Genomic DNA, 114,170 nt, shown 5'->3' with positions numbered 1-114,170 from the left:
TCGCGCAACCGTTCCGCGCCCACCGCGGCGGCGATATCCATCGAACGCACGACGTCGGCGAACAGCACGGTCACTTGCTTGTACTCCGCAGAGGCCGGAGTGGCCGTAATCTGCGATCCGCACTCGTCACAGAACTTCGCGGTGGCGCGCAATTCCTCACCGCATGACGGGCACGCCACATTCGACGTCGTCATGGCGCACCACCCATCCAGGTCGTACCACCCCAGTCGTTAAGAATAGGTGGCTGCCGGGGCGAAGCGCGAGTACTGGCGCTTTGCTGGACGGGCCCGCGATCGCGGGGAGTTAGGGCTCTGGCACCGGATGGTGGGGGTGACCGGTGTGCCGGATGGCCGTCCCGAAGAACGGCGCTCGCACGGTCGCGGCCAGGTGGCGGCGGTAGCGGATCAGCGCGACGACGGCCACCGCGGTGTAGACGGCGCAGAGCAACAGCCGGCCATGCGTCGAGGCGATGGGGAACTGCACGACGAACAGGCCCAGCAGGGTGCACGCCGCGGCGCGCTGGAAGCGCAGCGCCAACAACAGCGCCACTCCCATCATGGTTTGGGTTGCCGTGAGCAGCACTTCCTCGACCTGACGCGGGTCGAGTTGCAGCGAGAACCCGCCGCCGCCCAGCAGGTGGGCGATCGGCAGCGACCCGATCAGCAGCGTCCACTGGTTGACCTTGGAGGAGATCAGGGTGGCGATGGCCGCGGTGCCCTTGCCGCGGGCGGCGAAGATGGTCGCCACGATGAACTCCGGGGCCTCCGAGGCGAGGGGGGCGAGCCACTGGACCAGCAGGAACCGGTCGATACCCAGTTCGGTGCCGGCGGCGACCAAGTTGTCGGCGAACGGCTTGGCGCACAGCAGGATCACCGCGCCGGACGCCAGGAAGAGGCTCACGACCACGACGCGGCGACGGCGATCGGGCAGCTCCCCGAGGGCGGCGGCGGTTCCGATCAGGTCGGGCTCCTCGACGTCGCCGTGGCTGACCTTGTAGAGGTAGAAGCCGAACCAGGCCAGCAGCGCCAGCCCGAGCCCGAAGTGGATCTGGCCGCTCGCCGGTATCGCGAACGCGATGACACCGGCGATGAGAAGGAACCCGAGCTCGAGACGGTTGGCCGGTTGCAGCGCCAAGCCGGTGGCCTTCGCGGAACCGGCCTTGCGCGCCACCACGATGCTGACCAACACCACGACGGGCCAACCGAGGCCCATCAGCAGCCGGTTGGACCCGGTCATGTTGGCGGCGGCGTATTGCGTGTACTCCGCGTTGTGGCCGGAGACGTAGGCGTAATACAGGTCGACGGCGTACTCGGGCAGCACCGCGATCAGCGCCAGTATCGCCGTCGCCAGCCCGCCGGAGACGTCGATCTGCGCGGTTTCGGCGGCCCAGGCCAGCAGGAAGCTGGCCGACACCACCGCGGCCCCGAAGATCAGCAGCGCGATGACCGGGTCGGGGTGCAGGCCGGCGAGTCGGGTCACCACCGCCGGGACGACGAATGCCGTGGTGATCAACGCCGAACGGGCCAGGGTGCGACGCCGCAAGCGTTCTGGCGTCGAGACCGCGGTCGCGGGCCTGTCTGTGGCGAGCATCGTCATCCTTCGATACGGAGGGGTGGCGACTGAGGCGGCCACTCCGGATGGCGTAGCCGTGCCGAACGATTACCCAAGTTACTCGCGAAGCTCGTCGCCAGCAACGTCGCTCATTGCCGGAGCGGCCTCGTGCCCAGACGCATCTTTGCTGGCTAACTGGGGCACGGTGCGAAAGTTAGGGTGTCCTGATCCCGAAGTTTGGCAAACCTTTCAGTTCGCCAATCGCCCCCTACGCAGTACGACGCGCCGCGAGAGGCAGAGGTTCCACCTAATTATCCGGACCCATGGCCGCTGCCACGGCTTGGGCGAACAGTTCGACGGCCTGGTTGCGGGTTAGCGACGCGAGCATTCGTTCGGCGGCACCTCGTCGAGGGAACCGATCTGACCGCGGCTGTGCTCGAGTTGTCGCAACGCGGGCGTATCGGTCTTGCCCGATCACGATGGCGACCTCACCCGGCTGCATCCCTGCCGACCGAACGTAGAACTCACCGACGGTGAACGCGTCGGTCAATGCGACGGCATCACCGGAAACGTCGCCCGGGACCGGCTTGGCCGCGACCTCCGAAACCACCAGCAGCTCAGCGAAACTGCCCTGCGCCTCGGGATGCTGGCCGATGATCCGCATCCCGCCGGCGCCGCCGTCGACAAGGCGCACCGGCATGGCCGTCACGTGCGCACCGACCGCGAACTGATCGGTGCAGCCGGGTCCGTGGCCGACGACCTCGCCGACGAACTCGTGACCGAGCACGATGTCGCGGTCGATGTCGTACAGCGAGCAACCGGTCGGATCGTCGACGGCGAGCTCCGGATGGTCCATGAAATGCACGTCGGACTCGCAGATCGCGGTGCTCAGCGTGCGCAGCAACAGCTCACCCGGTCCCGTTTCGGGGTCCGGCGTCTCGCGGACCTGGAGCCGGCCGTCCCTCGGCACCATAGCGCGCAATGCGTTACCTTCTCGAATAATCGATATAGGATCTCGAAAATGTTCGTCTCACCCTAAATCGTGTGGCAGAGGAGTCAAGCCATTCGCGGATCGACGTCTGCGCCGACCGCCCGGGTGCTCGACGTCGTCGAGCTCCTGGCCCGGTCCGGTAATGCGCGGCTGCGGTTCTCCGACATCGTTCGCGAGCTCGACCTCACGCAGGCGACGGCACACGCGATTCTGAAGACGCTATGCGACCGGGGGTGGGCCAGCCGCGATCCGGTCGCCAAAACCTTCACTCTCGGCCCCGCGTTGGCCGTCGTGGCGGCGCGAACGGACACCGCCCGGCCGCTCGCGCACGCGGCCCGTTCCGCGGCGCTGCGGTTGTCCCGTGAGGTCGGCTATGCCTGCTCCGTGGTCGAACGTTTCGGAGATTCGTTGGTGGTAACCGCTTTTGAGGGCGAGCCTGCCACCCAGCCGTCCGGCATTCCGGGCGATCGCATTCCTTACGCCCCGCCCTTCGGGGTGGCGCTGGCCGCGTGGGACGACGAGGAGGAACGACGCGCTTGGATCCGCCGCGGTGCGGGCAACAATCCCGATCGCAACCGGCGGCTCGAACAGGTGCTGGAGCACACGCGCGAGCGCGGCTTCGACGTCGACTGGACGACGCCCGCGCTGGCCCAGGCGGTGCAGGTGGTCGGCACGCTGGACAGCGACGAGATGCCAACGCCGGTGCGGCACATCATGGATCAGTTGCTCGTCGAATTCACCACCATCGGCTTCCTCTCCGACGACAGCCCGGGGCGGCGTAAGCAACCGGTGGTGACCATCGCCGCACCGGTTTTCGAGGACGGACGCGTAAACCTGATGGTGGCCATGCATCCGCTGTGCCCGCTGTCGGCGCGGCAGATCCGGGTCATCGGTAAACGACTGACCGACGAAACGACGGCGATCAGCCTGCCCCCGCCGCGCCCGGGTGCGGCCGATCGCGCCGTCTAGGCTCGGCGTATGGAACTGCGGCAGTTGCGCTACTTCGTGGCCGTCGCAGAGGAGTTGCACTTCGGCCGCGCCGCGCGACGCGTCCACATCTCCGGACCGGCCCTGTCGCAACAGATCATCTCGCTGGAGCGCGAGCTGGGCGCCGACCTGTTCGTCCGGGATCGGCGGAGCGTTCGGCTGACCGAGGCCGGACGCACCTTCCTTCCGGACGCGCGCCGAATCCTGTCTCTGGCCGACGATGCCAAGCACCGGCTGCGGCAGGCCGCCGCGCGCGGCACGCCGGTGCGCCTGGGTTACGTCAGCTGGCTGCCGGAGGACCTCACCGCGATGGTGGGGTCCACCGCGGATGTGCGCCTCGACGAATGGGTGCTGCCGTCGCACGCGCAGGCCGACCGCGTGGCCGAGGGAACCCTCGACGTCGCGCTGGCGTGGGTCACCGCCGGCCAGGTCGAGGAGCGCGGCCTGACGGCGCACCTGCTGCGAACCGAGCCGCTGCACGCGGTTGTTCCCGGTATCGGTTCCACGGAACCCATTGCCGCACAACGGGTCAGCGTGCTCATCGACGCGGACGAGTCGGCATGGTCGTCGTGGAACCGGTACGCCAAGGAGTTCGCCGCTTACGTCGGCGCCCGCGTCGTGCAAATCGACGACGGCGGCATCACCGGCGACGCGTTCTACGCGCACGTGCGCAGGGTGGGTGCGGCGGTGCTCGCGTCACCCAAGCGCCACACCGCGGCGCTCCCGCCCAGCTTGGGTCAGCGTCCGGTCGCCGAACCGGTGCCGCTGTGGACGTGGTCGCTGCTGCACCGCCGCGACGACGACCGCGCCAGCGTGCGCGCCGCCGTGGAAGCGCTGCTGGCGGTGGCGCGCAGCCGCGATTGGCCGACCCCTCCCGACGGTCCGTGGTGGGCCCCGGCCGACGACCCCCACCTGCGGTGAGAAGTCTCATCGAGCACTGGTAAGAGAACGGTCCTGGACGGCAAGCCGGCGCTGCGCTTCAGTGAATACAAGCTGGGCGGAAGGCGAAAAGGCATGGCAGAGAACTACGTTGTGGACGAACTGGCCGACTTCGTCGTCGACGCGCAGTGGGCCGACCTGACCGGACGTCCGCTCGCGCTGATGAAACGCAATGTGCTGGACAGCATCGCCTGCGCCGTCGGTTCCCTGGACGGTCAGCTCGTCGCACCGATTCGCGAACACACCGCCCAGTTCAGCGGTGCGCCCACCGCGACACTGGTGGGCGGCGGACGGGCGTCGGTCGACCAGGCCGCGTTCTTCAACGCGGTGCTGGTGCGTTACCCCGATCTGCTGGACACCTACCTGGCGGTCGGAGGGCTGTGTCATCCCGCCGACAACTTCGGCGCCGTCTTGGCCGTTGCCGAGCACACGGGCGCCAGCGGGGCCGACTTCCTGCTGGCGCTGGCCGTCGCCTACGAGGTGCAATGCCGGTTCAGCGCGCAGGTGCCTGTCATGGCGCGCGGACTCAATCACGCGCTGCAGCTGTCGATGTCGGTGGCGGCAGGCACCGCGAAGCTGCTCGGGCTCGGCGTCGAACAGACCGCGAACGCCATCGCCGCCGCCGCGACCGACAACGTATCGCTGGCGACGGTGCACGCCGAGCCGGTCTCGAACTGGAAGGGCATCTCACCGGCCAGCACCGGCATGCGCGGCGTGTACGCGACCATGCTGGCCGCCCGCGGCGTCACCGGGCCCAGGTCGTTGTTCGAGGGCCCGCACGGTCTGGTGCAGCTCTTCGATCAGCCGATCGACCTCACGACCACCGACCGCGGGCTGACCTGCATCGAACAGACCTATCTGAAGCAGTACTGCGCGCTCATCCACGGGCAGGTCGTGATCGATGCGATCTTGGCCCTGCGCACCGAGAACGACTTGCGCGGGGACGACGTCGCACGGGCGACCCTCGAGGTATTTCAGGGCGCGTATGACTTCGCCGGCGGGGGAGCGTACGGCGCAAAGGACGATCCGCGCACCAAGGAGCAGGCCGACTACAACCTCAAATATCTGAGCGCGGTGGCGCTGCTCGACGGCGGGGTGGGTCCCGAACAACTGGAAACCAAACGGGTTCTGCGCGCCGACGTGCAGGACCTCTTGACGCGCGTCGACGTCAAGCCGGCCGCCGACTTGACAGCTGGCTATCCCCAGCGCACGGCGGCGCGGGTGCACCTGGTGACCCGGGACGGGCGGGAATTCGACCGCGAGCAGGCCGATTACGAGGGATCACCGACCCGGCCCATGTCATGGGAACGCGTCGCGGAGAAGTTTCATTGGCTGGCCGAAGCCTTCTGTGACGAAGGTCTGCGCGCGGAGATCGTCGCGGCCGTCGACCACCTCGACGCGATTCCCGTCGCCGAACTCACCGGCCTGTTGGGCGCGGCGAGCCCCACCGCCCGACGGCCGCGCACCAAGCCCCGGTTCTGACGCGCGCCGTCGCCCCCTTGCGTGGCCCGCTGCCCGCGGTCGATGATCGGCCATGCGCAAAGATCAGGGCGGCAACCGGTGGGAGTTGGTCACCTGTGCAATCGCGGGACACGCCACCTACGCGCCCGACGAGGAGGAACTAGCAGCCCGGTTGAGCGGCAGCACCGGCCTCGGTGAAGCGTGGCGCTGCCTGCGCTGCGGTGAATTCACCGTCGGCGAGCCGCACGGGCGAGGGCGCGCCGAAGACGCGCCGATGATCATGCGCGGCAAGGCTTTACGCCAGGCCATCATCATCCGGACGCTCGCCGTGGAGCGCCTGTTCCGGGCCGTGGTGATCGCGCTCGCCGCGTATGCGGTGTGGAAGTTTCGCGGTGCGCGCGGTGCCATCCAGGCGACCCTCGAGCGCGACCTGCCCGTCTTTCGCGCCGCGGGATTCAAGGTCGATCAGATGACCATCGTGCACGAGCTGGAAAAGGCGTTGGCCGCCAAGCCATCCACCCTGGCCTTGCTGACCTTGATGCTGGCGGCCTATGCGCTGGTGGAGGTCGTCGAAGGCGTCGGCCTGTGGCTGCTGAAACGCTGGGGCGAGTACTTCGCGGTGATAGCCACCTCGGTGTTCTTGCCCCTGGAGATTCACGACCTGGCCAAGGGCATCACGATGACCCGGCTGGTCACCTTCGCCATCAACGTGGCCGCCGTGATCTATCTGCTGTTCTCGAAACGTCTGTTCGGGTTGCGCGGCGGCCGCGAAGCCTACGACGAGGAACGGCGCGGCGAGCAGCTGCTCGATGTCGAGAAGGCCGCCGCCAAGGCCTGACTTCAGGCCGGCGACTGCCTGGGGTGGATGAAAATGCCTTCCGCTTCGACCGTGACGCCGTCCTCATCGGCCAGGTGACCAACGGCGAACGTCTTGACGCCCTCGGTGCGCTCGACATGCGCCTGCACGCGCAGCGGCCGCTCCAGTGCGGTTCGGCGCCGGTAGCGCAGGGTGAGGGTGCCGGTGTAGGCGGGCCGGCCGGGCCGGTGCGCCGTCGCGCCGAGCACATGGTCGAGCACCAGCGCGCAGATTCCGCCGTGCACGTGGCCCGGCGGTCCTTCGTAGGCCGCACCCAGGGTGAACTCCGACCACACCACGCCATCGGGCTCGTGGTGGACCACCAACGGCGGTGCCACCGGGTTCCGCACACCGACCACCGCGTTGCCCCACGCGACGGTCTGGCCGTCGGGCAGGTAGTGCACGCCGACGGGCCCCGGCGGCGCCGCCTCGCTCAATTCCGCTGCGGCCGCGTCGATCTTGGCCTGCGCCGCCGCCACCGCCGCCGGTTCCGCTTCGGTCCGGATGCTGATGTCGATGAGCCGGCGGATCGAGTCGGCCAGCGGCGCGTAGACGGATTCGAGCCGGCTGAGGTCGATGCAGGGCGTTTGGTCAGGCATCCCGGCAACCTAACAGGACGGCGACTGGTAAGAACGGAGCGATGGGCACTTATGCGGTCACCGGATCGGCTTCGGGAATGGGCCACGAGACCGCGCAGCGGCTCAAGGCCGACGGGCACACCGTGATCGGCGTTGACATCAAAGACGCCGATATCGTCGCCGACCTGTCTACGCCGCACGGACGCAAAGAGGCCGCCGACCGAGTGCTCACGGCCGCGGGCGGCACACTCGACGGTGCGGTGCTGGCCGCGGGCCTCGGGCCCAGCCCCGGTCGCGATCGGCTGCGCCAGATCGGCCAGGTCAACTATTTCGGCGTCATCGAACCGCTCGTCGCCTGGCGGCCGGCGCTGGCCGCGGCCGAAAGCGCGAAAGTGGTCGTCGTGGGGAGCAACTCGTCGACGACCGTGCCGCTCGTCCCGCGCCGGACGGTGAAGGCACTGCTTGCCCATGACGCCGACAAGGCGTTGCGGTCGGTGCGCCCGTTCGGTCCGGCCGCGTCGACGATGATGTATGCGGCGTCGAAGATCGCCGTCAGTCGTTGGGTGCGCCGGCACGCGGTGCTGCCGGAATGGGCGGGCTCGGGTGTGCGCATGAATGTTCTGGCGCCGGGGGCCATCATGACGCCGTTGCTGCAGGAACAGCTGGCGACGCCGCGGCAGGCCAAGGCCGTCCGGTCTTTCCCGGTACCGCTCGGTGGCTTCGGTCAGGCGCGGCACATGGCCGACTGGATGTGCTTCATGCTGTCGGAGTCGGCCGAATTTCTCTGCGGCAGCGTCATCTTCGTCGATGGCGGGACCGACGCCTATTTCCGGGCCGACGATTGGCCGAAAGCGCCGCCGGCGCACGGGTTGCCGGGCTACCTGCGACGGTTCAGGGGTTCGGGCAGAGCGTGACGGATGACCGGCACTCCGGCGGGTGTGCGTCGCACCACAATGCGGCTTTTCGTGGCGTTCACCCCGGCGCGGCGCATCCGTAAAGCGGCCGCGGTCGAATTCAATGAGTCGGCGCACAGGCCGAACAGACGAAGGATCTCAACCGTGGCAACACTGCCGTCCTGGATCAGCCAGAGCCCTACCAGCCTCGATGTGGTGACCCCGCTCAAGACGCGCGCCTGTGACGCGTGGCAGGCCGTGCTGAGAAGCGCACCACGCCGGGCGCACACCAACGTGACGCTCATGCAAAGGGGCGTCGAGCGCTGCTGACGGCGCGGCGAGGCGTTCTATTACCGTTACCGGCTACCGTGGCGCAACCGTTGAGCCGCCCGCGCGCTCACGTTCGCGTCGTCGAGCCCGGGAAGCGCGCAGGTTGGCGGCGTTACCGCACGTCTTGACGTCATGCCACACCCCACTGTTGTTCTTGGAGCGGTCGTAGAACGTGGACCCGCAGCGGTGGTTATGGCACTGCTTGATGCGTCGCCAGGTATCGGCATGCTGGCTGAGCAGAATCTCGGCCCACAGCGCCGAGGCTAGCCAGCGCCAGCCGGTGCCGCTGGGCTCCAGTCGCACCTCACCGGCGTCGGTCACCACGAGAGCTGCGGGGACGGCACTTCCTCCACCGGGCGCCTCGCCGGCCACGAGCGAATCGATCCTGGCGCGCAAGGCGCGCAGCTTGGCCAGGTCCGCGTCATCGAGCGCCGGCGCCCGCACATCCATGCCTCGGGCGGCCGACCAGGCGCGCACCGCGTCCGCGACCCACTCGCCCGCGAGCGCGGTGTCGGCGAGCAGGTCCGGGCCGTAGTCGCCGATTCCCCTGGTGTTCAGGAAGTCCTGGACCAAGCCCAGGCCTCCCGGTGCCGAAGTGATGCCGTACCGCTGTGACGCAGACCATGCAGAGGACATAGCTAAAAGCTACTTGACTATGTCTCTGGGGTCAATTATCGTGACAGAACCAAACTCTTAATACCTACGTCAGAAAGTACGGGTCATGGTCAACATCAAGGGATCGACGGTCGTGGTCACCGGCGGGCAGCGCGGGCTCGGCAAGACCATCGTGGACGAGTTGTTGCGCCGCGGCGCGGCCAAGGTCTACGCCACGGCGCGGACGCCCAAGCCTAGCGCGGATCCCCGGGTGGTCAGTGTCGAGTTGGACGTCACCAAGCCGGAGTCGGTTGCGGCGCTGACTGTTTCGGCTCCGGACGCAGACATCGTGATCAACAACGCGGGTGTCCTGGGCGCGCGGAAGCTGCTCGAGAGCGACATCGAGGAAGTGCGCGCGGTGTTCGAGACGAACTACTTCGGTGCGCTCCGGGTCGCCAAGGAGTTCGCGCCCATCCTGGCGGCCAACGGCGGTGGAGCCCTGGTCGACATCGCCTCGATCTTGTCCTGGATGCCCGGCTCCGGCGGGTACGGAGATTCCAAGGCGGCGTTGTGGTCGATGACGAATTCGCTGCGGATCGAACTCGAGAAGCAGGGCACCCGGGCCGTCACCGCGCACCTCAGCTTCACCGACACCGAGATGACGTCCGGCTTCGACGCCCCCAAAAACGATCCGCGCCAGGTGGCGCGCGCGATCGTCGACGGCATCGAACGCGACGACACCGAGGTGTTGGCCGACGACGACACCCGATACGTCAAGGCGGCGCTGTCGGGACCGGTCGAGGCGCTGCCAACGATGCCGTGAGCATAAGGGTCTGCCCGAAGGCAGATCCCCGTCTTAAGACGGTGGGTCAATCAGGCCCTTGCGGATGGCCTCGCCCAAAAATGGGCTTGCTGCACTTCGGGCAGACCACCGGGGTGTCCCGGCATCCACCACGGTCGCACCCACGGGCCGCCGCTTCGACGGTCGAAGGTCCCCAATGCGTCGGCCGAAGGTCCCATCAGCAACGAGGCGAGGCCGGCGGGGCGACGTGTTTGGATAGCGACATGCCCGACATGCAAATCGAAGGCGTCGTGAGCGCCACGCGCGTCATCGCGGCCAACGCCGCGCGGATCTTCGAACTGATCGCCGATCCTGCCCGCCAGCCGAGCTGGGATGGCAACAACAATCTCGCATCGGCCGCTCCCGGTCAGCGGGTCCGTGCGGTCGGCGACGTGTTCAAGACGACACTGACCAGCGGTGCCGTGCGGGAGAACCACGTCGTGGAATTCGTCGAAGGCAGCAAAATCGCCTGGTGCCCAGCCGAACCCAGGAAGCAGCCGCCCGGCCACCTCTGGCGCTGGGAGCTCAGCCCGGTCAACGCCGAGCTCACCACGGTGACCCACACCTACGACTGGACGGCGCTGGCCGACCCCACCCGGCTCGAGCGCGCGCGTGCGACGACGCCGGACATGTTGCGCGAGTCTATGGACCGGCTAGCCGTGGTCGCGCAAAACCCCGACGCGTGAGGGCAAGGCATTGCAGCGGGCCTGACTCAGCCGTTCTTGCCGCGCACCCACTGAACCGTGCCGAGGTTTTTCACCCGCACGCTGACGAAGCCGTGGTCTTCCAGGATGTCGGCGATCTCGTCGTCGTCGAAGACGTGCGCCCCCACGTTCGGCAGCCTCTGGAAGAGCCGGGCGGCCGGACCGACGGTGGGCACCATGACGGCGAGCCTGCCGCCCGGTCGCAGCACTCGCGCCATCTCGCCGAGGGCCGCCGCCGGGTTCGGAACCAGTTGCAGCACGGCCGTCGAGACGACGACGTCGACCGTGTCGTCGCGCAGCGGAAGTCGTTGCGCGTCAGCCTTGATGAAGCCCACCTGCGGCCCCGCTTCGTTGCGGACGGCGCGGGCCAGCATGGGCTCGGAGATGTCGATCCCCAGGGCCAGCCCGTCCGGGCCGGCCGCGCGGGCGAGGGAGGCGGTGACATTGCCCGGGCCGGAGCCGACATCCAGCGCGATGCCGCCCGGCGGGATGTTCAACCACTCGAGGGGTGTCTGCCACGCGGCGATCAGCCGCCGCGACAGGGCCTGGGCGTTGTCGTAGAGCATCGAACCGATCGGTGACGCCCACGCGGCCTGGATCGGCCCGGTGTTTTTAGCGACGCCGTCGCCCTCGGCGGATTCGCTGCCGAGCAGATCGAGATAACCCTTGGTCACGTCGGGATTCGCCGGCGGATCGGCGAGCAGATCGAGCGCTCGCCGCAGCGCGGGGGGCAGCGAGACGTGCACGTCGGTCATGCGTACTCCTTCGGGAAAAGCCAACCGCTGCGCCGGAACTCGAAGACCGGGCCGGGCGAATGGGGCTCCCCTGAAGCCTACGCCGAGCCGCGCCTGCTCACCGCCGGACGATCGCGTGCTCGCGCACCAGGGAGTACAGCCGCCACTGGCCCGGCACCCCCTTGAGCGCGGTCTCGCCGCGGTCGCCGAAGCGGTGTCGCGACCCCGTGACGATGTCGCGCAGCGTCGAGGACACCAACACTTCGCTGGGTCCGGCGAGTGCCGCCACCCGTGCTCCGATGTGTACGGCCATGCCGGCGACGTCTTTACCGCGCACCTCCACTTCGCCCGCGTGAATGCCCACCCGCACCTCGATGCCCAGCACGCGGACCGCGTCGACGATGGCGTCGGCGCAGGCGATCGCGGCGCTCGGGCTGCTGAACGTGGCGACGAATCCGTCGCCGGCCGTGTTGACTTCGCGCCCGGCGAACCGCTGCAGCTCGTGGCGCACCAGGGTGTCGTGGTTGTCCAGGAGGTCGCGCCAGCGGTGATCGCCGAGCAGGGCGGCGCGCTCGGTGGAGCCGACGATGTCGGTGAAGACGATCGTGGTGAGCAGGCGTTCGGCGTCGGAGCCGCCGCGCACGCCGGTGATGAACTCCTCGATCTCGTCGAGGATCGGGCCGGTGTCGCCGACCCAGTACAGGGCTTCGTCACCGGGCAGCTCGACGAGGCGCGACCCGGGGATGTGCTCGGCGAGATAGTGCGCGTGCTCGACGGGGCTGAAGGCGGGGTTGTCGCGATGCAGGATCAGCGTCGGCACGGCTACGCGAGGTAGCCGGTCGCGGACGTCACCTTCCCTGACCTTGTTGATGAACGCGCGAGCCATGCTGGGGGACGCGGCCCGATTGCCGGCCATGTCCCACCACGAGCGGAATGCGGCGTCGCCCGCCACCGAGGGCGCGATGATGCCGAGCATGTCGAAACCCTGCTCGACGGCGTCCGGCTCCATCCCGACCGACGTGAATCGATCGGCCTCGTCGAGTTCGGCGCCGATGGGGTAGTCGGGACTCCGCAGCTTGCGCGCGGCGCCGTTGGCAATGACCAGGCTGTTGATTCGGTCGGAATGGTCGGTAGCGAGGACGACGCCGGCCAGCGATGTGAAACCTGGGGCGAAGACCGTTGCACGCTCGCACCCCACCGCGTTCATGACCGCGATCGCGTCCTGCGCCCAGGATTCCGGGCCGAGCATGTCCAGCGAGGGCACCCGCGAGGACAGGCCGATGCCGCGCTGGTCGAACCGGATCACCCGGCAGAACGATGCGAGCCGGCGATGAAAGCGGTACATCGACGGCTCGAGGTCGACGCAGTCGATGGGGATTAACGGGCCCGGCAGCACGAGCAGGTCGATCGGGCCATCGCCGAAGACCTGGTAGGCGATGTCGATCTCGCCGCAACTGGCGTACCGGGTCCGCGGAGCCGCAGAACTCCCAGCCACGCATTCAGGCTAGTGCAGGTCACCGACAAGCCGGAACGGTCAACTGCGCATGATCGGCACCAGGTAGCGGGCGGCGTACTCGCGGACGGCCGTGGGGTCCGACGTGTCGAGCCGGTCGGTGGGAAAGACGATGATGCCCAGGGCGACGCGGAGCAGGATGTCGGCGATGTTGGTCAAGTCGCGTTCGGGAACGTCGGCCCCGCACCGGCGCAGCGTGTGCGCGATCCCGTTGGCGAACTGACCGATGGGGAAGGCATGCGAGCGGGAGAACATCCCCAGCAGCTCGGGCTCGCTGTCCGCGATCCGGGAGTACAGCGGGAAATCGTGGACCAGGCGCACCCCGAGCGCGAACGCCTCGATCACGGCCTGCTGCGGGTCGCAACCCGTCGTGGCCCGGTCCAGCGTGGCGAAGAACGATTCGGCCTCACGGCGGACCACATGCCCGAAGAGGTCGTCCTTGGTGGGGAAGCGCCGGTAGATCGTGCTGCGGCTGACCCCGGCGCGCGCGGCGATGTCCTCGATGTTGGCCCGGCGAACGCCGTAGGTCTCGAACACGGCGCGCGCGGTGTCCAGGATGGTGCGGTCTAGGTCGGTGAGCGAATCCGCTGGGGCGCTGACGGGCCTCGTGGCTGTCCGCATTGTCTCGACTCCTCGACTTGGCCCCCAAGGGCGCCGGTCCGGGTGTGCGCATCCGCCGACCGGTTGTTAGGCTGTTGACACAAAGATACGGTTTTGTGTCATTGATTCGCAAGGACGGCCGCTGCGGGGAGGGGAGCATGACGGCCCACAACGACGAACTGGGCGCCGTGACTGCGGGAGCCCGCTTCGACACCGGTGTGCGGGAGGCGTTGCCCATGCCGGTCGACGGACCGGCCGGGGAAGCCGGCGACTCCACGCGGCTGGGACCCCAGTCATTGATCTGGAAGTTCTACGGGGACAACCGCACCCAGTTCTTCGGGTTCCAGCGCACGGCCGGGGTGGAGAACTGCATCGAGCAGCTCGCCCAGGGCGTGCTCGACCACTCGGTGGTCTTCAGCGACACGTTGGGGCGGGCCAAGCGGACCGCGCCGCCGCTGATGAAGACCGTTTACTCCGACCAACCCCGGGAGTGGGGCCGCAAGGTCCGGGACTTCCACAAGACGATCAAGGGCACCATCAGCGACGGCTCGAGGTATCACGCGCTGAATCCGGAGCTGTTCTACTGGGCGCACGCCAGCTTCGTCGACCAGGTCATCTACAACACCGACACGTTCATCCGCCGGCTCTCCCATGCGGAGAAGGAGCAGATCTTCAACGAGGGCAAGGTGTGGTACAGCCTCTACGGGGTCAGCGACCGCGGCCAGCCGCAGACCTACGACGAGTTCCTCGCCTACTGGGACGAGATGCTCGAGCGGTTCGTCCCGCACAAGACCGTCTTGTACGGCACCGGCTACATCAGGAAGGGGATTCCGGGGCCGCGCTGGATTCCCGAGCCGGTCTGGCGGGCGGTGTCCGCACCGCTCAACGCCTACACCCGCCTGGTCTTGGTCGGGACCATGCCGCCGCAGATGCGGGAGGTCTGCCAGTTGGAGTGGAACGCGAAGAAGGAGAAGCGTTTTCAGCGCTTCGCCGCCGCGATGCGCGCGCTTAACCCGCTGATCAACCGGTTGCCCATTGGGGCGATCTACACTCCCTGGGCGGCCAGGGCGTGGCGGCGCTCGGGCGTCGACCCGCGCCGGCTGCACAACGCCGCCGCCTGACGCCGTTGGCCTTACGAAGGTGAACACCGGGTACACGGAGTCGAAACTCCCTGCGAAGTAGGCGATTACGGAGGGCTCTGACGCTCAGGTGCTTGGCGAGCGGCTAGGGATGGGCCAGGATCTCTTGATATGGCCGCTGTCGACTTCTCGTTGTTGGACGTTCCGAGATCGGAACCGGTCGTCGATCCGGAGGCCTTCCTGCGCGCGGCGATCGCCTGGCATTTCGGCGAAGACACCGGTTCGCCGTTCTGGTTGCGGACCGCGGCGACGTTGGACTTCGACCCGGTGACCGACGTCAACAGTTTCGCCGATCTGCGGCTGTTTCCCAACCTCGTCAACGAATTGCGCGGTGTGCCGGTGGAGGATCTCATCCCGCGCGGCTACGGAACGCCGCCGGTGCCCCAGATATTCGAGTCCGGCGGCACCACCGGCGCCCCGAAACGAACTGTGCAGCTACCGGACTGGGTCGCGCAGGTGGTCGAGTGGCAGACCGAGGACTTCGCCGGCGGCGGGTTTCGCCGCGGCCAGGGCTTCCTGTGCCTGATGCCGAGCGGGCCGCACGGGGTGGGCTACTTCTCGCGGCTGGTCTCCGAGCGGCTCGGCGCGGTCTTTCACGCGATCGACATCGATCCGCGCTGGGTAAAGAAGATCGCCGCCCGCGGCGCCGCTGCCGAAGTCGCCGCCTACGTCGACCATGTCGTCGAGCAGGCCGCGTTCGTGCTGGGGACGCAGAACGTCGCGAACCTGCACACCACCCCGCCGCTGCTTGAGGCGATGGCCCGGGACGACCGGCTGGTCGATCTGCTGAACGAGAAGATCCGCTACCTCTTGCTCAGCGGCGCGCACGTGGACGCCGACACCCTCGACCTGCTCCGCGGCATCTTCCCGGACACGACGATCACCATGGCCTTCGGCAGCACGATGGTGTTATCCCAGGCGGTCACCCGAACCGCCGACGGCGACGCGTTCGTGTTCGACCCGCGGGCACCGTACGTGGTGTTCTGGGTGATCGATCCCGACACCGGGGAACGGGTGCCCTACGGGCAGACCGGCCAGGTCGTGATGAACCACATCAGCAAGGGCATGTTCATTCCGAACAACCTGGAGCGCGATCTGGCGGTCCGGATGCCCGGTCCGGCGGGCGAGCTCAGCGACTCGGTCAGCGAGGTGCGGCCGGTAGCCACCTTCGAGGGCGAAGCCGTCATCGAAGGCGTGTACTGAGCATGACGAGCGAACGGGTCGGCACCGCAACAGATTTGACGCTGATCGATGCGCTCGGCCCCGACGGGGAGTACCGGACCCGCCGCCGCGAGGTCGTCTTCGGCACCGCCGGGGGCGCGGTCGCCGAGTTGAGCATCGTGCCCCCGCTCTATGTTTCGCGCACGCTGGCCGCGCAGCGCAAAGTGGCCCAGCTGCCGGTCGAGCAGCGGGCGGCGGCGCTGTCGCATGCCGCCGGCGTCTTCGCGGATGGGATCGTCGCCGGCTTGGACTTCGAGGCGTACGTCCGGCTGGCCAGCCGGATTTCGGGGCTGCCCATCGCGGTGACCCGCCTCGGGGCGCGCAGCGTCGCGGACGCCGTCAGCGGCGCGTTCGACGCGGTCCGGCCGGCGCGCCCGGTGGGCGCGGCGCTCGATTGGCGCGAGGAACGCGCCCGCCGGGGCGGTGCGGTGTGGGTGCGGCGTGGGGAGGTCTTCGCGGTGCACGCGGCCGGGAACGGTCCGGGCGTGCACGGCCTGTGGCCGCAGGCACTGGCGCTCGGTTATCGGGTCGCGGTGCGCCCGTCCCGCCGGGAGCCGCTGACCGCGCACCGGCTGGTACACGCCTTGCGCCAGGCGGGTTTTCGACCCGAGGACGCGGTCTACCTGCCCACCGATCATGCCGGCGCCGACGAGATCATCCGAGCGGCCGACCTCGCCATGGTGTACGGCGGCCAGGAGGTCGTCGACAAGTACGCGGACGACCCTTCGGTGATCGTGAACGGCCCGGGGCGCAGCAAGATCCTCATCACCGCCGACCAGGATTGGCGCGACCACGTCGACGTGATCGTCGACTCGGTCGCCAACCTCGGGGGCATGGCCTGCGTCAACACCACCGCCGTGCTCTACGAGGGTGACGCGGCTCCGCTGGCGCGCGCCATCGCGGGGCGGCTGGCGGCGATCGAGCCGCTGCCCAGCGACGACGAGCGTGCGATACTGCCCACCCAGCCCTTCGATCACGCCCGGGCGTTGGCGGACTACCTGGCGGCGAAGGCCGCCGGATCGACGCCGCTGCTGGGCGCCGATCAGGTGGTGGCCGACCTCGGCGACGGCTACGCGGCGCTGCGCCCCGCCGTGCACCTGCTGCCCGCGCCCGCCGCGGACACGCTCAACGTCGAGCTGCCCTTTCCCTGCGTGTGGGTGTCACCATGGTCGCGCGAAGCGGGTCTGGAACCGCTGCGGCATTCGTTGGTCATCACCGCGGTCACCGATGACGAGCGGCTGATCGACGATCTACTCGCCGAACCGACGATCGCCAACGTGTATGCCGGGCCGCACCCGACGTGGCACGCGGCGCCCGACATCCCGCACGACGGGTTCCTGGCGGACGCCCTGATGCGCAACAAGGGCTTCATCCGCGGCGGCGGCTGACGCGGCCAGTCGCGCGTCGAGCGACGAACTCAACAAAGTGACCGCTCAGCTCCCGAAGCCACCCCTGCCGCTCGCGACCGACGAGGCTCCGGCGGTACCCGCGTCGAGGTGGCTGGAGGCGAAGGCGACGCCCTTGTCGATCATGGCGCCGTCGTCGGCGTAGGTGTTGTGGGCGGAGAAGTTCATGCCGTCCGAGCAGACCGGGTCTTCGGTGGCGCACACCTTGATGGTCTTGTCGGCGAAGGTGGGGCCGATGACCACGGGGGGCTCATTAAGGAAGTTCATGGCGCGCACGTTGGGCATGCCGAAGAGCACGACCGAGGAGACGTGTTGGGCCACCGAGGGGTCCAGGGGCTTGGGCACGGTGTTGGGGTCGATGCCGTCGGGGACCGAGGGTGAGGTGACGAAGCCCATCACGGCCGCGCCCTGGGAGTAGCCGCCGAGCACCATCTTGGTGTTGGGGCAGTCGTGGGCCATCGAAACCACGTGTGCGCCCGCGTCTCTGACTCCGTCGATGCCGGTGTCCCATTGGTCGCTGGCGGGGTAGTTGACGGGGTAGACGTCGAAGGACTTTGCGCCCACGCGGGAGCGCAGGGCGTCGACGAAGGCCTGCCCGGTGGGACCGACGCCGGGCGCTTCACCGGTGCCGCGGGCGAACACCACCTGCACGTCCGGACACTGGGCGGCGGCGGAGGGGAGGGCGGAGCCGGTAATGGCCGATGCGGTGAGGCCGGACGCTGCAACTACTGCTGGACCGAGAAAACGGGCTATTTGACGTGCGATCATGCCGCAATTGTGCCCAGTCGACCCCCCGGCTAAACAGGTGAATGCATGGAAATAACTGCGAATTCACATAACCCCGTTCACCTCCTGGTGTGCGGGCCGAGATTGCTTGCGCGCGCGGCTCATCCACCGCTGCGGCGGCCGGTGATCCGGCGCCGGGCTCGACCGGAGTGATAAAGCCGAGCCGGGGCTCGGGCCCGGATCGGGATGTGGTCTGCTATCTATGACACGTCGAGTGCACGGTGAAGCCATCCGCCGAATGCTCGACAAGCGGCCCGAGTGAATGCGGCGGCAATGTTGAACGTATTAGTGCAGGCCCTCAACAAGGCCACGGACCACGTGGCCAATCCGGCGCGAGTGTCGGATCCCGACAAGCTGCGCCGCGCCGTCACCGGCAAGACTGTGCTGGTGACCGGCGCCTCGTACGGAATCGGCGAGGCGACCGCGCGCAGGTTGGCCGCCTCCGGGGCCACCGTGCTGGTGGTCGCCCGGTCGGAGGAGCGGCTCGGCGACCTGGCGGCGTCGATCAACGCCGCCGGCGGCCGCGCCATCGCATATCCGACCGACCTCACCGACGAGGCCGCCGTCAGCGCGCTGACCAAGGAGATCACCGAGGAGCACGGAGCGATCGACATCCTGGTCAGCAACGCCGGAAAGTCGTTGCGCCGCTCGCTGCATCACCAATACGACCGGCCACACGACTTTGAGCGCACCATCGACATCAATTATCTCGGGCCAATCCGGCTGCTGCTGGGGCTCCTGCCGGCCATGCGCGAAAACGGTCGCGGGCACATCGTGAACGTCTCCAGTGTCGGCGTGCGCGTGGTGCCGGGGCCGCAGTGGGGCGCGTACCAGGCGTCGAAGGGGGCCTTCGACCGCTGGCTGCGCAGCGTGGCGCCGGAACTGCACGCCGACGGTGTGGAGGTCACCACCGTCTACTTCGCGCTCGTCCGGACCCGGATGATCGAACCCACGCCCATCCTGGGCCGGCTCCCCGGCTTGTCGGCCGACCAGGCCGCCGACGCGATCGCCAAAGCGATCATCGAGCGGCCCCGCAGCAACGAACCGCCGTGGGTGTTGCCGGCCGAGTTGGCCTCGGTCCTCTTGGCCGGGCCGGCCGAACGCGCGGCCCGGCTGTGGTACCGGCGATTCTTCTCGGATTCCGGCGACGGCGAGGCCCGGCGATGAGCCACGAAGGCGTGGTCGGCACCGCGGCCCGGGCGCTGCTGCGGTCGCGATTGCTCACGCCACCTTCGCCGCTCGGAGTCCTGCGGCTGATCCGGGAGGCGCGCCGGGGCGGCACCAACCCGTACACCCTGCTGGCGGTGACCGCGACTCGATGGCCGAACCGGGCCGCGATCGTCGACGACGATGGCGTCTGGGACTATCGGCAGCTGCAGTCGGCGACCGAAGCGCTGGCGCGCCGGCTGTCCCGGGACGGTGTGGGACCCGGCGACGCGGTGGGCATCATGTGCCGCAACGGGCGCGGTTTCATCACCGGCGTCTTCGGCGCCGCCCTGGTGGGCGCCGACGTGGTCCTCGTCAATACGGATTTCCGCAGCGACGCCCTGGCCTCCGCGATGAGCGGCCACCGGATCCCCACGATGGTCGCCGACGCCGAATTCAGCGAGCGCGTCCTGGCCGCCGACGGATCGGTCGTCGTGATCGACCCGGCGACTGTGACGGCCGAGGAGCGCGAGCCGCGGCCCGACGTGGCCACGCCGGGCCGAATCATTCTGCTCACGTCGGGCACCACCGGCACACCCAAAGGGGTGGCGCGCTCACCGCAGCTGCGTTCCGCGGTGGGCGTGTGGGTGACGATCCTCGACCGCACCGGCCTGCGCACCGGGTCGCGAATCTCGGTGGCGATGCCGATGTTTCACGGGCTGGGGCTGGGCATGCTGATGCTCACCGTGGCCCTGGGCGGCACGGTGCTCACCAACCGCCACTTCGACGCCGAAGCCGCTCTGGCGCAGGCGTCGCTGCATCGCGCCGACGCGTTCACGGCGGTGCCGGTCGTGCTCGCACGCATCCTCGCCCTGCCCGATCGCGTGCGCGCCCGCAACCCGGTGCCCTACCTGCGGGTGGTGATGTCGAGCGGGGACCGGCTCGACCCCGCCCTCGGCCAGCGGTTCATGGACGCCTACGGCGACATCCTCTACAACGGCTACGGCTCCACCGAGGTCGGAATCGGCGCGCTGGCCACCCCGGCGGAGCTTCGCGAAGCGCCCGAGACCGTCGGTAAACCGGTCGCCGGCTGCCCGGTGCGCATCCTCGACAAGAACGGCAGGCCCGTCGGTGCGCGGGTCACCGGCCGGATCTTTGTCGGCGGCGAGCTGGCGAGCGAGGGCTATACCGGCGGTGGCGACCAGCCCGCCGCGAAGGCCGTCATCGAGGGCATGACCAGTACCGGCGACATGGGCTACCTGGACAACGCGGGCCGGTTGTACATCGTCGGCCGCGAAGACGACATGATCATCTCCGGCGGCGAGAACGTCTATCCGCGCGCGGTCGAAAACGCGCTCGCCCAGCACCCCGCCGTCGCCGACAACGCGGTCATCGGGGTGCCCGACGAAAAGTTCGGTCATCGGCTGGCGGCATTCGTGGTCCTACAGCCGGACAGTGACACCGATGAGGCGGCGTTGCGGGAGTACCTCAAGGGCAGAGTCTCGCGATTCGAGCAGCCCCGAGACATCAACGTCGTCACCAGCATCCCGCGCAATCCGGCGGGCAAGGTCCTGCGCAGGGAGCTGTCCGGCTAGGCGGGGCGGCGAAAGCCTCACTCCTGCTTGGGTTCCAGGGTGGCGACATGCTTGGCCAGCCAATTGGGCGCCAGCACCGAGACGACGGTGGCGCCCGCGGTGGCGCTGATGACTCCGCTCCAGGCGACCGGGCCCAGCGGCGTGCAACCGAAGAAGTGGCTGACGCCGGGGGTTTGGACGATGGCGACCAGCACACCCGCGCTGCCCAGCGCCGTGCCCAGCACCAGTGGGCTGTGGCGGCGCGTCAGCAGGGTCTGCGCGAGCTGCGTGGTCACCAGCGCGGTGAGTCCCATTGTCGACGTGCGACGTTCGGTGCCCGGTGTCCAGCGGCCGATGGCCCACGCCGCCGTCGCACCCGCGGCCGTGATGGCGCCCCGGGTGACGATCTGCCGCATCAGCGGCGCGTCGAGCGAGGGCGAGGGCCCGGACAGCGTCGCCAACTGGAAGGCGCGGTGCAATTCCTCGGCGTCGCGGTCGACGCCGTCCTCGTCCGCCTCCGGCTCGGAGAACTGCGGCGTGACGGCGACCGCGAGCGCGGGGAACATGTCGGTGAGCAGGTTCACCAGCAGCAGCTGGCGGGTGCCCACCGGTGCCCGGCCGGTGCCCAGGGCGGTGCCGATGACGGTGAACAACACCTCGCCGACGTTGCCGCCGACCAGGATGCCCACCGCGTCTCGTACGCCACCCCACATCCCGCGCCCCTCGACCAGCGCATCGAGCAGAACGCCCAGGTCGTTGTCGGTCAGCACGATGTCGGCGGCACCGCGCGCGGCGGACGAGCCGCGACCGCTCACACCGATGCCCACGTCGGCCATCCGGATCGCGGCGGCATCGTTGGCCCCGTCGCCGACCATCGCGACCGCCTGTCCGCTGTCCTGCAGCGCCGCGACGATCTGCACCTTCTGCTCCGGACTGACGCGGGCGAAGACCTGGACGTCGGCGGCGACCTTGGCGCGATCCTCCTCGCCGAACCCGACGAGTTCGGCGCCCGTCATCTCGCGCGCGTCCGCCGGCAGGCCCAGTTGCCGGGCGATCGCCCGCGCGGTCACCGGGTGGTCCCCGGTGATCAGCACCACCCGTCGGCCGGCTTCCACCAGCGCCTCGATCAGTGGCCGCGCCGACGCCCGCGCGGTGTCGGCCAAACCGACGTAGCCGATCAACTCGAGGTCGTGGGCGGCCGCATCGACAGTGTCGGCGTCGGTGTCCTCCTCGCCGGTCCCGTGTTCCCAACGGCGCTGCGCCACCGCCAGTACCCGCAGGCCCTGTTCGGCCAGGCGCAACACCAACGCCTCCGCACGGTCGAGGTCGGCGTCGGCATCGGCGCGGCGGCAGCGCGGCAACACTTCTTCCGGCGCGCCTTTGACCATGAGCATCGGCCCGCCGTTCCCGCTTGCCGTGCCGATCGCGGCGGAGTAACCACGACTGGACTCGAACGGTACATCCGCGAGCACGGTCCAGTCCGACGCCCATTGGCTGTCAATGGAATTCGCTGCCGTCAGGATCGCCTCGTCGGTCGCGTGCGCGTGCCCGCCCCCATTGTGGGGCTGCGTGCTGCTGCGCGCGGCGGCCCGCACCACCGCGGCGGCCGCCGGGTCGGTCAAGTCGGGGAACGGAGTGTCCGCGCCGGCCCCGTGCGGGACGCCGCGGACGACGCGCAGGCGGTTTTCGGTGAGCGTGCCGGTCTTGTCGAAACACACCGTCTGCACCCGGCCCAGCGCCTCGACCGCCCGCGGCGTGCGGACCAGGACCCCGCGCCGCGACAACCGCTGGGCGGCGGCCAGCTGGGCCAGGGTGGCCACCAGCGGCAGGCCCTCGGGGACGGCGGCCACGGCGATGGCCACCCCGTCGGCGACCGCCTGGCGCAACGTTCCCTGATGCAGCAGAGCCAACGCGGTCACCGTCGCGCCGCCGGCCAGGGTCAGCGGCAGGACCTTGCTGGTCAACTCGCGCAACCGGGCCTGCACCCCGGCCGCCGACTCGACGTCGGCGATCGCCGAGATCGCGCGCTGGGCGGCGGTGCCCGCACCCGTCGCCACCACGATCGCGCGGGCGCGCCCCGCGACGATCGTGCTGCCCTCGAAAAGCATGCTGGCGCGGTCGGAGTCGGCGACGGCCACGGGCTCGACCTGCTTGTCCACCGGCAGCGACTCGCCGGTGAGGAAGGACTCGTCGACTTCGAGGTCCTCGGCCACCAGCAGGCGGGCATCCGCCGGGACCACCTCCGGGGCGGCCAGGTCGATGATGTCGCCGGGGCGCAGCGACTTCGCGTTCACCGAGACCGTCCGCTCGACTGTGCGGGCCGCCTCCAGCCTGCGGCGTGCGGTGGCCACCGCGGGGAGAACCACGCGGCGCGCGTACTGATCCTGCTCGGCGAACAGCTCGGCGACCGCGGCCTCGGCCCGCAACCGTTGCACCCCGCCGGCGACCGCGTTGGCGGTCATCACGCCCGCCACCAGCAGCGCGTCGACGCTGCTGCCGACGATCGCCGAGGCCGCCGCCCCCACGGCCAGGATGGGCGTCAGGGGATCGGAGAGCTCGGCCCGCGTCGCGGTCAGCAGCCGCCCCACCCGGGCGGCCGGCCCGCGCAGTGGCGCGACCAGTGGGTTGTAGGACAGGTCGTCGAGGAGTTGTCGCCACGGCGCGGCACCCGGTTCGACGGTCAGGGGCCGGGTGCGGCTGGCCAACCGGGAATACACGATCTCCGGGTCGAGGGCGTGCCAGGCGGTCAGGGGCTGCGGTGTCGGGTCGGGCAGCCGAAGCACCCGGGAGGCCGCGAAGCTGCCCTGCATCAGTGCGGCCGCCGCGGCGGCGTTGACCGGGTTGAGCCATCGCTGCACGGCGAAGGGGCTAAGGGTGCGCGGGTCGCCGGTGACCAGCAGCAGCCCCGCCAGCGTGCTGCCGCCCTTCGCCAGGCGCACCGCCGACTCGGTCGCCGCCCGGGCCACCGGCAGCGCCGACAAGATCCGCACCGCCGCGGCGAGGTCCGTGCCGGTGATGATGTCCGCCGTCCACGGCGTCGCCGCCTGCGGGTCGTCCAGCGCCACCGCGACGTCGGCGATGGCCAGCGCGGCCAGCGTGTCGGTGGAGGCGAAGTCGCGGTGCAGCGCGGTGATGAGCAACACGGGCCCGCGATCCGTGCGCAGGTCGCGCACCAACTGCAGCAGCGGGGTACCCGGCGGGTGGCTCACAGCGACGCTGGCGGTCAGGTCCTCGGTGCCCGCGACGTGGCGCAGCACCACCCGGGCGCCGGTCCGGTGCGCGATCTGCAGCAGCGGGATGGCGAACGGGTCGACCTCCCAGCCGACGTCGACGCTGCCCACCCGCTCGCCGTCGACCACGAGGTCGGCATGCTCGAGACCCTGCGCCGGCGTCGCCGACGACCCCTGCGCCCGGGCCCACCGCAGCCGGGCGCCGGTGGCGGGCAACTCATCGGGGTCCGGTTCGGGGGCTTCCTCGCCGTGCAGCAGCGCGTCGGCGACCTCGTAGACGCGGTCCTCGTCCCACCCGGGTACGTCGCCCCGCGCCTGCAGCACGGCGCGGTTGTCGCCACGCAGTGCGGCGCCGTCGACGACGACCACCTTGACCCGGTCCAGCCGCCGCAAGGCGCCCGGATCTAAAAACAGCTGCCCGGCGTTGGCCAGGCCGCGGCCCAGTACGGCCGCGAACGCCTGTCGGCCCGTGTAGGCGGCCCGGGGCACGCCGGCCAGCAGCGCGCCGGCCGCGTCCTCGGTGCCGCCGCCGGCCAGCAGCGCGCCCGCCGCGGCGACCAGCGACGCGTTGGCGGCCTGGTCCGCGTACTCCTCCACAGGCCCGGCCATCGATCCTTTCGCGGTGTCGATGGCGGCGTCGATGGCCCCGCCCACCACGACGTGGGAAACCTCTCCCGCGGCGGCGGCGGCCCAATTATGCCGGGGCGCTTGCGATTTCGGGCCGGCCGAGGAGATGATCGGCACCACCGGGGCCTGTGGCCGGCCGGGCGAGGCCAGCTCCGGTTCGCGGTCCCGCCATCGCTGGCGGTGCGCCGCGGCCTCGGAGACCTGCAAGCTTCGTTGTGCCAGGTCCAGCAGCGGTGTGCCGACTGCCTGGGTCAGCCCGTTGGCCAGCGCGGTCGACGCGCTGAGGGCGATGTCGGTGCCGACGCGGCCCAGCCGCGACTCCAGCACGCCGACCACCCGCGGCTGATGATTGAGCAGCGCGGCGGCGGCGCGGGCGCTGCGCGGCGCGACGGGGAGCCGGCCCAACCAGCCGGTCACCGCGGCGCCGATCGCAGCCACGTCCATCGCCGCGGCGCTGAACGGGACCAGGATCGCCAACGGATTCCCGGGGTCGGCGAACGGCGCGGTCCGGGTTGCCTCCTTGGGGGCGACGAGGGTCAGGTCCGCCGCGACACGGCAGATGGTTTCGCGAACCCGCTCCAGCACGGCATCGTCATCGGTTTCCTTCTCGAATTCGACCACCAGCCGGCCAAGGGCGCCCTCGACGTGGGCCGAGGCCACTCCCGGAATCCGGCGGACCGGCTCCTCGACCGTCGGCGCGTGCTCGTGCCAGCCCGGGAACGGCAGCAACGGGTCCAGGTCCAGGTGCACGCGCCGCCCGCTCTGCCACCGGACCGGCGGGGTGACGCCGGGCCCGGAACCGTTGGCGGCACCGGTCAATCCGATCGCCCGGCCCGTCGTCTGGGCCATCGATTGCACAACCGGGACAGCCAGTTCGGCGACCGGGCTGGCCAACGTCTGCAGAGCGTCCGCGGCCCCGGCCGCGGTGGACACCCCTGCGCGCACCACCTGCGCGGCTCCGTCGGTCATGCCCGCGACGACGCTGGCAACGCCCGGAATCCTCACTCGGTCACCCTTCGACTACCTCTACCGCGCCTATGATCCTGGGGGCTCGGGGGGCCTGTCCACATTTGGAACGGTGGACGTGCGACGACAGCGATGACGCCGGCGGATCGTGCCTTCCTTCGGTGACCGGTGGTGCGGCCGCGTCCCCTGCGGACAGGTTACCGGCTCGCCGGAAAACCAAACTTGCTGAACAGGCCGGGATCCAGGAAGACGGTGATGGTGGCGATCCCGGCGGCGCCCGCGGTGAGGACGTGGATGGAATGGGCACCCATCGTCCCGTCGGTGCCGCGGCGGTACTCGGCGACCGCGGGCTGCGCGTTCGCGGCCGTCGGGATCATCGCGACATCACCGGCGTTGGCGAAGGCTCGCGCGGCGAGGAACCGCAGCACCGGGTCGCGACCGGCGAACCACACAGGGAGAGGCGGCATTTCGAGTTTTACGTCCGCTTGCAGCAGCGCGGTCAGGGCGGCCATGTCCGCGTTTTCGAATGCCGCGCAGTAGCGGTCGAGCAGTTCGCGGCGCTCGGCGTCGTCGGGTTCGGACAGGCCTTCCTCGGCGGGGGAGAGCTCGGCGAGGCGGGCGCGCGCCCGCTGGAGCGAGCTGTTGACCGCGGCCGGTGTCGTTTCGAGCAGCTCGGCAACCTCGGCCGCGCTGAACTGGACGACGTCACGCAGGATGAGCACCGCCCGCTGGCGGGCGGGAAGCTCCTGCAGGGCCGTCATCACGGCCAGCCGCAGGCTTTGCCGGGCGGTGACGTTGTCCTCCGGTGTCGGGAACATCAGCGTGTCCGGGATGGGCTCCAGCCACTCGTGCGCGCCGGCCGGCACGTCGAGCGCGGCGTCCGGGTCGATCGACCCGTCGCCCAGCCCGGCCGGCAGTACCCGGCGGGCGCGGTTCTGTAGGGCCCTCAGGCAGGCGGTCGTGGCGATCCGGTACAGCCACGTTCGCAGCGCCGCGCGTTCCTCGAAGGCCTGGTAGCCCCGCCAACCGTTGAGATAGGTCTCCTGGACGAGGTCCTCCGCGTCGTGCACCGAACCGAGCATGCGGTAACAGTGGGCGATCAGCTCGGCACGAAACGGCGCCGCCTGCGCGATGAAGTCCTCTTTCGCCGGCATGGCATCTCCTGTCTCGGCTGCGACCGAACGCTACTCCAGTACAGAGACCGCGGGCCGGGGAAATTCATCGGTGCGTGGGCGATGAATCTCGGTGCGGCGACGTCTCTCAACTAGTGGACGCACATCCCATGAGAGCGAGGACGAACATGAACGAGCCACTGACAACCGATGGGCTGGCCGGCACGACGGCGATCGTGACCGGTGCGAGCCGCGGGTTCGGCCGTGCCATCGCCGGCGCCCTGGCGGTGGCAGGCGCCGAGGTGGTCGGCGTTGCGCGTAACGGGTCCGGTCTGTACGAGGTGAGCGAGGAGCTGGGCGGTGTATTCCTCCCGGTGGTGGCCGACGCCGCCGACCCGGCGACGGCGCAACGGCTCATCGACGAGTACCGGCCGCACACAGTGGTCCTGTGCGCCGGGGCGGCGCCCCAGATGAGCCCACTACAGGACCAGAGCTGGCACAGCTTCAGTCAGAACTGGAATGTCGATGTCGCGCAAGCGTTTCACTGGACCCGCTGTGCGCTGCGACGGCCGCTGGCGCCGGGCAGTTCGGTGATCGCCGTGTCCAGCGGCGCCGCCGTGGTCGGGTCACCGCTGAGCGGGGGTTACGCGGGCGCGAAGGCCACGGTCAGGTTCATCGCCAGCTACGCGGCCGCCGAATCGGAGCGGTCCGGCCTGGGGATCCGCTTCGTGTCCGTCCTGCCGCGGTTGACGCCGGCCACCGACCTCGGCGCCCAAGCCGTCGCGGCTTACGCCGAACGGCAAGGGGTCGATGTCGAGTCGTTCGTGCGGGCCGGTGGGCCCCCGCTCAGCGCGCGGCAGGTGGGCGAATCCGTCCTGGCGATCGCGACCGCGGGTCGTGGCAGCGGGGACGCGTACCTGCTCACCTCGACCGGCCTGTCGGCAGTGGCCTGAGCCCCTCGAAACCCAAGGAGGACAACGCAATGAACACACCCCCCATCGTGTCGGCCAGCGACTGGGCGGCCGCACGTGAACAGCTGCTGGTGAAAGAGAAGGAAGTGCTGCGAGCCCACGACGCCCTGGCGGCGGCGCGGCGGCGAATGCCCTGGGCGGCCGTCGACAAGGACTACGGGTTCGAGGGGCCCGAGGGCAGGGTCAGCCTGCTTGGGCTTTTCGGGGGGCGGCGTCAGCTGATCGTGTACCGCGCCTTCTTCGAGCCGGGCGTGGACGGCTGGCCCGACCATGCCTGCCGCGGCTGCTCGATGATCGCCGACCACGTCGGGCACCTCGCCCATCTGAATGCCCGTGACACCACCCTGGTGTTCGCTTCACGGGCACCCCAGGTCGACATCGCGCGGCTGAAGGCGCGGATGGATTGGCACATGCCGTGGTACACGCTCACCGACGATTTCGATGCCGACTTCGGCGTTGACCAGTGGCACGGCACCAACGCGTTCATCCATGACGGTGACCGCGTGTTCCGGACCTACTTCATCAACAACCGGGGCGACGAGGTGCTGGGCAACACCTGGAGCTACCTCGACATGACCGCGCTCGGGCGCCAGGAGAACTGGGAGGACTCGCCGGACGGTTACCCGCAAACCGCGCCGTACGAGTGGTGGGAATGGCACGACGCGTACGGCGAGCGCGCGCCATCGCGGTGGTTCGGCGATCCCGATCCGGACAATCCCAACGACCCGCGGCCGGCGCGCGGCGGCTAAATGCGCAGCGCTATTTGCCGTTTCGGGGCCGAATAACACGAATGCGCGGTAGCCGTCCAGCGGCTACTCGCGCAATATTCGGCTGAGTAAATTCGGGCTAAAGAATTCGGTGGTTCGCCCTGTTCACGTGGTAGCCGGCCGGGAAAGACTTCTCGATGACCTGCAGCTGGTGGTCGACCCTGGACTCGAGCTCGAGGACCACGCAGCTGTCGCCGACGGCCTTCGATTCGAGGACTATGTATCGCTGACCGCAATCCATGATGGGATCGCCTGAGTGCAATGTTTCGACGGGCACCAATTCCGGGCTTCCGTTTGATTCCACCCATCACACGCTAGGTGAAATTCGCGAGCGAGGGAATACTTTCCCGCCACCTGGGACGATTCACTGCCCTCCGGGCTGCTTGAAGAACACGCTGACGCGGGAGATCAGCCCGTCGTCGGTCCGCTCGAACAGGATGCATTCCGGCCACCGCTTGGTGTCGCCGTCGATCTCGAACGCCTCGGTCAGCTCGACGTAGGACAGGCGGTCGTCCACATGCGAAACCCGCTGCACGTCCAGCCGATGACCGGCCAAATTGGTGAGCACCTTGCGCAGGTAGGCGACGTAGTGCTGCTTGCCCTCGACGACGTCGCAGAACGGGCCCTCGCGGGTCAAGCCTTCGTCGGCGATCGTCGCCGCAAGACCGTCCCAGTCGTGTGCGGCCAGGCACGCCAGGTAGCGCTCGACCACTCCGGTGGTCACGTCGACTCCACGCACAACACAGTAGGCGAGCAGGGCAGGGTCAGAAAGCAGGTTTGCCCAAGCGCTGCGCCGGACGCGGCGATCCGGGGAAGAATGGTGCGATGAGCGCACCCAGCGCACCGGATTCGCCGCCCACGGCTCCGAGTTGCTATCGGCATCCGGACCGCCCGACGTACGTGCGCTGCAACCGTTGTGACCGCTACATCTGCGGGGACTGCATGCGGAGCGCCGCCGTCGGCCAGCAGTGTGTGGAGTGCGTCCGGGCGGGCGCCCGGACCATTCGGCAGCCCCGGACACGCTTCGGTGGACGGCAGCGGTCGGCGACGCCGGTGCTCACGTACGCCCTGATCGCGGTCAATGTGGCGGCGTTCGTGCTGCAGATGGCGTCGGGGCAGTTGGAAGCGGAGCTCGCGCTGTGGCCGCCGGCCGTCGCCGACGGCGAGTTCTACCGCCTGATGACGTCGGCGTTCTTGCACTATGGGGCGACGCACCTGCTGTTCAACATGTGGGCGCTGTACGTAGTGGGGCCGCCGCTCGAAATGTGGTTGGGCCGGCTGCGTTTCGGCACGCTGTACGCCGTCGCCGGGTTGGGCGGCTCGGTGTTGGTCTACCTGGTCTCACCGCTCGACACGTCCACGGCGGGCGCCTCGGGGGCGATCTTCGGTCTTTTCGGTGCCACCTTCGTGGTGGGCAAGCGGCTGGCCGTCGACGTGCGTTGGGTCGTGGTGGTCATCGCGATCAACCTGGTCTTCACTTTCGTTGTCCCGCTGATCAGTTCGCAGCGCATCAGCTGGCAGGCGCACGTGGGCGGGCTGGTCACGGGCGGGCTTATCGCCGCGGCCTACGTTTACCCGCCGCGGGAGCGGCGGAACGCGGTTCAGGCCGCGGTTACGATCGTCGTGCTGGCGGCGTTCGCCGTGCTGATCTGGTGGCGCACGGCGCAGTTGCTCGCGGAGTTCTCCGCATGAGTTGGTGGGTCGCCCACGCCGAGCGCACCCTGAGCGAGGACGTGCCCGCACCCGCGGGCGCGGTTCGTGACTTCTACGTGGACCTGGACAACATCAAGCTCGTCCACCCGCTGATCGTGTCCGTGGAGACGTTGTCGCGCACCGAAACCGCGGACGGCGTCGTCCACAGCTATCGGGTGCGGGACCGGATTCCGTTGGGGCCGTTCACCATGACCATCAACTACCGGGCGCGGCTGCGGGTTCCGGCGGAGGGCGACGTGCTGACCGAGGCCGACCAGTCCCCCGGGGTTCACCTGCGCGGGACGGTGAGCTTCGAGCCGATCGCGGCGGGCACCCGTGTCACCGAGCGAATCCGGATAGCGGCGCCCCGGCTGCTGGCCCCGGTGACCACGCGCGAGGCCGTCAAGGCGCACAACGAGATGCTGGCCGGCATCCGCCGCCACTTCGAGACCGGATGATCAACGGCTGGTCTTGAGGGTGGCGACCCGCTTCGCCCGGCTACGCCGCGCTCGCGATCGCCACTGGTCTTGATGGTGGCGACCCGCTTCGCCCGGCTACGCCGCGCTCGCGATCGCCACTGGTCTTGATGGTGGCGACCCGCTTCGCCCGGCTACGCCGCGCTCGCGATCGCCACTACCGGTCGGCGAACTCGATGATCCCGCGAATGTTCCGGCCCTCGCGCAAGTCCGTGAACGCCTCGTTGATCTCACCGAGCCGGTAGTGCCGGGTGACCAACTCGTCGAGTTTCAACTCGCCGGCCTGATACAGCGACAACAACATCGGCACGCTCGTGCGCGGATTCATCCCGCCGTAGAGCGCTCCCCGCAGCTGTTTGGCCGACAGCGTCATCTCCTGCAACACCAACGGAACCGGCGGCTCGGTGAACGGGGTGATGCCGGTGAGCACGCATATGCCACCCTTGCGAAGCATCGCCATCGCCAACGGGATCAGGTCCACGTGCACAACGCCGGGACTGACGACGACTCGGTCGGCCATGACGCCCGCGGTGATGTCTTTGACCAACGGTATCGCTTCCTCGGCGGAGGCCGCGGTATGCGTGGCACCGAAAAACTTGGCCGAATCTCGCTTTGACTCAACCAGATCCACTGCGACGACATATTTCGCGCCGACGGCGCGCGCACCCTGCAGAGCGTTCATCCCGACGCCGCCGGTGCCGATGACCACCACGGTGTCGCCCGGCTCGGTGCCCGCCGACACCGTGGCGGAGCCCCATCCGGTGCTGACACCGCACGACACGAGGGAGGCGGCATGGAACGGGATGGCGTCGCCGATCTTGATGACGGACCTTTCCGACAGCACCGCATATTCGGCGAATGTGCCGAGTTGCCCATAAGCCAACAGATTCTCGTCGCCGAGATGCCTGCGGCAGGTACCGTCGGTGGGCATCTCCCGCACGAACAGGCTCGCGCCGATATCGCAGATGTAGCTCTGCCCGTTCACACAAAACCGGCAGTTGCCGCATGCCGGGATGAACGAGAGCGCCACCCGATCGCCCGGCCGCACCGTCGTCACGTTCGGCCCGACTTCCTCGACGACACCGGCACCCTCGTGACCGCCGAGCAATGGGAACCAGTCCGGCGCGGGCTGACCGCTTGCCGCCAGCGCCTCCGGAGTCGGTACCACATCGCCGGTGAACAAGTGGTCGTCGGAGTGGCAGATTCCGGCGACGGCCATCCGCACCAGGACTTCACCGCTGCGGGGCGGGTCGAGTTCGATCTCGCGGATCTCCCAGTCCCTGCCGACCCCGCGGATCACAGCGGCCTGACACTTCATTGCGACCTCCTCGATAGCTTCACCGCGCGATCCATTCGGACGTCAACGCGAACTCCGAGAGATACTTCGTTGAACTCCAGCCGCCGTCGACGACGATCGTCTGCCCATTGATGAAACTGCCGGCCGGCGAACACAGGAAGGCGACGGTGCCGGCAATGTCATCGACGGTGCCCAAGCGCTGATGCGGCGTCATCTCGGTGTTGATCTTGCGGAATCGCTCGTCCTGCAAGCGTTTCTCGACCATCGGCGTCATCGTCACACCGGGCGCGACGGCGTTGCAGCGGATGCCGGACGCCCCGTACTGGCAGGCGATGTGTGTGGTCAGCGCGGTCAGCCCGCCCTTGGCCGCGGAGTAGGCGCCGCCACGCAGTCCGCCGATGACCGCGAACGTCGATGTGATGTTGATGATCGCCGATCCGGGTCGCATGTGGGGCAGGACGTCACGCGCAAGCCGAAACGGTGCCCGCAGCATCAAATCCAAAAAGTGGTCCAGCGTTTCGTCGTCCGTCTCGTGTAGCGGCTTGGGGCTGCCCACCCCGGCATTGTTGATCAGGAAGTCGATGCGACCCCACCGAGAGACCGCGAGGTCCACGATGCGTCGCGGTGCGTCGTCTTGGGTCAGGTCGACGGCGAGGGTCGCGACGCGATCGGGATCATCGACCGCCCCTTCCAGTTCGGCGAGTCGGTCATTGTCGCGGCCCGCGCCGACGACCGCCATGCCCATCTCGGCGAGTTTTGTTGCACACCCCAAGCCGATGCCGCTGCTTGCTCCGGTGACGATCGCGACCTGCATTTCACCCATCCTTGGTTCGCGCGCGGCCACCCGTCGCGCCCGGCTCCGCCGCGCCTGCGATCGCGGCGGAAGTCAGCGCCGCTCGGATCCGATGTTTGAGTATCTTGCCCGCGTCGTTCTTCGGCAGCGCATCCCAGACGACCACCTGTTCGGGCGCCTTGAATTTCGCGACGCCTTTGCTCTCCAGGAGCGCCAGCATGCCGGCGACGTCGGGCCTAGCCGCACCCGCGGGCACGATCACCGCGCATGCCCGTTCCCCGGTTCGCTCGTCGGGAAGCCCGACGACCGCGATTTCGGCGATGCCCGGGTGATCGGCGAGGAGGTCCTCGACCTCCTTGGCCGAGATGTTCTCGCCGTTGCGGATGATGACGTCCTTGGCCCGACCCGTCACGAGCAGGTATTGGTCATCAACCCAGCGTCCCAGATCGCCTGTGTGGAAAAACCCTTCGTCATCCAGGGATTCGACGTTGTCTTCGGGATGACGGTAACCCAAGAGCATCTGGGGACCGCGCACGCAGATTTCGCCGTCACCGGCGGGGGCCGTTTCGTGTGCGACGAGTTTGATCTGCGCGATTCCGGGCCTCCCGTCGGTGTCCGCGGCGCGATCGGCTTCGTCATGTCGTGGTGCGCCGACGGTCGCCACGGGGACCTCCGTGCAGCCGTAGACCCGGGTGACCACCGCCCGGTCGAAATAGCCGGCGGCGCGGCGGATGAGTGAGGGCGACACCGAGGCGCCGCCGCAGATGAACACCTTCAGGTCGGGCAGGCGGGTTTGGGCGCGTTCGGCGGCGGCCAGCAGCTGCTGAAGGAACGGTGTCGCACCGGCCAGATGGGTACACCGCTCGTCGTTCATGAGCGCCACGGCCCGCGCCGGATCCCACCGGTCCATCAGCACCGCGGTGGTGCCCAACAACAGCGGACATTCGAACGCGTAGATCGAACCGCCGATGTGGGCGATCGGCGACGGGACCAGGAAGGTGTCCCCCGGATCGATGAGCCAGTGATCGCGGAGCTGGCTTATCAGGGCGTGTATCGAATTGCTGCTGTGCAGAACGCCTTTCGCGCGCCCCATAGTGCCGGAGGTGTAGAGCACCATCCGGACCGCGTCCGGATCCAGAGGAAGCCGCCCCGGCGGGTCCGACCCGTCGAACAGGGCCGGATACGACGTATGCGAGCCGGCTTGCCCCGTTTCGGAGCCGCGCAGCACCACAACCTCGGGCGCCCGGCCCATCGCGGCAGTCACGCGATCGAGCATGGCCGCATAGTCATGGCCACCGAATTGCCTCGGGACGAAGATCATCCGCGCTTCGACGTCATCGAGGATGAACCGCAGGTCATGGTCGCGCAGCGACGGCAGGATCGGGTTCACCACCATCCCGGCCAGCGTCGCCGCCAGATAGATGACGGCGGCCTCGTGCCAGTTGGGCAGCATGAGCGAGACGACGCTGCCGGTCGGCATGCGCGCCAGCAGGACCCCCGCCAGCGCGCTGGCCTGGGCGTACAGCGTTGCGCAGTCCAGCCGAATTTCCCTGTCGACCAGCACCGTTCGCTGCGGCGTCGACTGCGCGGCCGTCCGGAGCGAATCGGCCAGCGTGGTATGCACCCATAGGCCGCGCCGATACGCCTCTGCCGCTTGTGCGGTGTCGTGCGGGACCCGGCCGATCACATGACCGACCTAACCGCTCACGCGGCGCATGGTCAACGCATAGCGAAAGCTGGATGACAGATGGGTGTTCACCGTCACCTGGGCGACATCGCCCTCGGAGGTCTTATAGGTGCGCTGCATTTGCAGCGCCGCCGTCCCGGCCTCCACTCCGAGGCCGTCGGCCAGCTCGGGCGAGAGCACCACCGCGGCGATCTCCTGGTGCAACTCGGCGATGCTCACGCCGAACAGGTCTTCGATCAACGGAAAGATCGGACCGGTGTGGCGATGCAACAACCTGCCGACCGCGGCGAACGTGCGGCTGATGTAGTACTCCGTGCGGCACATGGGCGCCGACGCACCCTCGGCCTGACGGTAGCCACGCACCGACAGCCATTGACTGCCGGCCTGCAGTCCGGTGCGTGCCGCGATCTCCGCGTCGATCGCCACCATCTCGTTGGATTCGATGGTCAGCTGCGCCCCGGCCGCGAAGGCGAGCAGGTCATCGATCGACATCGCGTCCTGCGCATAGGAACTCGTGGCCGAACGAGGGACCACTCGCGTGCCCGCCCGCGGCCGCGACGTGACGAGGTTGTCCTCTCGCAGCCGGCGCAGCGCCTCGCGGATCGTGTATCGGCTGGCCGCGAATCGCTCGCACAGTTGGTGTTCGGTCGGCAGCTGCGAGCCCACCGGGTAGACACCGTCGACGATCTCCTTCCGCAGCGTGCGCGCGATCTGCAGATAGCGGTGATCGGTGGCGATGGCCGGGGGCATCAGCGGCCGTCCCCCGACCGGCGCAACGCCAGGACGCTGCCGTCACCGTCGGCCGAAATGTAGAGCGTCCCGTCGGGTCCCGCGGTGATGCCGGCGAAGGGGCCCTGCGGTCCGGAGAACGGTGGCATGCCTTTCAGCGGTTTCGGTGTGACACCCGGCGGCGGGCCGACCGGCAACCCGGACGCGATGATCCGTTGGGTCTTGCTCTTCAGGTCAAACGCGATCACTTGCTTAGCGCCGGCGTCGACGATGTAGAGCACCTCGTCGCGGACCAGGATGCCTTGCGGTCGTTGCAGATCGGCGACCACGGTGTCGACCCCCGACCGGTTCACCCTCGCCACCGTGCCTTCGCCGGCCTGGGCCACCAGGCACGTCCCGTCCGCGTCGATCGCGACACCGACCGGATCCCGCAGGTCGGTGGCCAGCACCCGGACATCACCCGCTCGCACCGAAAGCAGCCGGCCGGTGCCCAGTTCGGCGAATACGACGCCGTGCGGAGCGACCGCGACGCCGTAGAGCTGGTCGAAACCGTCTGCGAGCAAATCACTTTCGCTGACGGCCGGCCGGTAGCGGGCGACCTGTCCCCCTGATGTCGTCACCACGAACTCGCCGGGTCCGCTGGCTGCGACACCGCGCAGGAATCCCGGATAGCCCGGGCTGAAGAGCATTCCGACGGTGTGCAACGACCCGTCGGGTAGCACGGCATAGAAGTACGTGCCGTCAGCGACATAGAGCTGCCCGTCGTTTCCCACCGTCAGGTCCAGGGGCCAATTGAGCCCGCCGGGCAACACGGTCCGGGTAGCGCCGTCCGCCGATATCTCGGTGATCTCCCCGGTGAAGTTGGAGACCAGCAGCCGGTCGTCGACGAACGTGCAGTTGTCCAGGCCCGGACTGAGCTGTGCCAGCAGACGCCGTTCGCCGCTGCGTGGATCGATGCGCAGCACCTGCCCGGTCGCGACCTGAGTTGAAACGATATGGCCCCGCGCGTCGAACTTGACCGAGTCCGGGACGCCGAGATCGCCTGCGACGCGCTGTGGTTCGCCCCCATCGGGGTCGACGCGCCAGATTTCGTTGGCGCCCATCACCGGAAAGTAGAGGAGACCGTCCGGGCCGACTTCCATCGCGTTGGGCGACGGCACGTTTTCCAGCAGCACCCGGGGTGGCCCGCCGGCCAGGTCGAGTTCCAGCAGGCGCCCGTCCTCGCGACATTCACCGATGAACAGTCGGCCCCGGTGGACGGTGATGCCGTTGGCAGACGGAACGTCGTCGCGCAGCACCCGCGTTCGGCCGGCGGTCTCGAGCACGCTGACCCGGCCGTCCATGACCTCGGTCGCGTACAGATTGCCACTGGCGTCGAACACGACGTCGTCGGGTGCGATGATCTCGCCACCCTTGGCGCTGACTGTTCCCAACTGCCCGCTGCGACAATCCAGCGAGCTGATCTGACTGCCGGTCACCTGCGCGATATATACGCGGCCGTCGGGGCCGGTGCGAAGACCGTTCGCGCCGAACAGGCGGCTGGGCGCGGTCACCCGCTCGAGTCTCCAGGAATCCGCGACTTCGACCGCGCGGCTTGTGGAAACCGGGGAGGCATAGCGCGACGGCTGCGCGCCGATGGCGTTCGAGGGGGACACGTGTGTTGCCTCGACCCTTCCTGCTCGGCGGAAGTGACCATTTGGCCGGACGTTATCAAAGCCAAGCTAGTCCAGACAATAGCCGTTGATGCATCACACCCGACCTTGACAGCTGAGTTCTGCCATGGGAATAGTGTTCTCCAAGCGACAGAACGCGATATTTTGTCCGGACAAGATTACAGCGCATCCCGTTGTGGGCGGAAGTAGGACATGGAGGACCTCCTCAGACTCGACGGCCGCATCGTTGTGGTATCCGGCGCCGGAGGCGGCGGTATCGGCACCAACGTGACGGCGATGACCGCCAGGGCGGGGGCCACCGTGATCGCGGTGAGCCGGTCGAAGGAGAACCTCGACGAGCACGTCGTTCCGCTCGCCCAAGAGGGTTTGGCGGTGATTGCCGTTGCGGCTGACGCGTCGACGGACGAGGGCATCGCCTCGGTGATCGAACATGCCCGCGGTGCCGACGGGGAGCTCTACGGTCTGGTCAATGTCGCCGGCGGCGCGGCGCCGTCGACGTGGATGCCGTCGACCCGGGTGACTCGCGGCGACTGGCGAACCATCTTCACCGACAACCTCGAGACGGCCTTCTTCATGAGCCGCGCCGTCGCCGCCGAGCTGGTCGCACAACAGCGGCAAGGGTCGATCGTGTCCATCTCCTCCATCAGCGGCATGAACACCGCGCCGTTTCACATCGCCTACGGGACCGCCAAGGCCGCCATCACGGCGATGACCCGCACCATGGCCCTCGAGCTGGCGGAGGCCGGAATCCGGGTTAACGCGGTGGCTCCCGGCGTCACCGAGACCGCGGCCTCGCGTACCTACGTCGACGAGGACCCCGTCCGGGATCGGCAGGCCATCGCAATGGGGCGTCGTGGACGGCCCGAGGAGCAGGCCGGCGCGATCCTGTTCCTGCTGTCGGACCTGTCGAGCTACATCACCGGCCAGACCCTGCTCGTCGACGGTGGGCTCGACCTCAAATGGAGCCATCTGGGCGCAGACAACACTTCTTTGTTCCTCAAGGACGAATCCTTCCGCGCGGCGATTAGGAGGATGTGATGACCGACCTGGCCAAAGACGCGAATTCCGCAGCGGCCGAGGAGCTGTCGCACCCAATGACGATCGGCGTCGAGGCGTACATCAGTGAGAGCTACGCGCGCGCCGAACGCGACAAACTCTGGCGGAAGGTCTGGCAGCAGGTCGGCCGGGTCGAAGAGCTGCCCGAAATGGGCAGTTACCTGACCTACAACATCCTTGACGACTCGATCATCGTGGTGCGCACCGGCGAGCACGAATTTCACGCCCATCACAACGTCTGCATGCACCGCGGGCGGCGGTTGATCGACACACCCGAAGGCGCGAAGAACGCCCGCGGCCGCACCCGTAAATCGTTCGTCTGCGGATTCCACGGCTGGACCTATGACTTGGACGGTGCGTGCACGCACATCCGTGAACAACAGGACTGGCAGGAAGCGCTGACGCCCGACAACACCCACCTACGGCCGGTCAGGGTCGACACGTGGGGCGGTTGGTTGTGGATCAATATGGACCCCGACTGCGAACCGCTGGCCGATTATCTGTTCCCGGCCGCGAAGATCCTGGATCCCTTCGGACTGGAGAACATGCGCTTCAAGTGGCGCAAGTGGCTGGACTTCGATTGCAACTGGAAGGTGGCGCTCGAGGCCTTCAACGAGACGTACCACGTGTACACCACCCATCCCGAGTTCAACAGGTTCGGCGAATTCAAGGGCTGGGCGAAGGTGCAGGGCAAGCACAGCAACATCGGCTACGACGCCCCGGACGATCTCGCGGCGACCAAGTCCAAGATCCGCCTCGGCACCGGCGCCGATCCCCGTGTCTCGACTGCGGAGATGCAGATTTACACGATGGAGGAGACCAACACCTCCACCACCGAGACGCTGGTCAACGCCGCCAAGCGGCTGGTCGACGAATTGCCCGAGGGCACGCCGGCCGACAAGGTCCTCGAGCACTGGCTGGCGTCCGCGCGCCGCGATGACGAGGCCCGCGGCGTGATCTGGCCGACGATCCCGTCCGACATCCTCGGGCAGGCCGGCACCGCGTGGCAGATCTTCCCGAACTTCCAGATCGGTCAGGGCTTGACGGTTGCGCTGTGCTACGGCGCCCGGCCGCACCCCAGCTACAACCCGGACAAGTGCATCTTCGAGGTGTCGGTGTTCGAGCTGTACCCCAAAGGCGAAGAGCCCCAGACGGAATGGGAATACACGCCGGTCGGAGACCCGCGGTGGCGCTCGGTGCTGCCGCAGGACTTCTCCAACATGGCGGCCGTCCAGCAAGGCATGAAATCGCTGGGCTTTCCGGGCACCAAGCCCAACCCGTACCGGGAACGCAGCACCGTCAACCTGCACTACCAACTGTCGAAATACATGGGTACCGGCGAGCCCCGGAAACTTTCTGATGAGGAGCAGCCACACGCATGACCCAGCTGGAAAATCACCAGGACAACTGCGGGCCGACCCGGACGCCCGACGACATCGACATCCCCGCGCTGCGCGAAAAGTACCGGCTCGAACGGGAAAAGCGGCTGCGCAAGGAAGGTTCCAAGCAATACATCGAACTAGAGGACGACTTCGCCGGCTACTACGAGGTCGATCCCTACACGCCCGTGACGCCGCGCGCCCCGATCGCCGAGGACATCGACGTGGCGGTGCTCGGCGGTGGCTTCGGGGGCCTGCTGTCCGCCGTTCATCTGAAGAAGGCGGGCGTCGATGACGTGCGGATCATCGAGCTCGGCGGTGACTTCGGCGGTGTTTGGTACTGGAACCGCTATCCCGGAATTCAGTGCGACAACGAATCCTACTGTTACATACCGCTACTCGAAGAGCTCGGCTTCATGCCGTCGAAGAAGTTCGCCGACGGTGCCGAGATCTTCGAGCACTGCCGGAACATCGGCAAACACTTCGGCCTCTACGACTCGGCGATCTTCTCCACCCAGGTGCGCGACCTGCGTTGGGATGAGGAGATCAAACGCTGGAGAATCAGCACCAACCGCGACGATGACATCCGCGCCCGGTTCGTGGTGCTGGCGTCGGGCCCGTTCCACCGTCCGAAGCTCCCCGGCATTCCCGGGATCAAGGACTTCAAGGGACACGCGTTCCACTCGTCGCGGTGGGACTACGACTACACCGGCGGCGACACGAGCGGAAACCTGCACAAGCTCGCGGACAAGAAGGTCGCCGTCATCGGGACTGGCGCCACCGCTATCCAGATCGTCCCGTTCCTGGGCCGAGATGCCCAGCATCTCTACGTCTTCCAGCGCACCCCCTCGACGGTCGACGAGCGCAACAACGCGCCCACCGACCCGGGTTGGGCGAAGTCGTTACGGCCGGGCTGGCAGAAGGAACGGCAACGCAATTTTCACTCGTGGACGTTCGAGGGCATGGCGCTGGGCCAGCCGGACCTGGTGTGTGACTTCTGGACCGAGCTCGGTCGCAACACAGCGGCCCGGGTGCTCGCCCTGGATGACCCCGCGTCGATGACCCCCGAGCAGTTCATGGCCATCCGTGAAGAAGAGGACTACAAGTTGATGGAGCGGCTGCGCCGCCGCATCGACGCGATCGTCGAGGAGCCGCAGACCGCGGAGGCACTCAAGCCCTACTACCGGTTCCTGTGCAAGCGGCCGCTGTCCAACGACGAATACCTGCCGATGTTCAACCGGCCCAATGTCACTCTCGTCGACGTCTCCGATTCCAAAGGCGTGGAGCGCATCACCGAAAAGGGCTTGGTGGCCAACGGCGTCGAGTATGAAGTCGACTGCATCATCTATGCCAGCGGCTTCGAGATCACCACCGAAATCAGCCGGCGCTATTCGATCGAGACGATCCAGGGACGCGACGGGTTGTCACTGTTCGACTACTGGAGCGATGGCTATAAGACGCTGCACGGGATGACCAGCCGGGGATTCCCGAACCAGTTCTACACCGGCTTCACCCAGGTCGGCATCTCCGCCAACATCGCCGCCAACTACGAGGTACAGGGCGAACACATCGCCTACATCATCGCCCAGGCCCTGTCCCGTGGTGCGGCGACCGTGGAGCCCAGCCAAGGCGCACAAGACGATTGGTGCGCCACGATCCGGGAGACCGCCGTAGACAACTCGGCGTTCGACGCCCAGTGCACGCCCGGCTATTACAACAACGAAGGTGGCGGTGGCGGCGAAGGAATCCGGTCGCACCTCGGGGAGCCGTACGGGCCCGGGTTCTACGCCTTCGAGGACCTGCTGCGGTTGTGGCGCGACAAGGGCGACCTGGAAGGTCTGGTCTTGGGCTCATGACGGTCGCAAGATTTGACGACCGCGTCGCCATCGTGACCGGCGCCGGCCGCGGGCTGGGTCGCGCATACGCGCAACTGCTCGCCGAGCGCGGAGCCAACGTCGTCGTCAACGACCACGGCGGCAGCCTCGCCGGCGACGGGGCCGATGCCGCCCCGGCCGGACAGGTGGTCGATGCGATCAGGGCGGCCGGGGGAGAAGCCGTCGGCTGCACCGCGTCGGTCGCGACCCGCGACGGCGCCGCCGCGATCATCCGGACCGCCCTCGAACGCTACGGCCGGATCGATGTCCTGATCCACAACGCCGGCAACGTGCGGCCCGCATCGCTGAAGGAGATGGACTACGAGGACTTCGACGCGGTGCTCGACGTGCATCTCCGCGGAGCGTTCAACGTTGTGCGGCAGGCCTTTCCGGTAATGTGCGCGGCGGGTTACGGGCGGATCGTGCTCACCTCGTCGATCGGGGGTCTGTACGGAAATCGTAACGTGGCCAACTACGCGGCCGCCAAGGCGGGTGTGATCGGGTTGTCCAACGTCGCGGCGCTCGAAGGCGCCGCCGACGGCGTGACGTGCAACGTGATCGTGCCGGCCGCGGTGACCAGGATGGCCGAGGGCATCGACACCTCCGCGTACCCACCGATGGGCCCGGACCTTGTCGCTCCTGTGGTGGGCTGGCTGGCACACGAATCCTGTTCGGTGAGCGGGGAGATCTTCATCGCCCTGGCGGGGCGCGTCGCGCGCGCGGTCATCGCCGAAAGCCCCGGCGTCTGCCGGCCGTCGTGGACGATCGAGGATGTCCGCGAGCACTTCGATGCGATCCGAAACATCGAGGCGCCGCTGATTTTTCCGGTCCTGCCGGACGGCCACGCCGCGCACATCCGCTACAGCTTCGGCTTGGCGCACCGGTCCAATGATCGGGGCGCGCTACATGGCTGACGAGGGGAGCCGGGGCCCGATGGCCGGTGTGCGCGTGGTCGACCTCACCGCAATGGTGATGGGGCCGTACTGCACCCAGATCATGGCCGACATGGGTGCCGATGTGATCAAAGTCGAACCCCCACAAGGGGATAACACCCGCTACATCTCGGTGGGTCCGGCGCCGGGCATGAGCGGGGTGTTCGTCAACGTCAACCGGGGCAAGCGCAGCATCGTGCTGGACCTGCAAACCGATACCGGAAAGCGCGCGTTGCGCGCTCTCGTCGAGACCGCCGACGTGTTCGTCCACTCGATGCGCGCCAAAGCAATCGCCAAGCTCGGCTTCGGATACGAGGATGTGGCCGCGCTCAACCCGGCGATCGTCTACACCAATTGCTACGGGTATGGGCGCCGTGGGCCCGATCGTGACCGACCCGCCTACGACGACACCATCCAGGCCGAATGCGGCCTGCCGGCCGTGCAACAACAGCTGACCGGTGAGGCCGACTACGTCGGGACCATCATGGCCGACAAGATTGCCGGGCTGACGGCGCTGTACGCGACGACGATGGCGCTGTTCCATCGCGAGCGCACCGGACAGGGGCAAGAAGTCGAGGTCGCCATGTTCGAGACCATGGCATCGTTCATGCTCGTCGAACATGCCAACGGCGCCCTGTTCGACCCGCCCCTAGGCCCCGCGGTGTATCCGCGCACCGTGGCGTCCAACCGCCGCCCGTACCGCACCAGCGATGGCTACATCGCCGCGTTGATCTACAACGACAAGCACTGGAACGCTTTCATCGAAGCCGTGCGCCCGCCGTGGGCAAGCGAGCTGTATTCCACGCTGGAACAGCGCGCCCGCGAGATCGACACCATCTACGGGCTGGTGGCCGAGACGATGAAGGAGCGTTCCACCGCGGAGTGGCTGGCGCTGCTGCGCCAACTCGAGATCCCGGCCGCGCCATTGAACACCCCCGGCGCGCTGTTCGACGATCCTCATCTCAACGCCGTCGGCATGTTCGAGACGGTCGACACGCCGCACGGGCCGGTGCGCTTCCCGGGGGTACCCACCTGGTTCTCGCAGACACCGGGCCGGGTCGCGGGACCGGCACCGGAGCTCGGCGCGCACACCGAAGAAGTGCTCGCCGAAATCAGCGCGAGCAGACACAAAGTCGCCCAAAATCTGCGTCCAGAAGACGATTTTGCGACTGCTCGCGAAGGAAGGGATTTCTAACCATGGGTGTGCCCGTCTACAAGCGCATTCTCGACCTGTTCGAGGCCGAGGGGGTGAATACCCTGTTCGGCATCCCGGACCCGAACTTCGTGCACATGTTCGCCGAGGCCGACGCCCGGGGGTGGTCGGTGGTCGCACCCCATCACGAACTGAGCGCGGGATTCATGGCCGAGGCGGCGTCGCGCATGACGGGTAAGCCGGGCCTGTGCATCGGCACGCTCGGCCCGGGAATGGCCAACATCGCCGGAGCGATCCAGTGCGCGTTGGTGGAGAACTCGCCGGTGATATTCCTCGGCGGCCAGCGCGCCCGCATCACCGAGCGTCGGGTACGCCGCGGACGCATCCAATTCGTCCGCCAGGAACCTCTTTTCGCAGCGTCCGTCAAGTACAGCGCATCCATCGAATACGCCGACCAGACCGACGAGATCGTCCACGAGGCGATCCGGCGGGCCATGTCGGGCACCCCCGGCCCGGCCTACATCGAGTACCCCTCGCACGTCATCCTCGAAGAGCTCGACGTGCCGGATCCGCCGCCGCCCGAGCGGTACCGGCTGGTCAACCAGACCGCGGGTGAGCGCGAGGTGGCCGCGGCCGTCAAGCTGATCCGCGACGCCAAGAGCCCCATCCTGCTAGTCGGCCACGGCGTGCACACCTCCCGCACCCAACAGGAGGTCAAGGAGCTGGCCGAGCTCATGGCCTGCCCGGTGATCCAGACCTCCGGTGGCACCTCGTTCATTCCGGGACTGCAGGACAGGACATTCCCCTACTTGTTCTCCCCGGCCGCCAACCAGGCTGTCGAAGAATCGGACCTTTGCGTCGCGCTGGGAACGGAGCTCGGTGAGCCCATGCACTATGGCCGGACCCAGCACTGGGCCGCCAACAACGCGAACCGCAAATGGGTGATGGTCGAACAGGACCCGACCGCCATCGGCGTCAACCGGCCCGTCGACGTGGCGCTGGTCGGCGATCTGCGCGGCGTGGTGCCGCAGCTGGTCGAGGCGCTCAAGGATGCTCCCCGCAAACCCGCACCCGCGCTTGACGGCCTGATCAAAATGGACGCGAAAGAGTTTGCGGTCGTGGCGGAGTCGGCACCGTCGGGACGCTCGCCGATCCACCCGGCGCGCTACGTCGTCGAGGCCACCAAGGCGTTCAACGAACTCGAAGACGGCATCCTGGTGCGCGACGGGGGCGCAACCGTGATCTTCCAGTGGACCTACTCGCAGACCAAACCGCGTGACGTGATCTGGAACCAGAACTTCGGTCACCTGGGCACGGGTCTGCCCTACGCGGTCGGCGCCTCAGTCGCCGAGGGCGGCAAACGTCCGGTCATGCTGCTGACCAGTGACTCGGCCTTCCTGTTCCACATCGCCGAGCTGGAAACCGCTGTGCGGCAGAACCTTCCCCTGGTATGCGTGGTCGGTGTCGACCACCAGTGGGGCCTCGAGGTGGGCGTCTACAAGCGCACATTTGAGCAACCGTCGCCGCAGCCCGGCGTGCATTGGAGCAAGGACGTCCGGATGGACAAGGTTGCCGAGGGCTTCGGTTGCCACGGTGAGTACGTCGAGAAGGAAAAGGAGATCGGCCCGGCGATCGCTCGCGCCTACGCCAGTGGCAAAGTCGGGGTAGTGCACGTCTGCATCGACCCGAAGGCCAACTCCGAGGAGATGCCGAAGTACGACCGATTCCGCACCTGGTACGCCGAGGGCACCCAGTAAGTAAAGGACGATGGCATGCGTGAATACCTGAAGTTCTACATAGACGGACGATGGGTCGACCCGGTGCGGCCCAACACTTTCGACGTGGAAAACCCGACCACCGAGCAGGTTTCGGGGAAGATCTCGCTGGGGTCGGCCGCCGACGTCGACGTGGCGGTCACAGCCGCCCGGCGAGCGTTCGCCGGCTGGGCGCAAAGCACCCGCGAACAGCGCCTGGACCTGTTGCAGGCCATCCTCGCCGAATACCAGAAGCGCGCTGAGGATCTCGCCGACGCGGTCACCGAGGAAATCGGCGCACCCCCGTCGCTGGCCGCGGGGCCGCAGGTCTTTCTCGGGATCGGTCACCTGACCACGGCCATCGACGTGCTGAAGAACTTCCCGTTCTCCGAACAACGCGGCGCGACGCTGATCGCCAAGGAGCCGATCGGTGTGTGCGGGTTGATCACGCCGTGGAACTGGCCGATCAACCAGGTGGCGGTCAAGGTCTACCCGGCGCTGGCCACCGGTTGCACCGTCATTCTCAAACCGTCTGAGGTCGCGCCGTATTCGCCGTACATCTTCGCCGAGATCCTGGATGCCGCGGGCGTGCCGCCCGGGGTGTTCAACCTGATCAATGGTGACGGCGCGGGCGTGGGTGTGGCCCTGGCGAGCCATCCCGACATCGACATGGTGTCGTTCACCGGGTCCACCCGCGCGGGTGTCGAGGTGGCCAGGAATGCCGCCCCGACCGTGAAGCGGGTGACCCAAGAGCTCGGCGGAAAGAGCCCCAACATCGTCCTCGACGACAGTGGCTTCGCCAAGGGCGTGCGCGCCGGCGTCGCGAACATGATGCCCAATTCCGGGCAGAGCTGTAACGCGCCGTCGCGGATGCTGGTCCCGAATTCCCGCATGGACGAGGCCATCACCATCGCACGCGAGGCCGCTGAGCAGGTCCGGGTGGGCAGCCCCGGCGACGCGACCGCGATCGGGCCGGTCGCTTCCAGGGCCCAGTTCGACAAAGTGCAGCGCCTGATCCAAAAGGGCATCGACGAGGGCGCGACCGTCATCGCTGGAGGCCCCGGCCGGCCGGCCGGGGTGGACAGGGGTTACTACGTGAAGCCGACCGTGTTCGCGAACGTCACAAATGACATGACGATCGCGAGGGAGGAGATCTTCGGGCCGGTGCTGTGCATCGTGGGCTATAACGACATCGATCACGCCGTCGAGCTCGCCAACGACACCGAGTACGGGCTGGCCGGCTTCGTCTCGGGAGACGACCTCGACAAGGCCCGCGACGTGGCCCGCAAGATCCGCGCCGGCTGGGTCACGATCAACCACGCTTTCGACCTGAACGCGCCGTTCGGTGGCTACAAACGCAGTGGCAACGGCCGCGAGTGGAGTGACTTCGGCTTCCACGAATATTTGGAGGTCAAGAGCATCTTGGGCTACGCACCCGACACGTCCGCCCAATAGCGCCCTGGGCCGAAATCCGAACGCGCCGCAGCGGAAAACCGTCGCGTGTCCTCCACTGAATCCTGTGCGCCCACCTCTAGGCTGGCTTGCTGAACTCAACAGGAGGAGCAGCGACGTATCGGCATCAACCATGGCGCCGGGCGAGATGGTAGTTACGGCGCGCTGACAGCAAGCAGCGAGCCGGCCGGGACGAATCCCGCGCCGGCCCGTCGTGCTCGGCCGCCCCGCTGGGTCGTTCCCGTGCGCAGGGCCGGTCGGCTGGCGATCTGGGATAAGCCGGAGCGGCGCAGCGGCATTCCCGCACTCGATGGGTTACGCGCGATAGCGGTCGCGCTGGTGCTGGTCGGACATGGCGGCATCCCCGGCGTGGGCGGCGGATTCGTCGGCGTCGATGTCTTCTTCGTGCTGAGCGGGTTCCTGATCACCTCGCTGCTCTTGGACGAGCTGGGGCGCACCGGCCGTATTGAGCTGACCGGCTTCTGGATTCGCCGTGCCCGCCGGTTGCTCCCGGCCCTGATGTTGATGGTGCTCACCGTGGCGGCGGCCCGCCAGCTGCTTCCCGACCGGTCCCTCACGGGCCTGCGCGACGACGCGGTCGCGGCGTTCGTGTGGATGGCGAACTGGCGGTTCGTCGCCCAGAAGACCGACTACTTCACGCAGGGCGCCCCACCCTCGCCGCTGCAGCACACCTGGTCGCTCGGGGTGGAGGAGCAGTACTACTTCGTGTGGCCGGTGCTGCTGATCGCGGTGACGCTGCTGCTGGCCGCGCGAGCGAGGCGCCGCTTCACCCGGGCCACCGTCGGCGGCGTGCGGTTCGCGACGTTCATCATCGCCACCGTGGGGGCCCTGGCTTCGGCCGCGGTCGCCATGGTGATGGTGTCCGACAACACGCGCGACCGAGTCTATTTCGGCACCGACACCCGCGCGCAGGCGCTGCTCACCGGCGCCGCGGCGGCGGCCCTGCTGGTCCGCGACTGGCCGTCACTCAACCGGGGCTGGTGCCTGATCCGGACCCGCTGGGCCCGGCGCGTCGCGCGCGTTCTGCCGTTCGCCGGCCTGGCCGGCCTCGCGGCCGCGACCCATTACGCCACCGGCAGCAGCGGCGAGTTCCGCCACGGTCTGCTCACCTGGGTCGCGATCGCCGCCGTCCTCGTAGTGGCGCCGGTCGCCCTGGAGCAGCGGGGAGTGGTCGCCCGCATCCTGGCCGCGCCACCCCTGGTGTGGCTGGGGGCCATCTCCTACGGCGTCTATCTGTGGCATTGGCCCATCTTCCTGGCACTCAACGGCGAACGCACCGGCTGGACCGGGCTGCCGCTGTTCGCCGCCCGGTGCGGCGCGACGGTAGCGCTGGCCGCGGTGTCCTGGTGGCTGATCGAGCAACCCATCCGGCGCTGGCGGCCGGCACGGGTGCCGCTATTGCCGCTGGCGGCGGCGACGGTGGCCAGCGCCGCCGCGGTGACCCTGCTGGTGGTTCCGGTGGGGACGGGGCCCGGCCTGCGTGAGGCCGGCCTGCCACCGGGAGTCTCGGCGGTCGCCGCGGTGTCCCCGTCCCCGCCGGGCGACGGCCGCCCGGCCGGTCCCCGGGACCCCAACCGGCCGTTCACCGTTTCGGTGTTCGGCGATTCGATCGGGTGGACGTGGATGCATTACCTGCCACCCACACCGGGATTCGCGTTCCTCGACCACACCGTCATCGGCTGCAGCCTGGTGCGCGGCACGCCATATCGGTACATCGGCCAAACTCTGGAGCAGCGAGCCGAATGCGACGGCTGGCCGATTCGATGGTCGAACCAGGTCAGCCAGGACCAGCCGGACGTCGCGCTGCTGATCATCGGCCGCTGGGAAACCGTCGACCGGGTCAATGAGGGGCAATGGACCCACATCGGTGACCCCACCTTCGACGCGTACCTCAACGGCGAGCTGGAGCGGGCGCTGAACATTGTGAGCTCCACCGGCGTTCGAGTGGTGGTCGCCACCGTGCCGTACAGCAGGGGCGGCGAAAAGCCTGACGGCCGACTGTATCCGGAGGACCAGCCCGACCGCGTCAACCTGTGGAACACCATGCTGCGCAAGACCGTCAGCCACCATCCGAACGTGCAAATCCTGGACCTGAACAAAAAGCTGTGTCCGGACGGCGTTTACACCGCCAAGGTCGACGGCATCAAGGTGCGCAGCGACGGCGTCCACCTCACCCCCGAAGGGGTGAAGTGGTTGACGCCGTGGCTCGAGGAATCCCTGCGTTAGGCCCTAATCCCCGGTGCGGCAGCTGATTTCCATGCTGTCGCTCTCCCGGACCTGGAAATTGAAGCTGACGTAACCGTTCGCGGGATCGCGCACCCGGTTCAGATACGGCTGCATGTCCGCGGCACTGGCGTTGTCGGCGACCACCAACGCCCCCGTCGACAGCCGCGGTTCGAGCAACTCGATCACCGGCAGGTACAGGTCCTTCCAACCGTCCAGCAAGACAAAGTCAATCGGTCCGTCCTGGCCGGCCAGCGTGGTCAGCGCGTCTCCTTCGAGGATGGTGATCACATCATCCAGGCCGGTCTGGGCGAACGTCTGCCGCGCGGCGGCGATCTTGGTGTCGTTGAGCTCGGTCGTCACCACCCGTCCGGCGCCGTTGTCCCGCACCGCCGACGCCAGGTGGACCGCGGAGATGCCGAACGACATCCCGAACTCCACGACGATCCCGGGACGCGTCGCGCGCACCAGGGCGTACAGCAGCCGGCCCGCTTCGGGCGTGACCGGAATGTAGAACTCGCTCATCGCGTCGGCGCGCTCCCGCGCGGTCATCGGCCGGTCGAAGTCGCTGTGCCGCTGACTTAACAGCGACATCTGGTTCTTCGCTTCGGCATACATCCGGTCGAGCACGCTCGCGACCTTTGGATCTTGCAGAGTGATGGCCATGCTGTTGAGGGTAGGCGCCGGCGGCCGCGCGGAGCCGGGAGCGGTGGTGAGCTGGCGTAACGGATATGTCAATCAGTTTGACGGGCCCTGGGCCACGGTGTAGAAAGGGTTTCGCAAGCACCTCGGTAGGTGAGGCGTCTGCATGGACACAGGCCACTGACCCCGAACGTCGAGAGACGCCCCGGGTCAGGACAGCTCTTCCCGGACCCAAGGGTTGAGCCCAAGTGGCTTCCGGACTTCCGGATACGCCGTGCAGTGCCGAAGCTCCGACGAGAGGGGTGCGTCCGCCGGCGCGGCGCCGGCATTTACGCCTCTCCCGTTTCAGGTGAAACGTGATGACACCCGCGTGTGTCGTGGCCGTGAGGAGGTGAGGGCGAGATGAGTCCGGGCGATAGTCCTTATCCGAAATCCGTCTTGTCCGAATCCGGCTCCGGCATTCCTTCCGCCGCCTGAGCTTATCCGGGCGCTAAAGGTTATTCGCGCGCATTGACCTGCCCGCGGTTTGCCATTGCTGCCCCGGCGCCCTGAGCTGAGCCGATCGGACCTCCCCTAAGGAGAAGATCATGGCTTTTGTTGTCACACAGCGCGTTACCGGTCGGACCGGTGCGCGCGGACGGGCGTTGCTGCGGTCGGCCCGGCTGTTGGCCGGCAAGGTGCACGCGCGGACCACCCTGACTCCCCAGGAGCGGGCCAACCTGTACGTGTCGCGGATGCCGATCGCGGTCGTCACGGCCTCGCTGGGCGGGCACGCCTCCACCGGCAACCGCCGGTGACGGGTTCGGCGAGAACACAATGACCACCGCCTCTTCCGAGGCCGTCGGCGCCATCAACGCCGCTGCGCCGACGCATCCCGACGCCGCCCACGCCGGCGACATCATCGGTGCGTTCGGGCGTATCCGGCGTGACGGCGCCGGCGCGCAGGGCGGGCTCTGGCGTCGTGTGCGCACGTTGCTGGTCATCACCGGTCCCGGGCTGATCGTCATGGTGGGCGACAACGACGCGGGCGGCGTCGCGACCTACGCGCAGGCCGGGCAGAACTACGGGATGGCGCTGCTATGGACGCTGACGCTGCTGATCCCGGTGCTGTACGTGAACCAGGAAATGGTGCTCCGGCTCGGCGCGGTCACCCGAGTCGGCCATGCGCGGTTGATCTTCGAGCGCTTCGGCAAGTTCTGGGGTGCGTTCAGCGTCGGTGACCTGCTGATCTTGAACGCGCTGACGATCGTCACCGAATTTATCGGCGTCGCACTGGCACTCGGGTTCCTGGGCTGCCCGAAGGTGATCGCGATCCCGGCCGCCGCCGTCCTGCTGTTCGCGGTGGTCGCCGGCGGGTCGTTTCGGCGCTGGGAGGGACTGATGTTCCTGCTGATCGCGGTGAACGTATTGGTCATCCCGATGGTGCTGTTGGTGCATCCGACGGTGACAGGGATTGCCGGCGGGCTCGTTCCGCGATTCACGGGCGGGGTCAACTCCACCGTCCTGCTGTTGGTCATCGCGATCGTGGGCACCACGGTGGCGCCCTGGCAGCTGTTCTTCCAGCAGTCCAACGTGGTGGACAAGCGCATCACCGCCCGCTGGATGTCCTACGCCCGAGCCGATTTGGTGATCGGGATCGTCGTGGTCATGGTCGGCGCGACGGCCCTGATGGCGGTCGCCGCCTTCGGGATGGCCGGCACCTCCGACGCGGGGCATTTCACCGACGCCGGCGCGGTGGCGGCCGGGCTGTCCAGGCACCTCGGCGGCACGGTCGGGACGCTGTTCGCGGTCATCCTGCTGGACGCCTCGCTGATCGGGGCCAATGCCATCGGGTTGGCCACCACGTATGCCATCGGGGACGCGATGGGCAGGCGGCACTCGTTGCACTGGAAGATCACCGAGGCTCCCCTGTTCTACGGCGGTTACGCCCTGCTGCTCGCGGTCTCGGCGGCGGTCGCGTTCAGCCCCGACCACATCCTCGGTCTGGTGACCCAGGGTGTGCAGGCGCTCGCCGGTGTCCTGCTGCCCTCGGCGACGGTCTTCCTCGTGCTGCTCTGCAATGACCGGGCGCTGCTGGGCCCGTGGGCGAACAGCGTGCCGCAGAACATCGTTGCGTGGACCATCGTGTGGTCGCTGGTGCTGCTGTCGCTGGCGTTGACGGCAACGACATTCTTCCCGGGCCTGTCGACGTCCACCATCGGACCCGGCCTCGCAGTCGGCGCGGCGATCGGCGTCGTCGGCGGCGCTGCGGTCATCATCGCGGGCCGCCGCTATACCGGGCTGCGCGAGGCGGAAGCCGTCGTGCGGACGCTCGGGGGCGGCCTCGACCCCGGGCAGGTCGACGAGCTCGACGACACCCCGACGCTCACCCGCGCAGAGCGTCGCGTCGTGCGCCGGCAGGACCGATTGACGTGGCAGACGCCCAGCCTCGCCGGTCTGGCGCGCCCGGCCATGTCGCCGGCACGCAGGGCGGGGCTGTTCACGCTGCGCGCTTACCTGGTCGTGGCGGTCGCGCTGGTGGTCGTCAAGATCGTGCAGGCCGGCGTGGTTGGACCGGCCGCGTCATTGTGAATCATTAGGCAGCAGAACGATTTTGCCGCGCGTGTGCCGCTTCTCCAGTTCTTCGTAGGCGTCCGCGACCCGATCCAGTGGATAGGTGGCGGCGACCTCGAAATCGATGGTGCCGCTGACGATGAGGCCGGCCATCTCGGCCAGCACCTCCGGGGTCGACGCCTCGGCGCTCCCTTCGGTCTTGGCGCCGACCTCGCCCGCCTTCTGAAAGGAGATGATGGTGTCGATCCGTTCGGGTGCGACGCCGAGGTCGACGGCCAGCTGGACGTACTCGGGACCGAAGAGATCGATGAATGCGTCGATCCCGGTCGGCGCCGCTTCGCGCAGCCGGTCAGCCAGGCCGTCGCCATAGGGGATCGGGATGACGCCATGAGTCCGCAGCCAGTCGGCGTTGCCCGGCCCGGCGATACCGAGTACCCGCGCCGTCCGCAGCACCAGAAGTTGCACGACGAGGCTGCCCACGCCGCCCGCGGCCGCCGAGACGGCGACGGTCTCACCCGGTTGCGGATCCACCGCGCGGACGGCCGCGTAGGCGGTGACGCCGACGACGTAGAGGGAACCCGCTATCTCCCAACTGAGTTGGGGCGGTTTGCGAATCAGCTGACCGACCGGCACCGCGACGTGGGTCGCATGGCTGGATCGGCTGAAGCTGAATCCCAAAACCTGGTCGCCGACCGAGAATTCGGTGACCCCGGGGCCTAGCGCGGTCACGACGCCGGCGAGGTCGCTGCCCTCGCCGGACGGAAACGTCGCGGGAAATATGTCGTGGATGGCGCCGGTTCGGATGGCGGCCTCGCCGGGGTTGATTCCGGCGGCGCGGACCTCGACGACCACCTCCCCGGCCGCGGGGGTGGGCATGCCGATCTCCGCCACGTACAGGACCTCGCGGCCCCCGTACCGGTCGAACCGAACGGCGCGCGCGGTCGTAGCCGTCATGTCGATCTCCTCCCCGCCCGCGGAGACGGCCTCCCACGCCAGCATAGGCACCGCAAAACGGGTACCCAGTCGTCGACGTCCGGGTGGATGTTCGTTGCGCCGCCGGGGCCGGGACGCGGAAGGAACGCCCATGAAGGTACGTCGCATCGGTGTCGCCGGGTGGGCCGTCGCGACCGGCGTCGTGGTCGGCGCGGCGCTCGCGGGTTGCGGCGGCGGCAACAACCCAGCCCCGACGTATTCGAGTTCCGCATCTCCCTCTGTCAGTTCCAGCGTGGCCAGCCCGTCGCCGGGGCAACCGACGGATTACACCGCACTACTGATCAAGCCGGCCGACATCCCCGGCGATCTCACCACCCCCCAGCCACCCGTGCTGAACCCGAACAACGCACCGGGGGTGGCGCAGCTGTTCGCAAGCGCCGACAACAAGCGGCGAATCGGCGACAGTATCCTGATATTCGCGGATCCCGCGACGGCGGCGGCCGAAGTGGAAAGCACCAGGGCCAATTACGGAGGCAAGGTCATCGGTACGTGGCACCCGGTTGACGTCGGCGCAGGCGGAATCATGATCTCCGGTACGTCTCCTGACAATGCGCAAGCAGTGACGGTGTTGCTGTTCAGCGAGGGCAAGGCGCTGGTCAATCTCGAATTTCACAGCGCGCCCGGCGATCCGATCGACCCGGGCATGACAATCGATATCGGGCGCAAGCAGGACGCCGCGATCAAGAAGGGCATGCCCGGCTAGCCCCGTCGCGGCTATACCAGGCCGAGCAACCGCAGATCGAAAGCATACTTGGCGATCAAGTCCGCCGACAGATGCGGAATGCCCTTGTCCGCAACGAGTTTGGCCGCCCGGACCGCGCCGCGGAAGAATCGGTCGGGGCCTGCGCGCCGCGTAGTGGCTTCTCCGGCTTCCGATAAGCGTCCAGCAACGGCAGCACGGACTGTTGGCGCTGCTTGTCCGATAGGGCCCGAAGCGCGGTGGCGAAGCGGCCGAGCCATTCGTCGTAGTCGTCGATCCGCAGGATGTCGTGGCCGTCGGCGATCAGCCAGTCCACGAACACGTCCAGGGAGATGCCGTCATCGTGCGGATTCATCACTTCATAGGAGCGAAACACCCCGGCAAGTTCCGCATCGTCGGCGACCGTTGCGATCTGCTCGCCGAGCGCGGTCACCGCTTCGGCCACGAAGTCGGCGGGCAGCCCGTCGTAGTGGGCGACGGGGCGGCCGCCGGTGCCGGTGGTCTCGTAGAACGACGACTGCGCGATGCCGGTGACAAGCAAGCTGAAGATCAGCCGCGTAAAGGCATCCGGCACGTTCAGCTGACCGGCGTAGCGGCGGTGGGCGAGGATCATGTCGGACCGGAAGACGGCGACGGGCAGCTCGCACAGGTCGTGCGCCTCGCGCAGCAACACCTCGCCGGCCCACTTGCTGTTGGCGTACCCACGGGCCGGTCTTCCGTTCAACCGTTGTGACGGTTGCCACACCGGTGGGCGTCAGGGGCGGAATTTCGCTGGCGCACGGCCAGCATCAGGCGACGACCTGAATGGGATCGCCGACGTTGACCTGGTTGAAGTACCAGGCGGCGTTGTCGGGACTGAGGTTGATGCAGCCATGACTGACGTTGGCGTATCCCTGTGAGTCGACTGACCAGGGTGCCGAGTGCACGTAGACGCCGCTCCAGGTGACGCGAACCGCATAACTGGCGGTGATCTTGTACCCCTCGGGCGAGCTGAGTGGGATGCCGATGGTCCGCGAATCCATGACCACTGTGCGCTGCTTTTCCAGGGCGGTGAAGTTGCCGATGGGTGTGGGTCGGCTGGGCTTGCCCATCGACGCCGGCATGGTGCGCAGCACTTCTCCGTTCCGGCTGACGGTGAAGGTGTGCGCGGAGATGCTGGCGACACCGAGTAACGCGTCACCGGTGTCGAATCCCGTGGTCAGGGCCTGAATGCCCACCGAAACGTGGGTGTGGGGGCGCCAGTACTGGTTCGGCACCCACTGCACGACGTTGTTCTCGACCCACTCGAAGTGTCCGGGCGTGTTGCTCGGCGCTGTGACGTGGATGGACCGCTCGACGGCGCCTCGATCCCTGATCGGAGCGGTGAACGTCACCACGACCGGGTGCGCCACGCCCACCACCGCGCCGTTAGCCGGCAAAACCGCGGCAATCGCCGGGGCGGGCGGTGGCACCGGGACCGACGCGTGGCTGCGGCCGATCGGTGCGACCAGACCCATCGCTGTGATCGCGACCATAACAAATAGATAACGAACACCTCGACGCATAGCGCCCGCCCTTCGAGATGGTGCGATTAACACGACTGTATTCTACCGGCTGTACCCGCATTGCCGCTTTCAGCAAACTTTACGGGCTCGCTGGTCGCCACGATAACGATTCGGCGGCCGAACCGGTTCGACGGTGTCGTGAAGCCAACGCTAAATTGCGCCGCACGCGGGCGCGATCACCCCGTCTTGCGGCGGTTCGGCGCCCGCACAGGCAATTTGGCGGCGGGGTAACCGGACTGGCTCGCGCGCCTGCGACGCGTTAGCCTCGGCAAAGATTCGGGGGCCGAGGAGGTGCGGGTGCTCTTCCGTCAATTGGAGTACTTCGTCGCCGTCGCGCAGGAGCGCCACTTCGCCCGCGCGGCGGAGAAGTGCTTCGTATCCCAACCCGCGTTGTCCGCCGCGATCGCCAAGCTGGAGCGGGAACTGAACGTCACGCTGATCAATCGGGGGCACAGCTTCGAGGGCCTCACGCCCGAAGGCGAGCGGTTGGTGGTGTGGGCCAAGCGGATTCTCGCCGAGCACGACGCCTTCAAGTCCGAGGTGCATGCGGTGCGGTCGGGTATCACCGGCATGCTGCGCCTGGGCACGGTCCCCACCGCCTCGACGACCGCCTCCCTGTTGCTCTCGGCGTTCTGTTCGGCGCACCCGTTGGCGAAGGTGCATATCCTTTCCCGGTTGTCGGGCACCGAATTGTACCGGCGGCTGCGCGAATTCGAACTGGACGCCGCGATCGTGCATGCGGCGCCCGACGAGGGCCACGATGTGAACCTGGTGCCGCTGTATGAGGAGCACTATGTGTTGTTGTCGCCGGCGGACATGCTGGGATCCGCCGCCTCGACGATGACCTGGCCGGAGGCCGCGCAGTTGCCGCTGGCGCTGCTCACGCCCGAGATGCGGGATCGCCAGATCATCGACAAGGCCTTCGCCGACCACGCCATCGAGGTGGCACCGCAGGTCGAAACCGATTCCGTCGCTTCGCTGTTCGCTCAGGTCGCAGCGGGAAGCTGGGCATGCATCGTGCCGCACACCTGGTTGTGGACATCGCCGCTTGGGCCGGAAGTCCGCGCGGTGGAGATGGTCGATCCGGTGCTCAAGGCCGACGTCGCACTGGCCACCAGTTCGGCCGGACCGGGATCACCGATCGCCCGCGCGCTCGCCGCCTCGGCGGCGCAGCTGTCGCTGAACGAGTTCTTCGACGCGCAGCTCTCGCGAATCACCCACCGGCGCTGACCGCCGCCGCACTGGTCGGGTTCAGGCGCGCCAGGTGCCCGCTCTCCACCCCGGCCCCAGGGTCGAGCTCGCAGTCGATGATCGACGGCATCCGCGAGCGGATCGACTCCGACAGCGCCGACTGCAGCTCCGCAGGGGTGGTGACGTGATATCCCTTGCCGCCGAAGGCCTCCGCCAGCAGCTCGTGATGCGCCCGCGCGTTCAGGACCGTCGGCGCCGGATCGAGGTCTGTGGCCGCCGTGTTCGGCGCAACCTCGTCGCCGCGATAGACGCCGCCGTTGTTGAGAATGACGACTGTCACCGGAAGCCGGTAGCGGCAAATCGTCTCGATTTCCATTCCGCTGAAGCCGAATGCGCTATCACCCTCGATCGCGACCACGGGGTCGCCGGTTTCGACGGCGGCCGCGATCGCGTAGCCCATGCCGATGCCCATGACGCCCCAAGTTCCCGTGTCGAGCCGGTGCCGCGGCAACTCCATGCCGATGACGTTGCGGGCCAGGTCCAGCGCGTTGGCTCCCTCGTTGACGACGTAAGTCCCGGGATTTTCCTGCAGAACAGTACGAATCGCGACCAGCGCGTTGTAAAAGCGCATGGGATGCGGGTTTTCGGCCAGGCGTTCCCGCATCTTGGCGTCGTTGCGTGCGATGCGCTCGGCCAGCTCCTCGGTCCATTCCGCGGGCACGGCGACGGGGCGGGCGGCCAGGCCGTCCCGCAGCGCCGACATCACCGAGCCGATGTCGCCGGCCACGGGCGCGGCGATCGGCTGATTGCTGTCGAACTCCGACGGCGCGATATCGACCTGTACGAACTTCGTGTCGGCGGGCCATTGCGGTGAGGCCCCATGGCCGAGTAGCCAATTCAGCCGGGCGCCGACCAGCAACACGACGTCGGCGCGCGCGACCGCAAGCGAGCGCGCGGCCGCCGCCGACTGCGGGTGGGAATCCGGCAGCAGCCCCTTGGCCATCGACATCGGCAGGAACGGAATGCCGCTGGCCTCGACAAAATCGCGAATCACGTTGTCGGCCTGGGCGTACGCCGCGCCCTTGCCGAGCACGATCAACGGTCGCTTCGCCTGCGCCAGCACCTGTAGCGCGTGCTCGACCGCGTCGGGCGCCGGCAGCTGCCGGGGTGCGGGGTCGACGATCCGCCAGATCGTGTCCGCGCTGGCCGCGGCGTCCATCGCCTGCCCCAACACATCGCCGGGGATGTCGAGGTATACGCCGCCGGGACGGCCGGAGATCGCCGTGCGGATGGCACGTGCGACGCCGCGCCCGATGTCCTCGATCCGGCCGATCCGATAGGCCGCCTTCGCGAACGGCCGGGCGGCGTTGAGCTGGTCGATGTCCTGGTAGTCACCGCGTTGCAAGTCCACCAGCGCCCGATTGCTGGAGCCCGAAATCTGAATCATCGGGAAGCAGTTCGCGGTGGCGTTGGCGAGCGCCGGCAACCCGTTGAGGAAACCGGGCCCGGACGTCGTGAGGCACACGCCCGGCCGGCGGGTCAGGAATCCCGCGGCGGCGGCGGCATTGCCGGCCGAAGTCTCCTGCCGGAAGCCGATGTAGCGGATGCCCGACGCCTGCGCGACGCGGGCGAGGTCGGTGATGGGGATGCCGACGATCCCGTAGATGGTGGTCACGCCGTTGGCCTTGAGCGCATCCACCACCAGGTGAAAGCCGTCGATCAAACGCGTGGGCTGCTGCGCCCGGCCGGGAGATGCCGAAACTGCGGTCATGGTGCCGACTCCTCGTCTGTGGTCGGAGCTGAAGTAAAGCCTCCGCCCCTACTGTGACCCGGCCGCCCGGCGGGTGTCCAAGACGGAGCCGCTATGCCGCGATTCACGCCGTCTATCGGCGCCGGCCAGCCGGGCTCGATCGCGTCGATAGCCGACGGTTATCGGTCGTGAGTGAATCGGTATTGGACGCGCGGACGGGCACGGGGCATGGTTCGAGCAGGTGGACGACAACGGGAGAAGGAGCGCGGCGATGAAATCCGAGGCGATCATCGGCGGCCGTGTCACGGCGGACGTGCCGGGCCCACGCATCGCGGATCTGGTCGAGGAGGCGGCGCGCCGGTCCCCGGGGGCGCCCGCGCTCGTCGTCAGCTCCGCCCGGACACCGGTCAGCTACCGCGACCTGACGCGGCTGGTGGACGACCTCGCCGGGCAACTGAAGCGGGCCGGGCTGCGGCCGGGCGATCGCGTCGCGCTGCGCTCCGGAAGCAACGCGGAATTCGTCGTCGGACTGTTGGCGACTTCGCGGGCCGACCTGATTGCGGTCCCGCTGGACCCGGCCCTTCCCGTCGGTGATCAGCGCGCCCGCAGCGAGGCGGTGGGCGCCCGGGCCGCGCTCATCGACGGCGACGCGCCCGCCGACCAAGGGGAACCGGGCCTGCCGTGGTGGCCCCTCGCGGTGACGGAAAGCGGGCCAACGGTGCACTTGGATGTGACCGGCGCTCCCGCGCAACATGTTTCGACGCCAGAGGGTCTGCGCAACGACGACGCCATGATCATGTTCACCGGCGGCACCACCGGGATGCCGAAGATGGTCCCCTGGACCCGGGGTAACGTCGCCGCATCGGTGCGGGCCATCATCGCCGGATACGGGCTCGGCCCCGGGGACGCCACGGTGGCGGTGATGCCGCTCTACCACGGTCACGGCCTGCTCGCAGCGCTGCTGGGGACGCTGGTGTCCGGGGGAGCGGTGTTGCTGCCCGCGCGCGGACGGTTCTCGGCCCACACCTTCTGGGACGACATCGAGTCCGTCCGCGCCACCTGGTACACGGCGGTCCCGACGATTCACCAGATCCTTTTGGAGCGGGCCGAAACCGACCGACCGGGCGACGCCGCATTGCGGTTCATCCGCAGCTGCAGCGCCCCCCTCACGGCCGAAACGGCGCAGGCGCTGCAGGACACGTTCTCTGCCCCGGTGGTGTGCGCCTTCGGCATGACCGAAGCCACCCACCAGGTCGCCACCACCGAAATCGGTCACACCGAAAACCCGGCTGCGACACCAGGTCTCGTCGGCCGCTCGACGGGACCGGAGATCAGAATCGTCGGGCCCGACGGCCGGCCCGTGCCCGCGGGGGAGGTCGGTGAGGTCTGGCTGCACGGACCGACCGTGGTCCGGGGCTACCTCGGCGACCCGGCGATCACCGCCGCCAATTTCACCGACGGGTGGTTGCGCACCGGCGACCTGGGAACGCTGTCGGCGGCCGGTGAACTGATCATCCGTGGGCGGATCAAGGAACTCATCAACCGGGGCGGGGAGAAGATCTCCCCCGAACGCGTCGAGGGCGTGCTGAGCAGCCACCCCGACGTGCTGGAGGTGGCCGTCTTCGGGGTGCCCGACAAGCTGTACGGCGAGACGGTGGCCGCGGTGATCGTTCCCCGTGGATCCGCCGCGCCGAGCGTGGACGAACTCGCCGCTTTCGCCCGCGACCGGCTTGCCCCCTTCGAGGTGCCGGCCAGTTTCCGGCAGGCGGCGGAGCTACCGCACACCGCGAAGGGATCCCTGGACCGCCGCGCGGTCGCCGAGCGATTCGCGTCCTGACCATTCTTCCGCGCTCAGACGGTGGCCTTCACCCGGGTGGCCGCGGTTTCCGGCATCGGTTCGTAGCGGGCGAAGGCCCGGGTGAACGACGCCGCCCCGTGGGCCAGTGAGCGCAAGTCGATGGCGTAGCGCGTCAACTCCACCTGCGGTACCTCGGCTTTGACCAAAGTTCGTTCGTGGCCGACGGTGTCGGTACCGAGCACGCGGCCGCGACGGCCCGACAGGTCGCCCATCACCGCACCCACGAAATCGTCGGGCACCAGCACCGAGATTTCGTCGATGGGCTCGAGCAGGCTCACCTTGGTCGCCGCGGCCGCCTCGCGCAGCGCGAGGGAGCCCGCCATCTGGAACGCGAAATCCGACGAATCCACGCTGTGGGCCTTGCCGTCGAGCAGGGTTACCCGGATGTCGACCACGGGATAGCCGGCGTGCACGCCCTTCTCCATCTGCGCGCGCACGCCCTTCTCCACGCTCGGGATGAATTGGCGCGGTACCGCCCCCCCGACCACCTTGTCGAGGAACTCAAATCCGGAGCCTTCCGGCAACGGCTCCACTTCGATGTCGCACACCGCGTACTGGCCGTGCCCGCCGGACTGCTTGACGTGGCGGCCGTGGCCTTTCGCCTTGCCGCCGAACGTTTCTCGCAGCGGCACCCGCAGTTCCACGGTGTCGACCGTGACGCCGTACCGGTTGGCCAGCGCGTCGAGGACGACGCCGGAGTGGGCTTCGCCCATGCACCACAACACGATCTGGTGAGTTTCCTGGTTCTGCTCGATCCGCAGCGTCGGGTCCTCGGCGGCCAGCCGGCCCAGCCCGACCGAGAGCTTGTCCTCGTCGGTCTTGGCGTGCGCCTGAATCGCGACCGGCAGCAGGGGCTCGGGCATGGTCCACGGCTTCAGCACGAGCGGTTCGGCCTTGTCCGAGAGGGTGTCGCCGGTTTCGGCCCGGCTCAGCTTGCCGATCGCGCAGATGTCGCCCGCCACCACCGCCGGTGCGGGCCGCTGCTGCTTGCCGAGCGGGAAGGACAGGACTCCGATGCGCTCGTCTTCGTCGTGGTCGGGGTGCGTGCTGCCGTTCCCGTTGACCGCCCCGAAGAACGACGCAAAATGGCCCGACACATGAACCGTCGTGTCGGGCCTGATGGTCCCGGAGAACACCCGGACCAGGCTGACCCTTCCGACGTAGGGGTCCGACGTCGTCTTCACCACCTCCGCGAGCAGGGGTGCGTCCGCATCGCAGGTCAGCGTCGCGTGCGGGGCGCCCTGCGGCGTAAACACCTCCGGGAGTGGATGTTCCATCGGCGACGGGAATCCGCGCGTCGCGACCTCGAGCAGTTCCAGGGTGCCGACGCCGGTGCTGCTGCACACCGGGATCACCGGGAAGAACGACCCACGGGCGACGGCGCGCTCCAGGTCCTCGATGAGCACCGCTTCGTCGATGGACTCGCCGCCGAGGTAGCGATCCATCAGCGATTCGTCCTCCGATTCTTCGATGATGCCTTCGATGAGGGTCCCGCGAGCCTCCTCGATCCGGTCGGCGTCGGACGGATCGGGTGGTTGCGTGGTCCGCTTGCCGTCGGCGTAGTGGTAGAGGGTCTGCGACAGCAGCCCGATCAGTCCTTCGCAGGACGGCAGCCCGGTCGGCAGGTACAGCGGTAACACCTTGTCGCCGAACGCGTTCTGCGCGGCGGCCAACGCTTCGGAGTAGTTGGCCCGGGTGTGGTCGAGCTTGGTGATCACCACGGCGCGGGGCATGCCGACCTGATCGCATTCCTGCCATAGCGATTTGGTGGGTTCGTCGACACCCTCGTTGGCCGCGATCACGAACAGCGCGCAGTCCGCGGCGCGCAGGCCGGCCCGCAACTCGCCGACGAAATCGGCGTACCCCGGGGTGTCGACCAAATTGATCTTGATGCCGTCGTGCGCCAGGGAGGCGACGGCAACGCCGACGGACCGCTGCTGGCGGATCTCGGCTTCGTCGTAGTCGCAGACTGTGCTGCCTTCGGTGACCGAACCCGCTCTGGTCAGCACCCCACCGGCAACCAGCAGCGCCTCGACCAGGGTGGTCTTGCCGCCACCCGAGGGCCCCACCAGGACGATGTTGCGCACGTCGCCGGGACCGTTCGCGATGGGGGCGGCCGCCGCGCCCTGGGAGGCATTCGCTCTGTCCGCCATGACCTTCCTCCAGTTCTCCCCGGTGGCATCGCCGGCGGGTGCGCCCAGCGTGATGTGTCCTAGCTCACAGGGGTCTACAGGCAACTTTTCCCCCAACCGCGGCCCAACACAAGGCCGCGGGAGGGCCACATTTGCCAGGGCCTTGAGGGTAAGGAAGCGTCGTCCGTCAGACGTGCCAGCTCGACCAGCGGCGAACCGCGATCGCGATCACCGGTCCGTCCAACGGAACCGATTGGTACTGAGGGTATTTGGCACGCAGTAGCCGGTATGCGGACTCGATCGTCGGCCCGCTCGTATGGACGCTCGCCGTACCGTCGGCCCGCACCCACCACAGCCGTGTCCAGTCATCGGCGTAATGGTCGACGAGCAGGCTCACGTGGGGGTTCTCTGCAATGTTCGCCAGCCGCCGCAGCCGCCGCGTCGTCTTGGGTTTCGCGTCGACGGCGGTGTAAACCACGTCGGGCGCGTCGTCAGTGGCCGCGAACACCACCGGCACCAGGTGGGGGAGGCCGTCGGGCGTGATCGTGGCCAGTCGGGCCACCGGGGATCGGGTGAAGCTGGCCTTGGGGTCGAATTCGCCCACCGTGTCAGCGTAGGCCGATCGGAACCTTGCCACTGCCGTGAATAGCTACCTGCATTACGGTTATATACACATAATTGTGCCGCCCAGAACCGCAAGGCCGGGACAGTTTGGTGTTTACCGCGAAGCAGGAAGGGTGTCGGATGAGCAAATCGCACCACCGCTCGGTCTGGTGGTCATGGTTGGTCAGCGTGCTGGCTGTGGTCGGACTGGGCCTCGGTTTGGGCACCGTGCCTGCGGGCGCAGCGCCGTTCCCTCAACCGCAGGCGCCCCTCGACCCCGCCGCGTTGGTCGGCCAGGTGGGGCCGCAAGTGGTCAACATCAGCACGAAGTTCGGCTACAACAACGCGGTCGGCGCCGGAACCGGCATCGTCATCGACCCCAACGGTGTCGTGCTCACCAACAATCACGTGATCTCCGGTGCGACGGATATCAGCGCGTTCGACGTCGGCAACGGGCAGACGTACGACGTCGACGTGGTCGGCTACGACCGCACCCAGGACATCGCGGTGCTACAGCTCCGCGGCGGAGCCGGGCTTCCGACCGCCGCGATCGGGGGCGGCGTCTCGGTGGGTGAACCGGTCGTCGCGATGGGCAACGCCGGCGGCCAGGGCGGAACGCCCAGTGCGGTGTCCGGCAAGGTCATCGCGCTGAACCAGTCGGTCTCCGCGACCGACACCCTGACCGGCGCCAACGAATCGCTGGGCGGGCTGATCCAGGCCGACACACCGATCAGGCCCGGCGACTCCGGCGGTCCGCTGGTCAACAGCGGCGGCCAGGTCGTCGGTGTGAACACCGCCGCCACCGATAACTACAAGATGTCAGGCGGCGGGCAGGGCTTCGCCATCCCGATCGGCAGGGCGATGGGCGTGGCGGGGCAGATCAGGTCGGGCGCGGGCTCCAACACCGTGCACATCGGCCCGACCGCGTTCCTCGGCCTGGGCGTGACCGACAACAACGGCAACGGCGCCCGCGTCGAGCGGGTGGTCACCAGCGGCCCCGCGGCGGCGGCCGGGATCTCCCCCGGTGACGTCATCACCGGGGTTGACAACGTCGCGATCACCGGCGCCACGTCGATGACGGAAGTGCTCGTCCCGCACCACCCCGGCGACAACATCACGCTGCGCTACCGCTCCGCCGGGGGCGGCGACCGCACCACGAACGTGACGCTGGCCGACGGCCCTCCGGCCTGATCCTCACCTCGACGATGCCCGGCGGCTGGCCAATTCCCTTGGTGCCGAGCTTGTTTCGTCACATATCGGCGGGTGTGATTCCGAATGTCACGCCTCGGGTACCCGTGGCATCGTGGATTTGATGAACGACGCAAGAGAAGCTGTCGAGCACCATCCCGCAGGGGGCAGCCACGTCCAGGGCGGTGTCGTCGAGCACCCCGATTCCGATGACTTCGACAACGCCGCCGCGCTGCCCACCGACCCGACGTGGTTCAAGCACGCCGTGTTCTACGAGGTGCTGGTGCGGGCGTTCTTCGACGCCAACGCGGACGGGTCGGGCGACCTGCGCGGGCTCCTCGGACGCCTGGACTATCTGCAGTGGCTGGGCATCGACTGCATCTGGCTGCCGCCCTTCTACGACTCGCCGCTGCGCGATGGTGGTTACGACATCCGGGACTTCTACAAGGTGCTGCCCGAGTTCGGCACGGTCGAGGATTTCGTAGCGCTGCTCAACGCCGCGCACGAGCGGGGCATCCGGGTCATCACCGATCTCGTGATGAACCACACCTCGGATTCACACCCCTGGTTCCAGGAGTCGCGGCACGACCCCGATGGTCCGTACGGCGACTTCTACGTGTGGAGCGACACCAGCGAGAAGTACACCGACGCCCGGATCATCTTCATCGACACCGAGGAGTCCAACTGGACTTTCGACCCGGTGCGCAAACAGTTCTACTGGCACCGGTTCTTCTCGCACCAGCCGGACCTGAACTACGACAACCCTGCCGTGCAGGAAGCCATGATCGACGTCCTGCGCTTCTGGCTGGGCCTCGGCATCGACGGATTCCGGCTGGACGCGGTGCCCTACCTGTTCGAGCGGGAGGGCACCAATTGCGAGAACCTGCCCGAGACGCACGCCTTCCTCAAGCGCGTCCGCAAGGTCATCGACGACGAGTTTCCGGGCCGAGTGCTGCTGGCCGAGGCCAACCAGTGGCCGGCCGACGTCGTCGAGTACTTCGGCGAGAGCAGCACCGGCGGCGACGAATGCCACATGGCGTTCCACTTCCCGCTGATGCCGCGCATCTTCATGGCGGTTCGCCGGGAGTCGCGGATTCCGATCTCGGAGATCCTGGCGCAGACGCCGGAAATCCCCGAGATGGCGCAATGGGGAATCTTCCTGCGCAACCACGACGAGTTGACGCTGGAGATGGTCACCGACGAAGAACGCGACTACATGTACTCCGAGTACGCCAAGGATCCGCGAATGAAGGCGAACGTCGGGATCCGGCGCCGCCTGGCGCCGCTGCTGGACAACGACCGCAACCAGATCGAACTGTTCACCGCGCTGCTCCTGTCGCTGCCCGGCTCGCCGGTCCTGTACTACGGCGACGAGATCGGCATGGGCGACGTCATCTGGTTAGGTGATCGCGACGGTGTGCGCACCCCGATGCAGTGGACGCCGGACCGCAACGCGGGGTTCTCCAAAGCCAACCCTGGCCGGCTCTACCTGCCGCCCAGCCAGGACTCCGTCTACGGCTACCAGGCCGTCAACGTGGAGGCCCAACGTGACACCTCCACGTCGTTGCTGAACTTCACCCGCGTGATGTTGGCGGTGCGGCGCCGCCACGACGCCTTCGCGATCGGCACATTCGAGGAGTTGGGCGGCTCGAACCCGTCGGTGCTGGCATTCGTGCGCCAGGTGCCCGACGACGGCGACACGGTGTTGTGCGTCAACAACCTGTCGCGGTTTCCGCAGCCGATCGAACTGAATCTGCAGCACTGGAGCGGTTGCACGCCGGTGGAACTGACCGGGCATGTCGAATTTCCGCGGATCGGGCACCTGCCCTATCTGCTGACGTTGCCGGGCCACGGGTTCTACTGGTTCCAGCTGACCGCATGTGAGGAGGACTCTCGTGACTGAGCCAGCCAAGTTGCCGTGGTCGGACTGGCTCCCACAGCAACGGTGGTACGCCGGACGCAATCGGGAACTGACCTCCGCCGAAGCCGCCGTGGTCGTCCCGCTGCGGGAGGACCTCGACCTGGTGCTGGTCGACGCCCAGTACACCGACGGCTCGTCCGAGCGCTACCAGGTGATCGTGCGGTGGGACGCCGCGCCGGTCTCCGAGTACAGCACCGTGGCCACCATCGGCGCGGCCGGCGACCGCACGGGCTTCGACGGCCTGTACGACACCGACGCGCCCCAGTTCCTGTTGTCGTTGATCGACTCGTCGGCCGTTCGTACCGCGTCCGGCACCGAGGTGAGGTTCCTCAAAGAACCCGACGTCGTGCTGCCGCTGGAGGCGCTGCCACACGTCTCCGACGCCGAACAGAGCAATACCAGCGTCATCTTCGACCGCGACGCGATCTTCAAGGCGTTTCGCCGGGTCAGCACCGGCATCAACCCGGACGTCGAACTGAACCGCGTGCTGGGGCGCGCCGGTAACCCGCACGTGGCCCGGCTGCTGGGCACCTACGAGATGGCGGCGCCGGACGGCACCGCCGATGCGGCGTGGCCGCTAGGCATGGTGACGGAGTTTGCGTCCAACGCCGCGGAGGGGTGGGCGATGGCCACCGCGAGCGTTCGCGACCTGTTCGCGGAGGGCGACCTGTATGCGCACGAGGTCGGCGGCGACTTCGCCGGCGAATCCCGGCGGCTCGGCGAGGCCGTGGCGTCCGTGCACGCCACCCTGGCGGAGTCCTTGGGAACGGCGCAGTCGGCCTTCCCGGTCGACACCGTGCTGGCACGACTGTCGTCGACCGTGGCGAAGGTGCCCGAACTGCAGGAGTACGCGGCGACCATCGAGGAGCGATTCTCCAAACTCGCCGGCCAGACGATCACCGTCCAGCGGGTACACGGGGACCTGCACCTCGGCCAGGTGCTGCGCACGCCCGAAAGCTGGCTGCTCATCGATTTCGAGGGTGAACCGGGGCAGCCGCTCGAGGAGCGCCGGGCGCCGGACTCATCGCTGCGCGACGTGGCCGGTGTGCTGCGGTCGTTCGAATACGCCGCGTACGGACCCCTGGTGGACCAGGCGGCCGACAAGCAATTGGCCGCCCGCGCCCGGGAATGGGTCGAGCGCAACCGGACCGCGTTCTGCGAGGGCTACGCCGCCGCGTCGGGCACCGACCCGCGCGATTCGGCTGCGCTGCTGGCCGCCTACGAACTCGACAAGGCCGTGTACGAGGCAGGCTATGAGGCGCGGCACCGGCCCGGCTGGCTGCCGATCCCGCTGCGCTCGATCGCCCGGCTCACCGCCACCTAGGGAGATCGTCCGCGCTGCGCGCGCCGCCATGGTCTGACAGCATGTGCGTGTGGCGAGTGAAACGTTCAATAGCGAGGCACGGCTGTCGTGGGTGCTGGCGGTGCTCGCGGGTGTGGTGGGCGCGATCTCATTTACCCACTCCGCCGGATACTTCGTGGTTTTCGTCACCGGCAATGCCCAACGCGCCGTGCTCGGGTACTTCACCGGCGAAGTGTGGCTTGCCGCCAGCGCCGGCCTGCTCATTGTGGCGTTCGTCGCCGGCGTGATCGTTGCATCACTGTGCCGGCGATTCTTTTGGGTGGACCATCCGCACGGCCCGACAGTGCTGACCACCTTCAGCCTGCTGGCCGCGACCGTGGTGGACCTTGTCGATACGGGATGGGAAGCAAATCTCCTCGACTTCGCGCCGATAGTGCTGATGGCCTTCGGCACCGGGGCATTGAACACGTCGTTTGTCAAGGACGGCGAGGTCTCGGTGCCGTTGAGCTATGTGACCGGCACGACCGTGAAGATGGGTCAGGGCATCGAACGCCACATCGCCGGTGGCGGAAGCACCTCGGACTGGCTCGGGTACTTTCTGCTGCTGGGCAGCTTTGTGGTCGGCGCCACCGTGGGCGGCTTCATCAGCCTGGTCGTCAACGGGACCTGGATGCTGGTGATGGCTACGGCCTTGTGCGCATTGACAACCGCTTACACGTATTTCCATCAGGACCGCCGCGCGCTGCTGCTGGAAGCCGAGTCGGCCAAAAAGCAACGGCAGTAGCGCTGACCGGTGCGCTACTGCCGTTGCTGGCTGGGAGGATCTCAGGTGGCCGGTTGCGCCGGTTGCGCCGGTTGTGCCGGTTGGGCAGTGGTGTTGCTGGCCAATAGCACCTGCTGGATGTCGGGCTTCATGGCGAGCAACTGCTGGTTCCAGTAGGGCCACGAGTGCGTCCCGTTGGCCGGGAAGTTGAACGTGCCGTTGCGCCCGCCCGCGGCCGCGTAGGTGTTCTGGAACTGCTGGTTTGTGCGCAGCGTCAGACCTTCCAGGAACTTGGCCGGCATGTTGTCGCCGCCGAGGTCGCTGGGGGTCCCGTTGCCGCAGTAGACCCAGATCCGGGTGTTGTTGGCGACCAGCCGCGGAATCTGCAGCATCGGGTCGTTGCGCTTCCACGCCGGGTCAGTGGACGGACCCCACATGCTGTTGGCGTTGTAGCCACCCGAGTCGTTCATCGCCAGCCCGATCAGCGTCGGCCACCAGCCCTCGGACGGGTTGAGGAAACCCGAAAGCGATGCGGCGTAAGGGAATTGCTGCGGGTAGTACGCGGCCAGGATCAGGGCGGAGCCGCCGGACATCGACAGGCCCACCGCCGCGTTGCCGGCCGGCGAGATCTGCTTGTTGGCCTGCAGCCACAGCGGCATCTCCTGGGTCAGGAACGTCTCCCACTTGTAGGTGTAGTTCTGACCGTTGCCCGACGAAGGCTGGTACCAGTTGGTGTAGAAGCTGGACTGCCCGCCGACCGGCATCACCACCGACAGGCCGGATTGGTAGAACTCCTCGAAGGCCGGGGTGTTGATGTCCCAGCCGTTGTAGTCGTCCTGGGCCCGCAAACCGTCGAGCAGGTACACCGCGTGCGGTCCACCGCCTTCGAACTGGACCTTGATGTTGCGGCCCATCGACGGTGACGGCACCTCCAGGTACTCCACCGGCAGCCCCGGCTTCGAGAACGCCCCCGCGGTAGCCGCGCCGCCGGCGGCGGTGACGAGGCCGGACATCAGGGCAGCCCCCATAGCCGCGACCGCCAGCTGACGCGGCATGGTTGCCGCGGCACTACGCAACTTCCGCAACTCTTCGAAGAACTTCATAGCTCTCTACCCATCCCAACTTTCATCTGCCGTGTGCGGCGGTCGAATCCGTTCGCTGGGCAGTGAAACACGGAGGGAGGGCGCAATTCGCCTGTCGCGGCCGGAGCTTCACGTCGCGGTTGGCTAACGATTGGGCGTCAGCCGGGAATCGTCACCGTTGGGTCACGATTCGTTATCGGAACCGCGTGCCGGCCTTTCCAACCGCTGGCCTATCGGCTATGGCGCCGATGGCCCCTAGGCGACGAGCCGGCGCAATAGCGTTGATGCCGTGGCGATTCCGAGCACCGCGGCCACCACCAGCACGACGATGTCCATCGGGTTGAATGGCGTGCCGATCAGCAGCCCCCGCAAGGCGTCGACCTCATAACTGAGCGGGTTGACTCGACTCAACACGTGCAGCCACGTCGGCATCACGTCGACCGGATACAACGCGTTCGAGGCGAAGAACAGCGGCATCGTGATGGCCTGACCGATCCCCATCAGGCGATCGCGGTTGCGCACCAAGCCGGCCAGCGTCATTGACAGGCAGGCGAAGAACGCGGCACCGAGCATCACGACGGCCATCGCCGCCAGGATCCGCAACGGGTTGACCGTCAGGCCGACGTTCATCAGATACGCCAGCGCCATCACGCCGACCACCTGCGCGACCGAGCGCACCCCGGCCGCAAACGCCTTGCCGGAAATCAGCGCCGACGCGGGGGCGGGCGTCACCATCAGCTTGGCCAGGACGCCCGCGTCTCGATCCCAAATGATCTGTATCCCATAGAAAATGGAGATGAACAGCGCCGACTGGGCGATGATCCCCGGTGCCAGGAAGGCGAGGTAGGACACCGATCCGGTCTGGATGACGTGCAGGTGGCTGAATGTTGTCCCGAAGATCAATAGCCACAGCGCAGGCTGCACCATCCGGGTGACGAGCTCGGTCCGGTCGTGCTGCAACTTCTGTAGTTCGACGATCGCGAACGCGCCGATGCGGCTGAACACGGCACCGACCCGTTGCCATCCGCGCGGCGCGCGGACCAGGGTGCCCGGCATGGCGCTATCAACCGACACGGCGCGCAACCTTTCTGGCAGAACGGATTTCGCGGAGCGATCCCGCCGCCTCGGACGACGCCGCCTCGTCCTCCAAGCCCGAGGCCGCATAGTGGCGGAACACGTCATCGAGGGTCGCGCGCGGCCCCACCGTCGACTTCAACTTGGCGGGCGAGCCCACCGCCCGCAACTCACCGTGGTGCATCAGCGCGACGCGGTCGCACAACGCGTCGGCCTCTTCCATGTAGTGGGTGGTGAGCAGCACGGTCATCCCGAACTGCGCCTGCATCTTCCGCACCTGTGTCCAGACGCCGTCGCGCGCAATCGGGTCCAGCCCGACGGTCGGTTCGTCGAGAACCAACAGCGACGGCCGGTTCACCAGCGCCTGGGCCACCTCGAGGCGGCGGACCATGCCGCCGGAATACGCGGAGGCCATCCGGTCGGCCACGTCGAGCAGGTCCATGGCGGCCAGCGCCTGACCGACCCGCTCGGAACGCTCGGCCCGGGGCACACCGTAGAGGCGTGCGAACCATTCGACATTCTGCCGGCCGGTCAGTGCGGGCTCGATCGAGAGCTGTTGCGGCACATAGCCGATGTTGCTGCGAATGTCGGTGGTTTGGCGGCGGGCGTCCAAGCCGAAGACGCGCAGTTCACCCTGCTGCACCGGCGTCAGCGTGGTGAGCATCCGGACCATGGTCGTCTTTCCGGCGCCGTTCGGACCGAGCAAGCCCATGGTTTCGCCCGGCCGCACCTGCAACGTCACGTCGTTGACGGCGGTGAACTGGCCGTAGCGATAGGTCAGGTGTCTGGCATCGATCGCCATCGGCAGTGATGCGCTCATGGTCGTCGCTCCAGCAGTTTCTGGGTCATCGTCTCAATGACCTCCAATCCTCTTGTCAAATACTCGATTTGATCATCGTCAAGCTCGGCGAGAACCTCGGCCAGCACGGCTCGCCGTGCGGCGCGGGACGCGTCGACGACCTGCTGGGCGGGCTCGGCAAGGTGTAGCCGGCCAACCCTGCGGTCGGTGTCGCCGACCGTCCGCGTCAGCAATCCGCCGGATACCAGCTTGGAGACCAGGGTCGAAGCGGTGTTGGGGGCCAGCCCGAGCTCGGCGGCGGCGGCGTTGACCGAGACGCCCGGCCGCCGGCCCACCAGCCACAACAGCTCGGACTGCGACTCGGTCAACCGCGACGAATCGAAGCCGCGCCCGGCCGACCGTCGGAGTTGCCGGCGGAACCTGCCGACGACGCGAAACACCTCGGTGACCACGTCGGTACTTGACTTCACCTTCTCGATAATACCTCTGTAGTGGAGCTATCTATGTGCGGAAGCTGTGCAGAAGGTATGTACCCGCTACTTCGGAAGGCGATGCAGGACCACGTCGGCGAGGGCCCCGTCGGCGAGGCGTGCGGTCATGTAGGTGCAGAACGGCTGCCGGCGGCGATCCGTCGGCGAGCCGGGATTGAGCAGGCGCAGCCCGGTGTCGGCACTGGTGTCCCAGGGGATGTGGCTGTGCCCGAACACCAGCACCTGGGTGTCGGGGTACAGCCGCGACATCCGGGCTTCGCGGCCCGCCGCTGCGCCGGTCTCGTGCACGACCGTGAATCGCACGCCCGCCAGGGTCACGTCCGCGCGTTCCGGCAGCCTCGCCCGCAGCGCCGGCCCGTCATTGTTGCCCCAGCAAGCCACCAGCCGGGCCGACCTGGTCTCGAGTTCGTCGAGCAACTCGGGCACCACCCAGTCGCCCGCGTGCATGACCACGTCGGCCGCGTCCACCTCATCCCAGACCCGTGCGGGCAAGTCGCGGGCGCGCTTGGGCACGTGGGTATCGGAGATCAGCAGCAGCCGCACAACCCCTATCTTGCGCCCTATCTTGCGCGGTCCCTCACACTTCGACTTTGTGGAGCCGGCCGGTGGGCGCATCTGCCTCCTCGCCCAGCAGCAAGGAACGAACAAGGCGACGGGGTCCGAAGGGCCGCAGCATGGCGCTGGCCGGGCGGGGCCGCACGCGCAACGGCCACCAGAACCAGCGCCCCAGCAGCGCCGCGATCGACGGTGTCATCAACGAGCGCACGATCAGCGTGTCGAACAACAGGCCGAGGCCAATCGTGCTGCCGGCCTGGCCGATTGAGCGCAGGTCGCTGGCGACCATCGACATCATGGTGAAGGCGAACACCAGGCCCGCGGAGGTGACGACGCCACCGGTCTCGCCCATGGAGCGAATGATGCCGGTCCGCAACCCCGCGCCGATCTCCTCCTGGAACCGCGACACCAGCAGCAGGTTGTAGTCGGATCCGACGGCCAGCAGGATGATCAGCCCGAAAACCGGCGCGATCCAGTTCAACTCCAGGCCCAAGAGGTGTTGCCACACCAATACCGAGAGCCCGAAGGCGGCACCCAGCGACAGCAACACCGTGCCGACGATCACCATGGATGCGACCAGCGCACGCGTGATGATCAGCATGACGACGAAGATCAGCGTCAGCGCCGCGAGTCCGACGATCAGCAGGTCGTAATGGGAGCCCGACTGGATATCGCGATAGATGGCCGCCGTCCCCGCGAGATAGAACTTGGCTCCGGTCAGCGTCGTCCCCTTCACCGCTTGATGCGCGGCGGCCAGTGCCGGCATCACCGCGGAAATACCCGCCGGCGTCGCCGGATCGGCATCATGGGTGATGATGAAGCGCGCGGCCTTACCGTCGGGCGACAGGAAAAGCTTCAGGCCGCGTTGGAAGTCGGGATTCTGAAACGCTTCCGGCGGCAAATAAAAGTAGTCGCCACTCCGGGAAGCGTCGAAGGCCTGGCCCATCGCGCTGGCCGTATCGGTCATCTGCGCCATTTGGGTGACCAGGCCCGAGAAGCTGCTGTGCATCGTGAGCAGGGTCCCCTGCATCGATTTGGCGACGGCGATGATCGGCGGGAACTCGGCCTGCATCTGGGGCAGTATGGCGTCGACGTTGTTCACATCTTTGATCAGCGTGCTCATGTTCTCGCTGAACTTGTCCACGCCATCGATCGCCTCGAACACCGACCTCGCGGCCCAGCAGACGGGGATGTTGAAGCAGTGCCGTTCCCAATACAGATAGCTCCGGAACGGCCGAGCGAAATCGTCGAAATCCGCTAGGTGGTCGCGCATCTCGTTCAGCGTGGCCTGCATCTCGCCCATATCACCGACCATGCGATGGGTCGCGTCGCTCATCTGCCCGAGCAAGCCCTGCATCCGCTGCATCGAGGCGATCATGGCGCCGAGGTCGTCGCTCATCTTGAGCATGTCGTCCGTGCGGTCCCGCATGAATTGCAGGTTCTGTTGGATCGGGATCGATTGGGCGCTGATCTGAAACGGTATGGACGTGTGCTCGATGGGTCCACCCAACGGCCGGGTGATGCTCTGCACCATCGCGATTCCGGGTGAGCGGAATACGTCTTTGGCGAGCCGGTCCAGGATGATCATGTCGCCGCTGTTTCGCATGTCATGATCGGCTTCGATCATGAGGATGTCGGGATTCATTGTGGCGGCGCTGAAATGGCGTTCCGCAGCCGCGTATCCGACATTCGAGGGAAGGTTGTGCGGTATGTAGAAGCGATCGTTGTAGCTGACCTTCATGCTCGGCATGATGAGGATGCCGACGATCGCGATGACAAGTGAGGCCGCGAACACCGGACCGGGCCAGCGCACGGTGGCGGTGCCGATGCGCCGCCACCCGCGCGTCTTGATCATCCGCCTCGGGTCGAGCAGGCCGAACCCGGTGGCGACCGCGACGACGGCGGGGGCCGCTGTCATCGCTCCCGCGACGACGACCAACAGGCCCAGTGCGGAAGGAATGCCGAGTGCCTTGAAGTACGACAGGCGTGCCAGGTGCAAGCAGAACGTGGCCCCGGCGATGGTCAATCCCGAGCCCAAGATGATGTGCGAGGTCCCACGAAACATGGTGTACCAGGCCGTCTCTCGATCCTGACCCGCCTGCCGAGCCTCCTGGTAGCGGCCGATGAGAAAGATCGCGTAATCGGTTCCCGCCGCAATCGCCAGCGATGACAGCATGGCGACGACGAACGTAGAAAATCCCAACAGCCGGTTGTTTCCGAGCAGCGCGACCAGCCCCCTGGCCGTGCCCATCTCGAAACCGACCATGACGAGGACCAGGAGCACCGTGCTGACGGAGCGGTAGGCGATGAAGAGCATGATCATGATGACCACGCCCGTCACGCCCATCATCTTGAACATGCTCTTGTCGGCGGCCTCGTTCATGTCCGTCGTCAGCGGCGCCGGGCCGGTGACGTAGACCTTGAGCCCGTGGGGCGGCGCTGACCTGTCAACGATCTTTCGCACCGCGTCGACGGATTCGTTGCCCTCGGTGCTGCCCTGGTTGCCGGCCAGGTTGAGTTGGACGTAGGCGGCTTTGCCGTCCCGGCTCTGGACACCGGCGGCGGTGAGCGGGTCTCCCCAGACGTTCTGAACGTGCTGCACGTGCTTGGGGTCGGCCTGCAGTTTGTTCACCAAGCCGTCGTAATAGCGGTGCGCCTCGTCACCGAGTGGCTTATCACTCTCGAGCACGATCATCGCGATGCTGTCGGAATCCGACTCGTGGAAGGTGGCGCCCATCCGCTTGGCCGCGATCATCGCGGGCGCGTCCTGCGGAGACATCGTCACCGCATGGTGGCGTGCGACCGACTCGATCGGCGGCACAAGCACGTTCAGGGCGACGGTCAGGAGCAGCCAGCCGATGATGATCGGCCACGCGAAGGCGCGGACGAACCGCATGAATCTGGGCCGGGTGTCGCTATCGGTTTTCATGCGGCCTTCACCAGACAGGAAGTCTGGGCGTGGCGGCCGGCCGACGAGCGCTGGTCCTTGACCACACCGTTGACGGTAATGCGGCAACCGATGTCGTCGCTGTTGCCCTGTGCCACCACGCTGGCGATCACGGCGGGCACCGTTGTGGTGACCGTGAAGGTCCACGGCAGCGTGGTGAAGTTCGCCTGTTCCGGTTGCGCCTTGTTGTCCAGGTAGCTCACGGTTCCCGCGGTGTCGCTGGGGCCGTAGACCTCGTAGGTCACCTGCTTGATGTGCGAGGGTTCGAGTGGTCGGGCGCTGCTGCCCGTCGCGGTGAAGATCGCATCGGAGCCGAAAACGCCGCGGAGCCGCTCGACGGCGATACCGCCGAGGATGACCGCCACCACGACGACGAGCGGCACCCAAGCCCGTTTGAGGAACGTGGACACTGACGTTTCCTTTCCCTCGTGACCTGGTCGCCCTGGTACGGAGTTTCTGCCCGCGTCGGCGCAGCCAATAGGGCCGTTTGGCCCGCACCTGAGGGCCAGCGGGCACACGTCGCACGTGATCGCGTGAATGGGTACCCGCGGGCCACGGCTTAATCCGCGAGTAAATTATTACCGTACCCCCGGGGGTATTGGCAAGGCAGACGATATACCCCGGTGGGTATGGTATGAAGGAGTCATGGCAAACGAAGTTCACGACCCGGACGACATGGATGCCGTCCTTGCGCGGTTGCGTCGAGCGCACGGGCAGCTCGGCGGCGTCATCGGGATGATCGAGCAGGGGCGCAGCTGCAAAGACGTCGTCACCCAACTGGCGGCGGTGTCGCGGGCGCTGGATCGCGCCGGCTTCAAGATCATTGCCTCGGGGCTGCGCGACTGCATCGCCCGACCGGCGGGTAGTCCCACCGACGGGCCGGGCATGTCGATCGACGAGCTGGAAAAACTGTTCCTGAGCCTGGCCTGACGGTCAGCGCCGACGAGAGGGAAAGCGCAATGGACCCCGCCGACAGCGGTCGAGCTGGATCGAAGGTCACACTGTGGGTGGACCCGGTGTGCCCGTTCTCGTGGAACACCGCACGGTGGCTGTGCGCCGTCGCCGACAAGACCGGCATGGCTGTCGATTGGCAATTGATGAGTTTGGCGGTGCTCAACGAGGGGCGAGAGCTCCCGGCCCCTCAGCAGGCCCGCATGCGCGACTCGCAACAAGTCGGCAGGCTGATGGTTGCGATCGCGCGCGAAAAGGGCACCGCCGGGTGGACCGCCGCGTACTTCGCCTTCGGTGAGCGTTACTTCGACGGCTCGGCACCCCTTGACGACAGTCTCGTCGCCCACGTTTTGGCCGCGGCCGGTGCACTCGACACCGCCGCCTCGGTTGTCTCGGACGCGTCGCTGGACGAAGTCGTGCGGCGCGGACACCAGGAGGCGCAAGACGCGCTCGGCGAAACCGGGGGGAGTCCGATCCTGCGGGTTGACGGGCATGCTTTTTTCGGACCGGTCCTCACCGCGGTACCGGATGCCGAGGATTCGGTCGCACTGTTCGATGCGATCGCCACAATGGGTGCGGTCCCGCAGTTCGCCCAGCTGCAACGCCCGCGCACCCGGGCTCAGTTGTGACGGGCCCGGGCGCGAATTGCCCTAGTGCTGAACGAAATTCCAGGTAGCTCGAGACCGAGGAGGAAGAAATGACATCAGGATTGACCGCTACGCTGCACACCTCGTTCGAGGAGGCGGTGGAACAAACCACCAAAGCCCTCGCGGACCAGGGTTTCGGGGTGCTGACCACGATCGACGTCAAAGCCACCCTGAAGAACAAGCTCGGGGAGGACATGGAGAACTATGTGATCCTGGGCGCCTGCAATCCGGTGTTGGCGCATCGCGCGCTGGGCATTCACCGCCAGATCGGTCAGTTGCTGCCGTGCAACGTCGTGGTGCGAACCGACCCCGCGGAAAACGATGCGATCCTCGTCGAGGCGATGGATCCCCAACTCATGGTCAAGGTGACGGGCGAGCAGGGGGCCTTGCAGGAAGTTGCGGATCAGGCCACCACCAAATTGCAGGCCGCGATCGGCGCGCTTCGGTAGCCGATCTGCTGAGTTGCGGGGAGTCAGCTTTGCTGGCTCCGCGCTTCTGCACCCGTTTCGCCGGCATCGAAAGAGTCATCGGAACCAGCCGCTCCGACGTAGGAGCCGTCGGCCTCGCCGGCCGCTGCACGTGACCGGGACTCGTGAGCCTCGGGTTCGACATCCGACTCCGTCTTGTGGCCCTTCGGTTCTCCCATTTGCTTCCTTCCGGCGCGGTTCCTGACGTCCCGAGGGGTTCCCCGTGGACGGGCCGGCAAACCACATGTCGGTTACTGAGGACGCCGTCCCGGGAGCACAGACGAACGATCGATCAAGCCTCGCTCAACGCGTCGCCAAACCCGCGAACGACGCGGTTGTGTTGGCTTTCCGCCAGCGCCTGGCCGGCCCCGAGGACCAGGGCCACGGGCCATTCGAGGATCTGCAGCTCCGCCAGTGCGGCCAGTCCGCCATAGAAGGCGAGGTGGTCGACGTGCGGCACTCGTACCTGTCCGATGATCGGGACGTTGAGGCGCACCCCGCCGTCTCCCTGATCGGTGACGCGCGTCCGTGACCCGCGCGCCTCCGATTCGGTTGCGCGGTTCGTGCGTTCAGGCATGCCGTTCCCCTCCGTGCGGTTCGCGTGTTCACGCAGGGCTTCCCCGGGCGGCCGCCGCCAAACGAATTCCGGCTATCGCGCAAGGAATTCGAGCAGAGCGTCGTTGAATTGGTCGGGATGGCTGATCTGGCACCCGTGCGGCCCGTCGGCAATCACCCGCAGCGCGCTGCCGGGCAGCGCTTCGTGCGTGCGTCGGGCCGAACCGTCAAACGGCACCGAGGCATCGCCGTCGCCGTGAATGACCAGTGCGGGTACCGTGACCCGCGTCAGGTCGTCGCGAAAGTCGGTGCCGGCCCACGCGGCCATGCAGGCCATCGACGCCTCCTTGCTCGCCTGTTTGCACAACGCAACCGCCGCAGCGCGGGTGTCCTCGCTGACGCGCAATTCGCCGTTCACAGAGAAGAATTCGGTCATCTGCTGGTCGTAGAATGCGCTTGGATCCCTGACGAAGGCCGCGGTCGCGGCGGCGGCGTCCTTCTTGGTGAGTGGGCCGTCCGGGTTGTCGCCGGCATGCAGCATGTACGGGGTCACCGAAGACGCGAACACGACGCTGCGGACGCGGTCGGCGCCATAGGACGAGATGTACCGCGCAATCTCGCCGCCACCCATGGAGGAGCCCACCAAGCTGACGTCGCGGAGGTCGAGGGCATCGATCAATGCGCGCAGGTCGTTGGCGAGGCTGTCGTAGGTGTAGCCCGTCACCGGTTTGTCGCTGCGGCCGAAACCGCGCCGGTCGTAGGTGACGACTCGGTAGCCGGCGGCGTGCAGCACCGGGACCTGTGCCGACCAGGCCTGCCCGGAGAGCGGCCACGGGTGAATGAGCAACACCGGCCGGCCCGGGCCCCCGGTGTCATCGACGTGCAGGCGAGCGTCTTTGAAAAGCCCATGGTGTGCGGTGACATTGGGCATCGAGTGACCTTTCCTGCCGAGGCGGAGCTGCTGTCCTCAGCGGCGACTACCCCTCGGATGCCCAGCCAAACGGGATGGGCCGGATGGCGATGCCGGATGGCCTCGGCGATATTCTTAGCGCCCCGGAGTCAAGGAGAAACTCAATGCGCACCTTCGAATCAGTAGCCGAACTCGCGGCCGCAACGGGCGAAACCATCGGCCACAGCGATTGGGTGACCATCACCCAGGAAGACGTCAACCTGTTCGCCGACGCGACCGGCGATCACCAGTGGATCCACGTCGACCCGGAACGCGCCGCCGCCGGTCCCTTCGGCGGGACGATCGCCCACGGTTTCATGACCCTGGCACTGCTGCCGCGTCTGCAGCATCAGATCTACACCGTCAACGGGATCAAGCTCGCAATCAACTACGGCCTCAACAAGGTTCGCTTCCCCGCCCCGGTGCCGGTCGGCTCCCGGGTGCGCGCGCAGACGTCGCTGGTCAGCGTCGACGACGTCGGCAATGGCGCCATGCAGGCGACCATGTCGACAACCGTCGAGATCGAGGGCGCGCCCAAGCCGGCGTGCGTGGCCGAGAGCATCGTCCGCTACGTCTCGTGATCCGCCACCGCGAGACATAAACCACGGCGACGTTTACGGCGTGTCGTCGCCAACGTTTATGTGTCGTGGCGGGGGCGGGTCAGAACTCCGCGACGGAATGCTCGAGCCGCTCGGCCAGTCGCGCCTGGGCTTCCGCCCGCCGGGTGGGTATGTGCGCGGACGGGAACGGCGTTGCAACGGGCTGGTATTCGCGCAAGGTGCGGCGGGCCACCGTCATCTTGTGCAATTCGGTGGCGCCGTCGGCGATGCCCAGCGACTCGGCCGCCACCATCATCTTGACGAACGGCATCTCGTCGGAAACGCCGAGTGCGCCATGCAGGTGCATGGCCCGCTGCACGACGTCATGCAGCACCTGGGGCATGGCGACCTTGACCGCCGCGATGTCGCGGCGCACCTTCTGGTAGTCGTGATGCTTATCGATCAGCCACGCCGTGCGCAACACCAGCAGCCGGAACTGTTCGATCTGTATCCAGCTGTCGGCGATCTTCTCCTGGGTCATCTGAAAATCCGACAGTCGCCCGTGCCGCGTCTTGCGTGACACGGCGCGCTCGCACATCATGTCAAAAGCGCTGCGCGCCAAGGCAATCGTGCGCATGGCGTGGTGGATGCGCCCACCCCCGAGCCGGGTTTGCGCGATCATGAACGCCTGACCTTCGCCGCCCAGCACGTGGTCGGCCGGGACGCGCACGTCGGTGTAGCGGACGTACCCGTGGCTGGCGCGCGTCGATGACTCGGCTCCCACGCCGACGTTGCGGACGATCTCGATGCCCGGTGTCTCTGCCGGAACGATGAACAGCGACATCTTGTCGTACGTGCGCGCCTCGGCGTTGGTGACCGCCATGACGATGAAGAACGAGGCGTGCTTGGCGTTGGTGGAGAACCACTTTTCCCCGTTGATCACCCAGTAGCCGCCGTCGCGGGTAGCGGCGGTGACGAATTGTCCCGGATCGGAGCCGCCCTGCGGTTCGGTCATCGAATAGCACGACGTGATCTCGCCGTCGAGCAGCGGTTGCAGGTAGCGGGCCTTCTGCTCGTCGGTGCCGAACATCGCCAGTATCTCGGCGTTGCCCGAATCCGGCGCCTGGCAGCCGAACACCGACGGCGCCCAGCGGGACCGGCCGAGAATCTCGTTGAGCAGCGCGAGCTTGACCTGGCCGAAGCCCTGACCGCCGAGTTCCGGTCGCAGATGCGCGGCCCACAGCCCCTGATCCTTCACCTGCTGCTGCAGCGGACGCAGGATCGCCATCATCTCGGCGTTCTTCTTGTCATAGGGGTCGAGGGCGACCAGATCGAGCGGTTCGAGTTCGTCGACCATGAACTTTTCGACCCAGTCGAGCTTTGCCTGATATTCGGGGTTTGTTTCGAAATCCCACACGGTGGCCACCCGTTCCCCGGCGCCGCTTCGCGCCGGCCTCGTCGATGAAGCCACCCCATCGTAGATGGCGGCGGTGCGCGATCAGTCGTCGCTGCGGGTATCGATCACACGTTGCGCAATGTCGACGAGCTTGACCTGACTTTCCTGGGACAGGCGGCGCAGCAGGTCGAAGGCGCGCAACTCGTCGACGCCGTAGCGCTCCATGATGATGCCCTTGGCCTGGCCGATCCGGTCTCGCGTGGACAGGGCCGATTGCATCTGCTGGCCGTGGCGTCCCGCCATGATCGCTGCGGCGGCGTGTGCGGCGAACACGGATCCGATGGTCTCGGCTTCGGTGTCCCATACGTCGGACCGGAAGCTGAACAGGTTCAGCGCGCCGGCCGTGCGCTCCGCGGTGTAGAGCTTGAACGAGAGGCTGCTCAGCACACCGCGTTCCACGGCCGCCGGCGCATACTGGGGCCACCTCGGCTCGTTACGGAGGTCGTCTGTGCGCACGATCGTCTGTTGCAGAGCCGCATCGTGACAGGGGCCCTCACTGAAGTCGTGCTGTAGCTCGTCCAGCTGCGCAACCAAGCTATCGGTGTCCGCGACCGACTCGAAGTCACCGCCGCCCTTGATCAGCAGCACTCCCGCGATGTCCGCCGCCGGTATCAGCTCCACCGCGGCCGTGGTCACCTCGGTGAGGACGTGACCGAGCGAGCGTGGGGCGGCGATGTCGCGGGCTAGTTCGGCCATGCGCACAGCCAGCTGGTGCGTGGGTGCTGGGTCTAGGGACTCCATAAGACCGGATTCTCCACGATGCGGGCGTACCGCGACACCTGGGTGGCCCTCGGCGGGCCGGCCCAACGATTTGCTGTTGCCAGCGTTTGGCGCCAAGACCCACGGGTATCCGCCGACACCAGTACTTGCCGACAAGCCCAAGGAGCCCCAATGTTCGTTCATAACAAAGATCTTCAGTTCGAGGTCCGGGTCAGCGAGCCCGATCCACGTTTTGCGACGCTGCTGCAAGAGCAGTTCGGTGGCGCGAACGGTGAACTCAAGGCCGCCATGCAGTACTTCACCCAGGCGTTCGTGCTACGCGACAAGAACCCCAAGATGTACGACCTGTTCATGGACATCGCCACCGAGGAACTCAGTCACCTCGAGATGGTCGGCTCGATGATCACGATGTTGCTGGACGGCCTCAACGACAACCTGAAGATCGCCAACGAGAAGTGCGATTGGATGCCCGCGGTCGCCAGTGGCGACGGTCGTGACCAGATCATCCATCAAGTCGCGGTCAACCCGCTGTATCTGGCGCTCAACGGCGGCAGCCCGGATGTGAGCAACTCGCAAGGGGTGCCCTGGATGGGCTCCTACGTCAACGCCAACGGCGACCCCACGGTGGATCTGCGAAGCAATCTGGCCGCCGAGTCGCGCGCGAAAATCGTTTACGAGTACCTCAAGCAGTACACCGACGACCCGGGCGTGCAAGACACCTTGAACTTCTTGATGACCCGCGAGGTGGCTCACTACCAGCAGTTCACCGCCGCGCTCAACGAGCTGCCGGTGAACTTCCCGCCCGGGCAGTTGCCGGGTGACCCGCGCTTCCAGAATATGGCGTTCAACATGTCCAATGGCGGCGGCGAATCGATCCGCGGCCCGTGGAACGAGGGCCAGGGGCCGTGGCCGGAGGGCATGGAGTGGGAGTACGTCGAGAAGCCCGAACAGCAGTGGCTCGGCGGCACTACTCGCCAGAACCAGGGCGCACAGCAGAACCCGCAGGGATCGCCCGCGATCAAGGCCGAGAAGCCGTTCACGCACGAACAGCGCACTCCCACAAGTTAATCGGTGGACAAGAAGGCCGGGCGCTGACGATCCAGCGCCCGGGCTTCGAGTTTCTACTTGACCTGCGGGTCCGGTGGGTTGTCCTCCGCGCGGCCGGTCAATGCGTCGCGCACGTGGTCGACGACCGCCGCCCCCATCCCCACCGTCTTGAGGACCGCCGGGTTGGGCGGTGTGCCCGGATGGGGCCGGGTCGGAGCGATTTTCTTTGCCTGCTCCAGCTTTTCGCCGATCTTCTCCAGCTCTTCTCGGCCGATCGCCAGCTCGACCTGGGGCCACACCACGTCCTGCTCGTACGCGATATGTTCGCGACCCGCCCTGACGAACTCCTGCAACGCTTGGTGATAGTCCGGCTCGCCTGGCTTGCCGTTCTCGAGCCGCTGCAACAGCTGCTTGCCGGCCTGCTCCTGCTCGATCGCCTTGTCGACGAGTCCGTCACCGATCGCGTCGCGCACCGCCGGCCAAAAGAATTGCTCCTCAATGGCTTCGTGCTGCGACTCGGCGATTATGAGATTGTTCACCATGGTTTCCAGGCCGCTCGCCTCGGCGCCCGAGCCCGACGGCGCCCCGTCGAGCGTCTCGAACAGACCGAGAACGCTCTTATGGTCCTGGCGAAGAAAAGTGATTGCGTCCATGCCTTGCCTTCCAATCGGGCTTGTCACTCGAAGTGGCCTGCGGATACCCGGGCCTGGGGCGTTGAAACGGGCGGCCCGCGACGCAGGCTCGAGTGTGGTTGTGGCAAAACATCGATCGTTTCGCCCTGTCCCGTCGCGGGTAGCTCTACGCGATGGCGGCCGACGGTACAACGAAGTCTGTCGTGGTGGCGTTCGCCGCCAACGCCGGGATCGCGGCCGCGAAATTCGTCGGCTATCTGGTGACCGGAAGCTCGGCCATGCTCGCCGAATCGGTGCACTCACTGGCCGACACCATCAACGAGGTGCTGTTGATGGTCGGCAAGCACGAAGCGCTCCGGCGGCCAGATGCCTTGCACCAGTTCGGTTACGGCCGGAGCCGATATTTCTACTCGTTTGTTGTGGCCCTGCTGGTGTTTGTGCTCGGAGCGGTTGCCGCCGTGTACGAGGGGTATCGGAAGATCTCCCATCCCGAGCCGCTGACCTCGCCCGGTGTCGCCATCGCGATCCTGGTGGTCGCCGCGCTCTTGGAGGGTTTCAGCCTGCGAACCGTGCTCAGGGAGTCCAAGCGGCTGAAGGGTTCCGACAGCTGGTGGCAGTTCATCCGGAATTCGCGCATCCCGGAGCCGCCCGTGGTGCTGCTCGAAGACAGCGCCGCGCTGCTCGGCCTCGGCATGGCGTTCGCGGGCGTGACGCTGACGGCGGTAACGGGGAACGCGTTGTGGGACGCGGTCAGCACCCTGGGTATCGGTGTGCTGCTGGCCGTGATCGCCGTGGTTTTGATCGTCGAGACGCACAGCCTGCTAATCGGCGAGGGGGCAACGACCAACCAGTGCAAGATGATTCGGTCGGCCCTGCAACAGGCTGAGCATGTCGACAGCGTCCTTGACCTGCGCACCGAATACCTCGCCCCGGACCAGATGGTGGTGGCCGCCAAGGTCGTGTTCGGCCCGGAGCGGGAATTCGCGGTCGCCGCCGATGTGATCCGGAACGCAGAGGCGCGCATCCGGGAGACGGTGCCCGCGGTGCGCGTCGTCTACATTCAGCCCGAAGTTGAGCCCAAGTCCGTCTAGTGCAACTTGGGCAAGACGTTGGTGCGGTAGAAGTCGATGGCCGTCAGCGGGTTGCTCTGCGGGAAATGCATAAACGGCACGGCCCCGGCGTCCAGGACCGCTTGCACCGCCTTGATGTGGGTGGCGGGGTCGGTGCCGACCGTCCAGTTGGCCAGCACCTTGTCGATGGGATTGACGGCCGCGGCGCGCTGGATTTCGACCGGGTTCGGCTGGTCGACGGCGCCGGCGGTGAAGCGCCACAGGCCGGCGGCGGTCGTCGCCTCGGTGCCATCCCCGACGACCGCGAACAGCTCCGCACGCTTGCCCAGGCTGCCCGGGTCGCGGCCGGCGGCCTCCGCACCGGCGCCGAATGCGGCCACCAACGTCGGATTCGTGACATCCCGGGCCTGACCGATCCAGCCGTCACCGTATCGACCGGCCATGGCCGCGCTCTTGGGCCCGCTGGCCGCCACGAAGATCGGCGGTGGTGCGGCCGGCGTGTCGTAGAGCTTCAACGCGTTGGTCTGAAAGTAGCGGCCCGCGAACGAGGTTCGCGATCCGCTCCACAACTGACGGATCAGATTGATCGCCTCGACGAGCCGGTCGTGGCGCTCGGCGTACTTGCCGAATGTGTTGGTGGTCGCCTGTTCGTTGAGCCGTTCCCCGGTGCCGACCCCCAGGAATACCCGGCCGGGGCTGAGGATCGCCAGCGAGGCGAACGCCTGTGCCACGACGGCCGGGTGATAGCGGTAGGTGGGGCAGGTGACCCCGGTGCCGAACCCGATGCGACTGGTGGCGTTGCCCACCAACGCCAGCGTCAGCCACGGGAACATCGAATGGCCCTCGTTGTCCTGCCACGGCTGGATGTGGTCGCTGGCCCAGACATACTGAAAGCCGGCCTGTTCGGCCGCCTGCGCTTGCGCCACCAGCTGGTCGGTGCGGAACTGTTCGTGCGAGAGCACCACACCCACCGGCTTGGCCGCGGGCGGGGGCGGGGTGGCGGGAGCGGGATGATCGTTGCCCGGCTTCCCACAGCCGGCGGGAAGCCCGGCTGTGCCGAGGATGCTCGCACCGGCGGCCATCCGCCCGAATGCGCGACGCGAAACGCCGGTCACCGACCTAACGTACCCGCCGCTCCCGTCATGACACCCGGATGCGGCGCACCCGCTAGCCTGACTCGGGTGACTCCCCAGCCACGCCCGGCGCGGAAGGCCGATGTCCGCGAGCTGTCACGCGCCCTGGGCCGGGCCTTTTACGACGACCCGGTGACGACCTGGCTGCTGCCCGATCCCCGGGCCCGGACCGCGCACCTGCACCGGTTGTTCGCGACGATGACGCGCCACCACCATCTGGGCTGCGGCGGCGTCGAGGTGGCCTGTGACGGTCCCAACATCGGCGCGGCCGCACTGTGGGATCCGCCGAACCGGTGGCGCGAGACTCGCGGGGGCGAACTGGCGATGATCCCGACGTTTCTGCGGGTGTTCGGCCTGCGCACGGCGAGGGCACGCGGCCTGCAAGAGCTCATGAAGCGCATGCACCCCGAAGAGCCGCACTGGTATCTGGCCGTGATCGGGAGCGACCCCTCGGTCCGCGGGCGGGGCTTCGGTCAGGCGCTGATGCGGTCGCGGCTGGACCGTTGCGACGCCGAGTACTGCCCCGCGTATCTCGAGTCGAGCAAGCCCGAAAACGTGCCGTACTACGAACGTTTCGGCTTCACGGTGACTCGCGAGATCGTCGTCCCCGACGGCGGTCCCACCATGTGGGCGATGTGGCGGTCGCCGCGGTAGCGGCCGGTTGCGTTTAGCCCCCCGATCCGGCGGGCAACCGTTCCCGCATGAGCGAAAACCCGCAAGCCGACGAGCTGGTGGACCCCGCGGACTTCCCCGAAGAAGGCGGCCCCGGTGACACGTTGAACGCGAGCGAAGGCACCGACTCCGACGAGTTGCACAACGACGATGGCGACATCGTCGTCGACCCGCCCGAGGGCTGGAGCGAAGCGAACCGGTTCGGCATGACCGCGCGGGAAGAGCGCGAGGGCGAATCGCTGGATGCCCGGCTCGCAGAAGAAGAGCCGGACATCTCGCCCGACTCCCCGGTGGTAATCGATGACCCTGACGGTCCCCCCGGACGCGCTCATCGGGGCCAGATCGACGGAGCGCCCGAAGACGGCGAGTCGCTGTATGAGGTCGTCGACGAGAACGGGCCGCCGGACTTCAATCAGACGACGGAGTGAGGTAGCCAGTGTTCGACTGTTCACTCCGAGTACGGCGTCGTTAAGGCGTGCTCTTCCAGCCGGCGATGCCGATCGCGATCATTCGCAACTGCTTGACGGCGAGCCGACGAATGTCTTCCAGCGTTTCGGCGCTGTGCGCGTCCTCGATCGCCTCGGCGATGACGATCATCGCGTTGACGAACAGGGTTGCGAGCACGTTGAGATCCTCGGTGGTCCACTCGTGCAGCCGCGGAAAGCGCGCCAGGTCGGTGGCCAGCTCGGACGTGATCAACCGGATCTCGGTGCGAATGGCATAACGCAGCACGCTGAGCCCGCTGTTGCGTTCGCGAGCAATGAATCGCCAGTGTTCCCGCCGCTGGGCGACACTGGCGACCAGGATTTCGACGGACGATTCGATCACCCGGTTCGGGTCGAGCTTGCCGGCACGCGCGTCACGCAGGGTGTCGCGCAGGCTTCGGAACGACTCGTCGATCAGGACGAGCCCAAGGGCCTCCATCGACTCGAAGTGCCGATAGAACGCCGCCGGCACGATCCCGACCTCACGGGTCACCTCGCGCAGGCTGAGGCTGGAAAAGCTGCGGTCCTGCAGCAGCTTGAGCGCCGCGGCGATGATTGCGCGACGGGTCGCCTCCTTGCGCTCCTCGCGCGACCGACTTTCGCGCGAGCGCTCGCGACCAGAACCACGCACCCGTGAGCTAGGAGTACGGCTGTTCACTGTGTGAACCCTACCACAGACCAGCAGAAACCCTTGACTGACCGGGCAGTGCGGTCGCACGGTGTACATATGTTCACTCAAAAGACTTCGGGTCGAGCCCTCGCTCGGACTTTCCGGAAGCGAGTCTTGGGTTCAGACCTTCTCGACCTGCTCACCGGCCCGCACGGCGTCGACCGGTACACCGAGCTGGTGGCGCCGACCTGGACACTGGGGGAGGCCCGCGCCAAGGTGATCGACGTGCGTCGCACTACCACGCGCAGCGTCACCCTCACCCTCGCTCCGAACGACAGCTTCGCGTCCACCGAGACCGTCAAGGCGGGCCAGTACGTCAACCTCACCGTCGAGATCGACGGCCGTCGGCACACCCGCTGTTATTCCCCGGCCAACGCGGAGGGGACCGCCAACCTCGAGCTGACGATCGGTCAGCACGACGGCGGGCTCGTGTCGAACTATCTGTACGAACACGCCCGGCCCGGCATGGTGTTCGGTTTGGCCGGTACCGGCGGCGACTTCGTTTTGCCGGCGCAGGGACCCCAGAGGCCGCGACGGATCCTCTTCGTCTCCGGGGGAAGCGGCATCACCCCGGTGATGGCGATGCTTCGCACGCTCGTCGCCGAGCGTCATCCGGGCGACATCGCGTTCATCCATTACGCCCGCACGCCCGCCGAGGCGTGCTACCGCGACGAACTCGCGAAGCTGCCCGGCGTCCGCGTGCTGCACGGCTACACCCGATCCGGCGACGGTGACCTCACCGGTCGGTTCGAGGCCGCCCACCTTCAAGCCGCGATGCCGGCACCGGATGCGGTGTTCGTCTGCGGGCCAACGCCTTTGGTCGACGCTGTCCGGGACCACTGCGACAACGTCTACACCGAGAGCTTCGTGCCGCCGTCCTTCGAGGCGCCCGCCAATCCCTCCGGTGGACGAGTCACATTCTCCGACAGCGGGATCGACGTCATCGACGACGGACGCCCCCTGCTGGAGCAGGCGGAATCGGCCGGCCTATCGCCGGAAAACGGCTGCCGGATGGGCATCTGCCACACCTGCACGCGGCGGAAGACCGCCGGAACGGTGCGCAACCTGATCACCGGCGCGGTCTCGACCGGTCCCGACGAGGACGTGCAGATCTGCGTGTCCGTCCCGGTCGGCGACGTGGGCCTGTCGCTCTAGCGCCAACAACCCCGTGGCGATCGCAAGCGCGGCGCAGCCGGGCGCAGCGAGTCGCCACCAAAACCCTTGGAGGACAAGCCATGACACCGAACAAGATCAATCTGACCCCCGAACAGGCCGACGCATTCGGCCGCGAACTGGATGCCATCAGGGACCGCGTGATGGCCGGCCTCGGCGCGGAGGACGCCGACTATATCCGTCGCGTCATCAAGGCCCAGCGCGCGCTCGAAGTCGGCGGCCGCGCGTTGCTGTTCCTGCCGCCCGCCTGGCTGCTGGGAACCGCGATGCTGGGGTTGTCGAAAATCCTGGACAACATGGAGATCGGCCACAACATCATGCACGGTCAATACGACTGGATGCGTGACCCGAACATCTCCGGCCGGTCCTTCGAGTGGGACACCGCGTGCCCGGCCGACCAGTGGCGCCATTCGCACAACTACATGCACCACACCCACACCAACATCGTCGGGATGGACCGCGACATCGGCTACGGCATCCTGCGGATGAGTGAGGACCAGCCCTGGGAGCCGTACTTTCTGGGCAACCCGCTCTACGCCTTCTTGCTGATGGTGCTGTTCCAGTACGGCGTCGCGCTGCACGAACTGGAAACCGAGCGCATCCGCTCCGGTGAAATTGAGCTCGCCGACAAACGCGGGGTGCTGCGTGCGATCTGGAAGAAGACGCGTCGCCAAACGCTCAAGGACTACGTGGCCTTCCCGTTGCTGGCCGGACCCTTCGCGCCGTTCGTCTTCGCGGGCAACCTCTCGGCCAACCTGATGCGCAACGTGTGGTCCTACATGATCATCTTCTGCGGCCACTTCCCGGACGGCACCCAGGAATTCACGGTCGAGGAGACCAAGGACGAATCGCGCGGCCAGTGGTACTTCCGCCAGGTCCTCGGTTCGGCAAACCTCACCGGCGGCAAGCTCTTCCATCTGCTGTCCGGCAACCTGTCCCACCAGATCGAGCACCACCTGTTCCCGGACATGCCGGCGCGGCGCTACGCGGAGATCGCGCCGGAGGTGCAAGCAATCTGCGAGCGCTACGGCATCCCCTACAACCGCGGCCCGCTGCTGCGCCAGTTCGGCACCGTCGTCCGCAAGATCGTCCGGCTGACCTTCCCGGACGCGGTCTTGCGGAAGGCCACGGCCGACCGGTCGGCCGATCCGGTGCCCGCGGCCGCCTGACGATCGCCCACATCCCCCCGCACGTAGCCCGGGCGCTGCGTGCGGGGGCACAATGGGCTGCGATGGAGTGGACCGGCGCGCGGTATGCGGATAAACCGACGGTTGAGGCGTCGACGTGGATCGACGCGGATCCGGCCCGGGTGTGGAGCCTGGTGTCCGACATCAAGCTCATGCCGACGCTGAGCAATGAGCTGCAGGCGGTGGAGTGGGCCGAAGGCGCCGACGGCCCGCGCGTGGGCGCCCGCTTCGTCGGGCACAACGAGCACGAGGCGTTCGGGCGATGGACCACCACCTCGCAAGTCGTCGCGTGCGATGAGCCGCATGAATTTGCCTGGGCCGTTGGGGAACCCGACTACCCCGCGGCGATGTGGCGATTCCGGCTGAAGTCCCGCGATGGTGGCACGGCGCTGAGCTACTGGATGCAGATGGGACCGGGACGTTCGGGGCTCTCGGCGGCCATCGAATCGATGCCCGACAAGGAGCAGAAGATCGTCTTCGTGCGGATGCGCGAGTTCGAGGCCGCGATCGGCAAGACCCTCGCGGCGATCAAGAGGCTGGCCGAGCACGGGGTGCGCTGATGCGCACCGCCACCACGGTCGAGCTGTCGAGCGCAGGCCGGGAAACCGCGGCTTTCGTCGTCGAGGCCGAGAAACTGGGCCTCGGGGTGTGCTGGGTGGCCGAGGCCTGGGGCTCCGACGCCCCGTCGGCCCTGGGCTACCTCGCGGCGCGGACCGAGCGGATCCTGCTGGGCTCGGGCATCCTGCAGGTCGGCGTTCGGTCGCCCGTCATGGTCGCCCAGACCGCCATCACGCTGTCCAACCTGTCGGGCGGGCGCTTCCTGCTCGGGCTGGGCGCGTCCGGCCCGCAGGTGATCGAGGGGTTGCACGGCGTCTCGTTCAACGCGCCCCTGGCCCGCATCTCCGAGACCGTCGACATCGTGCGGCAGGTGTTCACCGGAGAGAAAATCTCCTACTCGGGCAAGCAGTTTCAGATCCCGCTGCCCGGCGGCGAAGGGGTGCCGATGCGGCTGTCGACCCGGCCGGAGCACCGCATCCCGATCTACCTGGCCGCGCTGTCACCCGCGATGCTGCGGTTGACTGGTCGGGTCGCCGACGGATGGCTGGGCACGAGCTTCGTCCCGGAGGGCGCCGGCGACGCCTACTTTTCGCATCTCGACGAGGGCTTGGCCGCCGCCGGCCGCGCGCGCGCCGACGTCGACATCTGCCAGGGCGCCGAAGTCGCCTTCGCCTCGGACGAGGAGGAACTGCGCGGCATGATTGCCGGCCGCAAGAAGGAGCTCGCTTTCAGCCTGGGGGGGATGGGTTCGTCGAGCACGAACTACTACAACCGGGCCTACAGCCGGCAAGGCTGGGCCGGCATCGCCGCCGAGGTCCGCGAGCGCTGGCAGCGGGGCGACCGCGACGGCGCGGCCGCATTGGTCACCGACGAGATGGTGTTGGCCACCACGCTGATCGGCACCGAGGAGATGGTGCGTGCCCGGCTTGCGGTGTGGCGCGACAGCGGCGTGAACACTGTGCGGCTGTACCCGGCCGGAGACACGCTGGAGGCGAAGCTTCGCACGCTCGGCCGGGCCGTCGAATTGGTCTCGGAGGTCTAGGACACCGCCGTCGGCGCCTGCGCCACCTTCACCAGTTGCACCTCCGGCCGCGCCGGCACGTCATCGGCCAAAAACCACCGGAAGGCGAGGTTGCCCCGCGGGTAGCCCAGCGTGGTAAGCGAATTCGGGTGGCCGGTCAATTCGCGTGACAGGACGATCGTCACGGAGCCGTCGCTGTCGAGCACGGCGCTGTGGCCGTTGATCGAACAGCGGACGTCCGGGCCCTCGGAGGCGCCGAAGGTGGCCATGAATTGGTTCCACACCACCAGGTTCCAGAACCTGCATGTGGGGGGCCGGTGCGTGATGATCATCGCTTCGTCGTCAGCGAGCACAAAGCTGCCGTATGAGTAGCAGGCGTCGCGCGCCGACCAACCGAAGTTTGCGTCGGGGACCTGGTACGGATCGGCGAATTGGTTTGCCGCATGGGCGGTTTCGTGGCCGAGGCCATGGTCTTCGTCGACACGCGTGCCCACCGCCAGCGGCACGATGGCGAACATGGTGCGCAACCAGCTCGCGACCGCGCGCAGGCTCGCGGCGGTCTCGGCGTCGCCGTGCCGGATCGGTTCAGGATCGTCGAGCGCCTCGATCCGCCAGGTGACGGGGCGGCCGGTCAACGGGTCGGCCTGGTAGTCGCGGGTCATCAGCACGGCGGCGTCGGGCGTGGGGCCGAGTTCGAAGGCGAAGTCGCCGTCGGCGCCCAGGTCGAGATCGCTGTCACGGACTATCGCGACCACCCGGTCGGACCACGCGCCCGGCGACGGCTCGTTGTAGGCGGTTACCGAAAAGTAGACGCTGTCGCCGCAATTGCCACTGATGCGGTAGCGGCGCTTCGGGTCGATCGGACACATGAAGTAGTAGGCGTCGGTGTTGTCGCCACCCCAGCGGCGGTCGCGGCGGAACGGAGTGTTCACCGCCACGAACTGGGGCCGGCCGGGCTCGGCGAAAAGGTAGGCGTCGAAGGCCACGCCGAGCGTGCTGGCGAGCATGCGGTAGCCGTCGGCGACGTGACGGTCGTCGGTCACCGCCCGGTCGCCCTCCAGGAAGGAGCGGTCCAGCGTGCCCAGGGTGCCGAGCAGTTCCTGCCACGCGGCCGTCGTTTCGTGCGTCATGCGCGGATTCCCTTCAGGAGCAACGTGGTTGTGCGATCGACCCACGCATCATCGAGTTCGCCGACACGGGTCAGCAGTCCCATCAGGGTGATGCCGGCGATGGCTTCCGTGAGTTCGGTGGCGGTCACGTCGGGCCGGACCTCGCCGCGGCCCGCGGCCCGGTCCAGCAGCTCGGTTAGGCCGCCACCGATCACGCCGGCGAATCGCTCCAGCAGCGCCGAGTGCAGGGCCTGGTCCGCGGCCATCTCGCCCACCAGCCCCGGCAAGGCCGCCCTGGCGGCCGGCGTCGTCAGGAAAGCCATTGAGCGACGGACCATTTCGCGTAGGTCCTCGGGTAGTGACCCGGTATCGGGCAGCTCGGTCGCGGCGCCGAGGGGGAACACCGCTTCGTGGACGAGGTGCGCCTTGCTCGGCCAGCGCCGGTAGATCGCCGGCTTGCTGGTGCCGGCGCGGTCGGCGATCGCGGAAACCAACAGCCCGGCATAGCCGGTCTCGGCCAGCAGTTCGACGGTCGCGCTCAGCACCGCGCCGTCGATGCGTGGGTCACGGGGTCGCCCAAAATCCACTACCATTACGAAACCGAAAGTAACATAAGTCGCCGTGACCGATGCCGTTCGCCTCGATGACCTCGCCGCGCCCCGATTCAGCGCCGAGGCGCAGCAACTTCTCGACATGATGGCCACGCTGGCACCGGACTGCCCGCTGGATGCCGACGCGCTACACGCGCGGGCCATCGCGGACACCGGTTTGGACGACTTCGGTCCGGACGATTACCGCGAGCGGCTCGAGGTCTACCTCGCCGCACTGCGTGACATCGACGGGCTGCACGAGGCCGGGGTCGTGAACTTCTTCGGCCAGCTGCTGCAGTTGCTCAAGAACCGGCTGTTGTTGACCGACTTGCTGCGACGGCATCCCGAGATTGACGACATCGAGCTGCGACCTCCGGTGGTGATCGCCGGTCTGCCCCGCACAGGTACCACGCACCTGCACAACCTGCTGGCGGCCCCGCCCACCTTTCGCACCATGCCGTACTGGGAAAGCGTCGAACCGTTTCCCTTGCCGGCTGAGGCCGGGGTGGAGCCGGATCCCCGGCGCGCGCGGATGGACGTCGCGGTCGGGCTGATCAACACTGTGATGCCCTACTTCCCGCTGATGCACGAAATGACCACCGAGCATGTCCACGAAGAGATCCAACTGCTCGCCAACGATTTGTCGACCATGCTCTTCGAGACGCTGGCCGACGTGCCGAGCTGGCGTGAGTACTACCAGGCTCACGACCAGACACCGCACTACCGGTACCTCGCCCGGCAGCTCAAGGTCATGCAGTTCTTGCGGGGCGGGCGGCGCTGGCTGCTCAAGTCGCCCCAGCATCTCGAGCAGGTGCCCGTGCTCGATCGCGTTTTCCCCGGCAGCATTGTCGTTTTCACGCATCGCGACCCGGTGCCGGTGGCGCTGTCGATGATCGCGATGATCACCTACTCCGCACGCATGCACCGGTCACCGGTGCCCGTCGAACGCATCGCGGCGTCGTGGATCGGCCGTCTCGAAAGCATGCTCACCGCGTTGGTCCGCGACCGGGAAACCATTGGCCCGGAGCGTTCGATCGACATCCGGTTCGACGACTTCATGGCCGACGAACTCGGCGTCGCCGAGCGCGTGTACGCCTTGGCCGGCGAGCCGTTCACCGACGAGGCCCGAACGGCGATCGACGAGTACCTGGCCGGTCACCGCCGCGGCCGGCTGGGCAACGTCGCGACGTCCTGCGAGATGTTCGGGTTGGACGAGGCCGACCTGCACCGCCGATTTGCGCCCTATGTAGAGCGGTTTCTGGCCTAACCCGCGACAGGCCGCTACCTTCTGAAGGCATGGTCAACATGCCCGCGCTGGACGGTGTCGAACACAGGTATGTGGATTTAGGAAGCGGTGTGACGATCCATGTCGCGGACGCCGGTCCCACCGACGGGCCGGCGGTGATGCTGGTGCACGGCTTCCCCGAGAACTGGTGGGAGTGGCGCGAGCTGATCGGCCCGCTGGCCGCGGACGGCTACCGGGTGCTGTGCCCGGATCTGCGTGGTGCGGGCTGGAGTTCGGCGCCGCGGTCGAGCTACACCAAGGCCGAGATGGCCGAGGATCTGGCCGCCGTCCTGGACCGCCTGGACGTGAAGACGGTCAAGCTCGTCGCCCACGACTGGGGCGGGCCGGTCGCGTTCATCATGATGCTGCGGCATCCGGAGAAGGTGACGGGGTTCTTCGGCGTGAACACTGTGGCGCCCTGGGTGAAGCGCGGCCTGTCGACGGTCCGCAACATCTGGCGGTTCTGGTATCAGATCCCGATTTCGTTGCCGGTCATCGGTCCGCGGATGATCAGCGCCCCCGACTCGCGGTTCGTTCGCCTGCTGGGATCGTGGGTCGGTGGCGGCTACGCGCTGCCCGACGAGGCCGTGAACCTGTACCTCGAATGCATGCGTCAGCCGGGCCACGCGGAGGCCGGTTCACGGTGGTATCGAAGCTTTCAGACCGGCGAGATGCTGCGCTGGATGCGCGGCGAATACGACGACGCCCGTGTCGAAGTACCGGTTCGCTGGCTGACCGGCACCCAAGACCCCGTGATCACGGCGGATCTGACCGACGGATATGCCGACCACATCAGCGATTTCGAGGTCGAACTGGTCGACGGGGCGGGGCACTGGATCGTCGCCCAGCGCCCGGAGCTGGTGCTCGACCGGGTGCGGGCCTTCCTGCGCCAAACATAAACCGTTGCTCGCCCTTTCGGCGTGCGTCGCAACCGGTTAGGTGTCGCGGTCGCCCTGGCCCACACCCCGCCGCAGGATGACTTCACCGGGTCCGCTATTGGAACAGCTTCGAGTGCAACCCTTTTGGTGTCCGCGCGGAAGCGCTCGGCGCGCATGGTCGCCGCCATGGGCTAGTCGACGCCGATGGTGACTTCCGTGGACTTGATGAACACGGTTGCGGGCTGGCCGACCTTGAGGCCGAGATCGGTCGCGGCGTCCTTGGTGACGGATGAGGTGACGACTTGGTCGCCGCCGTCGAGCTTCACCTTCACGATCGCCATGACGCTGCCGAGGTCGACCTCGGTGATGGTGCCTTTGAGCTGGTTTCGGGTCGATAGCCGCATCGCAAGGTCCTCCGTCGGGTTGAGGGGTACGCGTTGACCCTAGCCCGACGACGATGCCTACCGGAACGGCCCGTTGTGGGGGAACCTCCCGGCGGCGAAGCGGCGAGGGGAGAAGCGGGCAATTCGGGTCAGTGCCGCGGGCCGAGCAGGGCGATGGACGCGTCGACAGCCGGTTCGACGATGACCCGCACCGGCTTTCCGTCTTCGACGGCGAGGGCCGTGAGCTCGCGCAAACCGCCCAGCAAGATGACGGCCAATGGCGCGGTGAGCGGAGGCAGCTCGGCGCGCTGGAACCCGGGGCTGGCGCTGAGGTCGATCAACAGGCTGGAGAGCAGCTGCAGCCCGCGGCGCTGCACCGGGCGGGCGGCGGCGCCGAGCGATGGAAGTTCCCGGATCCAGCTCAGCGTGATGGCCGGCCGGGATTCGATGTAGCCGACGTATGCCTCGACGGCCTGACGAATCTGCTGGTGCCAATCGGCCTCGGGGTCGACCGCTGCCCGGATGCACGCGCCGAGCTTTTCGTTGTCGGACCCGAGCAGCTCCAGGAAGCAGTCCTCCTTGCTCGCGAACTGGTCGTAGAAGGTGCGCTTGGACGTCCGAGCGTGACGGACTACGTCCGCGACGGTGCTGGCGCGGTAGCCGCGCTCGGCGATCGAGGTGGCGAGGCCGTCGAGCAACCGGAGCCGGAACGGGTCGCCGAGAACCGCTTCCTCAGCCGTTGCTGTCGCCACTGGGCTCACGGCGGCCCCTTCCGTCAGTGCGGGACCCCTTGTCAGGGTTGGTACCACAGAGTACCGTATCGGTAAATGTTTTGGTACACCGCGGTACCACCCCGGTTCTCGGGGGGATTTATGGGGAGCAACCCGCATGAGTGAAGTCGTCACCGTTCCCGCGGCCACCGCCGCCGTCAGGTTGCCTCCCGCGGCCCGGCTCCCAAAGCTGTTGCAGGGGCTGGGCTTTGCGGTATCGCGGCGGGGGATGATTCAGCGGCTGGCCCGTCGGTACGGCAACGTATTCGCGCTGAACCTCCCCATGTACGGCGAGGTCGTGGTCGTCGCTGACCCGCAGCTGGCCAAGCAGATCTTCACCACCAGCCCCGACGAGCTCGGCAACATCCAGCCCAACCTGAGCCGGCTGTTCGGCTCCGGCTCCGTGTTCGCGCTCGACGGGGAGGACCATCGCCGGCGTCGCCGGCTGTTGGCGCCGCCGTTCCACGGCAAGAGCATGAAGAAGTACGAGGCGATCATCGAAGAAGAGACCCTGCGGGAGACCGCCGGCTGGCCGGAGGGCGAGGCGTTCGCGACGCTGCCGTCGATGATGCGGATCACGCTCAACGCCATCCTGCGCGCGGTCTTCGGGGCCGAAGGCGCCGAGCTCGATGAGCTGCGCCGCCTCATCCCGCCGTGGGTCACGCTGGGCTCGCGGATGGCGACGATGCCAAAACCGCGACGCAATTACGGGCGCTTCAGCCCGTGGGGGCGGCTCGACGAGTGGCGCCGCCGGTACGACGCCGTCATCGACAGGCTGATCGAAGCCGAGCGGGCCGATCCGAATTTCGACGAGCGCAGCGACGTGCTCGCGCTGATGTTGCGCAGCACGTACGACGACGGTTCGGTCATGTCGCGCAAGGACATTGGCGACGAGCTGCTTACGCTGCTGGCCGCCGGTCATGAGACGACGGCCTCCACGCTGGGGTGGGCGTTCGAGCGGGTCACGCGGCACCCGGACGTGCTGGCGGCGCTGGTCGAAGAGGCCGACGGCGACGGCCAGGAGCTGCGTCAGGCGACCATCCTGGAAGTCCAGCGGGCCCGGACGGTGATCGATTTCGCTGCCCGGCGCGTCTACCCCCCGCGTTACCAGCTCGGGGAGTGGGTCATTCCCCGCGGCAAGTCAATCCTGGTGAGCATCGCGCAGATCCACGAAAACCCCGACGTCTTCCCGAATCCGGAGCGCTTCGACCCGCAACGGTACGTCGGGACCAAGCCGTCGGCCTTCGCGTGGATCCCGTTCGGCGGTGGCACCCGCCGCTGCGTGGGGGCGGCGTTCGCCAACATGGAGATGGACGTCGTGCTGCGAACGGTGTTGCGCCACTTCACCATCGAAACCACGACGGCGCCGGGTGAGCGGTGGCACGGCCGCGGTGTTGCCTACACGCCCAAAGACGGCGGTCGGATCGTGGTGCACCGGCGCTGAGCCGCGCCCGCCTACTGGCCCGCGGTGGCCCGGCGCGGCAGTTTCCAGCCGGGGCGGATGTAGTGGCAGGTGTACCCGTTCGGGTAGTGCTGCAGGTAGTCCTGGTGCTCGGGCTCGGCCTCCCAGAAATCTCCGGCCGGGCTGACCTCGGTCACGACCTTGCCTGGCCACAACCCGGAGGCGTCGACATCGGCGATGGTGTCCAGCGCGATGCGCTTCTGCTCCTCGTCGAGGTAGAAGATGGCCGACCGGTAGCTGGGGCCGCGGTCGTTGCCCTGGCGGTCTTTCGTTGTCGGATCGTGGATCTGGAAGAAGAACTCGAGCATGGTGCGATAGTCGGTGACCGCCGGGTCGTAGACGATCTCGATGGCCTCGGCGTGCGTGCCGTGATTGCGGTAGGTCGCATTCGGGACGTCGCCGCCGGTGTAACCGACCCGCGTCGAAACCACCCCCGGCTGTTTGCGGATGAGTTCTTGCATCCCCCAAAAACAGCCGCCGGCGAGTATCGCTTTTTCGGTTGCCATTGCTCGTCCTCCTAACCGGCCACGGTGCCGCCCAGGCTACACTCCGCCGATGAGCTGCAACGGTGCTGCAAGGTGACCACCCGTTCGTTCTCCCGCAGCGAACTGGCCGCCGCCTTCGGGAAGTTCGAGGAGACGGTCGCCCGCGCCGCCGAGACGCGCGACTGGGACGCCTGGGTCGAGCAGTACACGCCCGACGTCGAGTACGTCGAGCATGCGGCAGGCACCATGCACGGCCGCGATGAGGTGCGCGAGTGGATCAAGCAAACGATGACGACCTTCCCCGGCAGCCACATGGTCGCGTTCCCCACCCTGTGGTCGGTGATCGACGAGCCCACCGGCCGGGTAATCCTCGAGCTGGACAATCCGATGCGCGACCCCGGCGACGGCAGCGTCATCAGCGCCACCAACATCACGATCATCACGTACGCCGGCGACGGCCAATGGAGCCGTGAAGAAGACATCTACAACCCGCTGCGTTTCCTTCGGGCCGGGATGAAGTGGTGTCGCAAGGCCCAGGCGCTTGGCACGCTCGACGAAGACGCCGCGCGGTGGATGCGGCAAAACGGAGGATCTCAGTGAGCACCAAGCCCAAACTCGTGATCGGCGCCAACGGCTTTCTGGGTTCGCATGTCACCCGCCAGCTGGTTGCGGACGGTGCCCAGGTGCGGGCGATGGTGCGCCCAGATGCCAACACCCGTTCCATCGACGACCTCGAGCTGACCCGCTTTCACGGCGACGTTTTCGACGACGCCACGCTGTGCGAGGCGATGGACGGTGTCGACGACGTCTACTACTGCGTCGTCGACACCCGCGCATGGTTGCGCGACCCCGCGCCACTGTTCCGCACCAACGTCGAAGGCCTGCGCAACGTTCTCGATGTCGCCGTGAACCAACCCGACCTGCGCAGGTTCATCTTCACGAGCACCTACACGACGGTGGGCCGGCGGCATGGGCACGTAGCGACCGAGGACGACGTGATCAGCCCGCGGGGACAGACCCCCTACGTGCGGTCCCGGGTGCAGGCCGAAAACCTGGTGATGCGGTACGTGGCCGAGGCCGGGTTGCCCGCGATCGCGATGTGCGTGTCGACGACCTACGGCAGCGGAGACTGGGGCGGCACGCCGCACGGCGCCTTCATCGCCGGTGCGGTCTTCGGCAAGCTGCCCTTCGGAATGAACGGCATTCAGCTGGAAGTCGTCGGCGTCGACGACGCCGCGCGGGCCATGATCCTGGCCGCCGAGCGCGGCCGCATCGGTGAGCGATACCTGGTCTCCGAGCGGATGATCGCGTTGAACGAGGTCGTACGCATCGCGGCCGACGAGGCCGGCGTACCGGCGCCACAACGCTCGATCTCCGTTCCGATGCTTTACGCCCTTTCCGCGCTTGGCAGCCTGAAGGCGCGGCTCACCGGCAAGGACTCCGAACTCAGTCTCGCGTCGGTGCGCATGATGCGCGCCGAGGCCGACGTGGACAGCGGGAAGGCCAGACGCGAATTGGGTTGGCAGCCGCGGCCGGTCGAGGAATCGATCCGCGAGGCGGCCCGGTTCTGGGCCGCCATGCGCAGCCCGCGAAAAGCCAGTCCGGCCGCGCAGTCCGAATAGGCGCCCGGCCCGTGGACCGAATACGCGTCGATCTCTCGGGGCCGCAGCAGACGATGCTGGCGACGCTGTACGCCAAGGCACTGGATGCCGACCTGCCAAACCCGGTGTTGGGCGATCGTTATGCCAAGGAGGCCGTCGAGCGGATCGAGTACGACTGGACGAAGACCACCATCACCGCGCGCAAATCAGCCTCGGTGACGACCCGCACCGCGCACTTCGACATTTGGGCTCGCCAATTCCTGGACGCGCAGCCGAGCGCCGTCGTCCTGCATATGGGCTGTGGACTGGACGGCCGGTACTTCCGGCTCCAACCGGGCCCGCTGGTGGAGTGGTACGACATCGACTACCCCGGCGTTGCCGAACTGCGCACGCGGCTCTATCCGGCCACCGAGCACTGCCACGTGGTCGCGGCGTCGGTAACGGATCCGGCCTGGCTGACGGAGATACCCAATGGCCGGCCCGCGCTGATGATCGCCGAAGGCCTGACCATGTATCTGTGCGAACAGGACGGCATCGCGCTGCTGCGCCGGGTCATTGATCACTTCGACCGCGGCGAACTGCAATTCGACGCGTTCAACCGGATGGGTATCAAGTCTCAGTGGATGAACGCGGTGGTGCGCCGGTCCGGATCGAAGTTGAGCTGGGGCATCGATGGGCCGGGCGAGATACTCGCGGCGGTGCCCGGCACCCGGCCGCTTTCCTGGGTGCGGTGGTTTGAATCGGACACCTTCGAGCGACTTCCGCGCGCCTACCACGTGATGGGCCGGGCCATGTCGCTGGTTCCGGCCATGGCCAACATGGCGCAGTATCACCGCTACGCATTCGGGCCGCCTGATCGGGAAGTCTCAAGCCGTGGCTCGTGTTGAAGGCTTTATCGGCGTATAGGAGGAGACCATGGGCCATCCCGAAATCAAAGAACCCAGTGCCGGCCACCCGATCACCATCGAGCCGACGAAGGGGCGGGTACAGGTCCGCGTCAACGGCGAGGTCATCGCCGACACGACGGCCGCGCTCGAACTGCGCGAAGCCACTTTGCCTGCGGTGCAATACATTCCGCTGAGTGACGTGGTGCAAGAACGGCTGACCCGCACGGACACCGGCACGTATTGCCCCTTCAAGGGCGAGGCCAGCTACTACAGCGTGACCACCTCGTCCGGTGACACCGTCGAGGACGTGATCTGGACTTACGAGCAGCCCTATCCGGCGGTCGCGGCGATCGCCGGGCATGTCGCGTTCTACCCGAACAAGGCCGAAATCAGCGTTTCGTCGTCTTAGCAAATCCACCCGGGGAGCGCGGCCTCGTGCGCCCGGGTGTCGCTGTACAAGCGCATCGAGACGATCAGCCCATCGCGGGTGTCGAAGATGCAGACGAACGGGCTGTCATATTCGACGCCGCCGGTGGTGGTGCCAGTGGCCTGCGCCTCGACCACCACGGTCTCCCCCTCGTTGACGCATCGCACCAGGTCGATGGTGAGCTCGAGTTCGGCCTTGCGCCGCTCGACCGTTCGCCGAAAGGTCTCCTTGTCGCAGGAGGTGCGGGTGACCAGTGACCAGTAGGTGAAGTCGTCGCTGAGCAGGGCGAAGCCCTCGTCGAGGTCGCCTCCCTCGCTCGTGGTTTGAAGGAACATCCAGGCCAGTTCGCCCTGCGGGTCATCGAACGGCGTCATCACATCGCAATATTGACTTGGCACATCGTTAACGGTCAATCGGAGAGTTGGTCGGTGGAAAGCGCGCGCACGGTCACGTTCCCCGGGGCGGTCAGTTTCGGGCACACGCTGGCGCCGCTTCGCCGCGGGCTCGGGGATCCCTGCTTCCAGGCGTCCGGTGACGGCGCGATCTGGCGGACCAGCCTGCTGCCGACCGGACCCGTCACCGCCCGGATCAGCCGTGCGGCCGCCAACGCGGCGCAGTGCGTGGCGTGGGGTAGCGGGGCACCGGAGTTCGTCGAACGCCTGCCCGCGCTGCTCGGCCGCGAGGACGACGCTTCCGATTTCCTGCCCCGCGACCCGGTGGTTGCCGCCGCGCACCGCCGGGTACCGCACTTACGCCTCGGCCGTACCGGGCTGGTGCTCGAGGCGCTGATCCCGGCGATCATCGAGCAGCGGGTGCCCGGCGCCGACGCGTTTCGGTCGTGGCGCCTGCTGGTGTCCAAGTACGGGTCACCGGCCCCGGGGCCGGCGCCGGGGCGCATGCGGGTGCCGCCGTCGGCCGACGAGTGGCGGCACATCCCGTCATGGGACTTCCACCGCGCCAACGTCGACCCCGGGCGTGCGCGGACCGTGGTGACGTGTGCGCGACGGGCCGCCTCGCTGGAACGGCTGGCGTCCCGTCCGCACGCGCAGGCGCGCGAGGCGATGATGTCGCTGCCCGGGGTGGGGGAGTGGACCGCCGCCGAAACCGCGCAACGGGCTTTCGGTGACGCCGACGCGCTCTCGGTCGGCGACTATCACGTCCCGAAGATGATCGGCTGGACGCTGGCGGGCCACCCGGTCGACGACGCGGGCATGCTCGAGCTGCTCGAGCCGATGCGGCCGCACCGCCATCGGGTGGTCCGGTTGCTCGAGGCCAGCGGATTGGCATACGAACCGCGGCGGGGCGCCCGGCTACCGGTCCAGCACATCAGCGAGCTCTAAACGTGGTCATGGCCTCGTCGGCGTCGCGTTTTCAGTAACGGCCTTGGGGTAACCCACTCCAAAGACGTGACCGTGTGCGAAACGGAGGAATCGATGACACAGTTCACCATCCCGGGGCTCACCGACAAACAGGGAGCGCGGCTGACGGAACTGCTGCAAAAGCAACTGAGCACGTACAACGATCTTCACCTGACGCTCAAGCACGTCCACTGGAATGTGGTGGGGCCCAACTTCATTGGCGTGCACGAGATGATCGACCCGCAGGTCGAGGCGGTCCGCGGTTTCGCCGATGACGTTGCCGAGCGCATCGCGGCCCTCGGGGGATCACCGCAGGGCACCCCGGGAGCCATCATCAAAGACCGCACCTGGGACGACTACTCCGTTGGGCGCGACACCGTTCAGGCCCACCTGGCCGCGCTCGACCTCGTCTACACCGGCGTCATCGAGGACACCCGCAAGTACATCGAGGAGACCGAGGAGCTCGACCCGGTCACCCAGGATCTGTTGATCGATCAGGCCGGGAATCTGGAGAAGTTCCAGTGGTTCGTCCGGGCCCACCTGGAGAGCGCGGGCGGGCGACTGACCCACGAGGGCTCGACCACCGAGAAGGACGCGGCGAGCAGCGCGCGTAGCGCATCCTAAGCGCTCCCCGAATCCGGTTGCCTCGCGCCATTTTTGGGTGCGAGAACGTTGATGCGGTCGCCTACGGCGAGCCGCCGGGTGGTGTCCGCATCGACGAGTCGCCGGTTGTGCAGCACCGAGACGGGGAAGTGACCCTCCGGCCATTCGAGGTCGCTGAGAATGCGGCCCACGGCCATCGAGTCGCCTGCCAGCGTGTGCTCGATGATGCAGTACCCCTCCAGCTGGCTGTGCGGGTCGTGTTCGGCGGCCGCTGCTTGCGGATAGGCCCAATCGGCGGCCTGATGGCCGCCGGCGCCGGCCGGCTGCACGTCGGTGAAGTGGGTGCCGACCGCGCGCAGGACGTTTTGGTTCGTCAGCCATCCCTGAACCGAGCGGGCCTCGGTGTCGATGACCGGCAGCCCGTCGCGGCCGTAGAGGACGAGCTGGCGCAGGGCCTGGGCCAGGCTGTCGTTGGCGAACAGCGCCTGCGGTTCGCGGATGCGGGTGACGGGTCCGAGCAAGCTCGTCAGGTCGTGATCGGCCTTTTCGACGGGGCGGGTGAGATCCAGCGGGAAGGCGAACCGGTGCATGGCGTCCGCGGCGGTGAGCTCCGCGAACGCATGGGTGGGAGTGGGGCGGTCGATGTCGATCCCTCGCCGCAGCAACTTGGTGGTGTATATGGTGCCGTAGGAAACCCCGCGGGACACCGTAGTGCCGACCGCGACGGCCAACATGACCGGCAGGGTGAGGGTGAAATCCCCGGTCATCTCCACCGTGCTCGCCAGCGCCGTGAGCGGTGCGCGCGCGGCGGAGGCGAAGACGGCGCCCATGCCGACAATGGCATAGAGGGCGGGATGCCCGACGGCCGTGCCGATCGTCTGCTGGGCCAGCAGCCCGAAGGCCATGCCCGAAGTGGCCCCGACGAACAGCGATGGAGCGAACACGCCGCCCGACCCGCCGATCCCGATGGTCAGGCTGCACGCCAGCATCTTGCCGGCCGCGAGGAGCACCAAGAACCACAGCGCGTAGTGGCCCGCGAAGGCGGCGTACATCACCGGGTAGCCGACCCCGTAGAGCTGCGGCAACGCGAGTAGCAGCAGGCCGAGCACGATACCGCCGACCGCGGGCCGTGCCCAGTCTGGACGACCGCCCCACACCCGGTCGCAAAGGTCTTCGGTCTTGTACAGGACATTTTTGAAAGAGATCCCGATCAGCCCCGCGATCGCCGCCAGGAGCGCCACCAGCAGGTAGTTGGCTATGTGATTCAGCTCGATGCCGGCGGGCAACTGGGTGAGGAACGGGGCCGAGCCGAAAAACACGCGGGCAACCACGTCGGCGACCATCGACGACAACATGATCGTGAAGATGGCCTCGACGGACAGTTCACGCAGGATCAGCTCGACGGCGAAGAACACGCCGGTGATCGGGGCGTTGAAGGTGGCCGAGATGCCACCCGCCGCACCACAGGCCACCAGCACGCGCAGCCGATTTTCCGGCATTCGCACCCACTGGCCGAAACCCGAGGCCAGCGCCGCGCCGATCTGCACGATGGGTCCCTCACGTCCGACCGATCCGCCCGTACCGATGCACAGCGCGGAGGCCAGCGCTTTCACGACGGTCACCTGCGGACGGATGCGGCCACCGTTCTCCGCCACCGCGATCATGACTTCCGGGACGCCGTGGCCGCGAGCCTCCCGGGCGAACCGCGAGATCAGCGGCCCATACAGTAGTCCGCCGATGACGGGGATGATGACGAAGAAGCCAATTCCCAGCCAGGGCAATTGGTCGCTGCCCACCCAACCGTCCTGGCCGAATTCGTCGTGTCCGGTCGCCAACCAGGTGAAGCCGTAGATCAGGTAGCGGAACGCCACCGCGCCCAGGCCGGCGCCGAGACCGACGACGACCGCCACACAGAACAGCCCGGCCCGGTTCGCGCGCAGCCAACCGGCGAACTGACGCACGGCTCTGGCCACGGGCCGGGTCGGCCGAGCCGTAGCCGTGGCCGCCACTTTTTGTCCCATCCACGCATCCTTCCCCCGACGGCCTCACTTTGCTTCGACCGCCTCTGGATCGGGCACGCCGCTGGACTATCTACTGCAGCAAATATTGCACTACGCAACTTTTGTCCGCGACGGCGGCACCCGGGAATAACTGGACCACGGTCCGGTTATTTGGAGTAGTTCTCATTACGGAGGTCACATGCCCGCTATCACCGCCAACGCGTTGACGCTGCCCCGCGTGGGTGCTGCTGCGCCCACCGACACCGAGCGCCCGGTCCGGTCGGTCACCACCGGGCTGCGCGGCTACGAGGGCGAGGGCTTTCCAGTGGTCCGCGCCTTCGCGGGAGTCAGCGCCGCCGCGCTCGATCCCTTTGTGCACATGGACCAGATGGGCGAGGTGGACTACCAGCCCGGCGAGCCGAGGGGCACGGACTGGCACCCGCACCGCGGATTCGAGACGGTCACCTACATGATCGACGGCAAGTTCGCGCACCAGGACTCGCACGGCGGTGGGGGCCTGATCACCGACGGTGCGACGCAGTGGATGACCGCCGGTTCGGGGATCCTGCACATCGAGACGCCGCCCGCGGAACTGGTCGACAGTGGCGGCCTCTTTCATGGCATCCAGTTGTGGGTGAATCTGCCGAAAAGAGACAAGCTCACCCCGCCCCGGTATCAGGCCATCGAAGGTGGCGACGCGAAGTTGCTCTCGTCGGACGATGGTGGCGCGCTGGTTCGCATCATCGCGGGCGAGGTCGACGGTCACCGCGGCCCCGGGATCACGCACACTCCCATCACGCTGGCGCACGCCACCATTGAGACCGGCGCCCGGCTCAACCTGCCGTGGCAGCGCGACTTCAATGTGCTCGTATACGTGCTGTCCGGCAGCGGATACATCGGTCCGGTCGCTCACCCGATCCGCGCGGGCCAATTGGCGGTGCTGGGCCCCGGAGATCGCATCACGTTGGGCGCGGACCGGGCGCAGGAATCGTCCCGCACTACCGCGATGGATGTGTTGCTGCTGGGCGGGCGGCCCATTCGCGAGCCGGTATTCCACTACGGGCCTTTTGTGATGAACTCGCGCGCGGAATTGGTCGAGGCGGTGCAGGACTACCAGGCCGGGAAGTTCGGCAGCATTCCGCCAAATGCGCTAATGCCGCACCGCGGCGGTGGCACAATTTAACAATGTCGTCAGGGGCAGGTCGCAGGCCAGGACGCCCCCCTGCCGCAAAGGCGGACGAGACGCGCCAGCGGATCATGCGGGCCGCCCGCCTGGTGTTCAGCGAACGCGGATACGACGGCGCGACGTTCCAGGCTATCGCGGCCCGCGCCGACCTGACCCGTCCGGCCATCAACCATTACTTCTCCAGCAAGCGCGTCCTGTATCGCGAGGTATTGGACCAAACCAACGAAGCCATCATTGGAACCGGCATCAAACGGGCCGAGCGCGAAACCACACTGGCGGCGCAGCTGACGGCATTCATCACTGCCGCGGTGCGCGCGAATTCGGACAATCCCTCCGGGTCGGCGCTGATAATCACCGGAGTGCTCGAATCGCAGCGCCATCCCGAGTGGAACAGAACCGAGAATGACTCCGTGCGGATGGTCCGCGAGTTTCTGGTCCGGGTCGTCGATGACGGTATCGAACGCGGCGACGTCCCCGCCGATGTCGACACGACTGCGTTGATCGAGGCGCTGGTGGTGCTGATGTGCGGGGTGGGTTTGTACGCGGGCTACGTTCAGAGCCCGGACGCCCTGCTAGGCATCACCGGAATGATGCGCCGGCTTCTCGAAGGTGCGTTCCGCCGGTCTTCGGCCTAGCCGTCGCGCGCAGTGAAGTTGCGCACAAAGCGCATAGGCTAACTAACTTATTCCGGTAATATGGCCGGGTCATGACTGATCTGGACGAGTCGTTACCGCCCTCCCTGAGAACCGCCGGCGACAGCTGGGCCATCACCGAACTTGTCGGTGCCACCGCGCTGGGCGTCGCCGCGTCACGAGCGGCGGAAACCGCAGGAAGCAACCCGCTGATCCGCGACGAGTTCGCCCGCGTTCTGGTCTCGTCGGCCGGCCCGGCGTGGGCGCGGCTCACCGATCCCGACCTGTCCTGGCTCGACGGCGATGAGCACGGCCGCCGCGCGCACCGCATCGGCATCGACTACCAGGCCGTGCGCACCCACTTCTTCGACGAGTACTTCTCCGACGCCGTCGGCACCGGAATTCGCCAGGTGGTCATCTTGGCCGCCGGGCTGGACTCCCGGGCCTACCGCCTGAGCTGGCCGGACGGCACCGCGGTCTACGAGATCGACCAGCCCAAGGTGCTGGAGTACAAGACCGGAATTCTGCAGCAACACGGCGCCGCTCCCGCCGCGAGCCGCCGCCCGGTCCCCGTTGACCTGCGCGACGACTGGCCCGCGGCGTTGGCCGCGGCCGGATTCGACCGCAACCAACCGACCGCCTGGCTCGCGGAGGGCCTGCTCCCGTATCTGCCGGGCGACGCGCAAGACCGCCTGTTCGAGATGTTCACCGCCCTCAGCGCGCCGGGCAGCCAGGTCGCCATCGAGGCGTTCGGCCTGAACTCGCGGAGCAATTCGCAGCGCTGGCTGCGGATGCGGGAGCGGCTCGGGTTGGACGTCAACGTGCAGGCGCTGACCTATCACGAGCCGGACCGTTCGGACCCGGCCCAGTGCCTGACCGAGCACGGCTGGCAGGTGCAGACCGTGGACAACCGCGAGGAAATGGCCCGGCTGGGCCGCCCCGTACCCGAAGACCTGGCCGAAGACGCCGTGCGCAGCGTGCTGCTGCGCGCGCGTCTCGGCGAGCCGACCGCCTGACTTCCGCCCGAGGACCCAAGGAGCAAGCAAATGAGTTCACTGCGCACCCACGACGACACCTGGGACATCAAGACCAGCGTCGGCAGTACCGCGGTGATGGTGGCGGCCGCCCGGGCCGTCGAAACCGAACGAACCGACCCGCTCATCCGCGACCCCTACGCCAAACTCCTGGTCACCAACGCAGGTGCCGGCGTCTTGTGGGAGCACATGCTCGACCCCGAGGTCGCGGCCAAGATCGAAGCCCTCGACGCCGACTCCGCCGCGCAGCTCGAGCACATGCGCGGCTATCAGGCGGTGCGCACCCACTTCTTCGACACCTACTTCAAAGACGCCGTCGCCGCAGGAATCCGGCAGGTGGTGATCCTCGCGTCGGGTCTGGATTCGCGCGCGTACCGCCTCGACTGGCCCGCCGGCACCGTGGTGTACGAGATCGACCAGCCCCAGGTCTTGGAGTACAAGTCGGCGACGCTGGCCGACAACGGCGTGACGCCGTCGGCCGACCGCCGCGAGGTGGCCATCGACCTGCGGCAGGACTGGCCGGCCGCGCTGCGCGACGCGGGCTTCGACCCGACGGCGCGGACCGCATGGCTGGCCGAGGGCCTGCTGATGTACCTGCCTGCCGAGGCGCAGGACCGGCTGTTCACCCAGATCGGCGAGCTGAGCCCGGCCGGAAGCCGGGTTTCGGCGGAGACCGCACCCGCGCACGCCGACGAGCGCCGCCAACAGATGCGCGAGCGGTTCAGGAAGGTCGCCGACGAACTCGGCATCGAAGAGACCGTCGACGTCGGCGAGCTGATGTACCGCGACGAGCATCGGGCGAACGTCACGGAGTGGCTCAACAACCACGGCTGGCGTGCTCGGGCGCAGCGCTCGACGGACGAGATGCGCCGGCTGGGCCGCTGGATCGAGAACGTCCCGCTGGCCGACGACAAGGACGCCTTCTCCGACTTCGTCGTCGCCGAGCGGCTGTAATGCCCCGCTCGCTGGACGACTCCTGGGACATCGCCTCCAGCGTCGGCGCCACCGCGGTGATGGTCGCCCTGGCCCGCGCCGCCGAGACCGCAGGCGACGAGCCGCTCATCCGTGACCAGTTCGCCGAGCCGCTGGTCTCCACGCCCGAGCTGGCCGGAGTCCGCGAGCAGGTGGCCGCGTGGTGGGCGGGGGACCCGGATGACGACTCCGGCGATGATGCCCCGGGCGCCAACCACATGATCGACTACCAGGCGGTGCGCACGCACTTCTTCGATGCGTACTTCGCCGACGCTGTGGCGGCCGGCGTCCGCCAGGTCGTGCTCGTGGCCGCCGGGCTGGATTCGCGTGCCTACCGCCTGGACTGGCCGGCCGGCACCGTGGTGTACGAGATCGATCTGCCCAAGGTGCTCGAGTACAAGACCGAGACCCTGGCGAGCCACGGCGCCGAGCCCACCGCCGACCGGCGGCCCGTGCCCGTCGACCTGCGTCACGACTGGCCAAAGGCCTTGCGCGACGCCGGTTTTGACGCGGAGCGTCCAACGGCCTGGCTGGCCGAGGGATTGTTGCCATTCCTGCCCGCGGCGGCGCAGGGGGCGCTGTTCACCTCCATCGACGCGCTGAGCGGACCGGGCAGCCGGGTGGCCGTGGAGAACTTCGGATTCGACGAGGATAAGCGTCGCGAGGCCGAGCAGAGGTGGCAGGAACTGCGGGCCAAGCGCGAAGCGCGCGGCCAAGACACCTCGTTCAACCCCTTTGACCTCTGGTTCTCCGACGAGGGCCGACCCGACTGCGCCGAGTGGTTCGCCGCGCACGGCTGGACGACGAGCACGGTGAGCGCGCGCGACGAGGGCGAGCGACTGGGCCGCGCGCCGCAACCGGAGGACCGGCCGTTCGCGAACAGCTTCGTGACGGCGACCAAACTCTGAGCCGGTTCGCCCGGTCAGATCCTTTCTACTGCTCTCCCAACCGGATGGTTAGGATCGCGGTTATCACCCATGAGCGCTCGTGCGACGAGCAGCGTGCGCCTCGGGGATGACCGAAGCAGGGGAAGGACAACGATGACCACCGAATCGGTTACACCCAAGACATCCGCCGCCAATGGCGCGCCGACTCCTCAGCCGGCGGATATCCCCGCGACGGTGGCGCGGCTGCGCAAGACCTTCGCGAGCGGACGCACCCGCGACGTCGAGTGGCGCAAACGGCAGTTGTTGCAGCTGGCCAAGCTGATGGAAGAGAACGAGGCGGCCATCTCGGACGCCCTCGCCACCGATCTCGACCGCAGCCCGTTCGAGGCGTTCATCGCCGACATCGCGACCACGGCCGGCGAAGCGAAGTATGCGGCCAAGCGGGTGCGCAGGTGGACGCGCCGCAAGTACCGGCTGCTCGAGGTGCCGCAGCTGCCCGGCCGCGGTTGGATCGAATACGAGCCCTACGGCACCGTGCTGATCATCGGCGCGTGGAACTACCCGTTCTATCTGACGCTGGGCCCGGCGGTCGGCGCGATCGCCGCGGGTAACGCCGTCATCCTCAAGCCGTCGGAGATCGCCGCGGCGTCCGCGCATCTGATGGCCGAGCTGGTGCCCAAATATCTCGACAGCGACGCGATCGCCGTGGTCGAGGGCGACGGTTCGGTGAGCCAGGAGCTCATCGCGCAGGGGCTGGACCGCGTGCTGTTCACCGGCGGCACCGAGATCGGTCGCAAGGTTTACGAAGGGGCGGCGCCGCACCTGACCCCGTGCACGCTGGAGCTCGGCGGCAAGAGCCCGGTGATCGTGGCGGCCGACGCCGACGTGGAGGTGGCGGCCAAGCGGATCGCCTGGATGAAGTTGCTGAACGCCGGCCAGACCTGCGTGGCCCCCGATTACGTGTTGGCGGACGCCAAGATTCGCGACGAACTGGTGAGCAAGATCGGCGCGGCCATCACGAAGTTCACCTCGGACAAGCCCGACGGAATGCGGATCGTCAACCAGCGTCAGTTCGACCGGATCAGTGGCTACCTCGCCGGCGGGGACGGCAAGGTCATCGTCGGCGGCAAGTGCGACCCGTCGAGCCTGCGCATCCAGCCCGCCGTCGTGGTCGACCCCGATCCGGACGGGCCGTTGATGCAGAACGAAATCTTCGGACCGGTGCTGCCGGTGATCACCGTCCAATCTTTGGACGACGCAATACGTTTCATCAACTCGCGGCCCAAGCCGTTGTCCGCCTACCTGTTCACCAAGACGCGCGAGACCCGCGAGCGGGTGATCAAGGAGGTGCCGGCCGGCGGCATGCTGGTCAACCACCTCGCCTTCCAGGTGTCGACGGCCAAGCTGCCGTTCGGCGGTGTCGGCGCATCGGGCATGGGCGCCTATCACGGCCGCTACGGCTTCGAGGAGTTCAGCCACCGCAAGTCGGTGTTGACGAAGCCGACCCGGCCCGACCTGTCCAGCTTCATCTACCCGCCGTACACGGCGCGGGCCTTCAAGATGGCCCGCCGAATGTTCTGACCACTGCTCCAATCCGCTTGCTAGGACGTAATTTTCAACTTAGAGAGGAACCTGATGCCCGGAGTGCAGGATCGCGTCATCGTCGTCACCGGAGCCGGCGGGGGGTTGGGCCGTGAATACGCCCTGACCCTGGCCCGCGAGGGGGCCAGCGTGGTCGTCAACGATCTCGGTGGGTCCCGCGACGGCACGGGCGCCGGCCACAACATGGCCGACCAGGTCGTCAACGAGATCAAGGACGCGGGTGGCCGGGCGGTCGCCAACTACGACAGTGTCGCCGAGCCCGAGGGCGCCGCGAACATCATCAAGACTGCGCTCGACGAGTTCGGCGCCGTGCACGGCGTGGTGAGCAATGCGGGGATCCTGCGCGACGGCACCTTCCACAAGATGACGTTCGAGAACTGGGACGCCGTGCTCAAGGTGCACCTGTACGGCGGATACAACGTGCTGCGCGCCGCCTGGCCGCACTTCCGGGAGCAGAGCTACGGACGGGTCGTCGTCGCCACCTCCACCAGCGGCCTGTTCGGCAACTTCGGGCAGACCAACTACGGCGCGGCCAAACTCGGCCTGGTCGGCATGATCAACACGCTGGCGCAGGAGGGGGCGAAGTACAACATCCACGCCAACGCGGTCGCGCCGATCGCGGCCACCCGGATGACCGAGGACATCCTCCCGAAGGAGGTGCTCGAGAAGCTGACGCCCGAGTACGTCGCGCCGGTGGTGGCCTACCTGTGCACCGAGGAAAACCCCAACACCGCTTCGGTTTTCGTCGTCGGCGGCGGCAAGGTGCAGCGGGTGGCGCTGTTCCAGAACGAGGGCGCGAACTTCGACAAGCCGCCGACTGTCGAGGACGTCGCCTCGCACTGGTCGCAAATCGACGACCTGTCCGCGGCCAAACAAGCCAGCTTCAAGCTGTAGCGGTTCGGGGCCGGGGCCCGCGTGGTTCGAATCAGGCCAGCAGCGCCTGACGAAGTCGATCCACGTCGGCCTCGGTGATGCCCGCGTCGCTCAGATAGGCGTCCAGCGAGCCGAATTGCTCGTCGATCGTCTGGCGCGCGGCGGCGAGGTACTCGGGGCGGACGCCGAGGACTCCGTCGGACAGCCGGGCCTCGGTGAAGGTCCTGACCTCCGGCGTCAGCTCGGTTTCCGAGCGCTGCTGGATCATCTCGGCGATGCGGTCGCGCAGTTCCGCGACGGCGTCGTTGCTGCGCAAGTAATCGGCGACGATGGTGTCGCGATCGATGCCCACGGTCTCCAGCACCGTCGCCACCACGAAGCCGGTGCGGTCCTTGCCCGCGAAGCAGTGCGTGAGGACCGGCCGCCCGGCGGCCAGCAGCGTGACGACGCGGTGCAGCGCGCGCTGGGCGCCGTTGCGGGTGGGGAATTGGCGGTACTCGTCGACCATGTAGCGGGCCGCGGTGTCGCTGATCGACTCGTCGGGATCGCCGTTGGTCATCAGCTGCCGGAACGCGTGTTCGTGGGGGGCTTCGTCGCCCTCACCGGTGTCGTCGGCGAGGTCCGGGAACGGCAGCAGGTGAACGTCGACCCCGTCGGGCACGCGTCCGGGCCCGCGGCGGGCCACCTCCCGCGCCGCGCGCAGGTCGGCGACGTCGGTGATGCCCAGCTCGCGCAGCGTCGCCCGGCCGTCGTCATCCAGGCGGCTCAGCTCGCTGGACCGAAACAGCCGACCCGGCCGCAGCGCGCCCGCACCGTCGGCGACATCGCGAAAGTTCCACGCGCCGGGCAATTCCCGGAGGGCGGCCTTACTCATGCGCGGTGACCGCCGCGGCGAGCGGAGACTTCTCCCGGCCGAGCTCGGCGCGCGCGATGGTCCGCATGTGTACCTCGTCGGGGCCGTCGAAGAGCCGCATCGCCCGGTGCCAGGCGTACATGCGGGCCAGCACCGTGTCCTCGCTGACGCCCGCGGCCCCGTGCACCTGAATCGCACGGTCGATCACGTTGCACGCCACCTGCGGCGCGACCGCCTTGATCTGCGAGACCAACGTGTGGGCGGCCTTGTTCCCATGCTGGTCGATCGTCCACGCCGCCTTCTCGCAGAGCAGCCGCGCCTGGTCGATCTCGTTGCGAGACTTGGCAATCGCCTCCCGCACCACGCCCTGCTCGGCCAGCGGACGGCCGAACGCCACCCGGTTCTGTGCCCGGTCCACCATCAGCGCCAGCGCCCGTTCCGAGCCGCCCAGCGCACGCATGCAGTGGTGGATGCGGCCGGGCCCCAGCCGTGCCTGCGCGATCGCGAAGCCCCCGCCCTCTTCGCCCAGGAGGTTGGTGACCGGCACCCGGACGTTGTCGTAGATGATCTCGCAGTGTCCCGGCTGGTCCTGGAAACCGAACACCGTGGTGGAGCGGACCACCGTCACACCCGGCGTATCGATCGGCACCAGGACCATCGACTGCTGCTGGTGGCTGGCCGCCTCGGGGTTGGTGCGGCCCATCACGATGAGGATCTTGCAGCGCGGGTCGGACGCCCCGGACGTCCACCACTTGCGGCCATTGATGACGTAGTCGCCGCCATCGCGCACGATCGAGGTCTCGATGTTGCGCGCGTCGCTGCTGGCCACCGCCGGCTCGGTCATCGAGAAGGCGCTGCGGATCTCGCCGTTCAGCAACGGCTCCAGCCACTGCTTGCGCTGCTCCTCGGTGGCGAACAGGTGCAACGTCTCCATGTTGCCGGTGTCGGGCGCCGCGCAGTTGAGCGCCTCCGGCGCGATCTCGAGGCTCCAGCCGCTGATCTCGGCCAGGGGCGCGTATTCCAAGTTGGTCAAGCCGGACTCGGCGGGCAGGAACAGGTTCCACAGGCCGCGCTCCTTGGCCTTGGTCTTCAGCTCCTCGATGATCGGCGGGACCGTGTGATCGTCGGGGCCGGCCTCGTCCCGGTACCTGTCGTAATCGGCCTCGGCCGGGAAGACGTACTCGGTCATGAAGTCGGACAGTCGCTTGTGGTAGTCGTTGGCTTTGGCCGACATCGCGAAGTCCATGCCGCCACGATAGGACACGTGTCAGGGCGGGTCGTTTCTGGTGGCCAGCGCGACGCTTTCGTCGCGGCGAAAACGTGGTCGCGGTCGCGAGCCCGTTCACGCACCATGGACGCCATGACCGAATCCCGTCCGCCGTTCCCCCCGTTCACCCACGAGACGGCCCTGGAAAAGGTGCAGGCCGCCGAGGACGCCTGGAACACCCGCGACCCGCACCGCGTCAGCCTGGCGTACACGCCCGACTCGCAGTGGCGCAATCGCGACGAACATGTCGTGGGCCGCGGTGCGATCGTGGCGTTTCTGACCCGCAAGTGGCAGCGC

108 protein-coding genes, 4 pseudogenes and 1 riboswitch (2 of these 113 cut by a window edge) are annotated in these 114,170 nt (G+C 67.6%); of the genes and pseudogenes, 63 read left to right on the top strand and 49 right to left on the bottom strand.

Annotated features, from left to right (window positions below):
* From A5678_RS14790 to A5678_RS27945, 4 genes and pseudogenes are all read right to left on the bottom strand, one after another.
* Positions 1-194: the 5' end (the start) of an adenylate/guanylate cyclase domain-containing protein gene (locus A5678_RS14790; RefSeq protein ID WP_068043506.1), read on the bottom strand. 2,968 nt of this gene lie to the left of the window's left edge; 194 of the gene's 3,162 nt are visible here — the first part of the coding sequence; its start codon is at positions 192-194; the stop codon falls past the left edge of the window.
* A 109-nt stretch (positions 195-303) separates the two neighbouring features.
* Positions 304-1,596: a sodium:proton exchanger gene (locus A5678_RS14785; RefSeq protein WP_082945564.1), complete on the bottom strand. Its 1,293-nt coding sequence runs from the start codon at positions 1,594-1,596 to the stop codon at positions 304-306.
* Between the two features lie 262 nt (positions 1,597-1,858).
* Positions 1,859-2,022, bottom strand: a pseudogene (locus A5678_RS27165) (short-chain dehydrogenase); the annotation flags it as partial.
* 280 nt (positions 2,023-2,302) lie between these two features.
* Positions 2,303-2,407, bottom strand: a pseudogene (locus A5678_RS27945) (zinc-binding dehydrogenase); the annotation flags it as partial.
* Between the two features lie 240 nt (positions 2,408-2,647).
* On the opposite strand from A5678_RS27945, the gene A5678_RS14775 reads away from it, so the two are divergent.
* The 4 genes from A5678_RS14775 to A5678_RS14760 all read left to right on the top strand — a co-directional run bounded on the left by A5678_RS14775 (position 2,648) and on the right by A5678_RS14760 (position 6,767).
* Positions 2,648-3,511, top strand: coding sequence for an IclR family transcriptional regulator (locus A5678_RS14775; protein WP_068043504.1), 864 nt, complete (start codon positions 2,648-2,650; stop codon positions 3,509-3,511).
* Between the two features lie 9 nt (positions 3,512-3,520).
* Complete coding sequence (locus A5678_RS14770; RefSeq protein ID WP_068043502.1) at positions 3,521-4,450, top strand: LysR family transcriptional regulator; 930 nt, start codon at positions 3,521-3,523, stop codon at positions 4,448-4,450.
* A 111-nt stretch (positions 4,451-4,561) separates the two neighbouring features.
* A complete protein-coding gene (locus A5678_RS14765; RefSeq protein WP_082945571.1) occupies positions 4,562-5,950 on the top strand; it encodes an MmgE/PrpD family protein in 1,389 nt (462 codons plus the stop codon).
* A gap of 52 nt (positions 5,951-6,002) precedes the next feature.
* Positions 6,003-6,767, top strand: coding sequence for a DUF2127 domain-containing protein (locus tag A5678_RS14760; RefSeq protein ID WP_068043497.1), 765 nt, complete (start codon positions 6,003-6,005; stop codon positions 6,765-6,767).
* 2 nt (positions 6,768-6,769) lie between these two features.
* On the opposite strand, the gene A5678_RS14755 is transcribed toward A5678_RS14760, so the two are convergent.
* Positions 6,770-7,384, bottom strand: a complete 615-nt coding sequence (locus tag A5678_RS14755; RefSeq protein WP_068043494.1) for a PaaI family thioesterase — start codon at positions 7,382-7,384, stop codon at positions 6,770-6,772.
* Between the two features lie 41 nt (positions 7,385-7,425).
* On the opposite strand from A5678_RS14755, the gene A5678_RS14750 reads away from it, so the two are divergent.
* The gene (locus A5678_RS14750; protein ID WP_068043492.1) at positions 7,426-8,277 is read left to right on the top strand and encodes an SDR family oxidoreductase; all 852 of its coding nucleotides are present in this window, start codon (positions 7,426-7,428) and stop codon (positions 8,275-8,277) included.
* A gap of 144 nt (positions 8,278-8,421) precedes the next feature.
* On the top strand, positions 8,422-8,586 hold the full coding sequence (locus A5678_RS27580; RefSeq protein ID WP_197502142.1) for a hypothetical protein: 165 nt from the start codon (positions 8,422-8,424) through the stop codon (positions 8,584-8,586).
* A gap of 33 nt (positions 8,587-8,619) precedes the next feature.
* Here A5678_RS27580 and A5678_RS14740 read toward each other — a convergent pair whose 3' ends face one another.
* Positions 8,620-9,222: a CGNR zinc finger domain-containing protein gene (locus A5678_RS14740; protein WP_068043488.1), complete on the bottom strand. Its 603-nt coding sequence runs from the start codon at positions 9,220-9,222 to the stop codon at positions 8,620-8,622.
* A gap of 85 nt (positions 9,223-9,307) precedes the next feature.
* Between A5678_RS14740 and A5678_RS14735 the strand changes: the two genes are divergently transcribed.
* Together A5678_RS14735 and A5678_RS14730 are read left to right on the top strand one after the other, a co-directional pair.
* Positions 9,308-10,003 carry an SDR family oxidoreductase gene (locus A5678_RS14735; protein ID WP_068043486.1) on the top strand — a complete coding sequence of 232 codons (696 nt, stop codon included), beginning with the start codon at positions 9,308-9,310 and terminating at the stop codon, positions 10,001-10,003.
* A 242-nt stretch (positions 10,004-10,245) separates the two neighbouring features.
* The gene (locus A5678_RS14730; protein WP_068043484.1) at positions 10,246-10,707 is read left to right on the top strand and encodes an SRPBCC family protein; all 462 of its coding nucleotides are present in this window, start codon (positions 10,246-10,248) and stop codon (positions 10,705-10,707) included.
* 26 nt (positions 10,708-10,733) lie between these two features.
* Here the strand turns inward: A5678_RS14730 and A5678_RS14725 are convergent, their stop codons facing one another.
* The 3 genes from A5678_RS14725 to A5678_RS14715 all read right to left on the bottom strand — a co-directional run bounded on the left by A5678_RS14725 (position 10,734) and on the right by A5678_RS14715 (position 13,593).
* Positions 10,734-11,480 carry a methyltransferase domain-containing protein gene (locus A5678_RS14725; RefSeq protein ID WP_068043482.1) on the bottom strand — a complete coding sequence of 249 codons (747 nt, stop codon included), beginning with the start codon at positions 11,478-11,480 and terminating at the stop codon, positions 10,734-10,736.
* A gap of 97 nt (positions 11,481-11,577) precedes the next feature.
* On the bottom strand, positions 11,578-12,954 hold the full coding sequence (locus A5678_RS14720; RefSeq protein ID WP_068043480.1) for an adenylate/guanylate cyclase domain-containing protein: 1,377 nt from the start codon (positions 12,952-12,954) through the stop codon (positions 11,578-11,580).
* A 39-nt stretch (positions 12,955-12,993) separates the two neighbouring features.
* Positions 12,994-13,593: a TetR/AcrR family transcriptional regulator gene (locus tag A5678_RS14715; protein WP_068043478.1), complete on the bottom strand. Its 600-nt coding sequence runs from the start codon at positions 13,591-13,593 to the stop codon at positions 12,994-12,996.
* Positions 13,594-13,730: 137 nt separating this feature from the next.
* On the opposite strand from A5678_RS14715, the gene A5678_RS14710 reads away from it, so the two are divergent.
* From A5678_RS14710 to A5678_RS14700, 3 genes are all read left to right on the top strand, one after another.
* Entirely contained in the window at positions 13,731-14,693 is a 963-nt protein-coding gene (locus tag A5678_RS14710; RefSeq protein WP_068043476.1) for an oxygenase MpaB family protein, read from the top strand.
* Between the two features lie 129 nt (positions 14,694-14,822).
* Positions 14,823-15,914, top strand: coding sequence for an AMP-binding protein (locus A5678_RS14705; protein ID WP_068043474.1), 1,092 nt, complete (start codon positions 14,823-14,825; stop codon positions 15,912-15,914).
* Positions 15,915-15,949: 35 nt separating this feature from the next.
* On the top strand, positions 15,950-17,320 hold the full coding sequence (locus tag A5678_RS14700) for an aldehyde dehydrogenase family protein (RefSeq protein ID WP_197502148.1): 1,371 nt from the start codon (positions 15,950-15,952) through the stop codon (positions 17,318-17,320).
* 45 nt (positions 17,321-17,365) lie between these two features.
* Here the strand turns inward: A5678_RS14700 and A5678_RS14695 are convergent, their stop codons facing one another.
* A complete protein-coding gene (locus tag A5678_RS14695; RefSeq protein ID WP_068043470.1) occupies positions 17,366-18,106 on the bottom strand; it encodes a cutinase family protein in 741 nt (246 codons plus the stop codon).
* Positions 18,107-18,397: 291 nt separating this feature from the next.
* Between A5678_RS14695 and A5678_RS14690 the strand changes: the two genes are divergently transcribed.
* Together A5678_RS14690 and A5678_RS14685 are read left to right on the top strand one after the other, a co-directional pair.
* A complete protein-coding gene (locus A5678_RS14690; protein WP_068043467.1) occupies positions 18,398-19,291 on the top strand; it encodes an SDR family NAD(P)-dependent oxidoreductase in 894 nt (297 codons plus the stop codon).
* A complete protein-coding gene (locus A5678_RS14685) occupies positions 19,288-20,865 on the top strand; it encodes an AMP-binding protein (protein ID WP_068043465.1) in 1,578 nt (525 codons plus the stop codon). Before A5678_RS14690 ends, A5678_RS14685 begins: the two co-directional genes overlap by 4 nt.
* Before the next feature lie 17 nt (positions 20,866-20,882).
* Here the strand turns inward: A5678_RS14685 and A5678_RS14680 are convergent, their stop codons facing one another.
* Both A5678_RS14680 and A5678_RS14675 read right to left on the bottom strand, forming a co-directional pair.
* Positions 20,883-25,706, bottom strand: a complete 4,824-nt coding sequence (locus tag A5678_RS14680; protein ID WP_068043463.1) for a cation-translocating P-type ATPase — start codon at positions 25,704-25,706, stop codon at positions 20,883-20,885.
* A gap of 158 nt (positions 25,707-25,864) precedes the next feature.
* Positions 25,865-26,830, bottom strand: a pseudogene (locus A5678_RS14675) (sigma-70 family RNA polymerase sigma factor); the annotation flags it as partial.
* Positions 26,831-26,967: 137 nt separating this feature from the next.
* On the opposite strand from A5678_RS14675, the gene A5678_RS14670 reads away from it, so the two are divergent.
* Positions 26,968-27,732 carry an SDR family oxidoreductase gene (locus A5678_RS14670; protein ID WP_068043459.1) on the top strand — a complete coding sequence of 255 codons (765 nt, stop codon included), beginning with the start codon at positions 26,968-26,970 and terminating at the stop codon, positions 27,730-27,732.
* A 29-nt stretch (positions 27,733-27,761) separates the two neighbouring features.
* Positions 27,762-28,499 (top strand): DUF899 domain-containing protein, encoded by a 738-nt coding sequence (locus A5678_RS14665; protein ID WP_068043457.1) that lies wholly within the window; start codon positions 27,762-27,764, stop codon positions 28,497-28,499.
* 97 nt (positions 28,500-28,596) lie between these two features.
* On the opposite strand, the gene A5678_RS14660 is transcribed toward A5678_RS14665, so the two are convergent.
* Positions 28,597-28,821 (bottom strand): hypothetical protein, encoded by a 225-nt coding sequence (locus tag A5678_RS14660; protein ID WP_007167137.1) that lies wholly within the window; start codon positions 28,819-28,821, stop codon positions 28,597-28,599.
* Between the two features lie 60 nt (positions 28,822-28,881).
* The gene (locus tag A5678_RS14655; protein WP_231983669.1) at positions 28,882-29,241 is read right to left on the bottom strand and encodes a nuclear transport factor 2 family protein; all 360 of its coding nucleotides are present in this window, start codon (positions 29,239-29,241) and stop codon (positions 28,882-28,884) included.
* Between the two features lie 101 nt (positions 29,242-29,342).
* Here A5678_RS14655 and A5678_RS14650 point away from each other — a divergent pair, with 101 nt between their 5' ends.
* Positions 29,343-30,209: a rhomboid family intramembrane serine protease gene (locus A5678_RS14650; RefSeq protein WP_082945562.1), complete on the top strand. Its 867-nt coding sequence runs from the start codon at positions 29,343-29,345 to the stop codon at positions 30,207-30,209.
* Entirely contained in the window at positions 30,206-30,667 is a 462-nt protein-coding gene (locus A5678_RS14645) for an SRPBCC family protein (protein ID WP_068043452.1), read from the top strand. The genes A5678_RS14650 and A5678_RS14645 overlap by 4 nt, the downstream gene beginning before the upstream one ends.
* A 175-nt stretch (positions 30,668-30,842) precedes the next feature.
* On the opposite strand, the gene A5678_RS14640 is transcribed toward A5678_RS14645, so the two are convergent.
* Genes A5678_RS14640 through A5678_RS14620 form a run of 5 tightly spaced genes read right to left on the bottom strand, consistent with a single transcriptional unit; the run spans position 30,843 to position 36,846 of the window.
* Positions 30,843-31,985 (bottom strand): NDMA-dependent alcohol dehydrogenase, encoded by a 1,143-nt coding sequence (locus tag A5678_RS14640; protein WP_068043451.1) that lies wholly within the window; start codon positions 31,983-31,985, stop codon positions 30,843-30,845.
* Positions 31,986-32,022: 37 nt separating this feature from the next.
* A complete protein-coding gene (locus A5678_RS14635; protein ID WP_082945570.1) occupies positions 32,023-32,805 on the bottom strand; it encodes an SDR family NAD(P)-dependent oxidoreductase in 783 nt (260 codons plus the stop codon).
* Positions 32,798-34,462, bottom strand: coding sequence for an AMP-binding protein (locus A5678_RS14630; protein WP_068043450.1), 1,665 nt, complete (start codon positions 34,460-34,462; stop codon positions 32,798-32,800). Before A5678_RS14630 ends, A5678_RS14635 begins: the two co-directional genes overlap by 8 nt.
* Before the next feature lie 9 nt (positions 34,463-34,471).
* On the bottom strand, positions 34,472-35,212 hold the full coding sequence (locus A5678_RS14625) for a GntR family transcriptional regulator (protein ID WP_068043448.1): 741 nt from the start codon (positions 35,210-35,212) through the stop codon (positions 34,472-34,474).
* Entirely contained in the window at positions 35,212-36,846 is a 1,635-nt protein-coding gene (locus A5678_RS14620) for an SMP-30/gluconolactonase/LRE family protein (RefSeq protein WP_068043447.1), read from the bottom strand. The genes A5678_RS14625 and A5678_RS14620 overlap by 1 nt, the downstream gene beginning before the upstream one ends.
* Positions 36,847-37,056: 210 nt before the next feature.
* On the opposite strand from A5678_RS14620, the gene A5678_RS14615 reads away from it, so the two are divergent.
* The 8 genes from A5678_RS14615 (at position 37,057) to A5678_RS14580 (ending at position 48,711) form a co-directional block, all read left to right on the top strand.
* Positions 37,057-37,902 carry an SDR family NAD(P)-dependent oxidoreductase gene (locus A5678_RS14615; protein ID WP_068043442.1) on the top strand — a complete coding sequence of 282 codons (846 nt, stop codon included), beginning with the start codon at positions 37,057-37,059 and terminating at the stop codon, positions 37,900-37,902.
* Positions 37,902-39,302: an SRPBCC family protein gene (locus tag A5678_RS14610; protein ID WP_068043440.1), complete on the top strand. Its 1,401-nt coding sequence runs from the start codon at positions 37,902-37,904 to the stop codon at positions 39,300-39,302. Before A5678_RS14615 ends, A5678_RS14610 begins: the two co-directional genes overlap by 1 nt.
* On the top strand, positions 39,299-41,155 hold the full coding sequence (locus A5678_RS14605; protein WP_068043438.1) for an NAD(P)/FAD-dependent oxidoreductase: 1,857 nt from the start codon (positions 39,299-39,301) through the stop codon (positions 41,153-41,155). The genes A5678_RS14610 and A5678_RS14605 overlap by 4 nt, the downstream gene beginning before the upstream one ends.
* Positions 41,152-42,087 carry an SDR family NAD(P)-dependent oxidoreductase gene (locus A5678_RS14600; RefSeq protein ID WP_068043437.1) on the top strand — a complete coding sequence of 312 codons (936 nt, stop codon included), beginning with the start codon at positions 41,152-41,154 and terminating at the stop codon, positions 42,085-42,087. Before A5678_RS14605 ends, A5678_RS14600 begins: the two co-directional genes overlap by 4 nt.
* A gap of 19 nt (positions 42,088-42,106) precedes the next feature.
* Positions 42,107-43,300, top strand: coding sequence for a CaiB/BaiF CoA-transferase family protein (locus A5678_RS14595; protein ID WP_068043633.1), 1,194 nt, complete (start codon positions 42,107-42,109; stop codon positions 43,298-43,300).
* A 2-nt stretch (positions 43,301-43,302) separates the two neighbouring features.
* Positions 43,303-45,015: a thiamine pyrophosphate-binding protein gene (locus A5678_RS14590; RefSeq protein ID WP_068043433.1), complete on the top strand. Its 1,713-nt coding sequence runs from the start codon at positions 43,303-43,305 to the stop codon at positions 45,013-45,015.
* A gap of 15 nt (positions 45,016-45,030) precedes the next feature.
* Positions 45,031-46,467, top strand: a complete 1,437-nt coding sequence (locus A5678_RS14585) for an aldehyde dehydrogenase family protein (protein ID WP_068043431.1) — start codon at positions 45,031-45,033, stop codon at positions 46,465-46,467.
* Positions 46,468-46,707: 240 nt separating this feature from the next.
* Positions 46,708-48,711, top strand: coding sequence for an acyltransferase family protein (locus A5678_RS14580; RefSeq protein ID WP_068043429.1), 2,004 nt, complete (start codon positions 46,708-46,710; stop codon positions 48,709-48,711).
* 3 nt (positions 48,712-48,714) lie between these two features.
* Here the strand turns inward: A5678_RS14580 and A5678_RS14575 are convergent, their stop codons facing one another.
* On the bottom strand, positions 48,715-49,374 hold the full coding sequence (locus A5678_RS14575) for an O-methyltransferase (RefSeq protein WP_068043427.1): 660 nt from the start codon (positions 49,372-49,374) through the stop codon (positions 48,715-48,717).
* Positions 49,375-49,488: 114 nt separating this feature from the next.
* Positions 49,489-49,659: riboswitch (M-box (ykoK) riboswitch) on the top strand.
* A gap of 278 nt (positions 49,660-49,937) precedes the next feature.
* Between A5678_RS14575 and A5678_RS14570 the strand changes: the two genes are divergently transcribed.
* Both A5678_RS14570 and A5678_RS14565 read left to right on the top strand, forming a co-directional pair.
* Positions 49,938-50,147, top strand: coding sequence for a hypothetical protein (locus A5678_RS14570; RefSeq protein ID WP_068043425.1), 210 nt, complete (start codon positions 49,938-49,940; stop codon positions 50,145-50,147).
* Between the two features lie 19 nt (positions 50,148-50,166).
* On the top strand, positions 50,167-51,921 hold the full coding sequence (locus A5678_RS14565) for an NRAMP family divalent metal transporter (protein WP_068043423.1): 1,755 nt from the start codon (positions 50,167-50,169) through the stop codon (positions 51,919-51,921).
* Here the strand turns inward: A5678_RS14565 and A5678_RS14560 are convergent.
* Positions 51,913-52,857, bottom strand: coding sequence for an NADP-dependent oxidoreductase (locus A5678_RS14560; RefSeq protein WP_068043631.1), 945 nt, complete (start codon positions 52,855-52,857; stop codon positions 51,913-51,915). The genes A5678_RS14565 and A5678_RS14560 overlap by 9 nt on opposite strands.
* A gap of 130 nt (positions 52,858-52,987) precedes the next feature.
* Between A5678_RS14560 and A5678_RS14555 the strand changes: the two genes are divergently transcribed.
* The gene (locus tag A5678_RS14555) at positions 52,988-53,599 is read left to right on the top strand and encodes a hypothetical protein (protein ID WP_068043422.1); all 612 of its coding nucleotides are present in this window, start codon (positions 52,988-52,990) and stop codon (positions 53,597-53,599) included.
* 11 nt (positions 53,600-53,610) lie between these two features.
* Here A5678_RS14555 and A5678_RS14550 read toward each other — a convergent pair.
* Together A5678_RS14550 and A5678_RS14545 are read right to left on the bottom strand one after the other, a co-directional pair.
* Positions 53,611-54,299 (bottom strand): annotated as a pseudogene (locus A5678_RS14550) (SDR family oxidoreductase); the annotation flags it as partial.
* Positions 54,300-54,384: 85 nt separating this feature from the next.
* A complete protein-coding gene (locus A5678_RS14545; RefSeq protein WP_068043418.1) occupies positions 54,385-55,140 on the bottom strand; it encodes a L,D-transpeptidase in 756 nt (251 codons plus the stop codon).
* A 297-nt stretch (positions 55,141-55,437) separates the two neighbouring features.
* On the opposite strand from A5678_RS14545, the gene A5678_RS14540 reads away from it, so the two are divergent.
* On the top strand, positions 55,438-56,370 hold the full coding sequence (locus A5678_RS14540) for a LysR family transcriptional regulator (RefSeq protein WP_068043628.1): 933 nt from the start codon (positions 55,438-55,440) through the stop codon (positions 56,368-56,370).
* Here the strand turns inward: A5678_RS14540 and oxc are convergent.
* Positions 56,354-58,102, bottom strand: coding sequence for an oxalyl-CoA decarboxylase (gene oxc, locus A5678_RS14535; RefSeq protein ID WP_068043417.1), 1,749 nt, complete (start codon positions 58,100-58,102; stop codon positions 56,354-56,356). The two genes, A5678_RS14540 and oxc, sit on opposite strands and share 17 nt — an antisense overlap.
* A 250-nt stretch (positions 58,103-58,352) precedes the next feature.
* Here oxc and A5678_RS14530 point away from each other — a divergent pair, with 250 nt between their 5' ends.
* Entirely contained in the window at positions 58,353-59,918 is a 1,566-nt protein-coding gene (locus tag A5678_RS14530; RefSeq protein ID WP_068043415.1) for a FadD7 family fatty acid--CoA ligase, read from the top strand.
* Between the two features lie 14 nt (positions 59,919-59,932).
* Here A5678_RS14530 and A5678_RS14525 read toward each other — a convergent pair whose 3' ends face one another.
* Together A5678_RS14525 and A5678_RS14520 are read right to left on the bottom strand one after the other, a co-directional pair.
* Positions 59,933-62,092, bottom strand: a complete 2,160-nt coding sequence (locus A5678_RS14525; RefSeq protein WP_068043412.1) for an elongation factor G-like protein EF-G2 — start codon at positions 62,090-62,092, stop codon at positions 59,933-59,935.
* A 166-nt stretch (positions 62,093-62,258) separates the two neighbouring features.
* Positions 62,259-62,675 (bottom strand): TIGR03668 family PPOX class F420-dependent oxidoreductase, encoded by a 417-nt coding sequence (locus A5678_RS14520; protein WP_068043410.1) that lies wholly within the window; start codon positions 62,673-62,675, stop codon positions 62,259-62,261.
* A gap of 140 nt (positions 62,676-62,815) precedes the next feature.
* Between A5678_RS14520 and A5678_RS14515 the strand changes: the two genes are divergently transcribed.
* From A5678_RS14515 to A5678_RS14500, 4 genes are all read left to right on the top strand, one after another.
* A complete protein-coding gene (locus A5678_RS14515; RefSeq protein ID WP_068043408.1) occupies positions 62,816-63,865 on the top strand; it encodes a S1C family serine protease in 1,050 nt (349 codons plus the stop codon).
* A gap of 121 nt (positions 63,866-63,986) precedes the next feature.
* Positions 63,987-65,765, top strand: a complete 1,779-nt coding sequence (gene treS / locus A5678_RS14510) for a maltose alpha-D-glucosyltransferase (protein WP_068043626.1) — start codon at positions 63,987-63,989, stop codon at positions 65,763-65,765.
* Positions 65,758-67,107, top strand: a complete 1,350-nt coding sequence (locus A5678_RS14505; protein WP_068043406.1) for a maltokinase — start codon at positions 65,758-65,760, stop codon at positions 67,105-67,107. The genes treS and A5678_RS14505 overlap by 8 nt, the downstream gene beginning before the upstream one ends.
* A 49-nt stretch (positions 67,108-67,156) precedes the next feature.
* Positions 67,157-67,870, top strand: a complete 714-nt coding sequence (locus A5678_RS14500; protein WP_068043625.1) for a YoaK family protein — start codon at positions 67,157-67,159, stop codon at positions 67,868-67,870.
* Between the two features lie 41 nt (positions 67,871-67,911).
* Here the strand turns inward: A5678_RS14500 and ag85C are convergent, their stop codons facing one another.
* The 7 genes from ag85C to A5678_RS14465 all read right to left on the bottom strand — a co-directional run bounded on the left by ag85C (position 67,912) and on the right by A5678_RS14465 (position 75,207).
* Complete coding sequence (ag85C, locus tag A5678_RS14495; RefSeq protein ID WP_068043405.1) at positions 67,912-68,952, bottom strand: diacylglycerol acyltransferase/mycolyltransferase Ag85C; 1,041 nt, start codon at positions 68,950-68,952, stop codon at positions 67,912-67,914.
* Positions 68,953-69,186: 234 nt separating this feature from the next.
* Positions 69,187-70,005 (bottom strand): ABC transporter permease, encoded by an 819-nt coding sequence (locus tag A5678_RS14490; protein WP_068043624.1) that lies wholly within the window; start codon positions 70,003-70,005, stop codon positions 69,187-69,189.
* Entirely contained in the window at positions 69,995-70,825 is an 831-nt protein-coding gene (locus A5678_RS14485; protein WP_068043403.1) for an ATP-binding cassette domain-containing protein, read from the bottom strand. Before A5678_RS14485 ends, A5678_RS14490 begins: the two co-directional genes overlap by 11 nt.
* Positions 70,822-71,283, bottom strand: coding sequence for a MarR family winged helix-turn-helix transcriptional regulator (locus tag A5678_RS14480; protein ID WP_068043401.1), 462 nt, complete (start codon positions 71,281-71,283; stop codon positions 70,822-70,824). The genes A5678_RS14485 and A5678_RS14480 overlap by 4 nt, the downstream gene beginning before the upstream one ends.
* 57 nt (positions 71,284-71,340) lie before the next feature.
* Positions 71,341-71,838, bottom strand: coding sequence for a metallophosphoesterase (locus tag A5678_RS14475; RefSeq protein WP_068043400.1), 498 nt, complete (start codon positions 71,836-71,838; stop codon positions 71,341-71,343).
* Between the two features lie 34 nt (positions 71,839-71,872).
* Complete coding sequence (locus tag A5678_RS14470) at positions 71,873-74,779, bottom strand: RND family transporter (protein ID WP_068043398.1); 2,907 nt, start codon at positions 74,777-74,779, stop codon at positions 71,873-71,875.
* The gene (locus A5678_RS14465) at positions 74,776-75,207 is read right to left on the bottom strand and encodes an MmpS family transport accessory protein (protein WP_068043396.1); all 432 of its coding nucleotides are present in this window, start codon (positions 75,205-75,207) and stop codon (positions 74,776-74,778) included. Before A5678_RS14465 ends, A5678_RS14470 begins: the two co-directional genes overlap by 4 nt.
* A 235-nt stretch (positions 75,208-75,442) precedes the next feature.
* On the opposite strand from A5678_RS14465, the gene A5678_RS14460 reads away from it, so the two are divergent.
* The 3 genes from A5678_RS14460 to A5678_RS14450 all read left to right on the top strand — a co-directional run bounded on the left by A5678_RS14460 (position 75,443) and on the right by A5678_RS14450 (position 76,844).
* Positions 75,443-75,727: a metal-sensitive transcriptional regulator gene (locus A5678_RS14460; protein ID WP_068043394.1), complete on the top strand. Its 285-nt coding sequence runs from the start codon at positions 75,443-75,445 to the stop codon at positions 75,725-75,727.
* A gap of 29 nt (positions 75,728-75,756) precedes the next feature.
* On the top strand, positions 75,757-76,377 hold the full coding sequence (locus A5678_RS14455) for a DsbA family protein (RefSeq protein WP_068043391.1): 621 nt from the start codon (positions 75,757-75,759) through the stop codon (positions 76,375-76,377).
* A 68-nt stretch (positions 76,378-76,445) separates the two neighbouring features.
* Positions 76,446-76,844 (top strand): DUF302 domain-containing protein, encoded by a 399-nt coding sequence (locus A5678_RS14450; RefSeq protein ID WP_068043389.1) that lies wholly within the window; start codon positions 76,446-76,448, stop codon positions 76,842-76,844.
* A gap of 310 nt (positions 76,845-77,154) precedes the next feature.
* Here A5678_RS14450 and A5678_RS14445 read toward each other — a convergent pair whose 3' ends face one another.
* A complete protein-coding gene (locus A5678_RS14445; protein ID WP_068043386.1) occupies positions 77,155-77,439 on the bottom strand; it encodes a hypothetical protein in 285 nt (94 codons plus the stop codon).
* Positions 77,440-77,511: 72 nt separating this feature from the next.
* Positions 77,512-78,348: an alpha/beta fold hydrolase gene (locus A5678_RS14440; protein WP_068043384.1), complete on the bottom strand. Its 837-nt coding sequence runs from the start codon at positions 78,346-78,348 to the stop codon at positions 77,512-77,514.
* A 143-nt stretch (positions 78,349-78,491) separates the two neighbouring features.
* Here A5678_RS14440 and A5678_RS14435 point away from each other — a divergent pair, with 143 nt between their 5' ends.
* Complete coding sequence (locus tag A5678_RS14435; RefSeq protein WP_068043383.1) at positions 78,492-78,947, top strand: MaoC family dehydratase; 456 nt, start codon at positions 78,492-78,494, stop codon at positions 78,945-78,947.
* A 79-nt stretch (positions 78,948-79,026) separates the two neighbouring features.
* Here A5678_RS14435 and A5678_RS14430 read toward each other — a convergent pair whose 3' ends face one another.
* Positions 79,027-80,322 carry an acyl-CoA dehydrogenase family protein gene (locus A5678_RS14430; protein ID WP_068043621.1) on the bottom strand — a complete coding sequence of 432 codons (1,296 nt, stop codon included), beginning with the start codon at positions 80,320-80,322 and terminating at the stop codon, positions 79,027-79,029.
* 81 nt (positions 80,323-80,403) lie between these two features.
* On the bottom strand, positions 80,404-81,102 hold the full coding sequence (locus A5678_RS14425) for a GAF and ANTAR domain-containing protein (RefSeq protein ID WP_068043382.1): 699 nt from the start codon (positions 81,100-81,102) through the stop codon (positions 80,404-80,406).
* A gap of 150 nt (positions 81,103-81,252) precedes the next feature.
* On the opposite strand from A5678_RS14425, the gene A5678_RS14420 reads away from it, so the two are divergent.
* Positions 81,253-82,149, top strand: a complete 897-nt coding sequence (locus A5678_RS14420; protein WP_068043380.1) for a manganese catalase family protein — start codon at positions 81,253-81,255, stop codon at positions 82,147-82,149.
* A 53-nt stretch (positions 82,150-82,202) separates the two neighbouring features.
* On the opposite strand, the gene A5678_RS14415 is transcribed toward A5678_RS14420, so the two are convergent.
* A complete protein-coding gene (locus A5678_RS14415) occupies positions 82,203-82,781 on the bottom strand; it encodes a hemerythrin domain-containing protein (protein WP_068043378.1) in 579 nt (192 codons plus the stop codon).
* A gap of 152 nt (positions 82,782-82,933) precedes the next feature.
* Between A5678_RS14415 and A5678_RS14410 the strand changes: the two genes are divergently transcribed.
* Positions 82,934-83,851 (top strand): cation diffusion facilitator family transporter, encoded by a 918-nt coding sequence (locus A5678_RS14410; protein ID WP_068043376.1) that lies wholly within the window; start codon positions 82,934-82,936, stop codon positions 83,849-83,851.
* Here the strand turns inward: A5678_RS14410 and A5678_RS14405 are convergent.
* The gene (locus A5678_RS14405; protein ID WP_068043374.1) at positions 83,848-84,945 is read right to left on the bottom strand and encodes a F420-dependent hydroxymycolic acid dehydrogenase; all 1,098 of its coding nucleotides are present in this window, start codon (positions 84,943-84,945) and stop codon (positions 83,848-83,850) included. The genes A5678_RS14410 and A5678_RS14405 overlap by 4 nt on opposite strands.
* 66 nt (positions 84,946-85,011) lie before the next feature.
* On the opposite strand from A5678_RS14405, the gene A5678_RS14400 reads away from it, so the two are divergent.
* A complete protein-coding gene (locus A5678_RS14400; protein ID WP_068043372.1) occupies positions 85,012-85,617 on the top strand; it encodes a GNAT family N-acetyltransferase in 606 nt (201 codons plus the stop codon).
* Positions 85,618-85,664: 47 nt separating this feature from the next.
* Entirely contained in the window at positions 85,665-86,063 is a 399-nt protein-coding gene (locus A5678_RS14395) for a hypothetical protein (protein ID WP_068043370.1), read from the top strand.
* A 40-nt stretch (positions 86,064-86,103) separates the two neighbouring features.
* On the opposite strand, the gene A5678_RS14390 is transcribed toward A5678_RS14395, so the two are convergent.
* The gene (locus tag A5678_RS14390; RefSeq protein ID WP_197502147.1) at positions 86,104-86,751 is read right to left on the bottom strand and encodes a TetR family transcriptional regulator; all 648 of its coding nucleotides are present in this window, start codon (positions 86,749-86,751) and stop codon (positions 86,104-86,106) included.
* Between the two features lie 96 nt (positions 86,752-86,847).
* Here A5678_RS14390 and A5678_RS14385 point away from each other — a divergent pair, with 96 nt between their 5' ends.
* From A5678_RS14385 to A5678_RS14370, 4 genes are all read left to right on the top strand, one after another.
* Complete coding sequence (locus A5678_RS14385) at positions 86,848-87,945, top strand: ferredoxin reductase (RefSeq protein WP_068043366.1); 1,098 nt, start codon at positions 86,848-86,850, stop codon at positions 87,943-87,945.
* An 80-nt stretch (positions 87,946-88,025) separates the two neighbouring features.
* Positions 88,026-89,132 carry an acyl-CoA desaturase gene (locus A5678_RS14380; protein ID WP_068043364.1) on the top strand — a complete coding sequence of 369 codons (1,107 nt, stop codon included), beginning with the start codon at positions 88,026-88,028 and terminating at the stop codon, positions 89,130-89,132.
* Positions 89,133-89,194: 62 nt separating this feature from the next.
* A complete protein-coding gene (locus A5678_RS14375; protein WP_068043362.1) occupies positions 89,195-89,710 on the top strand; it encodes an SRPBCC family protein in 516 nt (171 codons plus the stop codon).
* Positions 89,710-90,750 (top strand): LLM class flavin-dependent oxidoreductase, encoded by a 1,041-nt coding sequence (locus A5678_RS14370; protein WP_068043360.1) that lies wholly within the window; start codon positions 89,710-89,712, stop codon positions 90,748-90,750. The genes A5678_RS14375 and A5678_RS14370 overlap by 1 nt, the downstream gene beginning before the upstream one ends.
* Here the strand turns inward: A5678_RS14370 and A5678_RS14365 are convergent.
* Positions 90,747-91,859, bottom strand: coding sequence for a DUF1214 domain-containing protein (locus tag A5678_RS14365; RefSeq protein ID WP_068043358.1), 1,113 nt, complete (start codon positions 91,857-91,859; stop codon positions 90,747-90,749). The two genes, A5678_RS14370 and A5678_RS14365, sit on opposite strands and share 4 nt — an antisense overlap.
* Entirely contained in the window at positions 91,856-92,431 is a 576-nt protein-coding gene (locus tag A5678_RS14360) for a TetR/AcrR family transcriptional regulator (protein WP_068043356.1), read from the bottom strand. Before A5678_RS14360 ends, A5678_RS14365 begins: the two co-directional genes overlap by 4 nt.
* A 28-nt stretch (positions 92,432-92,459) precedes the next feature.
* On the opposite strand from A5678_RS14360, the gene A5678_RS14355 reads away from it, so the two are divergent.
* Both A5678_RS14355 and A5678_RS14350 read left to right on the top strand, forming a co-directional pair.
* Complete coding sequence (locus A5678_RS14355; protein WP_068043354.1) at positions 92,460-93,695, top strand: sulfotransferase; 1,236 nt, start codon at positions 92,460-92,462, stop codon at positions 93,693-93,695.
* A gap of 29 nt (positions 93,696-93,724) precedes the next feature.
* On the top strand, positions 93,725-94,612 hold the full coding sequence (locus tag A5678_RS14350) for an alpha/beta fold hydrolase (RefSeq protein ID WP_068043353.1): 888 nt from the start codon (positions 93,725-93,727) through the stop codon (positions 94,610-94,612).
* A gap of 170 nt (positions 94,613-94,782) precedes the next feature.
* Here the strand turns inward: A5678_RS14350 and A5678_RS14345 are convergent, their stop codons facing one another.
* Both A5678_RS14345 and A5678_RS14340 read right to left on the bottom strand, forming a co-directional pair.
* Positions 94,783-94,995, bottom strand: coding sequence for a molybdopterin-binding protein (locus tag A5678_RS14345; RefSeq protein WP_007167199.1), 213 nt, complete (start codon positions 94,993-94,995; stop codon positions 94,783-94,785).
* A gap of 128 nt (positions 94,996-95,123) precedes the next feature.
* The gene (locus tag A5678_RS14340) at positions 95,124-95,726 is read right to left on the bottom strand and encodes a TetR/AcrR family transcriptional regulator (protein ID WP_068043351.1); all 603 of its coding nucleotides are present in this window, start codon (positions 95,724-95,726) and stop codon (positions 95,124-95,126) included.
* A gap of 136 nt (positions 95,727-95,862) precedes the next feature.
* Here A5678_RS14340 and A5678_RS14335 point away from each other — a divergent pair, with 136 nt between their 5' ends.
* On the top strand, positions 95,863-97,188 hold the full coding sequence (locus tag A5678_RS14335) for a cytochrome P450 (protein WP_068043349.1): 1,326 nt from the start codon (positions 95,863-95,865) through the stop codon (positions 97,186-97,188).
* 11 nt (positions 97,189-97,199) lie between these two features.
* On the opposite strand, the gene msrA is transcribed toward A5678_RS14335, so the two are convergent.
* Positions 97,200-97,712 (bottom strand): peptide-methionine (S)-S-oxide reductase MsrA, encoded by a 513-nt coding sequence (gene msrA / locus A5678_RS14330; protein WP_067270139.1) that lies wholly within the window; start codon positions 97,710-97,712, stop codon positions 97,200-97,202.
* Between the two features lie 72 nt (positions 97,713-97,784).
* Here msrA and A5678_RS14325 point away from each other — a divergent pair, with 72 nt between their 5' ends.
* The 4 genes from A5678_RS14325 to A5678_RS14310 are packed head-to-tail and all read left to right on the top strand — an operon-like array spanning position 97,785 to position 100,588.
* A complete protein-coding gene (locus tag A5678_RS14325) occupies positions 97,785-98,291 on the top strand; it encodes a nuclear transport factor 2 family protein (protein WP_068043620.1) in 507 nt (168 codons plus the stop codon).
* Positions 98,288-99,313, top strand: coding sequence for an NAD-dependent epimerase/dehydratase family protein (locus A5678_RS14320; protein ID WP_068043347.1), 1,026 nt, complete (start codon positions 98,288-98,290; stop codon positions 99,311-99,313). Before A5678_RS14325 ends, A5678_RS14320 begins: the two co-directional genes overlap by 4 nt.
* Positions 99,314-99,333: 20 nt before the next feature.
* Positions 99,334-100,179 carry a class I SAM-dependent methyltransferase gene (locus A5678_RS14315; RefSeq protein ID WP_068043618.1) on the top strand — a complete coding sequence of 282 codons (846 nt, stop codon included), beginning with the start codon at positions 99,334-99,336 and terminating at the stop codon, positions 100,177-100,179.
* A gap of 28 nt (positions 100,180-100,207) precedes the next feature.
* Positions 100,208-100,588 (top strand): DUF427 domain-containing protein, encoded by a 381-nt coding sequence (locus A5678_RS14310; protein WP_068043344.1) that lies wholly within the window; start codon positions 100,208-100,210, stop codon positions 100,586-100,588.
* Here A5678_RS14310 and A5678_RS14305 read toward each other — a convergent pair.
* Positions 100,585-100,983, bottom strand: coding sequence for a nuclear transport factor 2 family protein (locus A5678_RS14305; protein WP_068043343.1), 399 nt, complete (start codon positions 100,981-100,983; stop codon positions 100,585-100,587). The two genes, A5678_RS14310 and A5678_RS14305, sit on opposite strands and share 4 nt — an antisense overlap.
* A gap of 51 nt (positions 100,984-101,034) precedes the next feature.
* On the opposite strand from A5678_RS14305, the gene A5678_RS14300 reads away from it, so the two are divergent.
* Both A5678_RS14300 and dps read left to right on the top strand, forming a co-directional pair.
* On the top strand, positions 101,035-101,946 hold the full coding sequence (locus tag A5678_RS14300) for a DNA-3-methyladenine glycosylase (protein ID WP_068043341.1): 912 nt from the start codon (positions 101,035-101,037) through the stop codon (positions 101,944-101,946).
* A gap of 72 nt (positions 101,947-102,018) precedes the next feature.
* Positions 102,019-102,588 carry a DNA starvation/stationary phase protection protein Dps gene (gene dps / locus A5678_RS14295; protein ID WP_255396921.1) on the top strand — a complete coding sequence of 190 codons (570 nt, stop codon included), beginning with the start codon at positions 102,019-102,021 and terminating at the stop codon, positions 102,586-102,588.
* Here dps and A5678_RS14290 read toward each other — a convergent pair.
* The gene (locus A5678_RS14290; protein ID WP_068043339.1) at positions 102,585-104,588 is read right to left on the bottom strand and encodes a chloride channel protein; all 2,004 of its coding nucleotides are present in this window, start codon (positions 104,586-104,588) and stop codon (positions 102,585-102,587) included. The genes dps and A5678_RS14290 overlap by 4 nt on opposite strands.
* A 178-nt stretch (positions 104,589-104,766) precedes the next feature.
* Here A5678_RS14290 and A5678_RS14285 point away from each other — a divergent pair, with 178 nt between their 5' ends.
* The 7 genes from A5678_RS14285 to A5678_RS14255 all read left to right on the top strand — a co-directional run bounded on the left by A5678_RS14285 (position 104,767) and on the right by A5678_RS14255 (position 111,774).
* Entirely contained in the window at positions 104,767-105,750 is a 984-nt protein-coding gene (locus A5678_RS14285) for a pirin family protein (RefSeq protein WP_068043337.1), read from the top strand.
* Positions 105,751-105,752: 2 nt separating this feature from the next.
* Complete coding sequence (locus A5678_RS14280; RefSeq protein ID WP_068043335.1) at positions 105,753-106,388, top strand: TetR/AcrR family transcriptional regulator; 636 nt, start codon at positions 105,753-105,755, stop codon at positions 106,386-106,388.
* Positions 106,389-106,459: 71 nt separating this feature from the next.
* Positions 106,460-107,401, top strand: coding sequence for a class I SAM-dependent methyltransferase (locus A5678_RS14275; RefSeq protein WP_068043334.1), 942 nt, complete (start codon positions 106,460-106,462; stop codon positions 107,399-107,401).
* Positions 107,402-107,440: 39 nt separating this feature from the next.
* Positions 107,441-108,373: a class I SAM-dependent methyltransferase gene (locus tag A5678_RS14270; RefSeq protein WP_156746922.1), complete on the top strand. Its 933-nt coding sequence runs from the start codon at positions 107,441-107,443 to the stop codon at positions 108,371-108,373.
* Entirely contained in the window at positions 108,373-109,299 is a 927-nt protein-coding gene (locus A5678_RS14265) for a class I SAM-dependent methyltransferase (RefSeq protein WP_068043330.1), read from the top strand. The genes A5678_RS14270 and A5678_RS14265 overlap by 1 nt, the downstream gene beginning before the upstream one ends.
* Positions 109,300-109,431: 132 nt before the next feature.
* Positions 109,432-110,859, top strand: coding sequence for an aldehyde dehydrogenase family protein (locus A5678_RS14260; RefSeq protein ID WP_068043328.1), 1,428 nt, complete (start codon positions 109,432-109,434; stop codon positions 110,857-110,859).
* A gap of 54 nt (positions 110,860-110,913) precedes the next feature.
* Positions 110,914-111,774, top strand: coding sequence for an SDR family oxidoreductase (locus tag A5678_RS14255; RefSeq protein WP_068043326.1), 861 nt, complete (start codon positions 110,914-110,916; stop codon positions 111,772-111,774).
* Positions 111,775-111,805: 31 nt separating this feature from the next.
* Here A5678_RS14255 and A5678_RS14250 read toward each other — a convergent pair whose 3' ends face one another.
* Positions 111,806-112,627 (bottom strand): tyrosine-protein phosphatase, encoded by an 822-nt coding sequence (locus A5678_RS14250; protein ID WP_068043324.1) that lies wholly within the window; start codon positions 112,625-112,627, stop codon positions 111,806-111,808.
* On the bottom strand, positions 112,620-113,840 hold the full coding sequence (locus A5678_RS14245; protein WP_068043613.1) for an acyl-CoA dehydrogenase family protein: 1,221 nt from the start codon (positions 113,838-113,840) through the stop codon (positions 112,620-112,622). Before A5678_RS14245 ends, A5678_RS14250 begins: the two co-directional genes overlap by 8 nt.
* Before the next feature lie 126 nt (positions 113,841-113,966).
* Between A5678_RS14245 and A5678_RS14240 the strand changes: the two genes are divergently transcribed.
* Positions 113,967-114,170: the beginning of a nuclear transport factor 2 family protein gene (locus tag A5678_RS14240; protein WP_068043611.1), read on the top strand. 258 nt of this gene lie beyond the right edge of the window; 204 of the gene's 462 nt are visible here — the first part of the coding sequence; the start codon lies at positions 113,967-113,969; the stop codon falls past the right edge of the window.

Origin of the sequence: Mycobacterium sp. E2733, assembly GCF_001667585.1 — a bacterium.
Taxonomy (GTDB): domain Bacteria; phylum Actinomycetota; class Actinomycetes; order Mycobacteriales; family Mycobacteriaceae; genus Mycobacterium.
This window is presented reverse-complemented; position numbering and strand designations above follow the sequence as displayed.

Bases quoted from the DNA above. Each gene is read 5' to 3' on its own strand.
- A5678_RS14785 (WP_082945564.1), bottom strand. From the start codon at position 1,596: ATGACGATGCTCGCCACAGACAGGCCCGCGACCGCGGTCTCGACGCCA.
- A5678_RS14770 (WP_068043502.1), top strand. From the start codon at position 3,521: ATGGAACTGCGGCAGTTGCGCTACTTCGTGGCCGTCGCAGAGGAGTTG.
- A5678_RS14760 (WP_068043497.1), top strand. From the start codon at position 6,003: ATGCGCAAAGATCAGGGCGGCAACCGGTGGGAGTTGGTCACCTGTGCA.
- A5678_RS14755 (WP_068043494.1), bottom strand. From the start codon at position 7,384: ATGCCTGACCAAACGCCCTGCATCGACCTCAGCCGGCTCGAATCCGTC.
- A5678_RS14750 (WP_068043492.1), top strand. From the start codon at position 7,426: ATGGGCACTTATGCGGTCACCGGATCGGCTTCGGGAATGGGCCACGAG.
- A5678_RS14740 (WP_068043488.1), bottom strand. From the start codon at position 9,222: ATGTCCTCTGCATGGTCTGCGTCACAGCGGTACGGCATCACTTCGGCA.
- A5678_RS14735 (WP_068043486.1), top strand. From the start codon at position 9,308: ATGGTCAACATCAAGGGATCGACGGTCGTGGTCACCGGCGGGCAGCGC.
- A5678_RS14730 (WP_068043484.1), top strand. From the start codon at position 10,246: ATGCCCGACATGCAAATCGAAGGCGTCGTGAGCGCCACGCGCGTCATC.
- A5678_RS14725 (WP_068043482.1), bottom strand. From the start codon at position 11,480: ATGACCGACGTGCACGTCTCGCTGCCCCCCGCGCTGCGGCGAGCGCTC.
- A5678_RS14715 (WP_068043478.1), bottom strand. From the start codon at position 13,593: ATGCGGACAGCCACGAGGCCCGTCAGCGCCCCAGCGGATTCGCTCACC.
- A5678_RS14710 (WP_068043476.1), top strand. From the start codon at position 13,731: ATGACGGCCCACAACGACGAACTGGGCGCCGTGACTGCGGGAGCCCGC.
- A5678_RS14705 (WP_068043474.1), top strand. From the start codon at position 14,823: ATGGCCGCTGTCGACTTCTCGTTGTTGGACGTTCCGAGATCGGAACCG.
- A5678_RS14695 (WP_068043470.1), bottom strand. From the start codon at position 18,106: ATGATCGCACGTCAAATAGCCCGTTTTCTCGGTCCAGCAGTAGTTGCA.
- A5678_RS14690 (WP_068043467.1), top strand. From the start codon at position 18,398: ATGTTGAACGTATTAGTGCAGGCCCTCAACAAGGCCACGGACCACGTG.
- A5678_RS14685 (WP_068043465.1), top strand. From the start codon at position 19,288: ATGAGCCACGAAGGCGTGGTCGGCACCGCGGCCCGGGCGCTGCTGCGG.
- A5678_RS14670 (WP_068043459.1), top strand. From the start codon at position 26,968: ATGAACGAGCCACTGACAACCGATGGGCTGGCCGGCACGACGGCGATC.
- A5678_RS14665 (WP_068043457.1), top strand. From the start codon at position 27,762: ATGAACACACCCCCCATCGTGTCGGCCAGCGACTGGGCGGCCGCACGT.
- A5678_RS14650 (WP_082945562.1), top strand. From the start codon at position 29,343: ATGAGCGCACCCAGCGCACCGGATTCGCCGCCCACGGCTCCGAGTTGC.
- A5678_RS14645 (WP_068043452.1), top strand. From the start codon at position 30,206: ATGAGTTGGTGGGTCGCCCACGCCGAGCGCACCCTGAGCGAGGACGTG.
- A5678_RS14635 (WP_082945570.1), bottom strand. From the start codon at position 32,805: ATGGGTGAAATGCAGGTCGCGATCGTCACCGGAGCAAGCAGCGGCATC.
- A5678_RS14625 (WP_068043448.1), bottom strand. From the start codon at position 35,212: ATGCCCCCGGCCATCGCCACCGATCACCGCTATCTGCAGATCGCGCGC.
- A5678_RS14615 (WP_068043442.1), top strand. From the start codon at position 37,057: ATGGAGGACCTCCTCAGACTCGACGGCCGCATCGTTGTGGTATCCGGC.
- A5678_RS14610 (WP_068043440.1), top strand. From the start codon at position 37,902: ATGACCGACCTGGCCAAAGACGCGAATTCCGCAGCGGCCGAGGAGCTG.
- A5678_RS14605 (WP_068043438.1), top strand. From the start codon at position 39,299: ATGACCCAGCTGGAAAATCACCAGGACAACTGCGGGCCGACCCGGACG.
- A5678_RS14600 (WP_068043437.1), top strand. From the start codon at position 41,152: ATGACGGTCGCAAGATTTGACGACCGCGTCGCCATCGTGACCGGCGCC.
- A5678_RS14595 (WP_068043633.1), top strand. From the start codon at position 42,107: ATGGCCGGTGTGCGCGTGGTCGACCTCACCGCAATGGTGATGGGGCCG.
- A5678_RS14590 (WP_068043433.1), top strand. From the start codon at position 43,303: ATGGGTGTGCCCGTCTACAAGCGCATTCTCGACCTGTTCGAGGCCGAG.
- A5678_RS14585 (WP_068043431.1), top strand. From the start codon at position 45,031: ATGCGTGAATACCTGAAGTTCTACATAGACGGACGATGGGTCGACCCG.
- A5678_RS14575 (WP_068043427.1), bottom strand. From the start codon at position 49,374: ATGGCCATCACTCTGCAAGATCCAAAGGTCGCGAGCGTGCTCGACCGG.
- A5678_RS14570 (WP_068043425.1), top strand. From the start codon at position 49,938: ATGGCTTTTGTTGTCACACAGCGCGTTACCGGTCGGACCGGTGCGCGC.
- A5678_RS14565 (WP_068043423.1), top strand. From the start codon at position 50,167: ATGACCACCGCCTCTTCCGAGGCCGTCGGCGCCATCAACGCCGCTGCG.
- A5678_RS14560 (WP_068043631.1), bottom strand. From the start codon at position 52,857: ATGACGGCTACGACCGCGCGCGCCGTTCGGTTCGACCGGTACGGGGGC.
- A5678_RS14555 (WP_068043422.1), top strand. From the start codon at position 52,988: ATGAAGGTACGTCGCATCGGTGTCGCCGGGTGGGCCGTCGCGACCGGC.
- A5678_RS14545 (WP_068043418.1), bottom strand. From the start codon at position 55,140: ATGCGTCGAGGTGTTCGTTATCTATTTGTTATGGTCGCGATCACAGCG.
- oxc (WP_068043417.1), bottom strand. From the start codon at position 58,102: ATGACCGCAGTTTCGGCATCTCCCGGCCGGGCGCAGCAGCCCACGCGT.
- A5678_RS14530 (WP_068043415.1), top strand. From the start codon at position 58,353: ATGAAATCCGAGGCGATCATCGGCGGCCGTGTCACGGCGGACGTGCCG.
- A5678_RS14525 (WP_068043412.1), bottom strand. From the start codon at position 62,092: ATGGCGGACAGAGCGAATGCCTCCCAGGGCGCGGCGGCCGCCCCCATC.
- A5678_RS14515 (WP_068043408.1), top strand. From the start codon at position 62,816: ATGAGCAAATCGCACCACCGCTCGGTCTGGTGGTCATGGTTGGTCAGC.
- treS (WP_068043626.1), top strand. From the start codon at position 63,987: ATGAACGACGCAAGAGAAGCTGTCGAGCACCATCCCGCAGGGGGCAGC.
- ag85C (WP_068043405.1), bottom strand. From the start codon at position 68,952: ATGAAGTTCTTCGAAGAGTTGCGGAAGTTGCGTAGTGCCGCGGCAACC.
- A5678_RS14485 (WP_068043403.1), bottom strand. From the start codon at position 70,825: ATGAGCGCATCACTGCCGATGGCGATCGATGCCAGACACCTGACCTAT.
- A5678_RS14470 (WP_068043398.1), bottom strand. From the start codon at position 74,779: ATGAAAACCGATAGCGACACCCGGCCCAGATTCATGCGGTTCGTCCGC.
- A5678_RS14460 (WP_068043394.1), top strand. From the start codon at position 75,443: ATGGCAAACGAAGTTCACGACCCGGACGACATGGATGCCGTCCTTGCG.
- A5678_RS14455 (WP_068043391.1), top strand. From the start codon at position 75,757: ATGGACCCCGCCGACAGCGGTCGAGCTGGATCGAAGGTCACACTGTGG.
- A5678_RS14450 (WP_068043389.1), top strand. From the start codon at position 76,446: ATGACATCAGGATTGACCGCTACGCTGCACACCTCGTTCGAGGAGGCG.
- A5678_RS14445 (WP_068043386.1), bottom strand. From the start codon at position 77,439: ATGCCTGAACGCACGAACCGCGCAACCGAATCGGAGGCGCGCGGGTCA.
- A5678_RS14440 (WP_068043384.1), bottom strand. From the start codon at position 78,348: ATGCCCAATGTCACCGCACACCATGGGCTTTTCAAAGACGCTCGCCTG.
- A5678_RS14435 (WP_068043383.1), top strand. From the start codon at position 78,492: ATGCGCACCTTCGAATCAGTAGCCGAACTCGCGGCCGCAACGGGCGAA.
- A5678_RS14425 (WP_068043382.1), bottom strand. From the start codon at position 81,102: ATGGAGTCCCTAGACCCAGCACCCACGCACCAGCTGGCTGTGCGCATG.
- A5678_RS14420 (WP_068043380.1), top strand. From the start codon at position 81,253: ATGTTCGTTCATAACAAAGATCTTCAGTTCGAGGTCCGGGTCAGCGAG.
- A5678_RS14415 (WP_068043378.1), bottom strand. From the start codon at position 82,781: ATGGACGCAATCACTTTTCTTCGCCAGGACCATAAGAGCGTTCTCGGT.
- A5678_RS14410 (WP_068043376.1), top strand. From the start codon at position 82,934: ATGGCGGCCGACGGTACAACGAAGTCTGTCGTGGTGGCGTTCGCCGCC.
- A5678_RS14395 (WP_068043370.1), top strand. From the start codon at position 85,665: ATGAGCGAAAACCCGCAAGCCGACGAGCTGGTGGACCCCGCGGACTTC.
- A5678_RS14385 (WP_068043366.1), top strand. From the start codon at position 86,848: ATGTTCACTCAAAAGACTTCGGGTCGAGCCCTCGCTCGGACTTTCCGG.
- A5678_RS14380 (WP_068043364.1), top strand. From the start codon at position 88,026: ATGACACCGAACAAGATCAATCTGACCCCCGAACAGGCCGACGCATTC.
- A5678_RS14375 (WP_068043362.1), top strand. From the start codon at position 89,195: ATGGAGTGGACCGGCGCGCGGTATGCGGATAAACCGACGGTTGAGGCG.
- A5678_RS14370 (WP_068043360.1), top strand. From the start codon at position 89,710: ATGCGCACCGCCACCACGGTCGAGCTGTCGAGCGCAGGCCGGGAAACC.
- A5678_RS14365 (WP_068043358.1), bottom strand. From the start codon at position 91,859: ATGACGCACGAAACGACGGCCGCGTGGCAGGAACTGCTCGGCACCCTG.
- A5678_RS14360 (WP_068043356.1), bottom strand. From the start codon at position 92,431: ATGGTAGTGGATTTTGGGCGACCCCGTGACCCACGCATCGACGGCGCG.
- A5678_RS14350 (WP_068043353.1), top strand. From the start codon at position 93,725: ATGGTCAACATGCCCGCGCTGGACGGTGTCGAACACAGGTATGTGGAT.
- A5678_RS14345 (WP_007167199.1), bottom strand. From the start codon at position 94,995: ATGCGGCTATCGACCCGAAACCAGCTCAAAGGCACCATCACCGAGGTC.
- A5678_RS14335 (WP_068043349.1), top strand. From the start codon at position 95,863: ATGAGTGAAGTCGTCACCGTTCCCGCGGCCACCGCCGCCGTCAGGTTG.
- msrA (WP_067270139.1), bottom strand. From the start codon at position 97,712: ATGGCAACCGAAAAAGCGATACTCGCCGGCGGCTGTTTTTGGGGGATG.
- A5678_RS14310 (WP_068043344.1), top strand. From the start codon at position 100,208: ATGGGCCATCCCGAAATCAAAGAACCCAGTGCCGGCCACCCGATCACC.
- A5678_RS14290 (WP_068043339.1), bottom strand. From the start codon at position 104,588: ATGGGACAAAAAGTGGCGGCCACGGCTACGGCTCGGCCGACCCGGCCC.
- A5678_RS14285 (WP_068043337.1), top strand. From the start codon at position 104,767: ATGCCCGCTATCACCGCCAACGCGTTGACGCTGCCCCGCGTGGGTGCT.
- A5678_RS14280 (WP_068043335.1), top strand. From the start codon at position 105,753: ATGTCGTCAGGGGCAGGTCGCAGGCCAGGACGCCCCCCTGCCGCAAAG.
- A5678_RS14275 (WP_068043334.1), top strand. From the start codon at position 106,460: ATGACTGATCTGGACGAGTCGTTACCGCCCTCCCTGAGAACCGCCGGC.
- A5678_RS14265 (WP_068043330.1), top strand. From the start codon at position 108,373: ATGCCCCGCTCGCTGGACGACTCCTGGGACATCGCCTCCAGCGTCGGC.
- A5678_RS14260 (WP_068043328.1), top strand. From the start codon at position 109,432: ATGACCACCGAATCGGTTACACCCAAGACATCCGCCGCCAATGGCGCG.
- A5678_RS14255 (WP_068043326.1), top strand. From the start codon at position 110,914: ATGCCCGGAGTGCAGGATCGCGTCATCGTCGTCACCGGAGCCGGCGGG.
- A5678_RS14250 (WP_068043324.1), bottom strand. From the start codon at position 112,627: ATGAGTAAGGCCGCCCTCCGGGAATTGCCCGGCGCGTGGAACTTTCGC.
- A5678_RS14245 (WP_068043613.1), bottom strand. From the start codon at position 113,840: ATGTCGGCCAAAGCCAACGACTACCACAAGCGACTGTCCGACTTCATG.